Origin of the sequence: Cryobacterium algoricola (assembly GCF_004402485.1) — a bacterium.
Classification (GTDB): Bacteria; Actinomycetota; Actinomycetes; order Actinomycetales; family Microbacteriaceae; genus Cryobacterium; species Cryobacterium algoricola.
The window spans coordinates 115,343-210,956 of record NZ_SOFG01000023.1 but is presented as its reverse complement, the minus strand read 5'-3'; the positions used below and the strand labels follow the sequence as shown (position 1 = coordinate 210,956).

The window sequence follows — 95,614 nt, the reverse complement described above, 5'->3', positions numbered from 1 at the left end:
GGCGATCAGTCAGGCCCTGGTGGAGATCATGGGGGGCCGGATCGAGGTGACGAGCACGGTCGGGGTCGGCTCGACCTTCGCATTCACCATCGCCTGGCGCACTGCGGTCCGGCCCGACCGGCGGACGTCCGCCGGCGTCGACTGGCTGGCCACCGGCCGCGCCGAGCGCAGACTGCGCGACGACGCCGGGTGGCGCGGCCGCGCAGAGGCGGGCCGCCGGACGAACGAGGCCGCGTCCTCGACCTCGTCGACCTCGTCGTCCTCGCCGCACTCACTGCTTGAGCCGTCCGGGCTGACCGGGCCGTCCGGGCCACCGGTCTCCGGCCTGCGGATACTCCTCGCCGAGGACAACCTCGTCAACCAGAAGGTGGCGCAGCTGATGCTCGCCAAGGGCGGGCACCGCGTCGACACCGTGAGCAATGGGCTCGAGGCGGTGCAGGCGGTGGAGGCCGCGCAGGCCCTGGCCGGTGCGGCGGGGCACGGTGGCTTCGATATCGTGCTGATGGATGTCCACATGCCCGTCATCGACGGCCTGGAGGCCACGCGCCGGATTCGGGCGCTCACCGACGAGATTCGTCAGCCGGTCATCATCGCGCTCACCGCGAGCGCGACCACCGAAGCCAGGCAGGCCTGCCTCGATGCGGGCATGGACCTGTATCTCAGCAAGCCGATCCGGCCGCTCGAACTCGCGGCGACTCTCGCCGCCGCTGCGGGCGGGGCTGCCGGGTCCACCGGGTCTACCGGGTTCGCTGGGGCGGAAGACCCGCGGCCCGGTGTCCCGGGCCGGGAACCCGTGATCGACCACGAGGTCCTCGGCTATCTCGACGAGGTCGGGTCCGAAACGAGGGATTGGCTGCTGCGCAGCTTCGCGAGCCAGGGGGAGCGGCGTCTGAGCGCGCTCCGGGCCGAGATCGACGCCGTCAACGACACGCGGGTCGTCGAGCTGGCGCATCGGCTGCGGGGCAGCAGCGCGACGGTCGGCGCGAGCGCGCTCGCGGCGGCGTGTGCCGACGTCGAGGGAACCGCGATGCGGGGTGAGCAGGTCAGCGCGGACCAGGTCGCCCGGCTCGGTTCCGCGATGGAGGACACGCTCGCCGCCTTCGCGGCGCTGCTCCCCGAAGCGGGGCCCGAGCCGGAACCCGGGGTCCGACGCCGCTGACCCGACGGCGCTGACCCCGTGGCTCAGCCCGCGCCGATCGTCTCCGCCTGCTCCCGCAGCCTCGAACGGATGCCGGGGTCTGTGCACAGCGCGATCGCCCGCTCGTAGGCGAGCCGCGCATTCGCCGGTCGTCCGGCCAGGACGAGGAGGTGCGCCCGGGTCGCCCAGGCCGGCTGGAAGCGCTCGGCACCGGGCAGCGCCGCGACCGAATCGAGTGCCGCGAGCCCGGCCGCCGCGCCCTCGACCTCGCCGATGGTCGCCGCGAGCGCGACGCGCGCGCCGAGGGTCGGCGCGATCCGCACGAGGGCGGTGTACAGGGCTAGGAGGGCCTGCCGATCCGTCGTTCCGGAGCGGGCCCTGTCGCAGTGCGCGGACTCGATCGCTGCCTCGATCTGGAACCGGCCGACCCGCCCGAGCGCGTGGGCGCGACGCAGGAGTGCCTCGCCCTGCCGGATGAGTGCGGGGTCCCAGCGGGCCGGGTCCTGCTCGTCGAGCGCAACGACCGCGCCGGACGCCCCCAGGCGGGCCGGGGCGCGGGAGAGCGACAGGGAGAGCAGCGCGGCGAGGCCGAGGGCTTCCGGCTCGTCGGGGAGCAGCCGGGCGAGCGTCACGGCGAGGTAGAGCGCTTCGGCGGCGAGAGATTCGCGCAGGCTCGGACCGGCGACGCCGCGCCAGTCGATCGCCGCGGCCCCGTAAATTGCTTCGAGCACCGCGGGCAGGCGGCCGGGCAGCTCGGCGCGGGACGGCACCCGGAACGGGATGCGAGCGTCCCGGATCCGCCGTTTGGCCCGTACGAGGCGCTGGGCCATGGTGCGCTCGGGCAGCACGAACGCGGCCGCGATCCGGGCCGCGTCGATACCGAGCACGGTCTGCAGCATCAGCGGCGTGCGGATGCCCGGATCGATCGCCGGGTGCGCACAGACGAAGAGCAGTTCGAGTCGTTTGTCGGGGAGCGAGGCGGTGTCCGGGTCTGGGTCTGCTCCGGTGTCCGCTCCGGTGTCCGGGCTCAGGTCCAGTGCCGAGTGCGCGGCGGCGACGGTCTCGTCGAGCGGCACCCCGCGCCGGACCGACGCAGACTTCCACCGGTCGCGGAGCCGGTTGCGCGCGACCGTGAGCAGCCAGGCCTCGGCGTTGGCGGGGACACCCGATTCCGGCCAGTGCGTCAGGGCGGCGAGGAAGGCATCCGCCAGGGCGTCTTCGGCGGCGGGAAGGTCCCCGCTCGGTGCGGCGAGCAGGGCGAGCAGCCGCCCGGAGGACTCCCGGGCGGCCTGCTCGACCCTGGCCGCTGCGTCCGCGTGGAACCCCGGGCGCGGCGGAGTCAGACCAGGCTGCGCCACTGTCCCTCGCGGAACAGGATCGCGGACGGCCGGATCTCGACCGCGCCGTACTGGGCGGCCGGGCACTGTTCGGCCCAGGCGATCGCAGCGTCCAGGTCGGGCACCTCGATCACGAAGGTGCCGTTCAGGCGCTCCTTCGTGTCGGCGAACGGGCCGTCCTGAACCCGCAGCGCGCTGTCGCGCACGGTGACGGTCGTCGAGGCGGACACGGGCTGCAGGATGTCTGCCGAAACGAGCACCCCGGCGGCGTCGAGCGACTTCCCGTAGGCATCGAAGGCCGCGCGCCCCCATTCCATCATCTCGTCGCTGATGTTGGCGTCTTCGGCTTCCTGGCTCATCACGAGCAGTGAGTAACGCATGAGTCTTCCCTTCGGTCGTTGAGATACTGACACCGAAATGACGAGCGAGCACGCCCCGAATCGACACCCTCAGCGGGCGCGCAGCCCGATCGACGTCGTGATTTCCTCGCGCTGGCCGCCGGAGTGCACGAGGTGCATGCCGTCGCCGGTGACCGTGAGCTGGCTCCGGTAGCAGCGGAGGGCGGCCGTCGTCACGGCGCGCTGGGCCTCGAGGTCGAGCCATTCGGCGTCTGTCGCGGGCTCGAGCACGATTTCGGCAAAGGGTGTCTGTCCGGCCAGGCACGCCGCCAGGGTCGCCTCGTGCATGCGCACGTGGTCGGGGTGACCATAGCCGCCGCCGTGGTCGTAGCTGATCACGAGCGCGGGCCGCAGCTGCTCGATGAGCGCCGCGACATCGGCCGTGACCTCGGCGAGGGGTGCAATAGAGAGGGCATCGGCTCCGACGTCAGTGGCCGGGCCGGCGAGTCCCTCCCTGATCCAGCTCATCCCCGAGTCGCGATAGCTGCGCTGCTCCCGTCCGGCGGCGCGCGCGGGCGCCTGGCCGAGCCAGAACCGGTCGGCGATCCCGAGGATATCGGCGGCCCGGTCCAGCTCGTGCTCGCGAACGCGTGCGAGCTCTTCGGTGCCTTCGAGCCCGGACAGCGGCCCGGCGACGACCTCGCCGCGCTCGCCCCGGGAGGCGGTCAGGAGCGATACCCGGGTGCCGCGCGCGACGAGCTCGGCCGCGAGGGCTCCGGTGGTGAGCGTCTCGTCGTCGGGGTGCGCGTGTACGAGCAGGACGGCAGGCAGGCCGTCGAGGATGCTCACGCGATCCGCAGCCGACGTCGGTCGTCGAATTCGTCCGCTTCGTCCGCGGAGCACGGTTCGAGCAGGCACCGGTAGACGTCCAGAAGCCCCCGGGCGCTGCGCGGCCAGTCGAGGCGTTCGGCGCGGGCGCGGGCGTCGACGGACAGTCGGCGGGCGAGGTCGGGATCGTCGAGGAGGGTCGTGATGGCTGCGCCCCAGGCCTGCGGGTCCCGGGAACCGAGCACGATCCCGGTGTCACCGTCGAGCACGGCCTCGCGGAGGCCCCCGGACGCCGAGGCGACGACGGGCACGCCGCTCGCGGCGGCTTCGAGCGCGACGAGCCCGAAGGTCTCGGAGTGGGAGGGGATGAGCACGACCCGGGCACCGCGGAACAGCGCCGCGAGATCGGTGCGGGTCTGCGGACCGAGGAAACGCACGGTGTCGGCGATCCCGTTCCGGTCGGCGAGCTCGCGGAGCCCATCGATGTAGCCGTCGAAGTCGCCGGAGGCGTCGCCCGCGATGATGAGTTCCGGCCGGAGTTCCGCAGGGACCGCTGCGATCGCCTCGACCGCGAGGTCGAGTCCTTTGAGCGGCTGCAGGCGGGCGGCGACGATCGCGTAGCCGGGGCCTGTGGCGCGGACGCCGGTCGCGGGGCGGAAGAGGTCGGCATCGACACCGGGGGAGACCACGAAGATCCGCTCGGGCGAGCCGCCGAGCCGGGTCACGATGGTGTCGGCCTCGGCGTTGCTGATCGCGACGAGGGCGTCGGATTCGCGGGCGAGCCAGGCTTCGCCGTGCATCCGTCCCGGTGACTCCGGCCGTTCGCCGGCCGAGAGCGGTGTTGAGGGATCTGCGGCGATGCTGTGGAAGCTCTGCACGTGCGGGATGCCGCGACCCTTGGCGAGGGGGAGCGCGGCCATGCCGGAGAACCAGTGATGCGAGTGGATCACGTCGTAGTCGCCGAGGGCGGCCATCCGGACCCGGAATTCGTCGATGACCGCCTCGTGCGCTCCCTTGCTGATCGGTGTCGCCGGACCGGCTTCGAGGAAGCGAAGGGTGAGACGCGGAGCGAGGACGACGGCATCCGGCAGCGTGGCCGAGGACCGGCGGGTCAGGATGTCGACGGTGTGGCCGGCCGCGGCCATGGCCTCCGCCTGCTGGCGCACCACGACGTTCATGCCGCCGGCGTCCCCGGATCCTGGCTCGTCACCCGGTGAGGTGTGCAGGGAGACGAGGGCGATGCGGAGGATGGAGGGGGACACCCGAGAATCTTAACGCAGTCGGCTGAGCCCGCCCTGCCCGGATGCGTCAGCGGGCGAGGGCCGGCACAGACCGAGGCCGCACGAGCCCCCACAAGGCCGCGCTCGCGAACACGGCGCAGGCGAGCATGACCGCTCCCATCCCGAGGGCGTCACCGGTGACGAACACGCCGACCAGCGGGGTGACGATTCCCGCGACGGTGAAGTTCATCGCACCGAGCAGCGACGCCGCGAGTCCGGACTCCGCCCCGTGGGGTGCGAGGGCGAGGCCCTGCACGCAGGGAATGCACACTCCCACGGCCATGATCGAGAACCAGAGCGGGACGACGACGAGCGGAAGCCCCCAGCCCCCGATGGCTGCGGCGCAGATCACGAGCGCGGACACCACGAGCACGGTCGTGCTGAGGGCGAGCAGCCACTGCGGGGCCAACCTGCCTGCGAGGCGCGCTCCGAGCTGGGTGCCCAGCACGAAGCCGAGGGCGTTCACCGAGAACAGCAGGCCGTACTGCGCAACCGAGAACGCGTAGACGCCCTGGAACAGAAAGGGTGAACCGGCGAGGTAGGCGAATTCGCCGCCCCACACGAAACCGCCGACCAGGGCGAGTCCGAGATACCGGCGGTCCCGGAGCAGCCTGCCCATGCGTCCGGGCAACGCGCGGATGCCCGACTGGATCCGGTTCCCGACCGGGAGGGTTTCCCGGATGCCGATCACCGAAGCGAGGGCGATCACCGCACCGTAGGCGGCGAGCACCACGAAGATGCCCCTCCAGTCGATCCACTGCAACAACTGCGAACCCAGGATCGGCGCGACGATCGGGGCGAGGCCGTTGACCATCCCGAGCCGGGAGAGCATCCGGAGCATCGGAAGTCCGGAGAAGAGGTCGCGCACGAGGGCGAGCGACACGACGCCGCCCGCGGCCGCGGCCGCACCCATCAGGAACCGGAAGACGGTCAGCGCCTCGACGTTCGGGGCGAACGCGCAGGCGAGCGACGCGAGCACGTGGACGAGGGTCGCGACGATGAGCGGGCGGCGCCGACCGATGACGTCGCTCCAGGGCCCGACGACGAGCTGGCCGACAGCGAGACCGATGGTCGTGGCCGCGAGCGTGATCTGCACCGCCGACTCCGAGGTGTGCAGTGCCGCAGCGACCGCGGGGAAGGCGGGCAGGTACAGGTCGATCGTGAACGGCCCGAGCGCGGTCAGGGCGCCGAGGATGAACACGTAACGCAGGCGGTGGCCCCGGGTGAGCAGTTCACCGGGGTGTGCCGACGCGGTCATGCCCACTCGTAGTAGGACTCGTCGACGCGGCGGCCGATCGTGAGGGCGTCGATGGTCGCCATGTCCGTTGCGTCGAGTTCGAAGCCGAGGATGTCGATGTTCTCCCTGATCCGGTCCGCGGACGCCGACTTGGGCAGCGGAATCGTGCCGAGCTGAAGGTGCCAGCGCAGGATGGCCTGCGCCTCGGTGACCCCGAGCTCCCGTGCGATCGAGCCGATCTCGGGGGTGCCGAGGGCGAGACCGCGGCCGAGCGGCGACCAGGCCTGGGTGGCGATGCCCCGTTCGGCGTGGAAGGCCCGCAGTTCCGGCTGGGAGTGCAGGGGATGCAGTTCGATCTGATTCACGCTCGGAACCGTCCCGCCGAGTGCGATCACCTCGTCGACCTGCTCGCGGGAGAAATTGGAGACGCCGATCGACCGCGTGGCACCGGATCGTTGGACCTCTTCGAGGCCGTCCCAGGCCCGCAGGTGCGTTCCGGCCGAGGACACCGGCCAGTGCACCAGGTACAGGTCGACGTAGTCGAGTCCGAGGCGATCGAGGCTGTGCCCGGCTTCTTCGCCGGCGGTCAGGTGGTGGGTGTTCCAGAGTTTCGTCGTGACGAAGAGTTCCGCGCGCGGAATGCCGCTCCGGCGGATGCCGAGACCGACGCCGCGCTCGTTGAGATAGACGGCGGCCGTGTCGATCGAGCGGTACCCGGAGGCGATCGCCGCTTCGACCGCGCGGGCGGTCGCCTCGTCGTCCAGTGCGAAGACGCCGAAACCGAGTTGCGGGGTCGTCGCCCCGGTATTGAGGGTGATCGTGGGGAGTCGGGTCGGCGGCATGAGGCGCTCCATTCGGTCGCGTTATTATCGGACAAGCGTCCAATATAAAGCGAGCCTAGCGCCTCGCCCCGTGGGCTCAGGCCCGGATGCGGGCGATTAGATCGTCGGCGAGCCGCTTCTGCAGTTCCGGGGTCATCAGGTCGGGGAACAGCACCGACTGCAGCGAGATCCCGTCGATGAACACCAGGATCTGGTCGACGAGCAGTTCGAGGTTCGTGTCCACGGCCAGATGGCCGCCCGCCGCGGTCGACGTCAGCACTCCGAGCCACCAGCCCCTTGCGACCTGCGCGGACTCCTGCCTGACCAGCTTGAGGCGGGGGTCGTTGAGCGCCCTGCCGATGTAGTTGATGTCGATGACGGCCTCGATCCGGCGGTTCTCGTCCATGGGCAGTGTCTCGTACAGCGTGGCCCTGAGCGCCTCGATCCCGGTTGACCGGCCGATTTTCTCCTCGACGCGGCGGAAGACCCGGTCGTAGGCCAGGCGGTGGGCCTGGACGAGGATGTCGTCCTTGTCGGCGAAATAGTGGGCGAGCACGCCGCTCGACACGCCGGCCTCCTTCGCGATCTGGCGCACCGTGGCCGCATCCAGTCCGCGGGTCGCGATGACCCGCCACGTGGCCTCGAGGACCTCGGCGCGCCGTTCCTCGTGGTCGACAATCTTCGGCATGTGTTGTGTCTCTCTCTCGTTCGCACCAGTCGACTGCGGGGACCCATCGGCGGGTGCCCGGTTTTTGGACGCATGAGTTAATTTACTCGCTTGTAACAGGGCAGAAACTTATTTCGGACGCGTGTCATAAAAACTGTGAGGACAGCACAGACCAGGAAGTGAGCCAGGGATGACCATCACAGCAACACAACAGACCGAACTGCCCGTCGACGCCGCGCTGCGCGCCCGCGCGGGGAAGGTCATTCCGAGCGGGATGTACGGGCACATGAACGTGACCCTGATGCCGGCCGGGTTCCCCCAGTTCTACGCCGAGGGCAAGGGCAACCGCCTCTGGGACGTCGATGGCAACGAATACCTCGACTTCATGTGTTCCTTCGGCCCGATGATCTCCGGCTACGCCAACCCGGTCGTCGACGCGGCGGCCCTCGCCCAGCAGAAGCGTGGCGACGCCCTCGGTGGCCCGACCGCACGCATGGTCGAGCTCGCCGAACTGATGGTCGACACCGTCGCCCACGCCGACTGGGCCATGTTCGCCAAGAACGGCACGGATGCGACGAGTCTCGCGGTGACGATCGCCCGGGCCGCGACGGGCCGGAAGAAACTGCTCAAGGGCGGCACGGCCTATCACGGCGCGAATGCCTGGTTCAACCCGAACCCGCTCGGCAGCACGCCGGAGGACCGCGCGAACATCATCGACTTCGAGTTCAACGACCTCGCCTCGCTCGAGGCGGCCGCTGCCGAGGCCGGAGGGGACGCCGCAGCGATCATCCTCTCGCCGTTCCGGCACGACGCCCCCGGCTCCACCGACCAGTACATCGTCGACCCGGCCTTCGCCAGGGGAGTGCGAGCGCTCGCCGACCGGATCGGCGCCGTGCTGATCATGGACGAGGTCCGCACCGGCTTCCGGCTGCACACCGGCGGCGCCTGGGAGCCGCTCGGCATCGAGCCGGACCTCACGGCCTTCAGCAAGGCGATGGCGAACGGCTACGCGATCTCATCCGTCGTCGGCATCGACTCGCTCCGGCAGCCGGCCGCCGACATCTTCGCGACCGGATCGTTCTGGTACGCCGGTGCCGCGATGGCGGCGGCGATCGCCAACATCGGCCTGCTCACGGCGACCGATACCCCCGCCCAGATGAACCGGGTCGGCCAGCTCCTGCGCGACGGACTGCAGAGCCAGGCCGCTGCGCACGGCTTCACGGTATTCCAGAGCGGGCCTCCCGCGATGCCGTTCCTGCGCTTCGAGGACGACGACAGCCTCGCGACCGCTGCGGCCTTCACCGACGCGGCGGTCCGCCGCGGCGTGCTGCTGCACCCCGCCCACAACTGGTTCCTCTCCACGGCGCACACCGAAGCGGATGTCGCGTGGGCGCTCGAGCGCACCGACGACGCGTTCGCCGAGACGCGCACCCTGTTCGGCTGAGCCGTTCGGTTGACCCGTTCGGCTGACCCGTTCGACTGACAAGACCGCCCCCACCCACCACCAGCAATCCGGCTCCGACGCTGCAGCCACCGTGAGACCCGGCGGGACAGCCGGGTTCGCAATCAACACGCAATCAACAGAGGAGACTCACGTGCACACGAAACAACGCTCCACCCGCTTCAAATGGCGCTCCCTCGTCGCGATGGCCGCGACCGCAACCCTGCTGCTGACCGGCTGCAGCGTCGGAGCGGCCACGACCGCCGTCGCGAAGCACGACCTCGTGATCGCGAGGGCGATGGACCTGACGACCCTCGACCCCGACCGCGGCTATTGCGACACCTGCCAGATCGTCTTCACGGCGCTCTACGACCGGCTCGTGATCGTGAGCCCCGAAGACTCGAAGACCCTTCAGCCCGGGCTGGCCTCGACCTTCACCGCGAACGCCGACAACACCCAGTTCACCTTCGGGCTCGACCCCGCTGCGACCTTCTCGGACGCCTCACCGGTCGAACCGAAGGACGTCAAGTGGAGTCTGGAACGCCTCGCGAATATCAAGGGCAGCGCCTCCTATCTGCTCGCGGGCATGACCTCGATCGACACCCCCGACGCGAAGACAGTGGTCGTCAACTTCGCGGCACCCAACTCGGCATTCCTCGCGATCGTCGCGGCGTCGTACCTGGGCATCGTGAACAGTGACGTCGCCAGCGAGCACGGCGCATCCGCCGCGGCCGACGCGTCGACCGCGGACACCGCGGAAGACTGGTTCCTCTCCAACTCCGCCGGCAGCGGTCCGTACATCCTCGACAGCTACACGGCCAACAGCGCCGTGAAGCTCACGGCGAACCCGAACTACTGGCGCACCAAGCCCACCTTCGACACCGTGACGCTCAAGGAGGTCACCGACTCGAGCTCGCAGCTCCAGCAGCTCCAGCAGGGTGACGTCGACATCGCCATGCAGATCAGCCCGGACGCCCTCGACCAGCTCAAGAACAGCCCGACGGTCACGACGGCGGCCGTCGATTCGTTCAACTACACCTACATCGCCCTGATGCCCGGGGCGGAGGGCGGGGCCCCCCTCGCCGATGTGCGGGTGCGCGAGGCGATCAGGGACGCCATCGACTACGACAACATCGTCAAGACCCTCGTCGCCGGCTACGGGAAGCTGCAGGGCTCTCCGATCCCGAACGGCTTCGAGGGCAGTGAGAAGGTCGCCCTGCCGAGCTACGACGTTACGAAGGCGAAGGCGCTGCTCGCGGAGGCCGGCTACCCGGACGGCTTCACGATCAGCTCGACGTACCCGAAGATCGTCGCGTACGGCGTCGATCTCGACCTCCAGATGCAGGCCATCCAGCAGAACCTCGCTTCGGTCGGCATCACGCTCGAACTGACCCCGGTCGACTTCAGCCAGTGGGCCGACGTCATCGGCGGCAAGGGAACTCCGATCACGGCCGTGTACTTCGCGCCGGACCACACGGACTCGAGCCAGTACGTGCAGTACTTCGGCCTGATCCCGAACGGCGGCTACGTCGCCAACTTCGCGTCCCTGGCCGGCAAGACGGTCAACCAGGCCGAGGTCGACGGGCTCACGACTGCGCTCGCCCAGACCGGGGCCGAGCGCACGGCGAGCTACCAGTCGCTCGCCCAGTTGATGGCCGACGACGTCAATATCCTGCCGATCGTCAACCCGCAGCTGATCATGGCCCACGCGAGCGACATCACGGGTGTGACCTACAGCCCGTGCTGCAACGTCGACCTCGGGGCGCTCGGGCTCACGAAGTAAGCCACCGCCCAGCGACAGTGCGGGGCGCGGACCCGGTCCACGCCCCGCACTGGCTGCCTGTACCGTCGCCCTGCCTGTACCGTCGCCCCGCATTTTACGGAGTTCCAGATGCTTCGCTTCATCCTCAAACGGATCGCCATCCTGCCGCTGCTTCTGCTCGGCATCGTGACGATCGCTTTCGTGATCTCCCGGCTGTTGCCGGCGAACCCGATCGCCTCGCTCGTCGGCGAACGCAACCTCAACAACCCAGAGATCGTCGCGGCCGCCAAGGCGCGCTGGGGTCTCGACCAGGACATTTTCACGCAGTACCTGAACTATCTCGGTCACCTGCTCCAGGGCGACCTCGGAACATCCTTCAGCACCAAATCAAGCGTGACGAGCGACCTGCTCAGCCGTCTTCCCGCCACCCTCGAACTCACGATCGTCGCCCTCCTCATCGGCGCCCTCGGCGGTATCGCCCTCGGCGTGATCTCGGCCAGCCGGAAGGACAGGTTCGCCGACCACCTGAGCCGGTTCTTCTCCCTGCTCGGATCGTCCCTCCCGGTCTTCTGGACCGGCCTCGTCTTCCTCTTCGTCTTCTACGCCCAGCTCGGCGTGCTCCCCGGCCCCGGCCGGCTCTCGGCCAGGATCGAACCTCCCGCGAACGTCACGGGCTTCTACACGGTCGACTCCCTGCTCGCCGGAAACATCCCGCTCTTCCTCGATGCGGTCAGCCACCTGATCCTGCCGGCGTTCATCCTGGGCTGGGGGCTGGTCGGCACGATCAGCCGACTGGTCCGGGCGTCGATGCTCGACGAGATGCACGCGGACTACGTGCGGACCGTGCGCGCGAAGGGCCTCAGCGACGGGTTCGTGATGCGGCACCATGTGCTGCGCAATTCGCTCACCCCGGTCGTGACGATCGTGGGCTTCGCGTTCGGCGCGCTGCTCACCGGTGCCGTGCTCGTCGAGCAGATCTTCTCCTGGAACGGGATCGGCTCCTATGCCGTCGGCGCCACGCGTACCCTCGACTACCCCGCCATCAACGGGGTCACCCTCGTCGGTGGCGCCATCTTCCTGCTGGCCAGCCTGGCCACCGACATCGTGTACGCCGTCGTCGACCCGAGAGTGAGGCTCGCATGACCGCGATCTCGTTGCCCAGCCTGGCCGGAAACGCCCGCGACCTGTGGAGGCGCGGGTCGGCATCCGCCTGGCTGCGGCCCCCGATGATCTTCGGCTACGTGGTGCTTGCCTTCTGGATCGTCGCCGCCATCGGTGTGCAGTGGATCGCGCCGTACGACCCGATCAAGCAGGTGGGCGAACGGCTGCTCACGCCCAGTGGGGCGCACTGGTTCGGTACGGATGCGCTCGGTCGTGACGTGTTCAGCCGCACCCTGTACGGTGCCCGCTATTCGCTTCCGATCGCCGCGGTCGCGATCGTGGTCTCCGTCACGATCGGCAGCGTGCTCGGCGCCGTCGCCGGCTACTTCGGCGGCTGGGTGGATGCGGTGATCATGCGCATCGCGGACATGACGATGGCATTCCCCGCGATCCTGCTCGCGATGGCGGTCGCCGCTTCGCTCGGCCCCGGCCTGAACAACGCGTTGATCGCGATCGTGATCGTCTGGTGGCCGATCTATGCACGGCTGATGCGCGGGCAGGTGCTGTCGATCAAGCAGCGGGAGCACGTCGAGTCGGCCGTGGCGATCGGTGCGAGCGGTCCGCGCATCCTGTTCCGGCACATCGTGCCGCAGTCGCTGACCCCGATCCTGGTGAACGCGACCATGGACCTCGGACAGGTCATCCTGCTGGTCGCGTCGCTGAGCTTCCTCGGTCTCGGCGCCCTTCCGCCCACTCCGGAGTGGGGTGCGATGATCACCGACGGCGCCAAGAACTTCTACCAGCCCTGGATTGCCGCGGCGCCGGGATTCGCGATGCTCACGATCGTGCTCGCGATCAACTTCATCGGCGACGGCCTGCGGGACGCCCTCGACGTGAAGGCCACCCGCCGCTGAGCGGAAGGGAAAGAAGCGGCGCCCGGACTGTGTCCGGGCGCCGCTTCGTTCGTCCGGCGGGGGTCAGCTCGCGATGCGGGAGCCGGGGATCGCGGCGAGCAGTTCCCGGGTGTACTGCTCCCGGGGCGAGTCGAAGATCTCGTCCGGGGTACCGCTCTCGACGATGACGCCGTTCTGCATGACGTGCACGAAGTCGCTGATCTGCCGCACGACGGCGAGGTCATGGCTGATGAACAGGTAGCTCAGGCCGAATTCGTGCTGAAGACGCGTGAGCAGGTCGAGAATCTGCGCCTGCACGAGCACATCGAGGGCTGACACCGCTTCGTCGAGCACGATGAGTTCCGGCTGAAGCGCGAGCGCGCGTGCGATGGCGACGCGCTGGCGCTGGCCACCCGAGAGCTCGTGCGGGTAGCGGGCCGCGATGTCTGCGGGGAGGGCGACTGCGTCGAGCAGTTCGAGCAGCCGGACTGCCCGGGATTCCTTCGTGCCCCACCCGTGAACGACGAGGGGTTCGACGATCGTCGCGCCGACGGTGAAGAGGGCGTCGAGCGAGGCGAACGGGTTCTGGAACACCGGCTGGACCCGGCGCCGGAAGTCGAAGAGTTCCTTCTTCGTGAATGCGCTCGTCTCGGCGCCTTCGAAGGTGATCGACCCGGAGGTGGGTGCGTCGAGCCCGAGCACGAGTCTCGTGGTCGTCGACTTGCCCGAGCCGGACTCGCCGACGATCGCGACGGTGCTGCCGCGAGGGATGCTGAAGGTCGACCCGGCGAGGGCGACGAACCGCTGCGGGCGCGACAGGAACCCGCTGCGCACGACGAACTCCTTGCGCACCGCGGAAAGCTCGATGATGTTGTCGACATGGCCCGTTCCTGCGGCCTGGTGCGTCGCGTACGGCGTCGCCTTCCGGGTCTCCCCGCGGCGCACGGCGAGGCTCGGAGCGGCGAGGAGCAGGCGCTTCGTGTACTCGTGCTGGGGATCCTCGAGGATCTGGCGCGCCGGGCCGTGCTCGACGATGCTGCCGCGGAACATGACGAGCACCTCGTCGGCACGCTCGGCCGCGAGGGCGAGGTCATGGGTGATCATGAAGAGCGCTGTACCCATCTCCTCGGTCAGCGCGGAGAGCTGGTAGAGGACCTGCCGCTGCACGGTGACGTCGAGCGCGCTCGTCGGTTCGTCCGCGATGAGCAGCTGCGGGCGGCAGGCCAGCCCGATCGCGATCAGCACGCGCTGCCTCATCCCGCCGCTGAATTCGTGCGGGAACTGCCGGAAACGGCGTTCGGGCTCGGGGATGCCGACCATGCTGAGCAGCTCGATCGCCCGGAGGCGCGCGGCGGAGGGCGTCGCACCGTGCGCCTCGAGGGCCTCGGTGATCTGGTGGCCGATCCGGTAGACCGGGTCGAGGTTCGACATCGGGTCCTGCGGCACGAGGCCGATGCCGGCCCCGCGTACCCCGGTCATCTGCGCCTCGGAGGCCTGGGCGAGGTCGATCCCGTTGAAGAGGATCTTCCCGGAGGTGATGGTCGCGTTCGGGGCGAGCAGGCGGTTGATCGCCGCTGACATCGTCGACTTACCGGAGCCCGATTCACCGACGACGGCGAGAGTGGACCGCGCGGACAGTTCGAGATTCGCGTCGGTGACGGCGGTGAACACCCCCTGGGCGGTTCGGAAGGAAATGGACAGGTTCTGGATCGAGAGCAGCGGCCGCCCGGTGGCGGTTTCCGGGGCTGCAGTCGCCGTGGCAGTTTTATCGGACATGCGTCCAACATAAACGCACCGCATTTCGGGGAGTCAATGGAGTGTTTCGTTCAGGTTTAATCTGGAAGAGAGGCCGGCGCGGGGTTCAGTGACTGAAACCGTCATTCACCGGAAACATCCTCGCCACGCGACCTCCCTAGATTTAGGCGCATCCGAATCCGCACCTAGTCGCGGAGCAGCATGCCGTAGCAAAGGGGTATTCATGAGTGGAAACAGCGCCCGCCGTCAGGCGATCAGGGACGTAAGGGCCTATGTTCCTCCGGCCCCGAGCTACACAGCGGCCGAGACGCCGGGAGAGATCTTCGGCGAAAACGTCTTCAGCAAGGTCGTCATGCAGAAGCGGCTGCCGAAATCTGTCTACAAATCCGTGATGGCCACGATCGAGCACGGTGCCAGGCTCGATCCCCTCGTCGCGGATGCCGTCGCATCCGCCATGAAGGACTGGGCGCTTGAAAAGGGTGCGACCCACTACGCCCACGTCTTCTACCCGCTCACCGGGTTGACCGCGGAAAAGCACGACAGCTTCTTCGAGCCCGTCGGCGACGGGACGGCGCTCGCCGAGTTCGCGGGCAAGACCCTCGTGCAGGGCGAGCCCGACGCATCGAGCTTCCCCAACGGCGGCCTGCGCAACACCTTCGAGGCCCGCGGATACACCGGTTGGGACGTGACGAGCCCGGCATACGTGCTCGAGAACCCGAACGGAAACACCCTCTGCATCCCGACGGTCTTCGTCTCGATGACCGGTGAAGCGCTCGACCACAAGACCCCGCTGCTGCGCTCGCAGCAGGCGATGGGCGAACACGCCGAACGCATCCTGCGCCTCTTCGGGCACGTCGATCCCGCCCGCGTCGTCTCGTTCTGCGGCCCGGAGCAGGAGTACTTCCTCGTCGACCGGCACTTCTTCCTCGCCCGTCCCGACCTGCTCAACTCCGGCCGTACCCTGTTCGGCGCCAAGCCGCCCAAGGGCCAGGAGTTCGACGACCACTACTTCGGCGCCATCCCCGAGCGGGTACTCGGCTTCATGATGGACACCGAGCGGGAGCTCTTCAAGCTCGGGATCCCCGCGAAGACCCGGCACAACGAGGTCGCCCCCGGCCAGTTCGAGATCGCGCCGATGTTCGAGCGCGGCAACATCGCCGCAGACCACCAGCAGCTGCTGATGACGACCTTCAAGTCCGTCGCCAAGAAGCACGGCATGGCCTGCCTGTTCCACGAGAAGCCCTTCCAGGGTGTCAACGGCTCGGGGAAGCACGTCAACTTCTCGCTCGGCAACAACGAGCTCGGCAGCCTGCTCGTCCCGGGTGACAACCCGCACGACAACGCCCAGTTCCTGGTGTTCTGTGCCGCCGTCATCCGCGCGGTGCACAAGTACGCCGGGCTTCTCCGTGCCTCCGTCGCCTCGGCGACCAACGACCACCGCCTCGGCGCCAACGAGGCCCCGCCGGCGATCATCTCGATCTTCCTCGGCGACCAGCTCGCCGACGTCTTCGAGCAGATCGCCCAGGGCCCGGCAACCTCGTCCAAGGACAAGGGTTCCATGGTGATCGGCGTCGACACGCTTCCCGTGCTGCCGACCGACCCGGGCGACCGCAACCGCACGAGCCCCTTCGCGTTCACCGGAAACCGGTTCGAGTTCCGCGCCCCCGGCTCGATGCAGACCGTCGCCGGTCCGATGGTCACGATCAACACGATCATGGCCGAGTCCCTCGACTACGCGGCGACCGAGCTCGAGGCCGCCGTCGCCAGCGGCGCCGACTTCGACACGGCCGTGCAGAGCCTGCTCACCCAGATCATCACCGACCACGGCGCCGTCGTGTTCAACGGCGACGGCTACTCGGACGCCTGGCCGATCGAGGCCGAGAAGCGCGGGCTCGCGAACCTGCGCACGACCCTCGACGCCCTCCCGGAACTCATCACGGAGTCGGCCATGGACCTGTTCGACAAGTACAAGGTCTTCAACCACCGCGAGATGCACAGCCGCTACGAGATCGGCCTCGAACAGTACGCGCTCACGATCGGCGTCGAGGCCCGCCTCACGCTCGAGATGGGGGCGACGGTCATCCTCCCCGCGGCCGTGCGCCACCAGACCGAGCTCGCGCTCAACATCGGCGCCCTCACGGCCGTCGGGGTCGAGCCCGATCACGCCGCACTGAGCGAGGTCTCCGCCCCGATCGCTGCGCTCCGCTCCGCGCTCGCCGTGCTGCGCAATGCGCTGGCCGGCGAATCGGAAGAGACCGCACTCAGCGAGGCCGAGCACGCCCGCGACGCGCTGCTTCCGGCGATGTCAGCGGTGCGCGCGGCCGCGGACACCCTCGAAGAAATCGTCGCAGACGACCTGTGGCCGCTCCCGACCTACCAGGAGATGCTCTTCATCCTGTAGCAGCGGGCACCCGCCCGGTCAGCCTGTTCCGGCTGGCCGGGCGGATGTGTGTCTGGACCCGATCAGATGAACAGTGTGGTGGTGGACTCGGCCGCCTCCCCGAGGAAGGTCGCGACACCGCCGAGCTCGACGCCGTCCATCAGGTCGGTCGGCGCGATTCCGAGCAGGTCCATCGTCATCGTGCACGCGATCAGGCGTGCCCCTCCGGCCTGCGCGGACGTGATGAGGTCGGGCAACGACGAGACCGAATTGTCCCGCATCACCTTCTTGATCAGCGCAGCTCCGGCGCCGAGCATGTTCATCTGTGATAGCGGCATACTGCCCGCACTCGAGGGCATCATGGTGGCGAACATCTTGTCCATCAGCTTGCGTTCCCGCTTGGGCGGGTCCGTGCGGCGCAGGGAGTTGAGCCCCCAGAACGTGAAGAACATCGAGACCTCTTCGCCCATCGCGATCGCCCCGTTGGCGATGATGAAGGCGGCGAGCACCTTGTCGAGGTCGCCGGAGAAGACCACGAACGAGGTCTTGTTCGAGGTGTTCCGGGGTGCCTGCTGTCCCGCGACGAGAACGGATGCCACCGGCCGGCTGGCCAGAGCGGCCCCGCCCTTCCGCATGGTCGCGACGTAGCCAGGGCCCTCCGGCGAGATGGCGACGAGCTCGTGCCCGTTCCGCCTGGCCCAGGCGGGAGCGTCACTGGCGAACCCGGGGTCGGACACGTGCACGACCACCTCGTCGCCGGCATCCAGCGTCTTCATCTTCTCGGAGAGCTTCATGATCGGACCGGGGCAGGCGAGGCCGGAGCAGTCGAGATCGACCTGCACGCCGGTGCCGTTGGCGAGCACGGCGGCCTGGGCGGCGGCCTTGGCCGCTGCGGCCGTGAACTCGGCGGCTTCAGCGTATGCGGTCATCGGCAGCGGGGGCTCGTCGCTTTCGGGCTCGACCTCGTGCCACGACCGGAAGGTGTCCGAACCGCCGGAGAGGGTGGCGACATCCGTGAAGCCGCGTTGCACGAGCGCCCGGTAGGCGAGGTAGCTGCGGAACCCGACCGCGCAGTACAGCCGCAGCGGACCGGTGCGGTCCCAGAGCTCGCATTCGAGGCGGATGCTGCCGAGCGGCACGTTCTCGGCGCCCGGCAGGTGCCAGATCGAGAATTCCTCCGGGGTGCGCACGTCGATGAGCCGCGCCCCGGCGGTCGCTGCCGGGTAGTCCTGGGCGTACCAGAGGGTGAGGTCGCCGCGGAGCACGTTGCTCGCGACGAAGCCGGCCATGTTCACCGGGTCCTTCGCGGAGCCGAACGGGGGAGCATAGGCGAGCTCGAGCTCCTCGAGGTCGTAGACGGTCTGGCCGGCGCGGAGGGCGGTGGCGAGCACATCGAGGCGCTTGTCGACACCGTCGAAACCGGCGGCCTGCGCGCCGAGGATGCGCCCGGTGTCGGGGGCGAAGAGCACCTTGAGCTGCATCATCGCGGTGCCGGGGTAGTAGCCGGCGTGGCCGGAGGGGTGCACGTGCACGGCCCGGTACGGCACCTCGGCGGCGAGGAGCTGCCGCTCGGTCGCGCCCGTTCCGCCGGCGACCATGTCGAAGATCTTCACGATCGAGGTGCCCTGGGTCGAGCGGTATTCGGTGCTGCGGCCGCAGATGTTCTCGGCGGCGACGCGGGCTTCCCGGTTCGCCGGTCCGGCGAGCGGGGCGAGCCAGCGGCCCGGCAGCACGGTGTGCGGAGTTTCGACGGAGTCGCCGGCCGCCCAGATGTGCGGGTCTGAGGTGCGCATGTGCGTATCGACCGTGATGCCGCCGCGGGCGCCGAGCTCGAGCCCGGCCTCCTTCGCGAGCGTGGTGTTCGGGCGCACCCCGGCGGAGAGGATCACCAAGTCGGCTGCAAGCACCGTCGAGTCGGTGAGTTCCACGTTCAGACCGCCGTCGGGCCGGGCGGCGAAGGCCGCGGCCGCGGTCGAGAGGTGCAGGGTGATGCCGCGGCTGCGGAGGTGGTGTTCGACCGGGACGGACATCTCGTGGTCAAGGGGCGGCAGGATCTGGTCGCTCATCTCGACGACGTCGACGAGGGCGCCGCGGTGCTTGAGGTTTTCGGCCATCTCGAGGCCGATGTAGCCCGCGCCGATCACGACGGTGCGCACCGGGCCGCGGGCGCCCGTCGCGGCCAGGGCGATCGCGGCATCCAGTTGGGCCTTGATTGCGTCCATGTCGCCGATCCGGCGCAACACGTGCACGCCGGGCAGGTCGATCCCCGGCAGGGGTGGACGGAGCGGTTCGGCGCCCGTGCAGAGCGCCAGTTCGTCATAAGGTTCCTCGTAGCTGCGTCCGCCGTCGACCTCGCGTACGGTCACCGTCTTCGCGGCGCGGTCGATCCGCAGCACCTCGTGTCCGACCCGGACATCGATGTCGAGGGACTCGCGCAGGCTCTCCGGTGTCTGCAGCAGCAGGCGGCTGCGATCCGCTATCACTTCGCCGACGTGGTACGGCAGTCCGCAATTCGCGAAGGAGACATGATGGCCTCGCTCCAGCACGACGATCTCTGCGAACTCGTCCAAACGGCGGGCGCGGGCGGCGACGGATGCGCCGGCTGCGACCCCGCCTACGACAACGATCTTCATGGGGGTGCCTTTCGTCGGCCAGGACGGCGATTCGGCCAACCCGGCATATACCCCCATGGGTAATTGGGGGGCTGAATCCGACACTACACCCGCGGGATACCGGGGATCGTGCAGACCTCAATACCCTAGGGGGTATAGTGGGTGCTTCAACCCACGAAGGAGCTGCCGATGTGCCACGCGAAGACCTGCAAGACCTGCGGAAAGACCACCTGGGCCGGCTGTGGCCAGCATGTCGACCAGGTCATGCGCGGCGTGCCGAAGTCACAGCGCTGCCCCGGGCACGAAAACGAACAGCCGTCCGGCGGCTTCCTGTCCCGGCTATTCGCGGGCCGCTAGCCTGCTCCGAATTCAGGAGTCGACCCTGCGCGCGCAGGGCACCGGCGGATGAGCGGCACTGGTCAGCGGGTCGACCCCGGATCCCGAGACTCGACTCCTGAATTCGGCACACGCGGGACGGCATCGTGGCAGAGTCAGGAGGGTGAAGAACGAGTTGGTGGCCCAGCTGCGGGATCTACCGGATGACGGGCTTGACGCCTACCTGACCGAGCATTCCGGGCTGCCGGGCCCCCGGGGCAACCTCGAACTTGCAGACGCCTTCGCGGTGACCGCGGACAGCGCCACGATTCTGCGCCTGGCCGAATCGGACGACGAATACCTGCGATTCTGCGGCACGGAGGCAGTCGGCCGGCTCGCGCTCGAGCAACCAGCGAACCCGACACTGCGCCTGCTGTTGCGCGAGCGCGCCGGCGACCCGCTCTGGCGGGTGAGAGAGGCCGCCGCGCGGGCCCTGCAAATCGTCGGCGATGCCGACCCCGCCCTCATGCTCGCCCTGGTGACGGAGTGGAGCGCGGATCCGAGCCCGCTGGTTCGCCGTGCCGCGATCGCCGGAATCTGTGAGCCGCGCCTCCTGAAGAGCCCGCAGGCCTGTGCGGCGGCGCTCGCCGCCTGCCTGAACTGCACGGAGTGGATCGCGGCGCTGCCGGCTGACGGGCGTCGCGATCCGGGGGTGCGCACCCTGAGGCAGGCGCTCGGATACTGCTGGAGCGTCGCGATTGCCGCAGACCCCGGGCCCGGCCTCGCGGCCTTCGAGCGGATGCGCGCGGTCGCCGACCCGGACATCCGCTGGATCGTCCGGACGAACCTGACCAAGGCGCGCCTGCGCCGTCTGCTCGAGGCGAGAGAGGCGCCTGCGCCTCTCTCTCGGCCTGCCGTCCCCGGCCATCCGATTGCCACGGAATAGAGTCTGATTCTCGGCCCTGACCTGCCTATCCGTTGCCGGACTTCGGCACTAGGATCGAAAATGGGACTTCGGAGCACCTCAGTTGTGCTGGATTTCGGAGCGGGGGCGCTGCGGCGCCGAAATCATGGGGGAGATGGACATGCGTACTCGTTCACGTTTGGCCGCGTGTGTTGTGGCTTTGACAGGGCTGGTTCTGCTCGCCGGTTGCGCGGGCCCAGCGCCGGCCGCGCCCGCCTCCGTCCCGGCGACGGACCTGACGACCAAGACTTCGACGCCTGCGACCGCGCCGCCCGGGCAGACCCGCCCGGCCGCTGTCTTCGGCGGCGATTGCGCCGCAGTTTTCACTGTGGACGAGGTGCGTGCGGCCGTTGGTGCGGACGTGACCAGTTGGGCGGCTGCCAGGGCGAGTTCACTAGCGGTGAATCCCTACTATGCCGTGGTGCCCGCGCGTGGTGGCATCGACTGCCAGTGGTCCGAGAAGGAGAGCCCCACGTCGGCCTATCTCAGTGCCATAGTGGTGGCCGCTGCATCGGTACCGACCGACACGGTGGACCAGATCGCCTGCTATGGAGCCGACGTGGCTGGTTCTGCGGAGTCGGGGGCATGCCGTATCAGCGCTACTGTGGCGGGATATTGGCTCAGTGCTGACGTCTATACGGCAGTCGGAACCGTTAACGAGGACGCCCGCAACGCAGCGACAAAGCTTGTCGCCACGTTCTCGGGTCGCGCACAAGCGGCGGGTGCCCCGGAGGTGGTGGCAACGCCCAGCGGCGCCTGGACGCGTGAGGACTGCGCAGCACTATCGACCGCTGCAGACATCACGCACGCTGTCTCCAGCCCCGGACTCACTGTCAGGTCCAATGACTCAGAGGGTACCGAGGGCTCAGAGGGACGTTTCGCGGCCAAAACGACCACAGGCGCATTCGCATGCGGCTGGTCGCAGTCGCCGATACCGGAAGGCCAGATTGGATCCTTTAGCGCCATCGCGTTGCCCGGTGGGGCCTGGGCGCAGGTGGATATCGCGCGGACGACCGGCGCCGAGAAGGTGTCAGTTCCCGGAGTCGACGGTGTGATCCGGATTCCGAATGAGGGTGGCGGCTATACCTTCGACGTTTTCGATGGAGTCAACTGGCTGCGGCTGTCGACGAATACCTCGACGGAGTCGAATCTTGACCAGTTGATTCCGGCGATCCCAGCGCTCGTCAACGCTCTCAACGCCGCCTGAGCGGCGTCGGGTCGAGCCCCCGACGAACCGGAACGGCGCGTCAGGGAAGACGACGGTGAGGCGGGGTTCGGCCTCGGTCAGTCGCGGTTGGGTGGTCCGGTCAGGACCTGGTGGGCGCGGTGCCGGTTCGGTGGCCGCCAGAGTCGTTGCGGGTCGATCAGTCCGGGTGCCCGCACTTGGGGTGAGCCTTTCACCATGCGGATTTCCCACCCCGATGTGTCGATGGTGTGGTGATGGAACCAGCAGAGGAGGACCCCGTTGTCGACGTTCGTGGGTCCGTCTTTCGCCCAGGGCTTCACGTGGTGCACTTCGGCCCAGTGCGCGGGGGCTTCGCAGCCGGGGATGATGCACCCGCCGTCCCGGGCGGTGATCGCCCGCCGCTGGGCCCGGTTGAAGTAGCGTCGTTCGGGGCCGAGCTTGAGGACCTGGTTGTTCTCGCCGAATAACACCCCTTGGAAGCCGCCGTCGCAGATGCGCTGGTGCACCGTCTTGAGCGACACGGGGGCTTCGACCCCGTCGATCCACCCGACGCCGACCCCCGACGCGAGGTCGGCGGCGTTGACGTGCACCATCACCGTGGGAGCGGACCCGCCCATCGATGGCGTGTCCTGGTCGCGGGCGGCGTGTTCGAACAGGGCGCGGAGGATGTCGGCGCGTTTCTCCCCGCTGGTGCGGGTGTCCTGGCGGCGTTCCCGGAGCTCGGCTTCGATCACGTCCAGCTCCGGGCCGGTGCCGGCGTCGCTGTCGTCGTCGCCGGCGGTTTCGGCGCCGGGGATCATTTGCCCGGAATCCATCAGGGCCTGTTCTTCCTCGGTGGGGAATGCGGGCCGGGCGTGGAAGCTGAGGAAGGCGTCGAAGAGGGTGTTCATCATTCCGAACAGTTCCGGCGTCACGCCGCCCTTCACCGGATACAACCCGTTCTTGAGTTGGCCGAAGCCGATGTTCGATTTCGCCTCGAACAGGTCCTCCTGTGGCAGGACGCCGTCGGGGTCGAGGAAGGCCTGCCACTGGAGCACCATGCCGCGGATCAGATCCGCGGCCGCGGGGACCCCGGCGCCGGCGAGGATCTCGGTCTCCGGGGTGATCCATCCGGCCGCGATGGCGACCAGGGCCCGTTCGGCGACCTCTACCTCCGCCGGGACTGCCCGGTGGCTGACCAACCCGAGCCCCGTCGTGATCAGTTCCGCTGCTTCGACACCGATGTCCCCCGCGGTGAGGGCGGCCCCGACCACGGGGAACAGTGGCGGCAATACAGTCAGGCCTGCCCGGCGGGGAAGCACCGCGTCGCCGAGTTTCGTGCGCCGTTTCACTTCCCGGGCCGAGACCCGGGTCACCCGGGTCAGGACGTCCCAGGGGCCCTTGCAGCCCATCTTCCAGGCCAGCCCGTCCCGGCCGAGCACCCGCGCCCGCCGGTCCACATCCGTCGCCGTATTGACCCGGGCCGCATCCACCGTCCGGCCAATCGCCTCGACTTCCTTCAGCGCCGTGACCGCTTCCGCATCGCTGAGCAACCCGACCGGGATCGCCGCCAACGCCTCCACCAAAACCGAACGCGCTTCAGCGAGCCGGGCGACAGCATCCGCATGCACCGACGCAACCGCCCCGGCCAGCCCCTCAGCACCCTCGAAACCCTCAGCAATCGCAACCGGATGAGCCGACTCGACCTGCCCATCCAAAGATCCGACCGACGACTCAGCCGACGACTCGGTGGAGGCGAGGCCCATCGGTGTGGGCTGATTCCCCGCGATCAGATCGTCTGACTGCGGGGGATGTGACTGTGGATCCGTAGCTCCTGCCATACCCCGATTCTACCCCGAATCGAAAATGAATGCGAGACTTACTCACTTAATTTTGTGTATGTGACCCGGACTTTCACACGTGAATGTGACGCTGAGTGCCACCCGTCAATTCTTCGAGTTGTCAAGAAAGATTACTTGACGCTTCAAGTAATCTGCTAGGATATTGGTTGTCGGTTCAACTAAGCGGGTTGAGCATGACGAGTGAGCCCGACGCGACTGCAGGAGACGAACATGACATTGACCACTGACCTGACCGGATCCCGGGCCGCCGCCGGTGACCTCCTCGCGGCGACGACCGGCATGGATGCCGTCACGCTGCGAGTCGGCGACCTCGCGTTGATGTCCTCCTACTACCGGGAGGCGCTGGCGCTCGACCCAATCAGTGCGCACGGGACGTCGGTCGTGCTCGGCCGCGGCACCACCCCGCTCGTGGTGCTCGAGCACACCCCCGGACTGCCGGTTCCGGCCCGCAACCAGGCCGGACTCTTCCACACCGCCATCCTGTTCGACACGAGCGCCGGCCTCGCCGCGACCGTGCTTCAGGCCGCCCGTGACCAGCGCTCGAGCTTCGTCGGCAGCGCCGACCACATCGTCAGCAACGCCTTCTACTTCACCGACCCCGAGGGCAATGGGATCGAGCTCTACGTCGACAGGGACCGGTCGGAGTGGGTCTACACGAACGGGCAGGTCCAGATGGACACGCTTGCCCTCGATCCGAATGCTTTCCTGCAGCAGAACCTGCCCGCCGACGGGGGAGAGGCCGCCGTCGGTCCGGCCACGGTCGGCCATGTCCACCTCCAGGTCGGCGACCTCGAGATGGCCCGGCGCTTCTACGTCGACGCCCTCGGCTTCGAGACGACCCTCGACCTCCCCGGGGCGCTGTTCGTGAGCGCAGGCGGCTACCACCACCACATGGCGATGAACGTCTGGAACAGCGGCGGCGCAGGTCCGCGTGCCGCGACCCTCGGCCTCGCCGACGTGGCGATCACCGTGCCCGGCCGCGCCGATCTCGATGCCGTGGCGGAACGCCTCCGTCACCGTGCGATTCCCCTCGAAGACACAGGCAGCAGCATCCGCGTCGACGACCCCTGGAAGACCCGCGTCACCCTGACCGTAGGCGAGGCCTCGGCATGAGCCCCGCCATCGAAATCACGGCTCGCCGCGACGGTATCGACCCCGCGCTCCCGTCGGGCCGCCCGCTCCTGCTGCTCCTGCACGGGTACGGTTCGCACGAGGGCGACCTGCCGAGCCTCGTCGCCTACCTGCCCGACGGCTTCGACTGGGTATCGCTGCGCGCGCCGCTCGGCCTGCCGACCGGCGGTTTCGCCTGGTTCCCGATCACCGTTCCCGGTCGGCCGAGCGCAGAGCCCGTCATTGAGGCAGCGGATGCCGTGCTCGCGTGGCTGGACGCCAACGTGCACCCGGGCACACCGGTCGTTCCCCTCGGTTTCTCCCAGGGTGGCCTCATGGCCACCCAGCTTCTCCGGCAGGCGCCTGGCCGGTTCCCCGCCGGCGTGGTGCTTTCCGGATTCACCCTCGATGCAACGCTCCCGGGTGACGAGGCGCTTGCGGCCGTCCACACGCCCGTGTTCTTCGGCCACGGGGATGCCGACCGGGTCATCTCAGCGGAGACGACCGCACGGGCCAGCGCCTGGCTCCCCGGTCACACCGCCCTGACCGAAAAGGTCTACGCCGGGCTGCCGCACTCGATCTCGGCCGAAGAACTCGCGGACGTGTCGCGGTTCCTGACGGAGACCCTGGTCTGACGGCCTTCCCCGGTGCACCGCTAAACTCCTTCTGACCGGCGGGGGAATTAGATGGCCATGCCACAAGGACCGACAGCTCAACGCATCCAGCGTCCACCACGGCGGCCGGCACCCGGCTGGCCGTTCTGGCTCGCGTTCGGTGTGCTCCTACCCCTCGCCCTGATCGGGCTGGTCATCTGGACGAGCATCGCCTCGGCGGGTGCGCACGTCGTCGACGACCAGCACAGGCTCCTTGGGCGCTCGGCGCTCGTGACCGGAACATTCCTGGAAGCCGAAAACGTCAGCGCACTGCCCGAGATGAACGGCTTCTACACGGCCGTCCTCCCCGACGATGCTCCTGGTGCACTCGCTGGGTCCGTGCAGAGGCTGGGAGGGCCGATGAACATCGGCTTCCCGCCCTCCAAGGAATTCCCGCAGTCGCAGGATTTCCTCGTCACCTACGACGGCGACCAGGTGGTCGTCGAACGGTTCGGAAACCCCGGCCGCGTCGGTGCCGTCACCGAATCATCAGTCCGGTCCGCGGAGAGCACTGCGGCCGTGTACACGGGGTTCCTCATCTTCGGTTGGATCTGGCTGGTCCTGGTGGTGACCGTGCTGCCGACCCTCGCCATCACCTTCAGCGTGCGGAGACGTCGGGCGCGAATGCCGGGGTTTCGGGTCAACTGACCAGGTCCGGGGTCCATGGCCTCTCCGGAGACTCGCAGTCGTCCGCGAGAACTCACACGGGGCCGGCGACGCCGACCAGGTTTCCTGCGGGGTCCCGGAAATGCCCGACGGTGATTCCGCCGCCCTCGTTGCGCTGCGGTCCGAGAACGACGGTTCCGCCCAGTTCCTGCGCGGCCCGGAGCGCATCGCTCACGCTCTCGACGCCGACGTAGAAGATCGCGTGCGGGGTGAATCCTGCGCCCCCGCCGATTCCGCCGGCCGCCGGTCCCCAGCCGGGTTCCGGGTTGATGAAGGAATAGTCAGCGGATGCCGAGATCGCGGGAGCGACCGGGGCTCCTGCGGGTGCATCCCACCCGAAGAGCGCCGAATAGAATTTGCGCAACCGTGCCGGATCGGGGCCGATGAGCTCGAAATGCACCACGGAATTTCCCATGCCGCCATTCTGCACCCGAAGGTGTACAGCCGGTCTCGTTCTGTTCTAGTCGAGCCCTTGACCGGCCAGGCCGTTGAATGTATCGTCATTTTTGATACAAGTTTGTCTGGTGGGCGACGGCAGGGGTGGGCGTCAGATGGTTCTTCGCATGTGGTTCTTCTACACCCTTCTGCCGCTGGTGACGGCGACCATCGTGCCGCTCGGCATCCTGCTGCACGGCGTCCGGGCGGATGTCCGTGACCAGAGCCCCCACGCGTTGGAGACTGCTGGACAGTCCGGCTGGGAGCCTGCGGCTGCAACGCACGTCCGCCGCGCGAGGCTCGTGGCGGGGACAGTCGCCGGATTCTTCCTCGTCGATCTTCTGTGGGTCGGCCCATTCAGTGGATGGTTCGGGGGTGCACCGGACTATTCACCGAATTGGCTGCCTCGGATTCTTCCCGTGTCCATCGCCGCAGCGGCGATCCTCGTCCTCGTCCTGCTTCCCTCTCGCTCCGTTGGCGCGGGCCGGGTGCTTACCGCCGAGATGGACCTGCAACCACGCAATCTCGGATCCTTCGGCTCACCCTGGTGGCTCGTGGCCTGGCTGGTGTTCGCGGTCGCTCTCGTTCTGACGGTGGTCCTCGCCGGGCTCGTCTCCAGTCCCGATGACGAGGGCCGCTATTCCATCCTGATCATCAACCTCGGGTCGGCGAGTGCCCGAGGCGACTTCCTGGGCTGGTTCTACGGGGTGCCGCTGCTCTGCGCACTCGGGGTACTGATGGTCCTCACCCTCCTGGCCCTGTGGTCGATTGTCCGCCCGACGGTGGCGAAGCGGGCTGCACGCGCCGTGGACATCCAGCTTCGACGGCTGCAGACCCGAACCGTGCTGAGCTTGAGCTCCGGTGCACTCCTCGTCACCCTCGGGCTCGCGTGGACATCCATTGGTTTCGCGGGACGGATGTATATCGGGACGACCTTCCCCGGTGTCGGCGATGTGAAAGTCGGGTCGCCCCTTGAGGCGATCGCGATGCCGCTCTGGGCGGCCGGCTTCGTCGTCGAGGGGCTCGGCCTCGCGCTGATCATGCTCCCCGTATTCACCCGGCGTATCCGGGTCTCCTCAGCCGTCGAAACGCCCAGCACCGCTCCCGCGAATGCGAATGCGAATGCGAATGCGAATGCGAATGCGAATGCGAATGCGGGTGCAGGCACTGAGCGGTCCGAGCAGTGGCATTCCTGAGCTTTGAAGGTCCCGGGCTGCCCTCAGAGCAGATTCACCGACAAATGCGCAGCCGAATTCTTGCGGGTACCCTCGCAGGCGGGGAGCGGCTGCCTTCCGTTCGGCAGCTCGCCAGGGACCTGGGCGTCGCATCGGGAACGGTCGCCAAGGCCTACAAGTTCCTCGAAGAGGATGGTCTCGTGGTCTCGCGCGCGGGTGCTGGCACGCGGGTCAGCGGTTCCGTTGCCACCCCGCCCGCGTCCGTCATGAAAGCTGCGAGGGAACTGGCGCGCGCGGCAGTCGCCAACGGCGTTCAACTCGACGAGGCGATCCTCACGCTTCGCGCGACCTGGCCGCAGGACTAGCGGACACGAGCAACGAGGCTCGCAGTCGAAAGGTGCTCTCAGCTGTTGGAACCACCGGCAACGGCGTAGGACCACAGCTCGCTGCTCACGCCGACCGGGCGTGCAGTGGGCTTCCCGTCCTGCGGTGCCTCGCTGCGGTGGCCGTGCGCGAAGGCGGGAGACGTGGACCAGGCCTGGAAGGACTCCTCATCGGCCCAGCGAGTGATGACCAGCCAGGTGCTGCGGTCGTCGGTGGGCTGCAGCAGCTCGAAGCCCTCGAAGCCCGGGGCGTCGTCGACGGCCCCTGCTCGGGCGGCGAACCGGCGAGCCAGCTCGTCGCCGTTGTCGGCGGGGACAGTAATCGCGTTGATCTTGATGATCGTCATCGGGCTTCCTTCTGTCGTGAACGCGGTGGTGACCGCGTCGTTGGCCCCATGCTGCCACCGCTGGCTGCATGAACCCTCGGTGGCTCGCGCGGGGCCTCACGAGGCGCGGGGTCCTAGATGATTGCGGCGCGCAGTTCCTCGGCCGCTGCCGCAGGGTCTGCGGCGCCGTAGATGGCGCCACCGGCAACCGCCACGGTCGCACCCGCGCGCTGCACACCCTTGATCGAAGTGAGATTGACCCCACCGGCGACTGAGAAGGGAACCTTTGAGGCCTCGCCGTCGTCCAGAAGGGTCTGGAAAGTGAAGCCGGGCTCGGCCTGCTCGTCGAGTCCCGCGTGCATCTCGACGAACACGGCACCCATCGCGGTGACCTCACGTGCCCGGGTCACCTTGTCGGCGACGCCGATCAGGTCGACGACGATTCCCTTGCCGTGAGCGGTGGCGGCCTTGACGGCTCCGATGATCGTGCTGTCTCCGGCCGTCCCCAGAACGGTAACGTAGTCGGCCCCGGCGGTGAACGCGATGTCGGCCTCGAGCTCGCCGGCATCCATCGTCTTCAGGTCGGCGAACACGAGCTTATCCGGGTGCGCCTTCTTGATCGCGGTGACGGCACGCAATCCTTCGGCCTTGATGAGCGGGGTGCCGAGTTCGATGATGTCGACGTGCGGCGCGACCTGTGCGGCAAGAGTGAGGGCGGCGTCCAGTGTGATGACGTCCATGGCGACCTGCAGTTTCATTGCTGATTCCTTACTTCGGTTGTGCTGGTTTCACCCTGCTGGCCGCGGTCGCGGGCAGGGAAGCATGAGGGGGTCTATTCGAGGTTCGCGTGCCGGGGCCACAGCTCTTCCGCAGTGGCACCGGAGTCTTTCCAGAGGGCGTCGAAGAGGGCGTCGCCGACGAGAACCAGCGACTGCTCGAAGAGTCCGCCGGAGTACTGCGCCGAGATCAGCCCGGCATGGTCCTGCTTGGTTGCGGCCGGGATCACGATGACCACATCGGCGAGCTCGCCGAGAGGAGAGGTGCGGTCGGTGGTGATCGCGACGACGCCCGCTCCGACCCCTGCCGCGGTGGACGCGGCGCGGACGATGCCAGTCGTTGTGCCCGAACCGCTTGCGACCACGAGGACGTCGTGTTCGGTGATCGCCGGGGTGGTCGCGTCACCCACGACGTGCACGGCAAGGCCCAGGTGCATAAGGCGCATCGCCGTCATCCGCAGGGCCAGGCCAGATCGGCCCGCGCCGAGGACGAAGACGCGTTCCGCGGCGCGAACCCGGTCGGCCGCACGGTCCAGATCGTCCCCTGATTCGCGTGCCAGCCGGTCCACGACGCCCTGGACTTCGCCCGAAATGCTGCGGAGGGAGTCTGCCGTGCGAGCGGATGTCGTGGAATAGGTCATTGCCCCATCGTGCGCGCCACCCGCCGCAGACGAGGCCACCCGAACGAGCGGATGCGCCTACCCGTTCGGGTAGCGTCCCGCACTCTGAGTAGGGTGGGGATATGGCAGAAGCGAGTATTTCCCCCTCGGTCGAGTTGCTCCTCGAGCTCCGGCAGGTGCTCGAGAGCCCGCTACTCGGCATTGCGGGAGCCTTTTCCGACCTGCTGCAGGGGCGCATTCCGCACGGCGCCCTGGTGATCTTCACCGAGGACTGCACGGGGCGCCCCCAGAAGAAGGCGGGCCAGGCGGAGGTCATCGACCACGTCACGATCGCGGAGCTCGATGTCCTCCGCGATGCCGTTGCCCTGCGGGGCGGATCGGTGTGGAACGAATCGGCGATGCTGGCCCGATCCGACCGGGCGATGTCGGCCTGGATCGCATCGACGGGCGCCCTTCTGGTCCTGACCGACCCCGACCTGACCGGGGTGACCCCGACCGGAGTCCGGGAAACGCGGGACCTCGTCGCTGCACTCTGGGACCTGGTCGCGTCGGGCATCCGCACCCAGGTCGTCGCGGCCGCGCCGGACTACCTGCGCGATTCGCGGATGGCATCGCGAGACCGAGCCACGCTCATTGCGGAACTGACCGATGCCCACTCCACAACGCTCGAACTGCTCCTCGCGGTCCTGCGTTCACGGCAGACCGGTGACGCGGCCGCACGCCAGACGGCGATCGACCTGGCCGTTGCCGCCATGGTGCAGCTGCGCGCGGTGAGCGACCGCGACCGCTTGTTGTCCGAGGAGCCGGTCGCCCGCGCGTTCGAACGGCTCAGAAACGACCTGAGGCCCCTGGCCCGCTTCGGGGACCTCGACGTGCAGTTCATCGAGCCACCCGTGAACGGCCGCGCGTTGCCGGGCGAGGTCGCCCACGCCGGACGCGCGATCGTGCGCGGCGCGGTGCTCGCCCTGGTCGATCAGCCCGGGGTCGCCCGCGTGCGGGTGCAGTGGGACTGCGACGGCCACAACCTGCTGATCAACATCCGTGACGACGGCCCGGGCGACCTCTCCGCTGAGACGCCGAGCGTGCGCCAGCTGGTCGCCCGGGTGGCGTCCCTCGACGGCGACTTCCATGTGGATGCCATGCCCGGCTGGGGCTCGGACATCTCCGTCTCCCTGCCCCTCGACCCGCCCTCGTCAGCCATTGCGCCCGCATCCGGATGGGGGCTGACGACACGTGAGCAGGGCGTGCTCGACCTCGTCGCCACGGGGGCGCGCAACCGCGCGATCGCGGATGCCCTGTCGATCAGCGAGAACACGGTGAAGTTCCATGTCGCGAACGTGCTCCGCAAGCTGGGAGCCGTGAACCGCGCCGAGCTGGCCTCACTCGTCCGCCAGACCGAGACCCCTTCGGCACTTGCCTAGCCCGCGCATCCTCACCTTCAGAATTTAACAGTTTTGACCGGCTTTTTGTGTGATGCTGTACAGACAGTGGTTTGGGAATCGGGGAAGGATTCATCATGACTGCAGGTGGCTTGATGATTGTGCTCATAGCGGGTGGGGGACTGGGCCTGGCGGTTGTGATCCTCGCCGCCTTCTATCTCTTGTCGTCGCGAACGCGCTTGAATGCGGCGGCCCGCGATCTGAACGGGTCGAACCCGGAGCTCGCCCGAGCGTTCACTCAGTTTCAAGCGGACGTCGAAAAAGGGCAGCGCGGACTGTGAGCGAACCGACGCTGGTCCGCGCGCTGACTCCCGTCCGAGGATTCTGGATCAGCGTGGTTCTCACCGTTCTCGGGCTCGTCACGGTGAGACTGCTGTACTCGACGCTGTACGGACCCCTGAACCTGGGCTGGCTGTCGAGTGACCTGGTGCAGTTCGCGGGAGTGCTCTTCCAGGGCGTCGTGCTTCCACTGGGAATGGCCCTGATGGTCGCGTCCCTGATAGTGCGCGCTTTGGCGGACACATCAGTGGTCACCAGGAGCGATCGACACGAGGACCCGGAAGACACGCCGACCTGGCCGCTGCGGTTCACGTCTCGGACCGCCCTCGTGCTCGGGCTCGTGTTCGCTGCAGTCGGTGTCATCTTCCAGATGAATGTCTCCACCTGGACCCAGACGATCCAGGGTGATTCGACCTTTCTGAGAGACTTCGTCGTCTACTTCGGCGGGCCGTTGAGCGACCTCGTGCTTCCGCTGGGCGTGCTCCTGATCGCCGGCGCCTGGATACTCCGGTCGATCGAGGACCGCCAGGAGGCCGGCGCCCCGGCACAGGGCGGGGACCAGGCCCGGTGAGTCACAGCGGCCAATGCGCTGACCGGATCACATCGTCGAGGGACGGAACGGTCGAAAGAAGGTCCGCAATTCTTCCGCGTACTGCTCGGGTTGCTCGAACGGCGCGAAGTGACCGCCGCGGACGGGTTCGCTGAGGTACACGACATTGGCCATGCGGTCCATCCACTCGCGTGGCGGGCGCACGATGTCGCCGCCGAAGATGGAGAACCCGGAGGGCACCTCGACCCGGCGGGTCACCCGTGAGCGGGGGATGTCGGCGTTCGCGTGATACATCCGCATGGAGGAACCGATGGTGCCCGTCAACCAGAAGATCATGACGTTGGTCAGGATCTCGTCCTTCGTGAAGGCCTCGCCATCGGCGGAGTCACTCCACGAGCGCATCTTCTCCACAATCCACGCGGCGAGGCCGACCGGGGAATCCGTCAGGCCGAAGGCCGCCGTTTGCGGTTTCGATCTGTGGATCGCCCCGTACGCACCCTCATCCACGCCCCAGGCGGCAACGCTGTCGAACCAGGTGCGTTCCGCAGGGGAGAGGGTCGCGGGGTCTCCGTCGAAAACAGGAAGCCCGGCATCCATTCGGTGCACGGCGACGACGTTTTCTGGATGGTCGAGCGCGAGATAGCGGCTGACGTGACTGCCGATGTCCCCGCCGGCGGTTCCGAACCGACCGTAGCCTAGGGTCCGCATGAGTTCGGCCCAGAGCCCGGCCACCGCGGGGGAGTCGAGAGGCAGGCCTGCGGGCCGGTCCGAGAAGCCGAACCCGGGCATGTCGGGAACGACGACATCGAAGGCATCGGCCGGATCGGCCCCGTGTGCGCCCGGGTCAGTGAGCAGCGGGATCACCTGGGAATAGCGCCAGAACGAGTCGGGCCAGCCGTGGTTGAGGATCAGCGGCAGCACGTTCTGAGATTCACCGGCCGCACGGGCATGCACGAAGTGGATGCCGAGCCCGCCGATCGAGGCCGTGAACCGGGGGAGCCGCGCGAGCTGTGCCTCCTGCGCCCGCCAGTCGAAGTCGTCGAGCCAGTAGGCGACAAGTTCCTGGAGCGATTCCAGATTCCCACCGAGGGACCACCCGGCACCCTGCGGCTCATCGGGCCAGCGCGTGGCGCGCAAACGCACGCGGAGATCCTCGAGTTCTTCATCCGAGGCGCGGTAGGTGAAGGGTTGCGGCTGAGTCGACTCTTCCGTCATCTCGTCGACGATACCGGGATCCCGTCAGGTCATGTCGCCCGTATCCGGGGTGGAGCCTTTAGGACCGTACCGCAGCAGAATCGTGCCCGCCGGGGACGGAGTCCCCGCGGCGATCAGCTCGAGGGACGCGGGCGGCCCCTCCGGCGGGAAGAGGCGCTTGCCCGCACCGAGCACGATCGGGTACACCCAGAGGTTCAGCTGGTCGAACAGGTCACCGGCGACAAGAGTGCGGGCGAAGTCGATGCTGCCGATCACGTGGATGTCCTCGTGCCGCTCGCGCAACACGGCCAGCTCCACCGCGAGGTCGCGACCGAGCAGATGCGAGTCGCGCCAGGAGAGGTCCGGCGCGCCTCGGGATGCGACGTATTTGGGGATCGCGTCGAATTTGCGCGCGATTTCGGACTCAGGCCCGTCGAGCTGGTGCGGCCAATACCCGGCGAAAATGTCATACGTGCGCCGCCCCAGAAGCAGGGCATCCATGGCCTGGATTCCCGCGATTATCTGGGCGCCATCGGCTTCGTCGATCAGGGGCGCCTGCCAGCCGCCGAACCTGAACCCGCCGTCGGTGTCCTCGTCGGGGCCCCCGGGGGCCTGGGAGACCCCGTCGAGCGTGGTGAACAAGTCGATATGGACGCGGCCGGTCATCGGGATCTCCCATCGTCGCGGCGTGCTGTCGCCTCAGAGAGCAATATGCTGGCCGATCGCCGCCGTGTCAAGAACTCGCGGAGGGCTTGCCGCCACACGGTCAGCTCGGGCCTCTCGGTGTACGTTCCGGTGATTTCCGTAACGCAGCGTTGCGTAACTCGATAACTCCTGTTACGTTACTAAGCGGAACGTAATCGAGAGGCGGTTCTGATGTCGGATTCACTGGTGGCGCCGCGCCGGCCAGGCGGTCGCGGCAGCGACGTGGGTCGCCCGCGCGATCCGGGCATGGATCGGTCGATTCTGGCCGCCACGATCGAATTGCTCGCCGAGGTCGGCTACGCCCGCCTGACAGTTACAGACGTCGCCCGGAGGGCCGGCGTGAGCAAGCCCGCCCTCTATCGGCGGTGGGCGCAGAAGTCCCAGCTCGTCGTCGAGGCGATGGTGACCCAGATGCGTCCGGCACGGAACAGCGAGACCGGCAGTGCAGCCGGCGATCTGCTGTTCCTGACCGAACAGCTGATCGACATCCTGACCCGGACTCCGCTGGGCCGGGTGCTGCCCGGCCTGGTGGCCGAGATGGCCACCGATCCCGAGCTCGCGACCAGCTATCGCGAGTTGATCATCCGGCCCAACCAACTCGAGTGGCGTGCGGCCGTCCGACGCGGAATCGCCTCGGGCGAGTTGTCCGCCGACACCGATATCGACTTCGTTCTGAACGCGCTCGCCGGGCCCGTGTATTTCAGCCTCCTGATCACCGGCGCACCGATCGAAGCCGGCTACGCGCGGTCGGCTGTCGATCTTGTCCTCGCCCGCTTCGGAACGGCAGCCCGCGCATGACCAGGACCCTTGTTCGGTGGTTCGTCGTGGTCATCCTGATCGCACACGGATTGATCCACCTGCTCGGCGCCGCCAAGGGTCTGGACTGGGCCCCGGTGACGACGCTGACCGAGCCGATCGAACCGGAACTCGGTGTGGTCTGGCTGGCCGCCGCGATTGCGCTCGTCACGACCGGAGCGCTGTTCGCGGCCCGCGCACGGATGTGGTGGGTCGCCGGAATCGCCGGCCTCCTGATCTCCCAGACCGTGATCCTGACGTCGTGGAGCGATGCCCGGGCGGGAACGCTGGCCAACCTCGTGCTCCTCGTGGCGCTGGGATACGAGCTCGCCGCACAGGGACCGGGAAGCTACCGTGCCGAGTACCGGCGTCGGGTCGCGACCGCGCTGCGTGCATCCGTGCCCGGCGCAGGAGCGGTGGTGACGGAGGCCGATCTGGCGCGACTCCCGGCGCCGGTCGCCGAGCACGTCCGCCGCTCCGGCGCCGTCGGCCAGCCCCGGGTCTCATCCCTGCGGGCAACCATCCACGGCCGGATTCGCGCCAGCGCGACGTCACGCTGGATGACGTACACGGGCGAGCAGGTCAACACCTACGGCCGCACGCCCAGCCGGTTGTTCTGGATGGACGCCACAATGTTCGGCCTGCCGGTCGACGTGCTGCACGTCTTCGTCGACCGGTCCGCCACGATGCGCGTCAAGCTGTGCTCCGTACTGCGGATGGTGAACGCCGCGGGGCCCGAGATGGACCGCGCCGAGACCGTGACCCTGTTCAACGACCTGTGTATCCTGGCCCCTGCGGCACTCGTCGACGCCCCGATCGTCTGGCAGGAGGTCGACGACACCCATGTCCGGGGCGTGTTCACGAACGGTGCACAGACGGTGAGTGCCGACCTGACCTTCCGCAACGGAGACCTCGTCGACTTCCGCTCGGACGACCGGATGAGTACTTCACCCGACGGGTCGACCTTCACGCCCCAACCGTGGTCGACGCCGGTGGGTGACTATCGCGTGTTCGGTACCCGCCGGCTCCCTGCCCACGGGGAAGGCCGCTGGCATGCCGCCGCTCCCCAGGGCGAGTTCGCCTACCTCGAATACAACCTCGACGCCATTACCTACAACGCCGGTGCGGCATCGACCGACTGACGGAACAGGGTCAGGCGGTCAACAGGAGTGGGCCATCCTCGGTGATGGCGATGGTGTGCTCGGTGTGTGCGGCTCGGCTGCCGTCGGCGGATCGGACGGTCCAGCCGTCGGGGTCCATGCGGATGCGCGACGTCGTCTTCGCCCACCAGGGTTCGAGTGCGAAGACGAGCCCGGGGCGGATGGGGAAACCGCGGCCGGGGCGGCCGTCGTTGCAGATGAAGAGGTCCCCGTGCATGGTCCGTCCGACGCCATGCCCGCCGAATTCGTGGTTGACGGGGTAGCCGTACTGGGCCGCGACGGCGCCGATCGCCGCGGAAACGTCCCCCATGCGGTTACCGGGGTGGGCCGCGGCGATCCCGGCGGCGAGGGCCTCCTGGGTCGAGCGAATCAGGATCACGTCGTCGGGGTCGGGTCGCCCGACGATGACGGTGACGGCGGCATCGGCCACCCAGCCGTCCACCGAGACGGCGAAGTCCAGGCTCAGGACATCGCCGTCGCGCAGCCGGTAGTCGTGGGGGAGCCCGTGTTGTGCGGCGTCGTTCACGGAGAGGCAGATGACGTTTCGAAACGGGCCGTTGCCGAATGACGGCGCATAGTCCCAGTAGCACGAGACTGCTCCGCGTTCAGCGACCGCCTTTCGCGCGGCGAGTTCGAGGTCGAGCAGGTTCACCCCGACCGCTGCTTGAGCCGACAGCGCGGATAGAGTGTCTCGAACGAAGGCGCCCGCTGCGCGCATCTGCTCGATTTCGGAGGGGGTGTGTAGTTCGATCATGTCGGTATAATAATACCGCATTGCTCGTTACTGGAGGAAGTTGATGATGATGGTTCGCCTGCCGCTCACCCCCGAACAGATCGAGGCGGGTCGGCGCCTGGGCGCGACCCTGCGCAGCGCACGCAGCACGCGATCACTGAACGAGGTCGCCGCGCGGGCCGGCATCTCCCCGGAAACTCTGCGGAAGATCGAGACCGGCCGGTTGCCGAGCCCCGCATTCGGAGTGGTGGCGGCCCTGGCCGGTGCCCTCGACCTCTCCCTGGACGATCTCGCAGCGCAGTGGGCGGGCGTCGCGGTCCGGGCCGTTCGGAGCGCCTAGGCCAGTTCGACCGCACAGCAGGGGACCGCCGTCGACCCTGCCCTTGCCCTCCGGTCCGGCCCGGGGTCAAATCGACTACAACGGTGCGGGAAGGCCGCGACAACGACGTCAGGAGCTTCATGTCCGGAAAAGGCACACACGGCTCGTCCATCGGAACGACAACACCGGCGCAGCGTCCGGAAAAGATCCGCAACGTTGCCCTGGTCGGCCGCTCGGGGGCCGGTAAGACGATGCTCACTGAAGCGCTGCTCGCCGCCACCGGGGCCATCAACCGAATGGGATCGATCCTCGACGGCACCACGGTGAGCGATTCCGACCCGTCCGAGATCCACCAGCAACGCTCCGTGACGCTCTCGGTCCTGCCCATCGTCGTCGACGACATGAAGGTGAACCTGCTCGACACCCCCGGCTACGCCGATTTCGTCGGCGAACTGCGAGCCGGCCTCCGGGCCGCGGATGCTGCGCTGTTCGTCGTCTCCGCCGTTGACGGCGTCGACGCCGCCACGACCGCGCTGTGGGCGGAATGCGAGCGAATCGGGATGCCGCGCGCCGTCGCGATCAGCCGGATCGATCATCCCCGGGCCCGCTACGAGGCGGTCCTGGCGGAGTGCCAGGACGCCTTCGGTTCCTCGGTCCTGCCGCTCTACCTGCCGATTCGCCGGGCCGGGACGATCACCGGATTGCTGGGGCTGCTCTCCGGCACGGTATCGGACTACACCGCGGGCGTCCCTCGCCCCGTCCGCCGGCCGGCGACCGAGGTCGAGCTCAGCGGCGCCGAGTCGGCGCGGGCCCTCCTGATCGAGGGCATCATCGCCGAAAGCGAGGACGAGACGCTGATGGACCGCTATCTCGGCGGCGACGAGATCGGCCTCGACACCCTCATCGCCGACCTCGAGATCGCCGTCGCTCGCGGGTCCTTCTTGCCGGTGCTCGCGACATCCGCTGAAACCGGCGTGGGCGTGACGGAGCTGCTCGAAGTCGTGACCGGCGCATTCCCGTCGCCGGTGGAACGCGGCCTGCCGTCGGTGACGGCACGGGACGGGCAGCCGGTCGGGCCGCTGGCGTGCGATCCCGCCGGGCCGCTCGTCGGCGAAGTGGTGCGCACGACCATTGACTCCTTCCTCGGCCGGGTGTGCCTGGTGCGGGTCTTCTCCGGCACGATCCGGGAGGACTCGACCGTGCACATCGGCGGGCACGCGAGCGCCGAGCGGGGCCGCACGGACCACGACAGTGAGGAGCGCGTGACGCACCTGCAGTTCCCGCTGGGGTCCGCCCTCCACCCGGCGCCGTATTGTGTTGCGGGCGACATCTGCGCGCTCACCCGGATGTCCAGCGCCGAGACCGGCGACACCGTGTCGTCGCGCGAGACGCCGATGCTGGTCACTCCCTGGGAGATGCCGGAGCCGCTGATGCCCGTCGCCGTGCAGGCGGCAACGCACGGTGACGAGGACGCACTGGCCAGGAGCCTCGCGAAGGTGGCTGCCGTCGACCCGACCCTGCGCGTGGAGTGGAACGCCGAAACCCATCAACTGATCCTCTGGTGCATGGGGGAGGCGCACGCCGAGGTCGTGTTGGACCGGCTGCGCGGCCAGGGCGTGAAGGTGCAGACCGTCGGTGTCATCACGCCGCTGCGGGAGACGTTCGCCCGGGCCGTCTCCGCGCGCGGACGGTACGTCAAGCAGTCCGGCGGTCACGGCCAATATGCCATCTGCGACATCGACGTCGAACCACTCGAACGCGGAGCGGGGTTCGAGTTCGTCGACAAGGTCGTCGGCGGCGTGGTCCCCGGCCAGTACATCGGGTCGGTCGAAAAGGGCGTCCGGGCGCAAATGCAGAAGGGCGTTTCCGCGGGGTTCCCGGTCGTCGACATCCGGGTGACAGTGGTCGGCGGCAAGGCGCACAGCGTCGACTCCTCGGATGCCGCGTTTCAGGCCGCCGGTGCGCTCGCGTTGCGCGAGGCGGCCGCCGCGAGCCGGATTCAGCTGCTGGAACCCGTCTCCGTGGTGACGATCACCGTGCCGGACGGCTCCGTGGGCACGGTGATGAACGACCTGTCCACCCGGCGGGGGCACCTGACCGGTGTCACGTCAGTCGGTGACGCACGGAGCGAGATCACCGTCGAGATTCCGGACGCGGAGCTGCTGCGGTACGCGATCGAACTGCGCGCCCTCACCGCCGGGAGTGGCCGGTTCCGCCGCGCCTACCTGCGGCACGAACCGGCGCCGTCGAATGTGGTGACCGATTCCGTGACCTTGTGAGTCGGTCAGTTCTCGTTTAGTTCTGCTTCAGCTCTTCGGCGAGCATCACGATAATGCCGCTGGGACCACGGACATAGGTGAGCTTGTAGACATCCTGATAGGTCGCGACCCCGCGAAGCGGAAAGCATCCGTGTTTCGCGGCGATCGCGAGGGCGTCGTCGAGGTTGTCGACCGAGAAGGCGACGCGATGCATGCCGATCTCGTTGGGACGAGTGGGCTCCGACTCGATCGCTTCGGGGTGGATGTACTCGAAGAGCTCGAGGCGTCCGTGGCCGTCTGGCGTCTGGAGCATCGCGATCCTGGAATGGTTGCCATCCAGACCGACGGCCGTGTCGGTCCACTCGCCACTGACCTCGTCACGGCCGATGACCGTGAGGCCGAGGTCCGTGAAGAAGGAGATCGCCGCTTCGAGGTCGCGAACGGCGATGCCGACATTCTCAAGCTTGATGGACATGCGCTTCATGCTAGCCATCAACTGACGGATTCTTCCGTAACTGCTGAGCCGAGGCGGTTTACAGAAGTGACCCGTAGACCAAGCGGATGTCGATGGCTCCGCCCAGGTCATCCTCTTCGAATTCGAGGCCGATCTTTTCCGCGACGCGTCTCGAAGCCCGGTTGTCGGGGTGGATGATCGCCACGAGGTGTGCTGCCTGCACGATGTCCCTGGCGAAGTCGAGGCACGCCGAGGCTGCCTCGGTTGCGTAACCACGGCCCTGAAGCTCCGCCCGCACGTGGTAGCCGACCTCGAGTTCAGGTCGGCCGTTGACGGCCTGCCAGGTGAGGCCACAGTCACCGACGAACTCACCCGCCGTCGTCTCGATGAGCCACAGACCATAGCCATGCTCGAGATAGTTGCGCTTGTTCCACTCGATCCACCGCTGGGCCTCCTCGCGGTTCTTGGGCCGCGGGTAGTACTCCATTACGTCCGCGTCAGCCAGCATCGCGGCCATGTCGTCGAGGTCAGCATCGGTCATGTTCCGAAAGACCAACCGGTCCGAGTGGGGGAATGACATGCTCCGACCTTACGAGGCAGCCGCCCCGGGGAGAAGGAATGCGTCTTGCGGAGATGCCGGGGCCGGGCCTCCGCGCGGGCCCTGTGCGGGATTGCGAGTTTTCGGGGCCGTGCATTCTCGCTTGATTTACACTGTTTTCCATGAAATCCCGTCGGACCTTCGTGAACCCGCCCATTCAGCGATGAGCGGGCATGTCCGAGCAACTGCCTCCGGCCGGACGATTCGTGCCCGCCCCCATTCGATCTGCTGAGATCCAGCAGATCGCCGAGGCGATTCGAGCGGGTCGTAGCGTGCTCATCGCCGGCGTTGCCGGAATTGGCAAGACTGTCACTCTGGCCGCCGCACTGACCGAGGCCGCGGCGTCCGGGCGACGGACTGCCGCGTTGACGGCGACCTCGGCGATGGCGGTGATTCCGCTTGGCGCACTGATGTCGCTGATCGAGGATGATGCGGATGTTGCGACCCCCGTCGAACGTGCATTGGCGGTGCACCGCGGCGTGATCGACCGGCAACTCGACGTGCTCGCGATCGACGATGCCCACCTCTTGGACAGCGCCTCCGCGGGAGTGGTGCACCAATTGGCGGCCTCGGGGGTGACGATCGTTCTCGCTGTCCGGTCCGGGTCTCGGGTGCACGACGCCCTCATCCTTCTCGTGAAGGATGGTGGCGCGTTGCGCTGCGAACTCCAACCGCTGACCATCGATGAGGCCTCCCGATTTGCCCAGAGGCAACTCGACGGCGAAGTCGATGCGGGGCTTGTGCGTGCGGTGCACGGTCGCAGCAGAGGGAATCCTCTCGCGATAGGCGCCCTGATCCGCGAGAGCGTGGCTCGACATTCTGTCGTCTACTCCGAAGGAATCTGGCGTCTTCGCGGATTCCTGCCGATGGTCGACGAATTGGTCGAGTTGATGCGGATGCCCGTGGACAGGTTGTCGTCCCCGGCCCTCGACGCCGTTGAACTCGTGGCACTGGCCGACGGGCTACCGCTGCACGTTCTCCTCGACGTGGCTGAGGACCGTGCGATCGATGAGGCGGAACTGGCGGGTGTGCTCGACGTCAGCGGTCCCGGAGAGGTCCGGGTCGGGCATCCACTGATTGGCGACGCTGTGCTCGCTATGCTGCCGACGGTGCGGCGCCGAACCCAGCTTGTGCGACTGATCGCGGCTCTCGAACGATCCGGAGACCTGGTCCACGAGGTCGCCGTCGCGCGGTGGTCTATTGAGCTTGGCCGCGAGATTCCGCCAGCGAGGTTGCGTGAGCTGGCCGAGTTGGTGCTCGCCAGCGATCCCGGGACGAGTGAGTTCTTTCTGCGTGCGGCGATCGACCGAGGCGCTGGGCCCGACGGAGCGGTGCGTCTCGCGGAGGTCCTCGCTCATCAGTACCGCCCAGAGGATTGTCTCTCCGTGCTGGACTCGATCGATCTCGACGCTCTCAGCCCGAAGCAGGTACTGGCGGTGCAGATGACGCGCGCCTATCTCCTGATCATGCCCACCCAGCGATCCGATGACGGTCTGGCACTGCTCGACGACCTGCGCGAACAATTCGGTTCGTTCCCGATGCTGGAGGCACTCAGTTCGACGGGTCTCTGGAGGAGTGGCCGTCCCAAGGAGGCCGGAGACATCGCGAGTGAAGTGGTCGATCACTCGGCGTCGCCACCCGACGCAGTAGCGCACGCGCTCCTCACCTCGGCCACGCTGCGGATCTACGATGGCGACGAGGAAGGCTTCGCCGAGCATCTCCCTCGTCTCGAGCACTTCACCGCGCGCGAACGAGCATCCCTTCCCGAGGGAGAAGACGCGATGCTGCTCCTGGCCGCGATTGCCCCGCTGTACACAACTCTCGATCTGGCGCGGGTACGCCAGCTCTGTGCCGCGGGCTACGCTCACGAGCTCGCCGCGGGCGACGACGGAACGAGGGCGCAGTACGCCATGATTCTGGGGCGCGCGGCCCTGATCGCCGGCGACACGGATCACGGCGTGCGTTTCCTGTCCGAGGCGGTGGGCGCGCGCGGAGTCTGGTGCACCTCAAGCCTGCCCCTGACACGCTCGTACCTTGTCCAGGCGCTCGTGATCGCCGGGCGCCAGGAGGATGCAGAGACGTTGGGCGAGCTTCTCGCCGCCGAGCCACGTTCGCGCTACCTGTACCCAGAAGCCGAGGTGGCCCTTGCCTCTCTACTCGCCGGGCGAGGAGATCTGCGCGGCGCCGGAGAACGTGCCGTTGCCGCAGCCCGGTCCGTGCCGGACGGCCTACAGGGCATCGCCGCGGTCGCCTGGTACGAGGGCGTCCGATACAACCACCCTGACGCGCCGGCCGGTTTCCTCGGGGTCGTCGCTGACATGCCCGGGCCGGCACGCGACGCGCAGAGATCACACGCGCGGGCCGTGCTCGCCCGAGACCCACGCGTGCTCGAATCGGCAGCAGGTGAATTGCTCGCCGCCGGCCTCGGCGGGTACGCGCTTGACGCGATGGCCGGGGCGGTCCGTCTTCTGAAAGCGCGACACTCGACGGACGCGACCCGGGCGCTCGAGCGGCTGAGGTTCCTGCAGGCGCAATTTCCGAACTACAACAGTCCCCTCGTGCGCGAACTTGATCGCCCCGCCCTCACCGCTCGAGAGTCAGAGATCGCCCGCCTAGCCTCCTTCGGCAACTCAGACAGGGAGATCGCTGCCTTCCTGAGCATCACCGTCCGCACGGTGGAAACGCATCTCTTCCGCGTCTACGGCAAGCTCGGCGTGAGGGGCCGCGCGGAGCTCGCGTCGGTCCTGACCGGTTCCCGGCAGGCATGACTCCCTGTCGGGCGTAGTCGCGTCAGGGCGAAGAAATCCCGGCGGGCTCGTCCCTCGCGACGAATCTACGTACTCAGGTACGAATGCGGGTGGGGCCGATCCTTGTCTACTGTGCCTTTCGACGCATCCCGTCGAAAGGACTCATGATGAACAAACACGCAACGACGAAGTATCTGATGGCCGGAGTTCTGCTCGCCGTGTCAGTAAGCGGATGCGCAACAGCTCCGCCGGGCGCGCCATCTTCCGCGATGACAGCACAGGCCGCATCCGTCGTCGTCCGCGATGGCGACGAGTGGCTCGTCTTTCAGGGGGCGCAAGACTGCGGCCTCACGGGAATGGACCCCAGCAGCATCTGCCTCATGAGCCCCGATGGCTCTGGCCGTCACAAACTGGTTGACCAGGATGGCGAGCTGCTCCATCCGGACTGGTCGCCGGACGGGACCCGCATCGCGTTCAGCACTGGCCAGGAGATCTGGACCGCTGCAGTCGACGGCTCGGAGGTCACCAAGGTCGCGGAATGCTCGTCCTTCCCAGGTTGCAACGGCGTCGATTATCCTGCCTGGTCACCTGACGGCACGACGATGGCGCTCACGATCTACAACGGACGGAACCTCCCGATGGGGCCGCCCTCAACCTCGGCGATCGCGCTCGTCGACCTTGAATCCGGCGAGGCGAAAACCATCGCCCAGACCGAACCACTCGAGCTCGTAGACCAGGCGAGGTGGTCGCACGATGGCACACGGCTCGCCGTGCAGGTCGAGCATTTCGACGCGACGGGAAAGGAGATTGGCGGAGCGATCGGAATCGTTCCGGCGGTCGGCGGCGTGCCCAAGGCCATCACCGATTTCTCGCTCTTTGCGACCTACCCGGACTGGGATCCCGAGTGCGACAGGATCGTATTCACGACCAACGAATTCAACCCGGCCGGTGGCCCCGTCGACCTTTATCTGGTGGGTGCGGACGGGACCGATCTCGCGCCGCTGATTTACGACGGTTCGGATGCTCAACAATCGAAGCAACCGTCCTGGACGCCGGACGGCAAGGGAGTTCTCTTCGTGCAGTGGCAGGCTCGTTCGGTCACCTACGTCAACGCCGACGGATCGGGTGTGAGGAAGTTCGGCGGCCTGGGCACACATCCTCGCCTCCGGCCGGTCGGGTGAGCCCTGTCACCATCGTCGATATAACGCTTACCCGGGAGACGGTGCGGACGCTTCTCCCGGGTAGGACTCACTCTGAGCGAGCCATCCTGCGTCCTCGCAGCGAACCACCGCTCGCGGGGAGCTCGGGACGCTGTGCGGCCTTGGGGACGATGCCAGCAGTGATCGAGCCCAGGACGATAACGACTCCGGCAATCTGCAGCGGGAGGAGGGCCTCCCCGGCGATCACCCAACCGAGGAGGATTGCCATGACGGGGCTGAGCAGGCCGAGGAAAGCCGTGGTGCTCGTGGGAAGCCGTGCGATGCCGCGAAACCACAGGACATAGGCGAGCGCGGTGCCGACCCCGGCCAGATAGCCATATCCCAGGATGTTCTGTGCTGTCAGCGGGGCAGTAGGCAGGCCCTCGAACGTGAGCAGGATGACCAGCAGGGTGAGCCCACCCGTGATGAGCTGCCAGGCGGTTGTGGTCAGCGGGGATGCCGGCTGCCCCCACTTCTTGGACAGCACGATGCCGGATGCCATAGACAGCGTGCCCGCGACGGCCGCCAGGATGCCGATCGCGTCGAGGCGCGCCTGGGCCTGAAGCACGATGAGGCACACGCCGAACACCCCAGTCGAGCCGGCCGCGACAACGCGTCCGGTCAGCCTTTCGTGGAGAACCCGTGTCGCGAGGAGGGCGACGATAAGAGGCTGAAGCCCGCCAATGACGGCCGCCACACCGCCGGGGAGCCGATAGGCGGCAATGAAGAGCAACGCAAAGAACGCGCCGATGTTGAGAATGCCGAGCACCCACGACTTCCACCACCAGTGGCCGCGCGGCAGCCGGCGGCACAGCAGCAGGAGCAGAACTCCGGCAGGAAGTGCGCGTGCGGTTGCCGCGAGCAATGGCCGGTCGACCGGCAGATACAGGGTGGTCGTCAGGTATGTGGTGCCCCACAAGGCTGGAGCGACGGCCGTGGTCGCCAGCAGGAGGATTCGATTGCTAAGCACTTAGTCATAATACCTAAGTGCTTAGCAATTGCTAGTGTGGACGCATGGCAGACCATGTGGATCGAATCCTCACGCAGTGGCACTCCGAGAAGCCCGATCTCGATGTCTCACCGATGGCGGTCATCGGCCGATTGAATCGCGCTGCAATCGCCGTCGAATCGCGTCTCGCCGACACCTTCGCTCGGCACGCCCTGGACTCTGCGTCATTCGATGTGCTCGCCACGTTGCTGCGAAGCGGAGCCCCCTATCGAATCACCCCGGTGGAACTCGCGCGTGACGCCATGATTTCGACGAGCGCGGTGGCCCAGCGGCTGAACAAGCTCGAAACGCGCGGCTTGGTCAGGCGGGCGGCCAATCCGAACGACGGCCGCGGCACACTCGTCACGCTCACCGATTCCGGTCGAGAGCTCATCGAGGCGGCATTGCCCGACCACCTTGAAACCGAGCACGCGATCATCGCGGCGCTCAGTGTCGAGGAGCAGTCGAACCTCGCTGCGCTCCTTCAGCGGATTCACGACGCAGCCAGTTCGAGCTAGGCGCCCCCACACTCTCACGGTCGCACCAGTTCGCCGTCTTCGCCGCGGGTCAGGGGTGCCTCACCGATAGTTGCAGCGCCCAATCGATGATGAGACGGATGCCGTCAGCAAAGCTCGGGTCGTGTGGACTGTTGAGGAAAGCATGGAAAGCCCCGGGAAGCACGTGGTAGTCCAGGGCGATCCCGGCGGCGACAAGTTCACGGGCGAACTGACCGCCGGACGCCCGCATTGAATCGCGATCTGCGTCGACCATGAGCGTCGGCGGAAAGAGGTGCAGGGGATGGCCACCGGGAAATGCGTCGGCTTCAGCGAGCGCGGTTCGATTGCCCGCGTAGTGGAGGTTGGTCAGGTTGAGAAGTGTCGGCGTATGGGCGAATCGGCGTTTGCCCTGAAGGCGGCTGCGTAATTGGGCCGATCGTTTCGGTAGCGCGGCGTGGAACAGTCCGTACGCGAAGAAGACCCCCGCGAGAGCGTCTGCTCCGTCGTCCGCCAGTCGAAGTACTGCGCCGGCGGATAGGCACGCGCCAGCGCTTGCGCCACCCAGAATCACCCCGGTGGGCGCGCTGCGCTGCACTTCCCGCACCACGGCAACGACGTCGTCAACCGGTACCGGATAGTGGACGGCCGGGCTCCGCCGAAACCCACTCGATGACAGACGAAGCCTCGAGACAGTCGCGAGACGATAGGCAACGGTGACGACCTGGAATCCCGCCGCGGCCAAAATTAGGGCGACGTCATGCGACTCCGGCAGGTCGAGGCCACCTCTGAAGAATCCGCCCCCGTGAACCCATACGATCGGTGTGGATCGGACGGGAGCAGCGCCGACGGGCGGTGAATACCAGCGCACGGGAATGGGACCGTGAGGACCCTGGATCGTGGTTTCGATCGAATTGACCGCCGTCGAGATCCGGTCGGCGCGCTTCACGACCGCATCGATCGCCGATTCGCCACCATTCGAATGCTGACGGCGACAAGTGCCAGCAACGCGACCCCGCTGGTGGCGTAGAGGAGACCACTCAACGGTGTGTGGCTACCACCGCTGACACCGAAGGTGTCGGCAACGTCCATGCCGAGCGAGAACGAACCCCAGAAGTAGGCAGGTGCGCCGGCGGCGATCAACGCGAGCTGCCCCAGGATAACCGCACCCAGTCCGGCGTGCCCGGTGAATCCAAGGATGCTCAGCACCAGCGCCAGCCCGACGCCAAGATAGGCCCACACGATCAACCCGATCACTTCTGCAGCCACGATTATGCCGGCCTCGTTGAGTCCCGCAATGATTTCCTGGTATGTCAGCCACGGGACGGCGGCTGCCGGGTCCCATATCGTGATCGTCAGCACCATCACCGTCGCGTACAGCAGCACGATAACCGGTCCCACCAGCAACGAAAGTCGATTCCCCATTCGTGCACGATAGCGCGTGGCGGGACCTATCCACCGAAAGAGTCGGGCCGGATTGTTTCGCTAGCGCTCTTTCAGCTCGTACATCACGGTGGCTCAGGCTCGAGGTGACCGGATCGCACCCGAGTCTGGCCGCTTCATTGCTCGAAAGGTGACCCGGTCCGTCGACAGAAGCCACGTTGCGATGGCAAACACGGCCACCAGCAGGGCGACACCGACAACAATCGCAATCGTCGTGAACGCGACGTCAAGGCCAGTCGGGACAAGTGGGTTCATGCCTACGAAACTAGCAACGACAAGGAACCGTTGTCAGGGTCCCAGTACGGGACCGTCCAAATCGCCGGATTGCCGCCGCATGGCTTCGGCACACGTCAGCGAGCTGCGTCAAGAGCTAATCGTGGGCGGTCAGATAGGCCAGCACCGCGCGTACCCGGCGGTTGTCCTCACCGGCTGGCAGCCCCAGTTTCATGAACACATTGGTGACGTGCTTGGACACGGCGCTGGCGGAGAGGTAGAGCCGCTCGGCGATCTGCTGGTTCGATGATCCCTCGCTCATCAACTCCAGCACTTCGAGCTCGCGGACACTCAGCAGGTCCAGGGCTGTACGGCGGCCATGGATCAGACGAGCGGCGACTTCAGGATCAACAACAACGCCGCCTGCCGCGATGATCGACAGCGACCTCATGAAGTCCGCGACACGTGAAATACGGTCCTTCAGAAGGTAGCCGAGGCCTCCGGCATCGTGTGGTGACACCGTGGATAGTCCATCACCCCACCCGCTGAAGAGGTCCGTCGCGTGGGCGGTGGCCACGTATTGGGACAGCACCAGGATTCCCATGCCGGGATGGTCCCGGCGGATCGCGATCGCTGCGGCCAGGCCGTCATCACCCATACCGGGCGGCATTCTGACGTCAGTGATGACAACATCTGGGCACCTGCCTTCGCGCACGGCCGTTGCGATTGCGCTCATCAGCTCAGGCGCGCTGGCGGCCTGCAAAATGACCTCGTGGCCCTGGCGCTCGAGCAAGGAGACCAATCCTTCACGCAAGAGTGCGGAGTCATCGGCAACGATCAGTTTCATGGGTTCGTTTCGTTGGTTGGAGTGAGAAGTAGCGGAATTCGGGCCGACACGGCCGTTGGTCCACCGTCGGGCGAGACGAGTTCCAGGGAACCGCCAAAGGCCGCCAGTCGTTCTCGCATGCCGACGAGTCCGCCTTCGTTGCGCAACCGGACGGCACCTGGCCCGTTGTCTACGACGGAAATGTGCAGGTCTGCATCGGCGGCCAGCAAGAGTGTTGCTGTCGCTCCCGGTGCGTGCTTGGCGACGTTCGTGAGCGCCTCGGAGCAGAAGAACCAGGCGGTCGCTGCCACCTCCTCGGGCATGTTCGGTAGCGGGTGCGGGCAGTGCACCGCCACGTCGACACTGCTTCGTTCGACCATGTCGGAGATCGCGGCCAGCAACCCGAGATCAGCGAGCACCTGCGGGTGGATACCCGAGACGGTAGAGCGCAGGGCGCGCATGGCCTCTTCCGCGTCGCGGTGCGCCCCCTCCAGTAGTGACGTCACTAGCGCTGTGTCGCTTCCGGGAGTACTGGTGCCGTCAATCATCAGGGATGAGGCCTCGCCGAGTTTCATGCTGGCCGAAACCAAATACTGTTGGGCGCCGTCGTGCAGGTCGCGCTCGATGCGGCGCCGTTCGATCTCGAATGCCCCAACGATGACCCGACGGGAATCACGTACTTCCCGAAGCTCCCGTGCCCAATCAACAGGCTGCGCTGTGACGGCTACGAATTTCTTCCGCTCGAATGTCAGCAACGCCCACCACGTGATGGCCACCACCGCCGTTATTGCGAAGGCGGCAAACATGGTGAGCCCGGCTACGTGCGCCGTCACCGCGATGACCAACATGGATCCGATGATCAGAGCACCCGCTGCGCCCACTGCTGTTTGGCCAACGAACAGAAGATGACGGCGTCGCGTGAGGTCTTGCATAGGGACAACACTAGAAGGGGTGCACGCGATCGGCCCCGCCAGAGGGCCTCCCGCGCCAAAGGGTGGAGCTAGCTCCACCTTGTCCGGGAGGCTGGCGTCATGGCATCCGCCTTCCAACAATGGTCGACTAGGGACATGATCATCCCCGAGCCACCTCGCAACACGCTCTCCGCCCACAACATTTCGAAGTCCTATGGCGCCGTACGCGCATTGGCCGATGTGACCCTCGAAATTCCGCCGGGGCAGGCCGTTGCCATCATGGGGCCATCCGGTTCGGGTAAATCGACACTGTTGCATTGCTTGTCCGGGATACTCGTTCCCGACGCCGGCGAGGTGTCGCTGGGTGGTGATTCGGTGTCGGCCTTGCGCGACAAGCAACGTTCGCTGTTGAGGCGGCGGCGGTTTGGCTTTGTCTTCCAGGACGGCCAGCTGTTACCGGAACTTCCCGCCCGTGAGAACGTCGCTCTTCCTCTCCTGCTCACGGGTATTCCCCGGACCCAGGCCTTGCAGGCAGCGGATGTTTGGCTGGGCAAACTCGGACTAGCCGGCATGGAGAATCGTCGGCCGGGCGAGCTCTCCGGGGGTCAGGCCCAGCGGGTCGCGATCGCTCGGGCACTCATCCACAAACCCGAGGTGGTCTTTGCCGACGAACCGACCGGCGCACTGGACCAGGCCACCGGGCATGAAGTGATGCAACTTCTCACCGCGACCACTGCCCGTTCTGGCGCATCCCTGGTGGTCGTCACCCACGATGACGAGGTCGCCAGGTGGTGCGAGCGTCTCATCGAGATCCGCGACGCCATGGTTCACGACGACCAGCAGATCAGCAGGACCATCCGATGAGCGTTGCTGTGTCCCTCGCACCCCGTCTAGCCATCGAACGTATCCGCGCGACCAAGGGCGCTGGTGTTTTGGATGCGATGGCAGTCCTTGCCTTCACGGTTTCCTCGTGGCTGGCGCTGACCGTCGCCGGAGGCACCTGGATGTTCTTTCAACGCTGGCAGGCCGAGGGTGCGCTCCCCGACTCTCAGCAGACCGGGCTCGCGATTACGTACGTCGCCCTCGCTTGCTTCGCCTGCGCCCTGCTCGTCATCCCGATTCTCGGGCTGGGTGGCGGTGCCGCCCGTCTCGGGGCCCGAGGGCGTGTCCGCCGCCTCGCCTCGCTGCGCCTCATCGGGATGACGAGCGGTGAAGTGGTCCGCATGTCGGTCATTGAGACGCTCGTACAAGCGGTCGCCGGCGCGGTGCTGGGTTCAGCCGTATTCGTTGTTTCGTTGCCCCTCTGGCAGCTGCTGAGTTTTCAGATGCTGCCCATCGGTTTCGGAGAGCTGCTGCTGCCGTGGTGGCTCTGGCTTGCGGTCATCGGGGCGTTGCTCCTCCTGGCCGTGGCTTCAACAGTGCTGGGCCTGCGACGCGTGACCATCTCCCCCCTCGGTATCGCACGCGACCACACACCTCGCCGCCTCAAAACGTGGCGACTCGTCGTGGTCGTGGCGCTGGTCGTCGCATTCCTTGTGTACGCACAGTTCACGAACATCGCCAGCTTCATCGGGCTGGTCACGACAGTAGTGTTCCTGGCCCTGGTCATCGGCTCGATCAACCTCGTCGGACCGTGGCTTATGCAACTGGTCGCCCGACCGGGCGCGCGAACCAGCAACGTCGCGCGGCTCCTGGCCGCCCGACGCATCCTCGACGATCCCCGTGGTGCCTGGCGTAACGTGGCATCGCTGGCGTTTCTCGGATTCATTGCCGGTTTCGTCGTCACCATGCCGGCCACAGGTGAAGGCGGCACCGACACTTTCTTCGTCCACGACATCCAGACAGGAGTCGCAATCACGCTGGCCGTCGGGCTGATCTTGGCGGCAACCGCCACCCTAATGACCCAGGCGTCCCAGGTATTCGACCGCGCCGCGGAATCCATCGCCCTCGACCGGATGGGTGTGCCCGCGACCGTTCATCTCTCAGTGCGTCGCCGTCTGGTTGTGGTCCCGCTCGCGGTGGCACTGGGTACATCGGTGCCCCTGGGGTTACTTCTCTCAACGGTCGCGGCCGTACAGCTCGACAGTTTCCCCGTTGTCGGCGTTTCCCTACTCGCCGGAACCGTAATCCTCGGTTTCCTCCTCTCCCTGGGAGCCGCCGAAGCATGCCGCCCGCTACAAGCCGGAATACTCACGGAGCAACGCCGGCGAAACGATTGACGGCCGCCACGCCGAGGGCAAGAGCGTTAGCCGAGATATCAGAGTCATCCTTGCGAGGTAGGAGATGACGACTTCGGAGGGACGATCCCGCTGAGCCGGTACTTCAGGCTGAAAACATGAACACACGAAAGTTCCTCCCTCTCTTCGCCACCGTTGCTCTTGCCGGCCTCACCCTAACCGGGTGCTCGAGCATCGTTGACAAGATTCAGCCTGAGAAAACACACGAATTCGCTTCAACCCAGGACCTCGTGCGGGACTGGGACCAGACCGTGCAGTGGCTGCCCGCCGACTCGAGCCGGATCAAGATCCGCGAGGCGTCGGCTGGTGGCCCCGCCATTCTGGCGGCGACCACGGATACCGACCTTGACCCTGCGCGGTGTGCCGAGACTGAGCGGCAGTCCGCGCCCGCGTACTCGGACGTGTGGTCGCCCACAGACGTGTACGTGGATCGTATCTTCGCGTGTGGGGACTGGGCCGTCATCAAGACCGACGGCGGATGGTACGGATGGACGCCCAATGATCCCGACGAGAAGGCCGTGTCACCGGCAAAATGACTGTGAGTCGTTCAGCGCCTACGGTTGAGTCATGATCCGCCACCTCTCCCGCCAGCAGCTCACGGTGGATGCAGCGATCGCGGTCGTCTTGTTCCTCGCACGCAGCGTGCTGGGGTTCGATACGGTCGTGGTGTTCTGGGTGGCCGTCGGCATGGCCGTCGCCCTCTTCATGCGCCGGCTCAGCCCTGCTCTCGCACTGGGGATTGCCTGGTGCACGGTGGCGGTTCAACTCGCCTCGATGTCGCTTCCGGATATCGCGAACGCGGCCATCCTCCCAGTTCTCTACGCCACAGGGGCGTACGGGCCCCGCATCATCTGCTGGCTCGGCCTGGCATCAGTTCCGGTGGGGGCGGCGGTCGCGACCGTCTACGTGCTCGTTATGGCGTCGGGGGGATTGGATAACCTCGCTGGTCTGGTGTTGCAGGTGCGCACCGGTGAGGCCTTCCAGGCCGGCGCTCCCGGTGTGGTCGGTTTCACGAGCGCCCTCGCGCTCTTCGGGTTGAGCTGGGCGTTGGGCCTGCTCGCCTCGACCTGGGGAAACGCGCGGGCGAGCAGGGCGGCACTGCTGGCAGCGGAGGCCGAGCAGGCTGCGGCTCTTCGGGAGGTTGCGGTGGAGCAGGAACGCACCCGCATCGCCCGTGACATGCACGATGTCGTTGCGCACTCGCTCGCCGTCGTGATCGCCCAGGCCGACGGTGGTCGGTATGCCCGTGCGACCAATCCCGAGGCGGCGGACGAGGCCTTCCGTACGATCGCGACGACGGCCCGAGAGGCCCTCGGCGACGTGCGTGTGCTGCTGCGTCAGTTGCGTTCGCATGAAACTGCCGGACCGCAACCGACGCTGGACGACCTGGATCGCCTCGTCGACCAGCTCCGCACCTCCGGTCTCACGATTGAACGCGCGGAAACGGGCCCGCCTGTCCGACTCGGCTCCGGGCAACAACTGGCGATCTACCGCGTCGTCCAGGAATCGCTGACCAACGTCCTGCGTCACGGCGACCGTAGCGAGTTGGTCACCATCCGCTTTGCCTGGGCGGAAACGGCGCTGGAGCTCACCGTCGCGAGCGGGCTCAGAAGCCCTCGCACGTCTGTAAGTGGACCGCCCGGTCACGGCATCGACGGGATGCGCGAACGCGCGATGCTCGCCGGAGGAACCTTCGACGCCGGAGTGCAGGGCAATCGGTTCGTCGTGCGCGTGTCGCTGCCGGTTCTCGCGGGGGGAGTAACCCTCGCATGACCAGCCCGATCCGCGTCGCCCTCGTGGACGACCAGGCCCTCTTTCGGGCCGGCCTCCGCCTGTTGATCTCGTCCCAGCCAGACCTCGAGTGCGTGGGCGAGGCCGGGAACGGGGCCGACGGCATCCGCATGGTCGAATCGGCGCGGCCCGACGTCGTGCTGATGGACATTCGCATGCCCGTCATGGACGGGATCGAGGCCACCATCCGCATCGTCGACGCGTCGATCGCCGCAGGCGGGGGCGGGCCGCGCATCATCGTGCTGACGACCTTCGACCTCGACGAGGCCGCCGCGCGTGCGATTCGCGGGGGAGCGAGCGGCTTTGTGCTCAAAGACGCCGACCCGGAGTTTTTGCTCGCCGCCATCCGCACGGTGCACGCCGGGGCGTCCGTCATCGCCGCGGCCCAGATCATCGAGCTGTTCGAGAATTTCGATGCCAAGCGGATGCCCGCGGACCCGCCTGCCTCCTTCAGTCGGCTCACGCCGCGGGAGCGGGAGGTCTTCGCCCTGGCCGCCCGGGGACTCAGCAATGCCGAGATCGCGGCGGCGGAGTTTCTCAGCGAGGCGACCGTGAAGACCCACATCAGTCGCATCCTGACCAAGCTCGAACTGCGCGACCGTGTGCAACTGGTTGTCTACGCCTACGAGAATTCCCTCATCGCGTGATCCAGCGGTCATCCTTGCGGTGTAGTTGAAACCATCCCTGAGTCCGATTCGGCGGGGGACGGCGCTGAGCAGACTGATAGGTATGAAACCAACATCGACCGACCTCGGCCTCGTCGCCCGGGTGGCCCACCTGCACAAGTCCTACGGAACCACGAACACCCGGGTGAACGCGCTCACCGACGTGAGTGTCGGCATCCGCCGCGGTGAATTCACGGCGATCATGGGCCCGAGCGGATCGGGAAAGTCGACCCTGATGCACATCATGGCCGGCCTCGACACGGCGAGCAGCGGATCGGTGTGGCTCGGCGATACCGACATTTCCGGGCTCGATGACTCGAATCTGACGGTGCTGCGCCGGCGGCGGGTCGGTTTCATCTTCCAGTCGTTCAACCTCGTGCCGACGCTGGACATCAGCGGCAACATCCTGCTGCCGTTCGAGCTCGACGGCCGGGCTCCGACCGCCGAGGAACAGGCCTGGATCGACCGCCTGATCGCGGTCCTCGGCCTCACCGATCGGCTGCGTCACCGCCCCCACGAGCTCTCCGGCGGGCAGCAGCAGCGGGTAGCGATCGCCCGTGCCCTTGCGACCCGGCCCGACCTCGTTTTCGCCGACGAGCCCACCGGCAACCTGGACTCCCGCACCTCGCGGGAGGTCCTCACCCTGCTGCAGACCGCGAGCCGCGAGTACGGCCAGAGCATCGCGATGGTCACCCACGACCCGGTCGCCGCCAGCTACGCCGACCGCATCGTGCTGCTGAACGACGGCCGGGTAGTCGACGACCGAAGCCGCAGCACTCCCGAAGAGATCAGCAGCATCATGCTCGGCATGGAGGCACTGTCATGACCCTCATGTTGCGCGCGCTGCGGGAGCACGCGCCGAGCATCCTCGTCGCGGCGCTGTCGAGCGCCTTCGGCGTCAGCCTGATCTCGATCACCGGAGTGCTGACCGAGGTCATCGCCGACGCGGACCTGAACAGCGAGACCCTCACGTTCATCCTGTCGTTCATTGCGGTCGTGTTCATCGTGATCGCTCTCTACGTGGGCGCGCTGGTCACGGCGAATACATTCGCCACGATCATCGCCGGCCGGGTGCGCACGATCGCGCTGCTGCGGCTGATCGGCTCAAGCGCTGCGATGCAGCGGCGTGCCGTGGCCAGGGAAGGGCTGACCGTCGGAGTCATCGGCGCGCTGCTGGGCGGGATTGTCGGCGTGCTCTTTCCCGTTGTCGTCGTGGGGGTCGGGGTGGCCGTCGGCATGATTCCGGACGGCTCATATACCTACGCCACGGCGACGATGCTGCTGCCCGTGGCGGCAGTAGCCCTCACCACGACTGCGGCCTCCTGGGTGGGATCGCGCCGCGTGCTCTCGGTGTCGCCGATGGATGCACTCGGTGCGGCCGGCGAGCAATCAATCGGTGAGCAGACCGCTCGACGAACCCGCAACCGCGTGGCGTTGCTGCTCTTTCTCGGGGGCAACGTGATTCTCGGGGTGGCCGTGGCTATCGGCCAGACGAGCCCGCTCGCTGTTCTGATCGGGCTCGCCGGGGGAATCCTGTCGTTCTCGGGGGTCGTGATGGCGGCATCCGTCGTGATGCCGCGCGCCCTGCGGGGGATCGGCCGGGTGTTCGGATCGAGCCCTACGGCCCGGCTCGCCCGCGAAAACGCGGTGCGCTATCCGGAACGCAGCGCGCGCACCACGATCGGCCTGGTCATCGGCGTCACCCTGATCACGACCTTTGCGGTCACCGCCGCGAGCTACCAGAGCATCATCGAGACGGCCCAGAAGGAGATGCCGGGGGTTTACGAGGGTGTTGGCCCGGTATTGACAGTGACGGTGGCGGTATTCTCGGTGCTGATGGGATTCAGCGCCCTGATCGCGGCCGTGGGGATGGTCAACAACCTCTCGCTCAACGTGCTGCAGCGCACCAGGGAACTCGGACTGCTCCGCGCACTCGGCTTCACCGCCCGCCAGATTCGACGCATGATCCTGATCGAAAGCGCCCAGCTCAGCGGCGCCGCGGTCGCCGTGGGGCTCGTGCTCGGAACGTTCTACGGATGGGTAGGTGCGCAGTCCCTGATCGGCGGTATCCCCGGGTCCCCGGGCATCGTGCTGCCGACCATGCCGCTCGCCCTCATCGGCGTGATCGTCGTCGCGGCAGCGACCCTCACGGTCGTGGCCTCGATAGCTCCCTCACGCCGGGCCACGCGCATCACCCCGGTCGCGGCGCTCGCCAGAGCCTGATCGGTGCTGCACCGACCGCGAGAACTGGTTCCCTGAGCAAGCCGGCCGACTTGCCTCAGAGAACGAGGCTCCGTAGCTCACCGTAAATTCTTTGGAGCCTCGGGATAGATTGGCGCCCTGACTCGCGGACGATTCGTTTCGTGGATACGGAAACACTGGGTCGGATTCAACTTCGCGACTGCCGGTGTCTGACTCGTGTTCTCCGGAATTCTCTCGCGCTCGCTTCACGACCTCACGAAGACAGGTCATGGAGATCGAGTGGGCCGGCCATCAGACGCTGGCCAGCGTCTCTCGTTCAAGGAGCACGTTACGACGCAGGAACGCCAGCGGCACATTGGTCGGGTCGGGTTCGAGGTCGCACTCGACGAGCTGCGGTGACTGCGGGCTCGGAAGAAACCGACTCGGGTCGTTGATCCAGCGCGCCTTGGGCAGCTTGCCCTTGCTGAGCCAGTGCCCGGCGACGGCGGCCAGGGCGGCATCCCACGCGGCGGACCCAGACGGGGCTGGCTCGACGAAAGTCAGGATGACCATGAGGAGAAAGGCGGGAGACGAGGAGCTTGCAGCGGGAAAGCGAGCGTGGCGAACTGGAGGACGGTGCAGCAGCTGGATGCCAAGATGAGATGAGCGTGCGTTGAAATGTTCTTCGCTGTGCCCGACGAAACCCCGCGAGTTTCCGAAGACTAAAGAAAGAAGCGGCTCGCGGCATCGCTTTGGCCTGGTGCGGACATGAACTGGATGAATGCAGTTTTACGCAACGGAGGCGCACATGACTCAGGACAACGACAATGCGGTCGAGACAGACGACGAACTGGTCGCACTGCTATCTCGTGCCGCCCGTCCGACGACTGAGACGACGACAGAGATCCGACATCAGCTTGCGGCGATGGCCCAAACGATCGTTGACTCCCGTGGGGCGCGCCCTCGCCGAAAGCTCGGCCTAGTTGCGATGATCGTTGCCCCCTTCTTGTTGCTCGGCGCGGCGGGTGCGGCGTACGCCGCGACAAACATCGATTGGTCGCAGATGTGGCACAACGCGCCTCAGTGGGCCGAGTGGGCACAGGCCCCAGACGCGACAGTGACCTACAGTCTGCCCGGCGGGGGCACGTGCGAGATGCGCTTTGGCGTCGTTCCTGACAGCGCGTACCCGGGCGGGCCGGCGGGGGTTGCCGCTGATCCGAGGGCTGAGCAGACGGCTCGAGAGTTCCTGCAAACACCGAATTTGCTGACGCTCGTGGACGTCGCAGGCACTATCACCTCCATGCGGGTCAAGGACAAGAATTGGGCTCAAGCGGGCGACGGAACAGAGGTGCCATTCGGATACGGCACAGACAACTACAGCGCCGACGTCGAGTACAACATGGCCGTCAAGCAGGCCATTCAGGTCGGCATGGAGGAGCACTTCGAGTCTTTGGGCATCCCAGAGTCTGGGTTCGGCTATCAAAGTCAAGAGCAGTGCACCGGGGCCACTCAGTGAGACGTCGGGGGCAGGACGACTATGAACAACAATTCCTCTCAGTCGCCGGCGAAATCGGGCCTGAGCTGTTGCGATACTTTCAACGGCGAGTCGGCGCCGATGCAGCTGATCTGGTCGCCGAGGTCATGGTGACCGTCTGGCGCAAACAGGCGCAACTCCCAGCCGATCACGAACAAGCGAGAATGTGGTGCTTCGGGATAGCCCGCAATCTCCTTCGAAATTACGCCAGAGGCGAGCGACGACGCGGAGAGCTCGGAAGTGCGCTCCGAGCCACACTCGTCGGGACGGAAGTTGAGCTCGATGCCGAGGAAGTCGTGGCGATTCGGGAACTCATCGATCAGCTCGAGCCTTATCTCGCGGAAGTTGTGACTCTCCTACATTGGGAAGGCTTCAACCTGGCCGAAATCGGACGGTTGCAGGGCGTTCCGGCCGCAACAGTGCGGGCAAGATACCGTCGGGCGCGACTCGCCCTGCTCGCTGCCTTGACGACTGATGCTGCGCCGAGTCTTGATCTTCGAACCTAGACGAGGCGCTCTCAGACTGATGCTTGAGCCGAAAGGGTCGACAGGTGCCCTTGGACGGTTGCGCTAGCTGTTGCGGAGTTCGTCGAGGAGGCGGAGTTCGTCTTGTCGGGTGAGACCTGCGCGTCGTTCTCGGTTGAGGCCGCGAATCCGTTCGTCCGCAAGTACATCGCTCAAGGTCTCGTGGAGGCTTCGTTCCGTACCCCCGGATTCGATGAATCGTTCGCGACCGCGTTGGAAGAACGCATCCGCGCTGCGCGGGAGCCAGAGCGGCAACGAATGAGGCCCAGCCCAATAATTGACGTCGTGTGCGATCAGCCAGTCGTCGTCCGCCGAGATCAGTGCGCCGTCGTGGCCTGCGACCTGTTGTGCAGCAGCGAGAACGACTGCGAGCTCTCGTTTCGTGCCGACAGCGTTGTAAGTGCCCGTGAGACCGCGGTGACCGGCAGCGATAATCCAGGCAGCAAGATCCCTGACGTCGATGAACTGCGCGGCCCGGCCCTGAGTGTCGGGTCCGAGGACAGGCTCGTGCCAGGCCAGGGCCAGGCGAGCCACCCAGTAGCTGAACCTGTCACTGGTGTCGCCCGGCCCCGCAATGAGACCGGGTCTGGCGATGAGTAGACGGTCGCCGACGGCCCGGGCCGTGGCCCGTTCGGCGGCGACCTTGGCGTGGGCGTACTCGGCCATGTCGGTTGGCTCGACGAGAGCGGCGTCTTCATCGGCATCCGCTTCGCTATTGCTTGCGTACACGGAGACGGAAGACACCAACGTCCAATGCGGGGTGGTATCGGCTAGAGCCGCCAGAGCCCCGCCGACGAGGTATGCTTCACAACTGAGCTCGATGATGTCGTCCCAGTTGCGATTCGTGACTGCCGCGTAAGCGTTTGACGCTCGCCGGTCAGAGCGAACAAGCGTTGCGCCCGCGGCCACCGACCCCGACTCGCCGCGCGCCAGACAGGTCACGTCGTCGCCCGCCTCAATCAACTGCCGGGCGATCTCGCGGCCGAGCCAGGCCGTCCCACCGAGAATGAGTGTCTGCGTCACGCTCAACAGCTAAGTGCATCAGAGCGGCGAGGAACGGTCGGTTCGCCCTCAGCGCACGGCGTGCTGAAACCGAAGGTGGCCGCAGATCAGCCTTTCGATGGCAAACGGAGCTCGGTTGAGCTTCCTTCGGGGAACTCCGAACTTCATTCAGGCAGAAGAGGATGCGTCGACCCAGAATTCGGCACTCGCCCGAAGTCCGAATGTTCAGCCCCAGGAAAGCACCGCAGGTTTGTGGCCTTTGTTGCCGCCATTGCGACCGAGAAGACCGACGGCACGCCCGCGTTCGATCGAGAAGGCGGCATCGCGCGCTGCGGCGTGTTCCCCGTAGCGCGCGGTCAAATCGTGGATTGAGATGACGGCTCATCCCTCACGATTCGCTCTCATTCCGAGGGCAATGAGCCCGCCCGCTGCAGCGATCGCCACGACGCCGAGGATCGCGAGCACGATCTGCAGGCTGTCTCGAGCGAGGAGTCCGGCGTAGAGGCTGGCGAATGAGATCAGTGCGGTGAAGATTGCTAAGACGAAGTAGATCACTTTCTTGGACATGTCCCCACCTGCGAACTTGAGAGTGCTGGGCTGAGGGCGGGAAATCTGCCCTCAGCCAGGATATTAGGTCGTGCGTTCCGACGTCTATCGGACTGTTTCGCTAGCGCTCTATCACCTCGTGCATTACGGCGGCTCAGGCCCGAGGTGACCGGATCGCGCCCGCGTGTGGCCGCTTCGAGGCTCGAAAGGTGACCCGGTCCGTCGACAGGAGCCACGTTGCGATGGCAAACACGGCCACCAGTAGGGCGACACCGACAATGATCGCAATCGTGGTGAACGCGACGTCAAGGTCAGTCGGGACGAGTGGGTTCATGCCTACGAAACTAGCAACGCCAAGGACCAGTTGTCACAGGCGCTTTCGCATCTGCTGCGTAGAGACGACGTAATCAGCGGAAGAGTAGAGATTGACCGCGGCACGATTGCCTCCAAAGACGTTCGCCGGATGGCGCAGAATGTGCGCTGGAGAGAGCGGACAACCGCCTGAATGCCATTGCGACTGTGCTCGATCAGCTCGTGGCTCAGAAAAGTGTTGCCACTGGCGGTTTCGGGCTGAAGTTTCCTGAAAAAGAACTGACTTCTGATCAGGAATTTATTGGTGTGCCCCCAGGCAGATTCGAACTGCCGCCCCTGCCTCCGGAGAGCGAACTGGGCCCATTCGCCGCTTCGCCGATTTAGGGAAAGTCCTGATTGAGAGGACATTATGATCACGCCGTATCGGTCTGAATCAGGCCGGTTTTCGCTCAAGTGTTGCCATTTCGTTGCCACAGAATGAGGTCGTGAGTCGGAGACGCCCGCTCCCGTCTGACAGCGAGGCTTGTTACCGCCTGCGTCGACCACGTTGTCGGGTCAAGAGCTTCAAACCAGGTAGGCGCACCGGTTCTGGTGAATATTCAACATGATGCGACGGCCCCAATTCGTCTTGGAGTCTTGCAGCGAGCTGAAGGCCATCGGCTACAAATCTTCTTGCTTCCAGCTCAGAGCGGAAGCCACCCATGTCCGGCCAACCCTCGAGCACGGCACGATAAACGGAATTCCACGCTTCGAGGTCAGCCACAAGTTGGGAGCAAATTGGCTCATCCGTCAACATCACATCGGTGTGGCCAGTGTGGCCAGTGTGGCCAGAGCGGGCAACGGGCGAACCCGTAAGGGATGCGCGGACATTGATCCAACGCCGCGGCGTTGGCCGCAGGAGTAGCTCCTCGGCAGCGGCTACGATCAGGCGTTCTAGTGAGGCGCTCCCTTCGGGATGGTCCTGCAACTCGGATGCCAGCCCAATGAAGATGCGTAAATCGCCACCTTCGTTCACGTCATATGAAGTCGTTCGCCAAATGTATTCGGCACCAGACGCCGGGCTCTGGGTCCCTGCAACGATCGCCCGTGCCGTTGATCGGGTCAGCTCCCAGAGAGCGTCATCGGTATCAGGAAGGGAGATATTCAGTTCCGTGAGCGTCCTGATGAAGAGATCGCGTGATTCTCGCACATCGCCTCTCTCCTGACCCGCGAGAACTCGAAGGGATGGACTGTCCACACCCCTCACCAGAGCGTCTGAGGCCAGGTCTGGCAAGTCCTCCGACCTAAGGTCTCCCGCGACTAAGTGGCACGCGGCGATCTCGAGAGGATCGACCTCGTTTCTTTCAACTGGTCCGACCATCAGATGCTCGCCAGGGTCGCTTGTTCGAGGAGGACGTTGCGACGTAGGAATGCAAGCGGCACATTGGTCGGGTCGGGCTCGAGGTCGTACTCGCCGAGCTGCGGTGACTGCGGGCTGGGAAGAAACCGACTCGGGTCGTTGATCCAGCGCGCCTTGGGTAGTTTGCCCTTACTGAGCCAGTGCTCAGCGACGGCGGCCAGGGCGGCATCCCACGCGGCGGACCCGGTTGGGGCTGGCTCGACGAAAGTCAGGATGACACGGTCGGCACCGGTCACGCGTGCGAGCTGGTCGGAGTAGTCGAGGAAGGCACGCAAAGCGGCATCTCGTCCTGGCCCGCGGAGAGCGCTCGCGATCCGATCGGCGGTGTCGACAGCATCCGGCCCGATGCCTGGGACAGCGACGAGACGGTGGCCCGTCTGCTGCAGCAGACGTTCCAGAGTGTCGACGGTGGGGACTCTGCGACCGCTCTCGATTGAAGAGACGTCGGGCTGGCTCGTGAGGGCGCGGGCAGCGAGATCGGCCTGGCTGATACCGCGACTCTGTCGCGAGGCGCGGAGCAGAACTGATGCGCTCATTCAATCACCGACCTCTCCCCGACATATCTAAGTAGATATACCAGCGTAACTGGTCGGGCGTGCTACCCACCCTAGACCTGTTCGTTTGGGTATTCGTTTGGCTATTCGTTGAGAGCGAATAGGCAAACGAATGGTTTGAGAGGTTATTTCCCTGATCAGCCGCCACACCCTCGCTGCGCTCGCTTCCCAACCCCCCCCCACACCCAACGGCATTGTGTGGGGGGGGGTTGGGAAGTAAAGGTGTGGTGACTGATCAGGGAAATAGAAATGGAAAGTTTGGAGGAAAGGTAAGTAGAAATGAAGAAAGAACAATGAAAGGAGGACTGGGGACGGGGAGAGTGGGAATGGGGGCTTACGACGATTGGGGGTGTGAGACGCGGAGGCTAGCAAGCGACCGACGGAAGTTCGTCGAAATTGCAAACAAGACGGATGTACTGGGCATGTGCTTCAGTGAAATCAACAGCCTGTTCTGAAGAATCGGGTTCTACAGGTTCGTCGTCAAGGCTCAGAGGGCGTTTCGCCCCACCACGGCTCGGTGGTCAGGATGACCGCCACCCCGACTAGTTCTTTTCTGGCTAGAGCAAGCAGCGTAATTCCCTCGGAAAGCCAGGCTGGTTTGCCGGGACCGTCGATAGGAAGCGCTTCTTCTTCGTATCCGTCGTTCCAGTCCCTCAGCCTGTTCTTGAGCCCATCGGAGAGGGCGAGTGATTCAAGTTCGGCAGGCGCTCCACCTCGCCCCGAGCTTCGCCACAACGGCCCGGCCCCATAGTCTGGCCACCATTCGAGTGTGATCTCGGTTCGGCGTTTATACACACCGCGAGGGTCTATCCAGACACCAACCTCGGTTGGAACGTGCGGGTCTCGGCTGAAAAGCGTGACCTGGACGACTCCCTCGTCCTCATCCCAGGTCCTACTCACATAACGCTGCGATAAAAGGAGAAAAGAGCCCGTGCGTCCGGTTAGCTCGTCAGTCCCGACGAGCGGGCCCCTTGCGGACATGGGGGCGTCAAGTACGATTACTGCGCTCGGCTGTTGATGACCGGTGTCGACCCAGCCTGTTACCGTGCCGAAAACTTCAGCGCCTCCCATCCCCGCGTCGTCCATGCCCAGCCAGATCCTGTCCGGAATTTGAATCCCCATACCTCATTGTCCCAAAAGCGCGGTTTACGTACGGGCTGAAGTCCAGTGCTTCACCATCCGCTAGCTCTTGCGCGGCCATGGTTCGGTAGCTGCCGCTTGCCCGAGGAGCAGATGGAACTGTTGCCCAGAGCTGCGGGAAATTTCGGCGCTCCTAGGCCGGCCCGGACAGCTGGTGTCCGCGCGTGGCAGTGTGGCTGATTGGTGCCGTGTTCACCGTCGTGGTAGTTGTGCTCACGATCATTGCGACGACTCAAGCAGGTTGATGATTCGACCTCATTCCGGCGATTGATCGAACCAGTCGGGTGTCGGTCGTTCGGGGGAAGATGACCTCGACATCGACTCGGACAGGAGCTGGATCGTGGGAAGCATCACCGCCTATCAAGTGGCCTCGGGCAAACGGTATCGGGTGCTCTATCGCCGGCCGGACCATATCCAGACGCAGAAGCGCGGATTCCGAACCAAGCGTGATGCGGAACTCTTCCTCGCGAACATCGAGGTCAACAAGAGCCGCGGAGCCTACGTCGATCCCTCGAAAGCACGGGTGCTCGTGGGGGAGTGGCTCGACCTCTGGATGGATAGCCGCTCGGACTGGCGGGCCACGTCCCGAGAGCGGGCGCGCGGCATCGTCATTCGGCACATCCGGCCGCAGCTGGGCAACTACCCGCTCGGCGCCCTCAACCATCAGGCCGTCCAGGCTTGGGCGAGTGGACTGTCCAGAACGCAGGGACCGGCGAGCGTGCGCAAGATCGTCAACGTGCTGTCCGGGAGCCTGCAGATGGCCGTCAAAGACGGCAGGCTCGCAAGCAATCCGGCGCACGGCCTCAACCTGCCGAAGATGCACAAGGCATCCAAGCGCTACTTGACGCATGAGCAAGTGCGGGACCTGACCGCGGCGGTCGACGCGATCGGGCGAGGCATGTACCTTGGGCACTCCAACGGCTACGGGCTGCTCGTGAAGGTCCTCGCCTACTGCGGGCTGCGCTGGGGCGAGGCCTCCGGGCTGCGGGTGCAGGACATCGACTTCGTGCGTGGCCGGCTCGAGGTGCAGCACACCGTGGTCGAGATCGACGGGTTACAGATCGAAGGCCAGCCCAAGGACTACGAGGCTCGCTCGATCCCTGTGCCGGCGTCGATCCTCGCGGACCTGCGCTTACTCGTCGACGGTCGGCAGGGAGGGGAGCCGGTGTTCGCGGCGGCCCGCGGTGGTTGGCTGCGTGGGAGGGTGTTCCGCCGAGGATGGCTCGACGCCGCAGCGGAACAGGTCGGCATCGCCGGATTGACCCCGCACGAACTGCGGCACACGGCAGCGAGCCTGGCCATTAGCGCGGGGGCGAACGTCAAGGCGGTGCAGAGGATGCTCGGACACGCCTCCGCGGCGGTGACCCTCGACGTGTACTCAGATCTCTTCGACAGCGACCTGGATGCCGTTTCGTCGGCGCTCGATCAACTCATCATCCAGAAGAGCATCGCGTCGTTGAATACCGAGGCGATCGGGGATCCACGGCAGCCAGCCGGAACAGAATTCTGATCATGTCCTTGAACTCGGGCATGAAGCTCGGACTCTCGATCGCTTACTGAGGTGACAGAAACCGTCGAGCTCACGTTCACTGCAACGATCGGGTCAGCCCAGTAGGCGAGCGAGCCCCTCTTCGCTGACGATGGTGATGCCGTAGTCGCGAGCCTTCCGTGCTTTGCCGGACAGGGAGTCGGGATCGGCGGCGGCGACGAGCTTCACCTTCTTGGAGATGCATCCTCCGGCAATGTACCCGCGTGCTTGAAGGTCGATGGTCCAGGCCTCTCGGGATCGGCGCATATCGCCGGTGAGGACGATCACATCGCCTGCGAGCAAATGGAATCCTTCTGCGTTGATCGTTCCGGTGGCAGCCGGACCCGGTGCAGTCGCTATCTGTGGTGCGCAGAGAGCGTCATCGAGGACCGAGTCGGGAAGGTGAAGCAGGTGGGCGACAGCCTGCAAGTCGGCGGACTCCTCAGCGGTAATGACGCTGTCGGCCCAAGCCACCTGGGCGAGGCTGCTGAAGTAATGCAGGTTCAGGCGCTCACAGTCGTCGCGACCGAGACCAAGTTGCACAGCGGCACGAACTAGATCCTCAGATTCATGTTCTGAGATGAGACGGTCGAGAAGACACCGATCGAGAAGAGCGAGGTAGGTGGTCTCGTCAACAGGTCCGTCATGCGCTGGCAGACGGTTGGAGATGCGTTCCAAGAAATGGATGCTGGGCGCATCCGCTTCCGGTCGAGGTTTCCACGGGACACCGGATGGGGCCATGGGCTGCCAGGGTGCGGTGGCCGCCTTGCCGACAGCGTCCGCCCACAAGGCCCAGTCCGGAGTCGCCTGCATGTACGCGGACAGCAACGAAGCGGTAGCGAGGGCGTCGACCGAAGCGCGGTGGGCGCCGGTCAGGTCGATGTCGAAGTGGTCGCAGCAATCCGCGAGTGACCGCCCGGCGCCGGGGATTATATCGGTGGCAAGCACCATGGTGCAGATTGCAGAGATCGTCACGCCTGGGTCATACTCCAGCCGGGTCAGTTCTGCGTCCAGGAATCGGGTGTCGAAGTTCGCGTTGTGCGCGACGAGGACACGACCGGACAGCAGTGCAATGAGCTCAGGCGCGGCGTCCCGAAAGGTGGGCGCCGACAGCACGTCTCGGGCTTGGATTTCATGGATGTGTTGCGGGCCGAGGTCGCGCTCGGGGTTGATCAGGGTGTCCCAGCGGCCCTCAATCGTGCCGTCTGGAGCGACGTGGACGACGGCTACTTCCGCGACGCGGTCGTGGCCGCCGGGGAAGAGGCCGGTGGTTTCGAAGTCGATGACGGCAAAACCGAAACCGTGCGGTGTGGATGGTCGCGGTGTCGGCGCGTCGGGAGCGGGCTGGACGTTGTTCGTCCATGCTGAGCCATCCCACCATCGGATCGTGCCGGTACCAGTGCCGTCGTTGTACCAACCGGCAGGAACCGTAGAAGTTGAGCGCTCGTCGACCATACGTTGATCGTATGACTTCCAAAGCCGCTCGATTCGGAAACCGGCATCGAGGTATCGGCTCAATAGAGCTAGCTCTTGAGGGGCTTCCAGCGCGGCACTTCTTGCACAGTGCGCGGTGGCGCTTTTCGGAGCCGGGTAGAGGACCTGAAGTAAAGGAACGCCAGTGATGCATCGACCGCTACGCTGATCGCGACGTTGAGTATCAATTCCGGTGGCCCAGTCATCGCAACGAGCACGCCATTGGCGGAGCTCAGTACGAGGAGCGATCCAATGATGTATCCGGCTCGGGGCCGGGAAGTCATCCTCCACCAGGCGCGGGGTGGTTCTATCGGTTCGCCCACTCCGCGGAAGGATCGCACCCCTCCGAAATAGAGCAGGACAGTCAGCGAGTTTGCGACCACGGCCGACATCGGATTCAAGATCATCAACGGCTGGATCGCAATTTCGATTGCGGCCAGCGCGATCACCCCGACAAGGATGTAGGCGACCTTCCAACGCGTCTTACGCAGGCGAATCATGGCTTGAGCCTACTGTCGAGGGCGATCGACCCAGCCCGCGCTTGACGTGAACGCACATCGGGATCAGGACGACTGCCTTAGTGCGACCGTTGCCGATATGAGTGCGTGCAGATTCTGGGACGCATTTCGGGCCGTTTTGACGGCGCTCGATCAGGTCGGCAGTCAGAAAAGTGTTGCCAAAATGTTGCCACGAGCAGTTCTGGGCTGAAATCTCCTGAAACGAACTAGCTTCCGATCAGGAATTCATTGATGTGCCCCCAGGCAGATTCGAACTGCCGCCCCTGCCTCCGGAGGGCAGTGCTCTATCCCCTGAGCTATGGGGGCCAGGGAAAACACTAGGTTACCAGCATCGGGGAGTCGTTGTTCGCACCGGCATCCTCCCGAGCGCGCGTCCGACATCCAGCGCGGGTGTTTCGCCGGTGCGCGGGTGGTGGACCAGGCGCGCAGCGGCGGAACACCCGCGCTCGGCGCGGCTCCAACCGGTGGCGGAATCGAGCGCGGGTGTTACGCCGATTCGCGGGTGTTTCGCTAGCCGACGGTGCCCAGCGGTCGGGGCAGGGTGGGACGAGCTACTTCAGGTGACCGAGGGCGGCCGAGACGAGGGCCTCGGCGTCGCCGGGCTCCGCGAAGTCGGACGAGCTGAAGGTGAGCCAGTACTTGTCCGTGAAGACCTGCGCCTCACCGACACCGGCGTTCGCGCTGAAGAAACCCTGCACCGCCGGGGGAGTGCCGTAGGTCGGCACGATCTTCGAAGATGCGACGGCCTTGTCCTGTTGCTGCGTCATGAGCACGGTGTTGGGCTGGGTGAGCGTGAACTCGATCTTGTCGCCGCTCGACTGGTTCAACAGGCCGCAGGTGAGCCCCTGGAAGGACGCGGCCGTCTTCGCCGAGGCGGAGGCCGGCTTATAGGAGGGATCCGTGCCGAAGTTCGGGTTGAACGCGTAGACGTCATCGAGAGTGAGCACGTCCGTGCAGGCCAGGGCGACGGCGGTACCCGCCGGGGTCGGCGTGGGCGTCGGCGTTGCCGTCGCGGCGGCCGAGGCGCCAGCTGACGAGGAAGAACCGCCGGGCGCGGACGACGTCGCCGAACCGGAGGCGGAGGGCGCTGCATCCGCAGCACAGCCGGACAGGCCGATGAGGCTCAGCGCGCCAACGCAGAGGAAAGCTCCGGCGCGCAGGCGCCGGGCGGACGGGGAGGCAGGCGAACCGAAGAGAGTCACGGGTCGACCCTACCAAGCGAGGTCCGGGAAACCGGGCCGGTAAGCTTGGTTTCCGTGACCCCCGCCGAGCTTTCCGAATCCCTGTTCGCCCTGATCCAGCAGTTGGGTGAGCGCCGACGCGCGGAAGGCATCGACACCAGCGGCCTGGCCGTCGTCCTCGCCAACGCCGGCGACGTCACCCTCGAACGCCCGCGCAACCGCGACCACGGCGACTGGGCCTCGAGCATCGCGATGAAGATCGCCAAGCCGCTCGGCTACAAGCCGCGCGAGGTCGCCACAGAGCTCGCGACCGGGCTCGAGGCGCTCCCCGACGTCGCCTCCGTCGAAATCGCCGGCCCCGGCTTCATCAACATCCGCCTCGAAGCGGCATCCGCCGGCGCACTCGCGAAGACCATCGTCGAGGCCGGCCCGGCATACGGCACCGGCCACCTCTATGACGGCATCAAGATCAACCTCGAGTTCGTCTCCGCCAACCCCACCGGCCCCATCCACATGGGCGGCGTGCGCTGGGCGGCCGTGGGCGACAGCCTGGCCCGTGTGCTGCAGGCCGAGGGCGCGGATGTCACGCGCGAGTATTACTTCAACGACCACGGCTCGCAGATCGACCGCTTCGCTCGCAGCGTCCTGGCTGCGTACCTCGGCGAGCACACACCGGAGGACGGCTACGGCGGAGCGTACATCGGCGACATCGCCGACCAGGTCGTCGCGAAGTACGACGGCGCCGTGCCGATCACGGACCTGCCCCGCGAGGAGCAGCAGGAAGTCTTCCGCTCGATCGGCGTCGACCTGATGTTCACCGAGATCAAGGACAAGCTGCACGGCTTCGGCGTCGACTTCGACGTCTACTTCCACGAGGATTCCCTGCACGAGTCCGGCGCGGTCAACCGGGCCATCGAGCGCCTGCGCGGTCTCGGCCACATCTTCGAAGCGGATGGCGCCATCTGGCTCCGGACGACGACCTTCGGTGATGACCGTGACCGGGTCATCATCCGCTCGAACGGTGAACCGGCCTATATCTCGGGCGACCTCGGCTACTACCTGGACAAGCGCGAGCGCGGCTTCGACCAGAACCTGATCATGCTCGGCGCGGACCACCACGGCTACGTCGGCCGGATGATGGCCATGGTCGAGGCCTTCGGCGACGTTCCCGGCGTCAACCTGCAGATCCTGATCGGCCAGATGGTCAATCTGCTCAAGGACGGTGAGCCGCTGCGGATGTCCAAGCGCAACGGCACGATCGTGACCCTCGACGACCTCGTCGACGCCGTCGGCGTCGACGCCGGCCGCTACTCCCTGGTGCGTTCCTCGAGCGACACCGCGCTCGACATCGACCTCGACCTGCTCGGCAAACACACCAACGAGAACCCGGTCTTCTACGTGCAGTACGCCCACGCGCGCACCTGCTCCGTCGCCCGCAACGCGGCGGCGGCCGGTGTCGAGCGCACCGACTTCGCGCCGGAGCTGCTCGTGCACGACAGCGAGTCCGCCCTGCTCGGCGTACTGCAGGAATACCCGCGCATGGTCGCCCTCGCCGCCGAACTGCGGGAGCCGCACCGCATCGCCCGGTACATCGAAGAGGTCGCCGGCTACTACCACCGCTGGTACGACAACTGCCGGGTGATCCCGCTCGGCGACGAACCGGTCACGGAACTGCACCGTACGCGCCTCTGGCTCAACGACGCGACCGGCCAGGTCATCCGCAACGGCCTCGGCCTCCTCGGCGTGTCTGCTCCCGAACGGATGTGACCGTGGACCGGGACGGGGCACTGGATCGGGACACCGCAACGGGTAGGGGAGCCGCAACGCGCAGGCGCCGCGGCCTGAGCGGGTTCATCATCACGACGATCGTGGTGCTCGCCCTCGTCGCCACCTTCTTCATCGCCGATGCCGGCGTGCGCAACTATGCCGAGAACCGGGCGAAGGCCGAGATCGCCGCGCACCTGCCCGATTCGGTCACAGGAGACGTCTCCGTCTCGATCGGTGGCCTGTCCGTGATCGCGCAGTACCTGATGGGAAGCTTCGACCGGGTCACCCTGGTCGCTCCCGCCCTCACGGTCAACGGCGTGCCGGCATCCGTGCACCTCGTCGCGACCGACGTGCCCGTCGACCAGACCAAACAGGTCGGCGACGTGCGCGGAACGGTCGACCTCGACCAGGCCGCGCTCAATACCCTGCTCGCCGCAGCGCTGCCGACGGGGGCGCCCGCCGCCGACCTCGTGCTCGGTGACGGAACCGTTCAGTACGCGGGCAGCGTGAGCGTCTTCGGCCTGAACATCGGCTACCAGGCCACCGCCACCCCGACCGCGGCGGCCGATTCGCTACTCTTCACCCCGAGCAGCGCACAGATCACCACCGGGGCCGGCAGCATCGACGCGACCGCGATCCTCCCGCTCGTGCTCGGCCAGCAGCCGGTCCGGGTGTGCGTGGCCGGGTACCTCCCCGAGGGCGTCAACCTCGCCGGCGTCGAGGTCACTCCGGGGCGGGCGCGCATTACGCTGGAGTCGAGCACCCTGATGCTCACCGCGCAGTCGCTGACCACCCTCGGCACCTGCTCCGCCGGCTGATTCGGCGCGCGCACCCCTTGCTCGCTAGAATCGGTGCAGGTTCGCTGTCATACCGGCGGAATCTTCACTGGCTTCAGGGACCAATCCGGGTTCGCTCGCCACTCAGTGAGACACCCACTCGACTTTCCCGTGAGGTTTTCACCCGTGGCCACCAACCCGCTCGCCCCCGACTGGCTCGTCCTGCCCGGAGACGCCAACGCGCTCTCCGCCGGCCTCTGGCCAGCGACCATGCACCGCGCTCCCGCCGGCGACCTCGTCATCGGCGGCGTCTCCGCCCCTGACCTCGCCGCCCGGTTCGGCACCCCGCTCTACGTCATCGACGAAGCGGATGCCCGTGCCCGCGCATCCGCCCTCCGGTCCGCCTTCGAGGCGGAATTCTCCCGCATCGGCACCACGGTCAAGGTCTACTACGCGGGCAAGGCCTTCCTGTCGAGCGAGGTCGCCCGCTGGATGCTCGCCGAGGGCCTCAACATCGACGTCTGCAGCGGTGGGGAACTCGCCGTCGCCCTCGCGGCCGGCGCGCCTGGCGCCCGCCTCGGCTTCCACGGCAACAACAAGTCGCTCGCCGAGATCGACGAGGCGTGCGCCGTCGGCGTCGGCACCATCGTGATCGACTCGACGATCGAGATCTCCCGCGTCGCGGCGGCAGCGGCCCGGCACGGCATCGTGCAGAACGTGCGGCTCCGGGTGAACAGCGGCGTCCACGCGCACACCCACGAGTTCCTGGCCACCGCCCACGAGGACCAGAAGTTCGGCATCACCCTCGAGGACGCCCCGCGCCTCGTCGCCCTGATCCGGGCGGAGCCGACCCTGCGCTTCATCGGCCTGCACTGCCACATCGGCTCGCAGATCTTCGGAGCGGACGGTTTCGCCGAATCCGCCTCCCGGCTGCTCGCCGTGCACGCCGCGCTCCTCGCCGGCGGCCCGGTTCCCGAGCTCAACCTCGGCGGCGGCTTCGGCATCGCATACACCGACGCGGACACCCCCACCCCGATCCACGAACTCGCCGCCCGCCTCGCCGACATCGTCGCGGCCGAGTGTGCCGCGCGCGGCATCCCGGTGCCCATCGTCGCCTTCGAGCCCGGCCGCTCGATCATCGGCCCGGCGGGCACCACCCTGTATGAGGTGGGCACCACCAAGGCGGTCGACCTGTCCGGCGCGACCCGGCTCTACGTGAGCGTCGACGGCGGCATGAGCGACAACGCCCGGCCCGCCCTCTACGGAGCGGACTACTCGGTGCGGCTCGCGGGCCGCTCGAGCGCGGCGAACCCCGTGCTCGTGCGCGTCGCGGGCAAGCACTGCGAGAGCGGCGACATCGTCGTCGACGCCGACTACCTGCCCGGCGACGTCGGCCCCGGCGACCTCGTCGCGGTCGCCGCGACCGGCGCATACTGCTTCTCGCTCGCGAGCAACTACAACTACCTCGGCCGCCCGCCCGTCGTCGCCGTGCGGGACGGCGCCGCCCGGCTGCTCGTCCGCGGCGAGACCATCGCAGACCTGCTCTCCCGCGACACCGGGATCACCGCAGCCGTCGCGGCCCCCACCGGCACCGATCAACCGAAGGAAGCCATCCGTTGATCGAATACCGTAACCTGCGCATCGCCCTGCTGGGCGGCGGCAACGTCGGCGCCCAGGTCGCCCGGCTGCTGCTCGAGCAGAGCGAGGAATTCGCCAACCGGGTCGGCGCCGGCCTCGAACTCGTCGGCATCCTCGTGCGCGACGTCAACGCCGAACGCACCGTCGACCTGCCGCACGAACTCTTCACGACCGACGCCGAATCCCTCATCCTCGGCGCGGACGTCGTCATCGAACTGCTCGGCGGCATCGAACCGGCCCGCAGCTACATCCTGATGGCCATGAACTCCGGGGCGGATGTCGTCACCGCGAACAAGGCGCTCCTCGCGACCCACGGGCCCGAACTCTTCGCCGTCGCAGACCAGGTCGGCGCCCAGCTCAACTACGAGGCCGCCGTCGCCGGAGCGATCCCGATCCTCCGCCCGCTGCGCGACAGCCTCGGCGGCGACCAGATCAACCGCATCCTCGGCATCGTCAACGGCACCACGAACTTCATCCTCGACCGGATGGACACCGCGGGCGACACCCTCGAGGAAGCCCTCGCCGCCGCGACCGACCTCGGCTACGCCGAAGCAGACCCGACCGCGGACATCGGCGGCTACGACGCGGCACAGAAGGCGGCCATTCTCGCGAGCCTCGCCTTCCACACCCACGTGCCGCTCGCATCCGTCTACCGCGAAGGCATCACCGAGGTCACGCCCGCGCAGATCGAGTCGGCCCGCAAGGCCGGCTACGTCGTGAAGCTCCTCGCCATCTGCGAACGCATCACGGATGCCGCGACCGGCCAGGCGGGCGTCTCCGCCCGGGTCTACCCCGCGATGGTGCCGCGCGACCACCCGCTCGCGGCCGTGCACGGCGCGAACAACGCCGTCTTCGTCGAGGCGGAATCCGCCGGCAGCCTGATGTTCTACGGGGCGGGCGCCGGGGGAGTCGAAACGGCATCCGCCGTGCTCGGCGACCTCGTCTCCCTCGCCCGCCGCCACATCGCCGGCGGCCCGGGAGTTGCGGCCTCGATCCACGCCGACTTGCCCGTCTTCGACATCGGCAGCATCACAACCCGCTACGCGGTCACCCTCGAGGTCACCGACGAGCCGGGCGTGCTCGCGACCCTCGCCGGGGTGTTCAGCGATCACGGCGTCTCGCTGGCCCTCGTCGAGCAGTCGATGACCCCCGCGCGGCCACTCACGTCCAGTCACGCCGCCGTCCCGTCCACGGCTACCCTTGTGATCGGAACCCACGAGGCAACGGAAGCGGCACTCGCCGCCACCGTGACGGACCTCGCCGCCAATAGATTTGTCACCACCGTCGCATCCGTTTTGAGAGTTGAAGGAGCCTGATGTCCAGCGAACGAGAGTCCACGCAGGCCGTGAAGACCCAGTCCCGTCAGTGGCGGGGTGTGCTGCGTGAATACGCCGACCGTCTGAACATCACCGACGCCACGCCGATCATCACGCTCGGCGAGGGCGGCACGCCGCTGATTCCCGCCCCCGCGCTGTCGAAGCGCACCGGCGCGAAGGTCTGGATCAAGTACGAGGGCATGAACCCGACCGGATCCTTCAAGGACCGCGGCATGACCATGGCGATCTCGAAGGCCGTCGAAGACGGCGCGAAGGCCGTCATCTGCGCCTCGACCGGCAACACCTCGGCCTCGGCCGCCGCATACGCGACCCACGCCGGCATCCTCGCGGTCGTGCTCGTGCCGGAAGGCAAGATCGCGCTCGGCAAGCTCAGCCAGGCGATCGCGCACAACGCGCAGCTCCTGCAGGTGCAGGGCAACTTCGACGACTGCCTCGACATCGCCCGCGACCTCTCGGCGAACTACCCGGTGCACCTCGTCAACTCGGTCAACCCCGACCGCATCGAGGGCCAGAAGACGGCGGCCTTCGAGGTCGTCGAGGTGCTCGAAGACGCGCCGGACATCCACATCGTCCCCGTCGGCAACGCCGGAAACTACACCGCGTACACCCGCGGCTACACCGAAGAACTCGAACGCGGCGCAACCACGAAGCTGCCGCGCATGTTCGGCTTCCAGGCCGCAGGCAGCGCCCCGATCGTGCTCGGCCACCGCGTCGACCACCCCGAGACCATCGCGAGCGCCATCCGCATCGGCAACCCGGCATCCTGGGACCTCGCCCTCGCGGCGCAGAAACTCACGAACGGCTACTTCGGCGCGATCAGCGACGCCAAGATCCTCGAGGCCTACCGCATCCTCTCCGCAGAGGTCGGCATCTTCGTCGAGCCCGCCTCCGCGATCAGCGTCGCCGGGCTGCTCGAGCGTGCAGAGGCCGGACTCATCCCGGCCGGCGCGACGGTCGTGCTCACGGTCACCGGCCACGGCCTGAAGGACCCGCAGTGGGCGCTCCGCACCGCGGACGGCGCCGAGATCACGCCGACGGTCGTGCCCGTGGACACCGCCGAAATCGCGAGCGTGCTCGGTCTGGTCAAGAAGTGACCCTGGCCGAAGCCGTGTCAGGTCCCTCCGTTCTCGCCGGTCGCTCGGTGACCGTCCAGGTTCCCGCCACGACGGCGAACCTCGGCCCCGGCTTCGACACCCTCGGCCTGGCCCTCGCGTACTACGACCGCCTCGACGTGAGTGTGCGCGACGAACCCGGCGTGTTCGTCGACGTCCAGGGCGTCGGTGCCGGCGTGGTGCCGACCGACGAGACCAACCTCGTCGTGCAGGCCATCGCGCACACCTTCGCCGCCTACGGGCAGCGGATGCCGGGCCTCGCGCTCGTCGCCCACAACAAGATCCCGCACGGCCGCGGCATGGGATCCTCGGGGGCGGCGATCGTCTCCGGGATCATGGCAGCCAAGGGCCTGCTCGAGGGCGTCGTCGACATCGACTCCGAAGCCCTGCTCACTCTCGCCACCGAGATGGAAGGGCACCCGGACAACGTCGCGCCTGCCCTCTTCGGCGGTCTCACGATCGCGTGGACCACGCCGGAGGGCCCCCGGCACAAGAAGCTGATGGTGCACCGCGGCGTCAAGCCGCTCGTGTTCGTTCCGGAGCAGGCCATGTCCACGGCTCTCGCCCGCAGCCTGCAGCCCGAGACCGTGCCGCACTCGGACGCCGTCTTCAACCTGTCCCGCTCTGCGCTGCTCATCGCCGCGCTCATCCAGAGCCCGGAACTGCTGCTCGCCGCGACAGAGGACAAGCTGCACCAGAGCTATCGCGCCGCCGCGATGCCGGAGACCAACCGGCTGATCACCCTGCTCAGGGAACACGGCTTCGCCGCCGTCGTCTCCGGCGCCGGCCCGTCGATCCTCGTGCTCGCGAGCGACCCCGGCCAGCGCCTCGTCGCCGCGGAGCTCGTCGCCGCGAACTCGGCCACCCCCTGGCAGGCGCTCATGCTCGCCGTGGACTTCCAGGGCGCGACCGTCACCCGCACGGACACGGCAGCGACCGCCTGATCTCAGGACCGCGAACGGGGGTGCCGCGGCTGGGAGAGCGCGGCCCCCGTTCTCGGAATGCTCTGCTAGAGTCGACTGCGTACCCGAAGGAACCGCCTAACGACCGGTTCCTTTCGATGGTGCATTTCCCGTAACTCACTGCTATCGCGACATCTGGCGTGGCTGTGTGTGTTCATTTCAATCCACTTTCTGTGGGATTGAACCACCCGCAGCGCCTCCGACGTTGCCACAGCTTCCCCGGTTTTCGTAAACGTTCGTTCCGGGGGAAAGGACAAATTTTCGTGACTGACGTCAACCTCCGCACAAATGCTGCGGATTCATCCCGCCTGGGAACCCTCCGTGTCGCCGAGCTTCAGGCTCTCGCGCTCGAACTGGGCATCCCCGGCTCCTCCAAGCTCCGCAAGGGCGAGCTCGTCGCCGCCATCACCGCCATCCAGGCCGGTGGCGACACCGTGAGCCCCGAGCTCGAGATCCCCGCCTTCGCCGCGACCGAGCCGGTCGCCTCCGAGACTGTCGTCTCCGAGCCGGTCGCCGTCGAGGCCGCCCCGGCCGCGGCAGCAGCCGTGACCGCGACCCTCGTCGAAGCGCCGCCGCGCAAGCGCGCGCCGCGCCGCGCCACCACCGCGACTGCTGCTCCCGCCGCCGCACACGTCAACGCTGACGGTGACCTCGGAATCGGCCTGATCCTCCCGGACGCCGCCGCGACGACCCGTCGCACCACGGCCCCCACCACCTACGCCGGTGGCACCGGAACCACGGAGGCCCCCGTGGCCGCCGAGAAGCCGGTCCGCCAGGCTCGCAAGCGTGCCACCTCCGTGTCGGTCAAGGCCGCCGCGGAAGCAGCATCGACCGAGGCTCCCACGACCGAGGCTCCCTCCGTCGCCCTTCCCGTCGTCGAGGCTCCGGTCGTCGAGCGTGCCGTCGTCGAGGCGCCCGCCGCCGACTCGACGACGGATGCCGCAGCGACCGCCACCGAGACCACAGAGGTCACCGAGGCTCCCGTCACCACCGGCCGCTCGCGCCGCAGCAGCGCCCGCGGCAACGGTCGCAACGGGTCCGCACGCAACAGCATCGACGCGCGCAGCCGCATCGACGCCCTGAACGACGAGCTCGCACAGGGCACGGCGGGCATCCCCGTCGCGACCGACGAGGCAGCCGCGATCGACGAGGCGCCCGTCGACCACTTCGCCGGCAACCGCACCGCAGACACCGAGACTGTCACCGCAGACACGGACGCCGACACCGACACGGACGACTCGACCGAACAGGCTGAACAGCCGCGTCAGGGCCGCAACCGAAACCGCAACCGCGGCGGCAACCAGAACCAGACGGGCGGAGAGCAGGACGACAACTCCCGCCAGCAGAACGGCCGCCAGTCGAACCGCAACCAGAACCAGCAGAACCAGAACGCCGAGCGCGGCCAGGACAACCAGGGCCAGCAGGACCGGAACAACCAGTCCCAGCAAGAGCGCAACCAGGACCGCCAGGCCCAGCAGGACCGCAACCAGCAGGACCGCCAGGCCCAGCAGGAGCGCAACCAGGAGCGCAATCAGGACCGGAACCAGGAACGGAACCAGGACCGTCAGGCCCAGCAGCAGGAGCGCGGCCAGCAGGACCGCAACCAGCAGGACCGTGGCCAGGACGACGACCTGAACAGCCGCAGCAACCGCAACCGGTTCCGTGACCGCAAGCGTCGCGGCGTCACCGCCGGTGACGACTTCGAGCCGGAGCTGAACGACGACGACGTGCTGATCCCCGTCGCCGGTATCCTCGACGTCCTCGACAACTACGCGTTCGTGCGCACTTCCGGCTACCTGCCCGGTGCGAGCGACGTGTACGTCTCCCTCGGCCAGGTCAAGAAGTACAACCTGCGGAAGGGTGACGCCGTGGTCGGCTCCATCCGCCAGCCGCACGAGGGCGACCAGAACGGCCGCCAGAAGTACAACGCGATCGTCAAGGTCGACTCCATCAACGGCCTGTCCGTCGAGGAAGCCGCCAACCGCGTCGAGTTCCAGAAGCTCACCCCGCTGTACCCGCAGGAGCGCCTCCGCCTCGAGACCGAGCCCGGCAAGCTCACCCAGCGCATCATCGACCTCGTCGCCCCGATCGGGAAGGGCCAGCGCGGCCTCATCGTCGCGCCGCCCAAGGCCGGCAAGACCATCGTCATGCAGCAGATCGCGAACGCCATCGCCACCAACAACCCCGAGGTGCACCTCATGGTCGTTCTGGTCGACGAGCGGCCGGAAGAGGTCACCGACATGCAGCGCACGGTCAAGGGCGAGGTCATCGCCTCCACCTTCGACCGTCCCGCCGAGGACCACACCACGGTCGCCGAGCTCGCCATCGAGCGCGCCAAGCGTCTCGTGGAACTCGGACACGACGTCGTCGTGCTCCTCGACTCGATCACGCGCCTCGGCCGGGCCTACAACCTGACCGCGCCGCCGTCCGGCCGGATCCTCTCCGGCGGCGTCGACGCATCCGCCCTGTACCCGCCCAAGCGCTTCTTCGGCGCCGCGCGCAACATCGAGAACGGCGGCTCGCTCACCATCCTCGCGTCCGCGCTCGTCGAGACCGGTTCCAAGATGGACGAGGTCATCTTCGAAGAGTTCAAGGGCACCGGCAACATGGAGCTGCGCCTCTCGCGCCAGCTCGCCGACAAGCGGATCTTCCCGGCTGTCGATGTCAACGCATCGGGAACCCGTCGCGAAGAAATGCTGATGAGCTCGGACGAGGTCAAGGTCACCTGGAAGCTCCGTCGCGCGCTTGCCGGACTCGACCAGCAGCAGGCGCTCGAGGTCGTCCTCGGCCGTCTCAAGGAGACGTCCTCCAACGTGGAGTTCCTCATGCAGGTCCAGAAGTCGATGCCGTCCCTGAACGGGTCAGACAAGGACAAGTAATGTTCGAGTCTGTTCTGACTCTGCAGGCCGAATTCGACGAGCTGCAGTCTGAACTGGCCGACCCGGAGTTGCACTCCAACCCGGCCCGTTCGAAGAAGGTCAACCGGCGCTACGCCGAACTGAGCCGCATCATCGCGGCCTGGAACGAGTGGAAAGAGATCGGCGAGAACCTCGACGCCGCCCGGGAGCTCGCGGAGGAGGACTCGTCCTTCGCCGAGGAGATCCCGGGGCTCGAGGTGCAGCTCGAGGACACCTCCGCGAAGCTGCGCCGCCTGCTCATCCCGCGCGATGAGCTCGACGCCCGCGACGTGATCATGGAGATCAAGATGGGGGAGGGCGGTGCGGAGTCCGCACTGTTCGCCGCCGACCTGCTCCGGATGTACCTCCACTACGCAGAGTCGAAGAAGTGGAAGACCGAGATCATCGAGCAGACCACGAGCGACCTCGGCGGCATCAAGGACATCCAGCTCGCCATCAAGAGCAACACGAACGACCCCGCGGAGGGCGTCTGGGCGCACCTCAAGTACGAGGGCGGCGTGCACCGCGTGCAGCGCGTGCCGGCGACCGAGTCACAGGGACGCATCCACACCTCCGCGGCCGGCGTGCTCGTCTTTCCCGAGGTCGATGAGCCCGAAGAAGTCGAGATCAACCACAACGACCTCAAGATCGACGTCTACCGGTCGAGCGGCCCCGGCGGCCAGTCGGTCAACACGACCGACTCCGCCGTTCGCATCACCCACCTTCCCACCGGGATCGTGGTCGCGATGCAGAACGAGAAGAGCCAGCTGCAGAACAAGGAAGCCGGGATGCGCGTGCTGCGCGCCCGGGTCCTCGCCCGGCAGCAGGAGGAGATCGACGCGGCCGCGTCCCTGGTCCGCAAGGGCCAGATCCGCACGATGGACCGGTCGGAGCGCATCCGCACGTACAACTTCCCGGAGAACCGCATCGCCGACCACCGCACCGGCTACAAGGCGTACAACCTCGACTCCGTGATGAACGGCGCGCTCGACGCCGTCATCGAGTCGTGCATCCTCGCGGACGAGGCCACCCGCCTCGCCGAAATCGGGGACCACGACTAGCGCGTTTCGCGCCCGAGTATTGCAGAAAATGCCCAGAATCGCCGGTCGAACGGCGATTCTGGGCATTTTTGGTGACTCTGGGAGGTAATGGGTGCGGCTGCGGCGGCAGCGGATGCCGCGTGCCGGCTAGTCCTCGTCGGAGACCGGGAGGCCGCGCGCGCCCTCGATCGTCTGGGTGCGCACCGGCTGGATCGTCGCCGGGATGCCGAGCAACAGCGACTTCGGCGGGGCGTCCCTCGTGACGACGGCGTTCGCGCCGATCGTGCTCCAGGCGCCGATCGTGATCGGGCCGAGCACCTTCGCGCCTGCGCCGATGGTGACGCCGTCGCCGAGGGTGGGATGCCGTTTCTCACCGCGGACGACGCCGTGCCGGGTCTTCCCGCCGAGGGTGACGCCGTGATACAGCATCACGTCGTCTCCCACATCGGCGGTTTCCCCGATCACGACGCCCATGCCGTGGTCGATGAACAACCGGCGCCCGATCCGGGCGCCGGGGTGGATTTCGATCCCGGTGAGGAACCGGGTGAACTGGGAGACCAGCCGGGCGGGCAGGTACAACCCGGCCACCCACATCCGGTGGGCGATCCGGTACGACCACACGGCGTGCAGCCCGCTGTACGCGAGGAAGACCTCGACGTTGCTGCGGGCTGCCGGGTCGTGGGCGCGCGCCATCGCCATGTCCTCACGGATGCGTGAAATGACTCCCATGTCGGTTTTCAGTTGTTCCCGTTCTTGATAGTCGAGCAGTTCTTAGTCGAGCAGGTCCTCGTACAGCACGGTCGAGATGTAACGCTCTCCGAAGCTCGGGAGGATGGCGACGATGGTCTTGCCGGCGTTCTCCGGCTTCTTCGCCTGCTCGATGGCCGCCCAGACGGCGGAGCCGCCCGAGATGCCGGAGAGGATTCCCTCGTCGGTCGCGAGTGCGCGAGCGGTGGTGAGGGAATCAGCGAGGGTGACATCGGTGACCTCATCGTAGAGGTCGGTGTCGAGAACAGACGGGACGAAGTTGGCGCCGATGCCCTGGATCTTGTGCGGACCCGGCTTGCCGCCGGTGAGGATCGGGGAATCGATCGGCTCGACGCCGACGATGTGCACGGAGGGCTTGCGCTCCTTGAGCAGCCGTCCGGCGCCCGTGATGGTTCCGCCGGTGCCGATGCCCGCGACGAAGATGTCGACGGCGCCTTCGGTGTCGTCCCAGATCTCGACGCCGGTCGTCGCGAAGTGGATGGCGGGGTTCGCGGGGTTGTCGAACTGGCGGGCGAGAATCGCGCCGGGGGTGTTCGCGACGATTTCTTCGGCCTTCTCGACCGCGCCGCGCATGCCGGCGGCTCCCGGGGTCAGCACGATCTCGGCGCCGTACGCACGGAGCAGGACGCGGCGTTCCTTGCTCATGGTCTCGGGCATCGCGAGGATGACCTTGTAGCCGCGGGCCGCTCCGACGAGCGCGAGCGCGATGCCGGTGTTGCCGCTCGTGCCCTCGACGATGGTGCCGCCGGGGAGGAGTTCGCCGGAGGCCTCTGCGGCGTCGACGATCGCGATGCCGATCCGGTCCTTGACGCTCGCGGAGGGGTTGTAGAACTCGAGCTTGACCAGCACGGTCGCGTCGAGGCCGGCCGTCAGGCGGTTGAGCTTGACCAGCGGTGTCCCTCCAACTGCCTTGGTGATGTCGGAGTAGATGCGTGCGGTCATCGCAGTGCCTTTCAGTCGGGTCATCGGGTCAATCGGGTCAGGAACCTCGCCCAGCCTACGGCTCCGGCATTGGGCGCGCGCGCTTGATTGCGTTACATTCCAAAGTGTGACAACTGAAGACGACGACCATTCCATTCCCGCCACTTTCCCGGGTTCCGTTCCCGGCGCCGTTCCGGGCACAGTGGACTCCATCCGGGACCGCACCATCGGCATCCTCGCCGACGCCGGCATCCAGGACCCCGGCGTCGACGCCGATCTCCTGATCGGCCACGTGCTGGGCCGGAGCCGCGGCGAGGTGCAGGCCGCGGCCATCCTCCGCACCGGTGTCACTCTGGCGGATGCCGCCGCGATCGACCTTCTCGTCGCTCGCCGCGCCCGGCGCGAACCCCTCCAGCACATCACCGGGCGCGCCCCGTTCCGCTCGATCGAGCTCCTCGTCGGGCCCGGCGTCTTCGTGCCCCGCCCCGAGACGGAGCAGGTCGCCCAGTTCGCGATCGACGCCCTCCTTTCGATGCCGGACCCGGACCCGATCGGCGTCGACCTCGGCACCGGCAGCGGCGCGATCGCGCTCTCCCTCGCCGTCGAGGTGCCGAGCGCGCGGATCTGGGCCGTCGAGAACTCCCCGGAGGCTTTCGCCTGGACGACCCGCAACTTCGCGGCGGTGAACGCGGCCAACGCGACGCTCGTCTTCGGCGACCTCGCGGACACCGGCATCCTCTCCGAACTCGACGGCACCGTCGCCGTCCTGATCTCGAACCCTCCCTATATACCCAAGGATGCCGTGCCGCGCGACCCCGAGGTCCGTCTCTTCGATCCGGCACACGCCCTCTTCGGCGGTGTGGACGGCCTCGACGTCGTCCGGCAGGTGTCGCAGACGGCGCTGCGCCTGCTGCGCCCCGGCGGAGTGCTCGTGATCGAGCACGGCGAGCTGCAGGGCGGCGACATCCGCGCCCTGCTCACCGGCGACGGTTGGCGCGCGACCGCCACCCACCGCGACTACACCACCCGCGACCGGGCGACCACCGCCATCCGCCCCACCCCCTGAACCCTGCGCTGAGGTGTCGCACATCGACGTTCCCACGCCTTGCGAACCTCGATCTGCGACACCTCAGCCAGGGCGGGACACGCTCCCAGCCTCGGGAAACACCCCTGCACTAGAATTGGGCGCAATGACACGCATCTACGACTGCACGGTTGTCTCGGACTACGCAACCGGCATGAGACTGGCACGCTCGGCGATCGCTCGCGGCGCGCTCGTCGTCATCCCCACCGACACCGTCTACGGCCTTGCCGCCGACGCGTTCAGCCCGGAGGCCGTGCAACGACTGCTCGACGCGAAGGGCCGCGGCCGACAGTCGCCGCCGCCCGTGCTGATCCCGGGCATCGGCACACTCGACGCGCTCGCGGTCGGTATCCCTGAGCCCGTGCGCGCCCTCGTTGCGGAATTCTGGCCCGGCGGGCTCACCGTCGTGCTCAACGCGCAGCCCTCCCTGGTCTGGGATCTCGGCGACACCCGCGGAACCGTCGCGCTCCGCATGCCGAGCAACCCGATCGCGCTCGACCTCCTCGCCGACACCGGCCCCCTCGCCGTCTCGAGTGCGAACACGAGCGGCCGGCCTTCCGCGGTCGACGCGGCGACCGCAGAAGGGATGCTCGGCGAGAGCGTCGAGGTCTACCTCGACGGGGGAGCGGTCGGCACCGGCTACGAACCGATCGGCGACCGGGCGGGCGACACCTCGTCGACGATCATCGACGCGACCGGTTTCGACACCAACGGCGGCAAGCTCGTGATCGTGCGGAACGGCGTGATCTCCCGGGAAGCCCTCGCGGCCGTCGTCGGCGACGCGCTCGCACCGGAGGGCTTCGTCGCTCCCGTTGCCGCGACCCCCGAAGCGGATGTCGCGGGCTAGCCATGACCGTATTCATCCTGCTGGCCATCGTCTCGGCCGTTGTCACGGCCATCTTCTCCTGGGTCGTGCTCAAAGTCAGCCACCGGTACAAGATCTATCCGAAGATCCGCCTGCGGGACGTGCACACCCGGCCCACTCCCCGCCTCGGTGGGGTCGCTATCTTCTTCGGCGTGATCGCGGCCTTCGGGGTCGCCTACCTCATCTCGGCGCAGTTCGCGCCGCTCCGGCTGGTCTTCTCCGATCCGGAACAGATCGTCGCCATCGTCGGCGCCGCCCTGATGATCGTGCTGCTCGGCGTCGCAGACGACCTCTGGGACCTCGACTGGATGACCAAGCTCGCCGGCCAGTTCATCGCGGCCGGCCTCGTCGCCTGGCAGGGCGTCCAGGTGCTGTCCCTCCCGATCGGCGGGCTCACCGTCGGCTCCTCCTGGATGTCGATCCTGATCACCGTCTTCGTGATCGTGCTCCTGATGAACATGATCAACTTCATCGACGGCCTCGACGGCCTCGTCGCCGGGGTCGCCCTCATCGCCAATGGCGTCTTCTTTATCTACAGCTATCTGCTCGTGCGGGACACCTCGCCGAGCAACTACTTCAACCTCGCCTCCGTGATCGCCGCGATCCTGGTCGGCGCCTGCATCGGCTTCCTGCCGCTCAACTGGCGACCCGCCAAGATCTTCATGGGAGACTCCGGCTCCATGCTCGTCGGCCTCCTGATGGCGACCTCCGCGATCGCGATCACCGGGCAGATCGACCCGACCGCGGTGAACCGGTCTCAGCTCTTCCCCGCGTTCATCCCGATCCTGATGCCGTTCGCGATCCTGATCATCCCGCTGCTCGACTTCGCACTCGCCGTGTTCCGTCGGGTGCGCGCGGGCAAGTCCCCGTTCAGCGCAGACCGGAAGCACCTGCACCACCGGCTGCTCGACATGGGACACTCGCACCTGCACGCCGTGCTGATCTTCTACGGGTGGACGGCGGCGGCATCCGTGGGGTGCCTGCTCTATTTCGTGTTGCCCGTCTACTTCGGCGTGCAGACCTGGTGGGCGACGCTGTTCCTGGTCTTCGCCCTGCTCGTCTGCACGATCGTGACCCTTGCGCCGCTCAGCCGGTCCAAGAAGGTCGAAGCGGCCACCCAGCTTGCCCACCCAGCCACCCTTCCCCACGACATCGTGAAGCTCGATCGCCTCGACGAGGCATCGACGCAAGCCGAGGAGCACGTATGAGCGCCGTCCAGCAGCCCGAATCCCTGCAGCCGCAGTCCAACCGGGTGTTCCGCAGCATCCTCGTCTACGGCGGCTACCTCGCCGGCGGCATCGCCGTGGTCGGGATGATCGCCGGCGGGCTCGCCGCCGGCGGCATCGGGGTGCTGAGCGCCCTGATCGGCACCGGGATGTCCGTCGTGTTCATGGGGATCACGGCGGGCAGCATCCTGATCGCGAACCGCTTCGCCGGGACGGCCGCAGCGATCGGCGCGTTCTTCGGGATCGTGCTGGGCGGCTGGCTGCTCAAGTTCGTGGTGTTCCTCGTGCTCGTCGTGCTGCTCAAGGGCCAGCCCTGGGTGCAGCCGGTCGTGTTGTTCCTGAGCATCATCGCCGGTGTCGTCGGTTCCCTGATCGTCGACGTCGCGGTCATCCGCACAAGCCGCGTTCCCTACGTGAGCGATCTTTCCCGGAACCCAGACCCGAAAAAGCGATGAATTTTCACCCTCAGGATTCGGCCCGGAGTGCGTTTCTTGGTAGGGTAATGACCGGTTCGCCCCGCAGCGCTGCTTTTGTCGTGCTCGACGTTCCGACCCAATTTTCGTCCTCGCGAGAGCAGAGCTCCCCGCCCCGAACCAGGAGAAAGCGCTGCTAGAAACCGCCGTAAACCTGATGCTCCCGTTGGCTACTGACGACGGTAGCTTCCATGGCCCATCCATCAATGAGTTCTTCCCCGAGGGCATCTTCTTCGTGGGGACGCCGTTCGAGATCAACCGGATCATGCTGATCCGTTTCATTGCGATGGCCGCCCTGATGCTGCTCTTCTGGCTCGGAACGCGCCGAATGAAGATCGTCCCCACCCGGCTGCAGAGCCTCGTGGAGATGGGCCTCGACTTCGCCAGGGTCAGCATCGCGGAAAGCATCCTCGGCAAGAAGGAGGGCAAGCGTTTCCTGCCCCTTCTCACGACGATCTTCTTCCTCGTGCTGTTCATGAACCTGACCGGACCGATCCCGCTCCTCAACATCGCGGGCACCTCGGTGATCGGCGTTCCGCTGCTCCTCGCCGTCATCTCGTACTGCACCTTCATCTACGCCGGCCTCAAGAAGAACCCGGGCAACTTCGTCCGCAACTCGCTCTTCCCGCCCGGGGTGCCGAAGGCGCTCTACATCATCGTCACGCCGATCGAGTTCATCTCGACCTTCCTCGTCCGCCCGGTCACTCTGACCCTGCGACTGCTGATGAACATGATCGTCGGCCACCTGCTGCTGGTGCTCTTTTTCACGGCGACCCAGTTCTTCTTCTTCACGGCCGACGGAGCCTTCAAGCTCTTCGGTGCAGGCACCCTCGTCTTCGGGCTCGCGTTCACCCTCTTCGAGGTCCTGATCGCCGTGCTCCAGGCGTACATCTTTGCCCTGCTCACCGCCGTTTACATCCAGCTCGCGGTGGCTGAAGAACACTAACCTCGAATCCGGCACTCGCTGTATTCGTCACAACGGAAGGAAACAAACGTGGACGCAACTACCGTTCTCGCGGCAATCTCAGGAAACATCGCCACTGTCGGTTACGGCCTCGCCGCAATCGGCCCGGCAATCGGCGTGGGTATCGTCGTCGGCAAGACCATCGAGGGCGTTGCTCGTCAGCCCGAACTGGCCGGCCAGCTCCAGGTTCTGATGTACATCGGCATCGCATTCACCGAGGCGCTCGCGTTCATCGGTATCGCAACGTACTTCATCTTCACCACCGGCCAGTAATCCTCTTTTCTCTCTAGTTAGGAGGCATGATGCTTCACGCAGTAATTGCAGCTGCCGCGGAAGAGACGAAGAACCCGCTCATCCCCGAGTTGCCGGACATCATCTGGTCCGCGGTGTGCTTCGTCGTGATTCTCTTCTTCTTCTGGAAGCTCATCCTTCCGAGAATGCAGAAGATGCTCGACGACCGCGCTGAGGCCATCGAGGGCAACATCGCCAAGGCGGACGACGCCCAGCGCAAGGCAGAGGCCGCACTCGAGCGGTACACGGCCCAGCTGGCCGACGCCCGTGCGGAAGCCGGCAAGATCCGCGAGGTCGCCCGCGCGGACGGCCAGAAGATCATCTCCGAACTCAAGGAGCAGGCCGGCGCTGAGGCGGCCCGCATCACCGCGAGTGCCAAGGCCCAGATCGAAGCGGAACGTCAGGCGGCAGTCCTGTCCCTCCGTGCCGAAGTCGGCACCCTGGCCATCGACCTCGCGTCCGGAGTCATCGGCGAAAGCCTGACGGACGACGCGAAGGCGAGTGCCATCGTCGACCGTTTCCTGGCCGACCTTGAGGCCTCGGAGAAAGCAGCTAAGTAATGGGAAGCGCCACCAGGGAAGCTTTGGCCTCGTCGAGGGCGGTACTCACTGCCCATGGCCGCACGACCGATCTCGCAACAGGCGAAGGCCTGCTCGACTCCGGCCGTGTCATCGGTGATTCGGCGCAGCTCCTGTCTGCCCTGGTCGACACCGCAGCGGATACCGCGGCCAAGACGACACTCGTCGCCGCGGTCTTCTCGGCGAAACTGACCCCGACCGCACTGGACCTGCTCCAGACGGTCGCCGCCGCACGCTGGTCGAGTCACTCCGACCTGCTCGCCGGCATCGAAGAACTCGGGCTGCGGGCCGTCGCTTCGTCGGCCCCGGTGGCCGGTGCCGTGGAAGCGGAGCTGTTCGAATTCGGGACGGCCGTCGCGTCCAACGGTGAACTCGAACTGGCACTGGCGTCGAAGCTCGGCGCAGTCAGCGCCAAGGTGGGACTCATCGATTCCCTGCTCACCGGCAAGGTCTCGGACCAGACGCTCGTCATCGTGCGTCACCTCGTGCAGCAGCCTCGCGGCCGTCGCATCGGGGCTCTCCTGCGATTCGCGGCGACAATCGTCGCAGACGAGGGCGGCACGGCGATTGCGACCGTCTCAACGGCCGAGCTGCTGAGCGCCGCACAGCTGGAGCGCCTGCGCACCAGCCTCACGGCACGGTACGGACGCACGCTCACGATCAACCAGGTCGTGGACGCAGCGATCGTCGGCGGTGTCCGTGTGCAGATCGGTGACGACGTCATCGACGGAACCATCGCCACCCGCCTCAAGGATTTGCGACTCCAGCTTGCCGGTTGACCACAGGTCAGCCGGAACAGAAAAACCACGAGCGGCAACGCTTCGTTCGAGACAGAACCTGTACACCCGTACGGGAAAGGGAAGATGATGGCAGAACTAACGATCAGCCCCGATGAGATCCGCGATGCTCTCCAGGACTTCGTCAAGTCCTACGAGCCGAGCAAGACCGCGACCGCTGAGGTGGGCTACGTCACGACAGCCGGCGACGGTATCGCACACGTCGAGGGCCTGCCCAGCGTGATGGCCAATGAGCTCATCAAGTTCGCCGACGGCACCCTGGGCCTCGCCCAGAACCTCGACGAAGACGAGATCGGTGTTGTCGTGCTCGGTGAGTTCGCCGGCATCGTCGAGGGCATGGAGGTGCACCGCACCGGAGAGGTGCTCTCCGTTCCCGTCGGCGACGGCTACCTCGGTCGCGTCGTCGACCCGCTCGGCGCCCCGATCGACGGTCTCGGCCCGATCGTGAGCGAAGGGCGTCGTGCCCTCGAACTGCAGGCGCCCGGCGTCATGGACCGCAAGTCCGTGCACGAGCCGATGCAGACCGGTATCAAGGCGATCGACGCGATGATCCCGATCGGCCGCGGCCAGCGCCAGCTCATCATCGGTGACCGCCAGACCGGCAAGACCGCGATCGCGATCGACACCATCATCAACCAGAAGGCCAACTGGGCTTCGGGAGACGTGAACAAGCAGGTTCGCTGCATCTACGTCGCCATTGGCCAGAAGGGTTCCACGATCGCCGCCGTCAAGGGCGCGCTCGAGGACGCCGGCGTGATGGAATACACCACCATCGTCGCCTCCCCGGCCTCCGACCCGGCCGGCTTCAAGTACCTCGCCCCCTACACCGGCTCGGCCATCGGCCAGCACTGGATGTACGCGGGCAAGCATGTCCTGATCATCTTCGACGACCTGTCCAAGCAGGCAGAGGCCTACCGTGCCGTTTCCCTGTTGCTGCGTCGTCCGCCGGGACGCGAAGCGTACCCCGGCGACGTGTTCTACCTGCACTCCCGCCTGCTCGAACGTTGTGCCAAGCTGTCCGACGCCCTCGGTGCCGGATCGATGACCGGCCTGCCGATCATCGAGACCAAGGCGAACGACGTCTCCGCGTACATTCCGACCAACGTGATCTCGATCACCGACGGCCAGATCTTCCTGCAGTCCGACCTCTTCAACGCCAACCAGCGTCCCGCGGTCGACGTGGGTATCTCGGTCTCCCGTGTCGGTGGCGACGCCCAGGTCAAGTCCATCAAGAAGGTCTCCGGAACGCTGAAGCTCGAACTGGCGCAGTACCGCTCCCTCGAGGCCTTCGCGATGTTCGCATCCGACCTCGATGCCGCCAGCCGTCGCCAGCTCGCCAGAGGCGCCCGCCTGACCGAGCTGCTCAAGCAGCCGCAGTACTCGCCGTACCCCGTCGAGGACCAGGTCGTCTCGATCTGGGCCGGCACCAACGGCAAGTTCGACGAGGTCCCCGTCGAGGACGTGCTGCGCTTCGAGCGTGGACTTCTCGATCACCTCGGTCGCACCACCGAGGTCCTCAAGACGCTGCGCGAGACGAACGTGCTGAGCGACGAGACCGTCGAAATCCTCGAGCGTGAGGTCGACGTCTTCAAGCGCGAATTTCACACCGGTGAGGGCAAGCCGCTTGCCTCCGTCGGCAAGGAACAGTTCGAAGCGATCACCGCCGACGACGTGAACCAGGAAAAGATTGTCAAGCACCGCCGCTGACCAGCGGGCCTCGACAACCACGATTCACTGAGAAGGAAGCACAGGAGCCACATGGGAGCGCAACTTCGGGTCTACCGGCAGAAGATCAAGTCTGCCCAGACGATGAAGAAGATCACTCGGGCCATGGAGTTGATTTCGGCCTCGCGCATTCAGAAGGCGAGGGCGAGGGTTTCGGCCTCGACTCCGTACTCGCAGTCGATCACCCGGGCGGTCTCGGCCGTCGCGACGTATTCCAACGTCGCGCACGTTCTGACGACCGAGCCGGAGAAGGTCGAGCGCGCCGCGGTCGTCATCTTCACCTCGGACCGGGGCCTCGCAGGGGCGTTCAGCTCTCAGGTGCTGAGAGAAGCCGAGTCGCTCAGCGAACTGCTGCGCGGTCAGGGCAAGGATGTCGTCTACTTCCTCGTCGGACGCAAGGCCGTCGCCTACTTCGGCTTCCGCAGGCGCGCCTCCGAGCGGGTCTGGACCGGCGGAACCGACCAGCCCCAGTTGGAGATCGCCCAGGAGATCAGCGAGTCATTGCTGGAAACCTTCCTGCGTGATGCAGAAGACGGTGGCGTCGATGAGATCCACGTGGTGTTCAACCGCTTCGTGAGCATGGTCACCCAGGTGCCCCAGGTCGTCCGCCTGCTGCCGCTCGAGGTCGTCGAGGGAGTGGACGAGCCCGGAGACGGTCAGGTCCTGCCCCTCTACGAGTTCGAACCGGACGTCGAGACGGTTCTCGACGCCCTGCTGCCGGTCTACATCGAGAGTCGCGTGTTCAACGCGATGCTCCAGTCGGCCGCCGCAGAGCACGCCGCACGCCAGAAGGCGATGCAGTCGGCCGCCGACAACGCCGACAAGCTGATCACGACCTTCACCCGGCTGTCCAACAACGCCAGGCAGACCGAGATCACCTCGCAGATTTCCGAGATCGTGGGTGGGGCCGATGCGCTCTCATCCGCCAAGAACTAAACCAGAGAAGAGAGAGCAATGACTGACATCGCAACCGCGCCAGTCCACGCGCCGGTCGATACCGTTGCCGTCGGCCGGATCGCCCGCGTCACGGGCCCGGTCGTCGACATCGAGTTCGCGCACGACTCGATCCCGGGCATGTACAACGCGCTGAAGACGACCATCGTCATCGGTGACGTCTCTACTGAGATCACCCTCGAGGTCGCGCTTCACCTCGGAGACGACCTGATCCGCGCGATCGCGCTCAACCCGACCGACGGCCTCGTCCGCGGCCAGGAGGTCCGGGACACCGGAGCCCCCATCATGGTTCCGGTCGGCGAGGTCACCAAGGGCCGCGTCTTCAACGCCATCGGTGAGGTGCTCAACGCCGAGCCCGGCGAGAAGATCGAGATCACGGAGCGCTGGCCCATCCACCGCAAGCCGCCGCCCTTCGACCAGCTCGAGGCCAAGACCCAGCTGTTCGAGACCGGCATCAAGGTCATCGACCTGCTCACGCCGTACGTCCTCGGCGGCAAGATCGGCCTCTTCGGTGGAGCCGGCGTCGGCAAGACCGTCCTGATCCAGGAAATGATCCAGCGCGTCGCGCAGGACCACGGTGGAGTCTCGGTGTTCGCCGGAGTCGGCGAGCGCACCCGTGAGGGCAACGACCTCATCAAGGAAATGGAAGAGGCCGGCGTCTTCGACAAGACCGCCCTCGTGTTCGGCCAGATGGACGAGCCGCCGGGAACGCGTCTTCGCGTCGCCCTCTCCGCGCTCACCATGGCCGAGTACTTCCGCGACGTCGCCAAGCAGGACGTGTTGCTCTTCATCGACAACATCTTCCGCTTCACCCAGGCCGGTTCCGAGGTGTCGACCCTTCTGGGCCGCATGCCGAGCGCCGTGGGCTACCAGCCGACCCTCGCGGACGAGATGGGCATCCTCCAGGAGCGCATCACCTCGACCCGTGGCCACTCGATCACGTCTCTGCAGGCCATCTACGTGCCCGCCGACGACTACACCGACCCGGCACCGGCGACGACCTTCGCCCACCTCGACGCCACGACCGAGCTTTCGCGCGAGATCGCGTCGAAGGGCCTCTACCCGGCCGTCGACCCGCTCACCTCGACCAGCCGTATCCTCGACCCCCGCTACCTGGGCGCCGACCACTACAACACGGCCGTCCGCGTCAAGGCGATCCTGCAGAAGAACAAGGAACTCCAGGAGATCATCGCGATCCTCGGTGTTGACGAACTCTCCGAGGAAGACAAGGTCACAGTTTCACGGGCCCGTCGCATCCAGCAGTTCCTCTCGCAGAACACCTACATGGCGAAGAAGTTCACCGGTGTCGAGGGTTCCACGGTGTCGCTCAAGGACACCATCGAGTCCTTCACGGCTATCGCCAACGGTGACTTCGACCACGTAGCCGAGCAGGCATTCTTCAACGTCGGCGGCATCTCCGACGTCGAAGAGAAGTGGGCGAAAATCCAGAAGGAGAACGACTAGCCATGGCAGGGGCTCCGCTCACCGTCAGCGTCGTCTCGGCGGACCAGGAAGTCTGGTCCGGCGAGGCAACCATGGTCGTCGCGCGCACCGTCGAAGGCCAGATCGGCATCCTGCCGGGCCACGAGCCCTTGCTCGCCATCCTGGCGAGCGGCGAGGTACGCCTGACCCTGCCCGGCGGCGAGAAGATCGTCGCCCAGGCGGAAGACGGCTTCCTGTCGGTCGCCAACAACCAGGTCACGATCGTCGCGCGCAAAGCGGGGCTCGTCTAGCCTTGTCGATCTAGCCCGTGCTGCTCCTGCTGCCGCCCTCCGAGACGAAACGCACAGGCGGTACCGGCGAACCGCTCGATCTGAACCACCTCAGGTACCCGTCGCTGAACTCTCAGCGGCGGGTACTCGTGCGTGAGCTGCGCTCACTCGCCCGGAACCCCGAGGCCATGATGGCCGCCCTCAAACTCGGTCGCACCCAGGCCGGAGAGGTCGCCCACAACCGTGCGCTGACGACCGCACCGACGATGGCCGCGCTCGACCGGTACACGGGTGTGCTCTACGACGCCCTGGACGCGCAGACACTGACGCTCGCCGACCGTGACTGGGCCGCAGGGAACGTGCTCGTCCACTCGGCACTGTTCGGTCCGATCGGCGCACTCGATCCGATTCCGGCCTACCGGCTGTCCACGACGAGCCGGCTGCCCGGCCTCGCGCTCAAGCAGCACTGGGGGCCGAGAATCGCGGCTGTGCTCGCCGGGGAAACCGGCCTCGTTCTCGATCTCCGTTCGGCGGGATACGTCAGCCTCGGCGCCGCACCCTCCCGAACCGGCTCCGTGCTGCTCCGCGTCGTCACAGAAACCCCCGATGGGCAGGTGCGCGCCCTCAACCACTTCAACAAGACCGCGAAGGGCCGGTTCACCCGCGCCCTCATTCGGAGCGCCCCCGACCTCGGGTCCGTCGACGACCTGCTCGGCTGGGCTTCCGGCGCCGGCTTCACCGTGCGCACGACGGGGCCCGCCGCGCTCGAGCTCCTGGACGACGCGCCGCTCGCCGCGGCACTGTCCTGACGAACCCCGGCGCCCGGCCGTATGCTGGCAGCGTGTCCACTCCAACGATGAATGTCACCGTAACAGGCGCCGGCGGTCAGATCGGTTACGCCCTGCTCTTCCGCATCGCGTCCGGCCAGATGTTCGGCCCGACGACCCCGGTGAACCTCCGGCTCCTCGAGATCCCCGCCGGGCTCGCCGCAGCGGCGGGCACCGTCCTCGAACTCGAGGACTGCGCCTTCCCCCTGCTGCGGGACGTGATGGTGACGGATGACCCCACGCGCGCCTTCGACGGAGTGAACGTCGCCCTTCTCGTCGGCTCCCGGCCGCGCGGTATTGGCGAGGAACGCGTGGCGCTTCTCGAGGGCAACGGCCGCATCTTCGGGCCGCACGGCACGGCCATCAACGCCGGCGCGGCATCCGACGTGCGCGTGCTCGTGGTGGGGAACCCGGCCAACACGAACGCGCTCGTCGCGGCCGCGTTCGCTCCGGACATCCCCGCGGAGCGTTTCACCGCGCTGACCAGGCTCGACCACAACCGCGGCGTCGCCCAGCTCGCCGTGCGCCTCGGGGTGCACGTCTCCGAGATCGACGGCCTCGCCATCTGGGGAAACCACTCGGCGACCCAGTACCCGGACGTCTTCCATGCGACGGCCGCCGGGCGCCCGGTTCGCGAGCTCGTCGACGAGGACTGGCTCGCCGGAACCTTCATTCCCCGGGTCGAGAAGCGCGGCTACGAGATCATCACCGCGCGCGGCGCCTCCTCGGCCGGGTCGGCCGCCGAGGCGACGATCGACCACGTCTACGACTGGGTGCACGGCACCGGCTCGAGCTGGACCTCCGCCGCCATCGTCTCCGACGGCTCATACGGAGTTCCCGAGGGCCTCGTCTGCTCCTTCCCGGTGCGGTCGGTCGACGGTCAGTGGCAGATCGTGCAGGGACTCGAACTGAACGCCTTCTCCCGGACCCGGATCGACGCATCCGTCGCCGAACTCATCGAGGAACGCGACCACGTGCGCGCCCTCGGCCTGCTCCCCGCCGCCCGCTGACCTCTCGCGGGTCGAGCGCGGGTGTTCCGCCGCTCCGCGCGTGGTGCACCACCCGCGCAAACGGCGCAACACCCGCGCTCGGGGGAAGCCCCAGACGACGGCGCGGTGGCAGGCGATGTCGCGCGGCATTTTCGCCGTTGCGCGCCAGGCGCGCGTGGCGCGGAGCGGCGCACCGGGCGCGTAGGGGGCATCACGATGCGGCGTGGCCCTCGCGTATCACCGGCCGTGGCTCTCGCGTGGGCATGCTGGAGCCGCTGTGTGTCGCGCTATCCGAGGTGCGCGCCATTTTCGCCGTTGCGCGCCAGGCATGCCTGGCGCGCAGTGGCGCATCTGGCGCGCGTGACGGATATCGCGGGCGCCAGAAGCCCTGCCGCGGATGGATGTCGCGGGCGCGCGAAGCCGTGCCGCGGGCGCGCGCAGCGGGTGCAGGGTGCAGGCGCAGGGTCAGGAGGCGCGGTGGCAGCCGGCGAAGTGGTCGTCGACGAGGCCGGCGGACTGCATCAGCGCGTACATCGTCGTCGGGCCGACGAAACGGTAGCCGCAGGAACGGAGTTCCTTGCTGAGCGCCGTCGACTCCGGGGTGATCGCGGGGACGTCGCCGAGTTCGCGCGGCCGGGTCGCGCGGGCGGGTGGGGCGAAACTCCAGATCAGCTCGCCGAGCCCCTCGCCGAGGTTCTGGGTGACCCTGGCGTTGCCGATCGCGGCCTCGATCTTGCCCCGGTGGCGGATGATGGCGGCATCGCCGAGGAGACGCTCGACGTCTGCGGCGGTCATGGCCGCGACCCGGTCGACGTCGAAGCCGTGGAACGCCGCCCGGAAGGCCGGCCGACGACGAAGGATGGTGATCCAGGAGAGGCCGGCCTGGAAGCCCTCGAGGCAGAGCTTCTCGAAGAGCCGCTCGTCGTCGCGGAGGGGGCGACCCCACTCCTCGTCGTGGTAGCGGCGGTACTCGGGGTCGCCGATCGCCCACGCGCACCGGACCACACCGTCCTCGCCGGTGCGGAGGGCGCTCGGGGCTGTCGCAGGGGCTGCGGCAGCGCCATGTGCGGGCGCCGGGTCGGTCACGAACGGTACTCGATGCCCTCGTGGCCGAGCAGCCACTCCTTGGTGGGGATGCCGCTGCCGCCGCTGTAGCCCGTGATGCGGCCGTTGCTCGCGAGCACGCGGTGGCAGCCGATCAGGATCGGCAGCGGGTTCGCGCCGACGGCCCCGCCGATCGCGCGCCCGGAGCCCGGCCGGTCGATGGAGAGGCCGAGTTCGCCGTAGCTCGTGACGGTGCCGTAGTCGAGCTCGTCGAGGCGGGCCCAGACCGCGCGCTGGAATGCGGTGCCGCCCGCGAGGTGCAGCGGAACGTCGAATCGGGTGCGGGTGCCGGCGAAGTACTCGGTGAGCTGTTTCGCCGCCTCCTCGAGAACGGGGGAGGGGTGCTCCGGCTGGTCTTCGTGCGGCAGATGCCCCTCGCGCTCGATCGAGAGCGTGAGGACGCCGACGTCGTCGCCGGTGAGTTCCAGCCGGCCGATGGGGCTGGGGAGACGGATCAAGGCGGTCGGGGTGCTGTCCATGGTTCGACTGTAGTCGGGGGCCGCCCGCGCCTCTGGCGGGTTTCGGACCTGGGGAAAACCCGGCGTGAGCCGCGTCTGGTAGGGAGGCGCGACATCCGTGCCCGGCCCGTCGGGCCTCACGAAACGCAGGAGAATCGGGCCGTTGAGGCCGTAGTGGCCTCAACGGCCCGGATATCCTGCGTTTCGATGTGGGAACAGAACGGGCGGGAGGGGGAGAGGGTGCGGGCGGATGCCGCGGCTCAGGGGATCAGGATCACCTTGCCGAGAGCGGTGCGCGACTCGGCGAGCCGCATCGCGGCGGCGGCCTCGACGAGCGGGAACCGCGCGGCGATCTGCGGGGTGACGATCCCGCGCTCGACGAGGTCGAGGACCGCGGTGAGGTCCTCCCGGTGGTGCCT

General features: G+C 66.9%; 96 protein-coding genes and 1 tRNA gene (1 of these 97 only partly in view). 57 read left to right on the top strand and 40 right to left on the bottom strand.

The genetic code is table 11. The features are described 5' to 3' along the window. Window positions 1-1,159, top strand: a 1,159-nt coding sequence (locus E3O44_RS16990) for a response regulator (protein ID WP_206751275.1), incomplete at its 5' end; no start/stop codon positions are given. Window positions 1,160-1,182: 23 nt separating this feature from the next. Here E3O44_RS16990 and E3O44_RS16985 read toward each other — a convergent pair. The 7 genes from E3O44_RS16985 to E3O44_RS16955 form a co-directional block, all read right to left on the bottom strand. Continuing rightward, complete coding sequence (locus E3O44_RS16985) at window positions 1,183-2,496, bottom strand: RNA polymerase sigma factor (RefSeq protein ID WP_241976397.1); 1,314 nt, start codon at window positions 2,494-2,496, stop codon at window positions 1,183-1,185. Continuing rightward, window positions 2,478-2,855, bottom strand: a complete 378-nt coding sequence (locus tag E3O44_RS16980; protein WP_134536002.1) for a YciI family protein — start codon at window positions 2,853-2,855, stop codon at window positions 2,478-2,480. The genes E3O44_RS16985 and E3O44_RS16980 overlap by 19 nt, the downstream gene beginning before the upstream one ends. A 69-nt stretch (window positions 2,856-2,924) precedes the next feature. Further along, window positions 2,925-3,662, bottom strand: a complete 738-nt coding sequence (locus E3O44_RS16975; protein WP_134536000.1) for a PIG-L deacetylase family protein — start codon at window positions 3,660-3,662, stop codon at window positions 2,925-2,927. Continuing rightward, complete coding sequence (locus E3O44_RS16970) at window positions 3,659-4,903, bottom strand: glycosyltransferase (protein WP_241976396.1); 1,245 nt, start codon at window positions 4,901-4,903, stop codon at window positions 3,659-3,661. Before E3O44_RS16970 ends, E3O44_RS16975 begins: the two co-directional genes overlap by 4 nt. Window positions 4,904-4,949: 46 nt before the next feature. Beyond that, complete coding sequence (locus E3O44_RS16965) at window positions 4,950-6,179, bottom strand: multidrug effflux MFS transporter (protein WP_134535998.1); 1,230 nt, start codon at window positions 6,177-6,179, stop codon at window positions 4,950-4,952. Beyond that, window positions 6,176-7,000: an aldo/keto reductase gene (locus E3O44_RS16960; protein ID WP_134535997.1), complete on the bottom strand. Its 825-nt coding sequence runs from the start codon at window positions 6,998-7,000 to the stop codon at window positions 6,176-6,178. Before E3O44_RS16960 ends, E3O44_RS16965 begins: the two co-directional genes overlap by 4 nt. 76 nt (window positions 7,001-7,076) lie before the next feature. Further along, entirely contained in the window at window positions 7,077-7,667 is a 591-nt protein-coding gene (locus E3O44_RS16955) for a TetR/AcrR family transcriptional regulator (RefSeq protein WP_134535995.1), read from the bottom strand. 169 nt (window positions 7,668-7,836) lie between these two features. Between E3O44_RS16955 and E3O44_RS16950 the strand changes: the two genes are divergently transcribed. The 4 genes from E3O44_RS16950 (at window position 7,837) to E3O44_RS16935 (ending at window position 12,864) form a co-directional block, all read left to right on the top strand. Continuing rightward, window positions 7,837-9,090, top strand: a complete 1,254-nt coding sequence (locus E3O44_RS16950; protein ID WP_134535993.1) for an aminotransferase class III-fold pyridoxal phosphate-dependent enzyme — start codon at window positions 7,837-7,839, stop codon at window positions 9,088-9,090. 151 nt (window positions 9,091-9,241) lie between these two features. Further along, entirely contained in the window at window positions 9,242-10,870 is a 1,629-nt protein-coding gene (locus E3O44_RS16945; protein WP_134535991.1) for an ABC transporter substrate-binding protein, read from the top strand. Between the two features lie 108 nt (window positions 10,871-10,978). Continuing rightward, window positions 10,979-11,992, top strand: coding sequence for an ABC transporter permease (locus tag E3O44_RS16940; protein ID WP_134535989.1), 1,014 nt, complete (start codon window positions 10,979-10,981; stop codon window positions 11,990-11,992). Beyond that, window positions 11,989-12,864, top strand: a complete 876-nt coding sequence (locus E3O44_RS16935) for an ABC transporter permease (protein WP_134535987.1) — start codon at window positions 11,989-11,991, stop codon at window positions 12,862-12,864. The genes E3O44_RS16940 and E3O44_RS16935 overlap by 4 nt, the downstream gene beginning before the upstream one ends. A 63-nt stretch (window positions 12,865-12,927) precedes the next feature. On the opposite strand, the gene E3O44_RS16930 is transcribed toward E3O44_RS16935, so the two are convergent. Beyond that, the gene (locus tag E3O44_RS16930; protein ID WP_134535985.1) at window positions 12,928-14,619 is read right to left on the bottom strand and encodes a dipeptide ABC transporter ATP-binding protein; all 1,692 of its coding nucleotides are present in this window, start codon (window positions 14,617-14,619) and stop codon (window positions 12,928-12,930) included. 202 nt (window positions 14,620-14,821) lie between these two features. Between E3O44_RS16930 and E3O44_RS16925 the strand changes: the two genes are divergently transcribed. Continuing rightward, on the top strand, window positions 14,822-16,999 hold the full coding sequence (locus E3O44_RS16925) for a glutamine synthetase III family protein (protein WP_134535984.1): 2,178 nt from the start codon (window positions 14,822-14,824) through the stop codon (window positions 16,997-16,999). Window positions 17,000-17,061: 62 nt separating this feature from the next. Here E3O44_RS16925 and E3O44_RS16920 read toward each other — a convergent pair whose 3' ends face one another. Then, on the bottom strand, window positions 17,062-19,611 hold the full coding sequence (locus E3O44_RS16920) for an FAD-dependent oxidoreductase (protein WP_134535982.1): 2,550 nt from the start codon (window positions 19,609-19,611) through the stop codon (window positions 17,062-17,064). Between the two features lie 168 nt (window positions 19,612-19,779). Here E3O44_RS16920 and E3O44_RS16915 point away from each other — a divergent pair, with 168 nt between their 5' ends. From E3O44_RS16915 to E3O44_RS16905, 3 genes are all read left to right on the top strand, one after another. Then, window positions 19,780-19,947 (top strand): hypothetical protein, encoded by a 168-nt coding sequence (locus E3O44_RS16915; protein ID WP_134535980.1) that lies wholly within the window; start codon window positions 19,780-19,782, stop codon window positions 19,945-19,947. A 142-nt stretch (window positions 19,948-20,089) separates the two neighbouring features. Beyond that, window positions 20,090-20,851: a HEAT repeat domain-containing protein gene (locus tag E3O44_RS16910; protein ID WP_174775099.1), complete on the top strand. Its 762-nt coding sequence runs from the start codon at window positions 20,090-20,092 to the stop codon at window positions 20,849-20,851. A gap of 133 nt (window positions 20,852-20,984) precedes the next feature. Further along, window positions 20,985-22,076: a hypothetical protein gene (locus tag E3O44_RS16905; RefSeq protein ID WP_134535978.1), complete on the top strand. Its 1,092-nt coding sequence runs from the start codon at window positions 20,985-20,987 to the stop codon at window positions 22,074-22,076. 77 nt (window positions 22,077-22,153) lie between these two features. Here E3O44_RS16905 and E3O44_RS16900 read toward each other — a convergent pair whose 3' ends face one another. Beyond that, window positions 22,154-23,875, bottom strand: coding sequence for an HNH endonuclease signature motif containing protein (locus E3O44_RS16900; protein WP_134535976.1), 1,722 nt, complete (start codon window positions 23,873-23,875; stop codon window positions 22,154-22,156). A gap of 231 nt (window positions 23,876-24,106) precedes the next feature. Between E3O44_RS16900 and E3O44_RS16895 the strand changes: the two genes are divergently transcribed. Genes E3O44_RS16895 through E3O44_RS16885 form a run of 3 tightly spaced genes read left to right on the top strand, consistent with a single transcriptional unit; the run spans window position 24,107 to window position 26,307 of the window. Then, the gene (locus tag E3O44_RS16895; RefSeq protein ID WP_134535974.1) at window positions 24,107-25,009 is read left to right on the top strand and encodes a VOC family protein; all 903 of its coding nucleotides are present in this window, start codon (window positions 24,107-24,109) and stop codon (window positions 25,007-25,009) included. After that, entirely contained in the window at window positions 25,006-25,641 is a 636-nt protein-coding gene (locus E3O44_RS16890; RefSeq protein ID WP_134535972.1) for an alpha/beta hydrolase, read from the top strand. Before E3O44_RS16895 ends, E3O44_RS16890 begins: the two co-directional genes overlap by 4 nt. 51 nt (window positions 25,642-25,692) lie before the next feature. Then, window positions 25,693-26,307 carry a hypothetical protein gene (locus E3O44_RS16885; protein WP_134535970.1) on the top strand — a complete coding sequence of 205 codons (615 nt, stop codon included), beginning with the start codon at window positions 25,693-25,695 and terminating at the stop codon, window positions 26,305-26,307. Window positions 26,308-26,359: 52 nt separating this feature from the next. Here E3O44_RS16885 and E3O44_RS16880 read toward each other — a convergent pair whose 3' ends face one another. Then, window positions 26,360-26,740, bottom strand: coding sequence for a VOC family protein (locus E3O44_RS16880; RefSeq protein ID WP_134535968.1), 381 nt, complete (start codon window positions 26,738-26,740; stop codon window positions 26,360-26,362). 136 nt (window positions 26,741-26,876) lie between these two features. On the opposite strand from E3O44_RS16880, the gene E3O44_RS16875 reads away from it, so the two are divergent. Together E3O44_RS16875 and E3O44_RS16870 are read left to right on the top strand one after the other, a co-directional pair. Further along, window positions 26,877-27,956, top strand: a complete 1,080-nt coding sequence (locus tag E3O44_RS16875; RefSeq protein ID WP_134535966.1) for a hypothetical protein — start codon at window positions 26,877-26,879, stop codon at window positions 27,954-27,956. After that, window positions 27,944-28,300: a GntR family transcriptional regulator gene (locus tag E3O44_RS16870; protein WP_338144748.1), complete on the top strand. Its 357-nt coding sequence runs from the start codon at window positions 27,944-27,946 to the stop codon at window positions 28,298-28,300. Before E3O44_RS16875 ends, E3O44_RS16870 begins: the two co-directional genes overlap by 13 nt. Window positions 28,301-28,338: 38 nt before the next feature. On the opposite strand, the gene E3O44_RS16865 is transcribed toward E3O44_RS16870, so the two are convergent. The 3 genes from E3O44_RS16865 to hxlB all read right to left on the bottom strand — a co-directional run bounded on the left by E3O44_RS16865 (window position 28,339) and on the right by hxlB (window position 30,061). After that, the gene (locus E3O44_RS16865; RefSeq protein WP_134535963.1) at window positions 28,339-28,665 is read right to left on the bottom strand and encodes an antibiotic biosynthesis monooxygenase family protein; all 327 of its coding nucleotides are present in this window, start codon (window positions 28,663-28,665) and stop codon (window positions 28,339-28,341) included. Between the two features lie 113 nt (window positions 28,666-28,778). Continuing rightward, window positions 28,779-29,402, bottom strand: coding sequence for a 3-hexulose-6-phosphate synthase (gene hxlA / locus E3O44_RS16860; RefSeq protein WP_134535961.1), 624 nt, complete (start codon window positions 29,400-29,402; stop codon window positions 28,779-28,781). 74 nt (window positions 29,403-29,476) lie between these two features. Next, a complete protein-coding gene (hxlB, locus tag E3O44_RS16855) occupies window positions 29,477-30,061 on the bottom strand; it encodes a 6-phospho-3-hexuloisomerase (protein WP_134535960.1) in 585 nt (194 codons plus the stop codon). A gap of 101 nt (window positions 30,062-30,162) precedes the next feature. Here hxlB and E3O44_RS16850 point away from each other — a divergent pair, with 101 nt between their 5' ends. The 3 genes from E3O44_RS16850 to E3O44_RS16840 all read left to right on the top strand — a co-directional run bounded on the left by E3O44_RS16850 (window position 30,163) and on the right by E3O44_RS16840 (window position 32,329). Continuing rightward, a complete protein-coding gene (locus E3O44_RS16850) occupies window positions 30,163-31,461 on the top strand; it encodes a LuxR C-terminal-related transcriptional regulator (RefSeq protein ID WP_134535958.1) in 1,299 nt (432 codons plus the stop codon). 95 nt (window positions 31,462-31,556) lie between these two features. Next, window positions 31,557-31,760 (top strand): hypothetical protein, encoded by a 204-nt coding sequence (locus E3O44_RS16845; RefSeq protein WP_134535956.1) that lies wholly within the window; start codon window positions 31,557-31,559, stop codon window positions 31,758-31,760. A 53-nt stretch (window positions 31,761-31,813) separates the two neighbouring features. Beyond that, the gene (locus E3O44_RS16840) at window positions 31,814-32,329 is read left to right on the top strand and encodes a hypothetical protein (protein WP_134535954.1); all 516 of its coding nucleotides are present in this window, start codon (window positions 31,814-31,816) and stop codon (window positions 32,327-32,329) included. A 27-nt stretch (window positions 32,330-32,356) separates the two neighbouring features. Here E3O44_RS16840 and E3O44_RS16835 read toward each other — a convergent pair whose 3' ends face one another. Further along, a complete protein-coding gene (locus E3O44_RS16835) occupies window positions 32,357-33,523 on the bottom strand; it encodes an epoxide hydrolase family protein (RefSeq protein WP_134535952.1) in 1,167 nt (388 codons plus the stop codon). A gap of 24 nt (window positions 33,524-33,547) precedes the next feature. Further along, on the bottom strand, window positions 33,548-34,168 hold the full coding sequence (locus E3O44_RS16830; protein ID WP_134535950.1) for a dihydrofolate reductase family protein: 621 nt from the start codon (window positions 34,166-34,168) through the stop codon (window positions 33,548-33,550). Between the two features lie 210 nt (window positions 34,169-34,378). On the opposite strand from E3O44_RS16830, the gene E3O44_RS16825 reads away from it, so the two are divergent. Continuing rightward, complete coding sequence (locus tag E3O44_RS16825; protein WP_134535948.1) at window positions 34,379-35,005, top strand: TetR/AcrR family transcriptional regulator; 627 nt, start codon at window positions 34,379-34,381, stop codon at window positions 35,003-35,005. Continuing rightward, window positions 35,002-36,144, top strand: coding sequence for a DUF6544 family protein (locus E3O44_RS16820; protein ID WP_134535946.1), 1,143 nt, complete (start codon window positions 35,002-35,004; stop codon window positions 36,142-36,144). Before E3O44_RS16825 ends, E3O44_RS16820 begins: the two co-directional genes overlap by 4 nt. A gap of 10 nt (window positions 36,145-36,154) precedes the next feature. Here the strand turns inward: E3O44_RS16820 and map are convergent, their stop codons facing one another. Continuing rightward, window positions 36,155-36,916 (bottom strand): type I methionyl aminopeptidase, encoded by a 762-nt coding sequence (gene map, locus E3O44_RS16815; protein ID WP_134535945.1) that lies wholly within the window; start codon window positions 36,914-36,916, stop codon window positions 36,155-36,157. 49 nt (window positions 36,917-36,965) lie between these two features. Here map and E3O44_RS16810 point away from each other — a divergent pair, with 49 nt between their 5' ends. Together E3O44_RS16810 and E3O44_RS16805 are read left to right on the top strand one after the other, a co-directional pair. Continuing rightward, window positions 36,966-37,235 (top strand): helix-turn-helix domain-containing protein, encoded by a 270-nt coding sequence (locus tag E3O44_RS16810; protein WP_134536035.1) that lies wholly within the window; start codon window positions 36,966-36,968, stop codon window positions 37,233-37,235. Window positions 37,236-37,354: 119 nt separating this feature from the next. Continuing rightward, complete coding sequence (locus E3O44_RS16805) at window positions 37,355-39,493, top strand: elongation factor G-like protein EF-G2 (protein WP_134535943.1); 2,139 nt, start codon at window positions 37,355-37,357, stop codon at window positions 39,491-39,493. Between the two features lie 16 nt (window positions 39,494-39,509). Here E3O44_RS16805 and E3O44_RS16800 read toward each other — a convergent pair whose 3' ends face one another. Beyond that, the gene (locus E3O44_RS16800) at window positions 39,510-39,947 is read right to left on the bottom strand and encodes a VOC family protein (RefSeq protein ID WP_134535941.1); all 438 of its coding nucleotides are present in this window, start codon (window positions 39,945-39,947) and stop codon (window positions 39,510-39,512) included. A gap of 58 nt (window positions 39,948-40,005) precedes the next feature. Beyond that, the gene (locus tag E3O44_RS16795) at window positions 40,006-40,506 is read right to left on the bottom strand and encodes a GNAT family N-acetyltransferase (protein ID WP_134535939.1); all 501 of its coding nucleotides are present in this window, start codon (window positions 40,504-40,506) and stop codon (window positions 40,006-40,008) included. Between the two features lie 191 nt (window positions 40,507-40,697). Between E3O44_RS16795 and E3O44_RS16790 the strand changes: the two genes are divergently transcribed. Both E3O44_RS16790 and E3O44_RS16785 read left to right on the top strand, forming a co-directional pair. Then, window positions 40,698-43,292 carry a LuxR C-terminal-related transcriptional regulator gene (locus tag E3O44_RS16790; protein WP_134535937.1) on the top strand — a complete coding sequence of 865 codons (2,595 nt, stop codon included), beginning with the start codon at window positions 40,698-40,700 and terminating at the stop codon, window positions 43,290-43,292. Between the two features lie 143 nt (window positions 43,293-43,435). Next, the gene (locus E3O44_RS16785; protein ID WP_166792698.1) at window positions 43,436-44,452 is read left to right on the top strand and encodes a PD40 domain-containing protein; all 1,017 of its coding nucleotides are present in this window, start codon (window positions 43,436-43,438) and stop codon (window positions 44,450-44,452) included. Between the two features lie 67 nt (window positions 44,453-44,519). Here the strand turns inward: E3O44_RS16785 and E3O44_RS16780 are convergent, their stop codons facing one another. Beyond that, complete coding sequence (locus E3O44_RS16780) at window positions 44,520-45,440, bottom strand: DMT family transporter (protein WP_134535933.1); 921 nt, start codon at window positions 45,438-45,440, stop codon at window positions 44,520-44,522. A gap of 113 nt (window positions 45,441-45,553) precedes the next feature. Here E3O44_RS16780 and E3O44_RS16775 point away from each other — a divergent pair, with 113 nt between their 5' ends. Next, window positions 45,554-45,976, top strand: a complete 423-nt coding sequence (locus E3O44_RS16775) for a MarR family winged helix-turn-helix transcriptional regulator (protein ID WP_241976395.1) — start codon at window positions 45,554-45,556, stop codon at window positions 45,974-45,976. Window positions 45,977-46,025: 49 nt separating this feature from the next. Here the strand turns inward: E3O44_RS16775 and E3O44_RS16770 are convergent, their stop codons facing one another. The 4 genes from E3O44_RS16770 to E3O44_RS16755 form a co-directional block, all read right to left on the bottom strand. Continuing rightward, the gene (locus E3O44_RS16770) at window positions 46,026-46,901 is read right to left on the bottom strand and encodes an alpha/beta hydrolase (protein ID WP_198415976.1); all 876 of its coding nucleotides are present in this window, start codon (window positions 46,899-46,901) and stop codon (window positions 46,026-46,028) included. Next, the gene (locus E3O44_RS16765) at window positions 46,898-47,377 is read right to left on the bottom strand and encodes a hypothetical protein (protein ID WP_134535929.1); all 480 of its coding nucleotides are present in this window, start codon (window positions 47,375-47,377) and stop codon (window positions 46,898-46,900) included. The genes E3O44_RS16770 and E3O44_RS16765 overlap by 4 nt, the downstream gene beginning before the upstream one ends. Before the next feature lie 388 nt (window positions 47,378-47,765). Beyond that, complete coding sequence (locus E3O44_RS16760; protein ID WP_134535927.1) at window positions 47,766-48,455, bottom strand: response regulator transcription factor; 690 nt, start codon at window positions 48,453-48,455, stop codon at window positions 47,766-47,768. Then, window positions 48,452-49,366, bottom strand: a complete 915-nt coding sequence (locus E3O44_RS16755; RefSeq protein WP_241976394.1) for a sensor histidine kinase — start codon at window positions 49,364-49,366, stop codon at window positions 48,452-48,454. Before E3O44_RS16755 ends, E3O44_RS16760 begins: the two co-directional genes overlap by 4 nt. Window positions 49,367-49,501: 135 nt before the next feature. Between E3O44_RS16755 and E3O44_RS16750 the strand changes: the two genes are divergently transcribed. The 7 genes from E3O44_RS16750 (at window position 49,502) to E3O44_RS16720 (ending at window position 56,261) form a co-directional block, all read left to right on the top strand. Further along, a complete protein-coding gene (locus E3O44_RS16750) occupies window positions 49,502-50,209 on the top strand; it encodes an ABC transporter ATP-binding protein (RefSeq protein ID WP_134535925.1) in 708 nt (235 codons plus the stop codon). After that, window positions 50,206-51,564: an FtsX-like permease family protein gene (locus E3O44_RS16745; RefSeq protein ID WP_134535924.1), complete on the top strand. Its 1,359-nt coding sequence runs from the start codon at window positions 50,206-50,208 to the stop codon at window positions 51,562-51,564. Before E3O44_RS16750 ends, E3O44_RS16745 begins: the two co-directional genes overlap by 4 nt. Before the next feature lie 116 nt (window positions 51,565-51,680). Beyond that, window positions 51,681-52,118: a hypothetical protein gene (locus E3O44_RS16740; RefSeq protein WP_134535922.1), complete on the top strand. Its 438-nt coding sequence runs from the start codon at window positions 51,681-51,683 to the stop codon at window positions 52,116-52,118. A 31-nt stretch (window positions 52,119-52,149) separates the two neighbouring features. Next, window positions 52,150-53,355 (top strand): sensor histidine kinase, encoded by a 1,206-nt coding sequence (locus E3O44_RS16735; protein ID WP_134535920.1) that lies wholly within the window; start codon window positions 52,150-52,152, stop codon window positions 53,353-53,355. Then, window positions 53,352-54,020 (top strand): response regulator, encoded by a 669-nt coding sequence (locus tag E3O44_RS16730; protein WP_134535918.1) that lies wholly within the window; start codon window positions 53,352-53,354, stop codon window positions 54,018-54,020. The genes E3O44_RS16735 and E3O44_RS16730 overlap by 4 nt, the downstream gene beginning before the upstream one ends. Before the next feature lie 82 nt (window positions 54,021-54,102). Next, window positions 54,103-54,864, top strand: a complete 762-nt coding sequence (locus E3O44_RS16725; RefSeq protein ID WP_134535916.1) for an ABC transporter ATP-binding protein — start codon at window positions 54,103-54,105, stop codon at window positions 54,862-54,864. Then, window positions 54,861-56,261, top strand: coding sequence for an ABC transporter permease (locus tag E3O44_RS16720; RefSeq protein ID WP_241976393.1), 1,401 nt, complete (start codon window positions 54,861-54,863; stop codon window positions 56,259-56,261). The genes E3O44_RS16725 and E3O44_RS16720 overlap by 4 nt, the downstream gene beginning before the upstream one ends. A 270-nt stretch (window positions 56,262-56,531) precedes the next feature. Here E3O44_RS16720 and E3O44_RS16715 read toward each other — a convergent pair whose 3' ends face one another. Further along, window positions 56,532-56,792 (bottom strand): hypothetical protein, encoded by a 261-nt coding sequence (locus E3O44_RS16715; protein WP_134535914.1) that lies wholly within the window; start codon window positions 56,790-56,792, stop codon window positions 56,532-56,534. Window positions 56,793-57,000: 208 nt separating this feature from the next. Between E3O44_RS16715 and E3O44_RS19320 the strand changes: the two genes are divergently transcribed. Continuing rightward, window positions 57,001-57,735, top strand: coding sequence for a hypothetical protein (locus E3O44_RS19320; RefSeq protein ID WP_166792696.1), 735 nt, complete (start codon window positions 57,001-57,003; stop codon window positions 57,733-57,735). A 38-nt stretch (window positions 57,736-57,773) separates the two neighbouring features. Here the strand turns inward: E3O44_RS19320 and E3O44_RS19820 are convergent, their stop codons facing one another. Further along, a complete protein-coding gene (locus tag E3O44_RS19820; protein WP_255454414.1) occupies window positions 57,774-57,905 on the bottom strand; it encodes a hypothetical protein in 132 nt (43 codons plus the stop codon). Here E3O44_RS19820 and E3O44_RS20015 point away from each other — a divergent pair. Further along, complete coding sequence (locus E3O44_RS20015) at window positions 57,861-58,259, top strand: RNA polymerase sigma factor (protein WP_420897938.1); 399 nt, start codon at window positions 57,861-57,863, stop codon at window positions 58,257-58,259. The genes E3O44_RS19820 and E3O44_RS20015 overlap by 45 nt on opposite strands. Window positions 58,260-58,322: 63 nt before the next feature. On the opposite strand, the gene E3O44_RS16705 is transcribed toward E3O44_RS20015, so the two are convergent. The 3 genes from E3O44_RS16705 to E3O44_RS16695 all read right to left on the bottom strand — a co-directional run bounded on the left by E3O44_RS16705 (window position 58,323) and on the right by E3O44_RS16695 (window position 60,159). Further along, a complete protein-coding gene (locus E3O44_RS16705; protein ID WP_134535910.1) occupies window positions 58,323-59,300 on the bottom strand; it encodes an NAD-dependent epimerase/dehydratase family protein in 978 nt (325 codons plus the stop codon). A gap of 360 nt (window positions 59,301-59,660) precedes the next feature. Next, complete coding sequence (locus E3O44_RS16700; protein WP_134535908.1) at window positions 59,661-59,846, bottom strand: hypothetical protein; 186 nt, start codon at window positions 59,844-59,846, stop codon at window positions 59,661-59,663. A gap of 133 nt (window positions 59,847-59,979) precedes the next feature. After that, entirely contained in the window at window positions 59,980-60,159 is a 180-nt protein-coding gene (locus tag E3O44_RS16695) for a hypothetical protein (RefSeq protein WP_134535906.1), read from the bottom strand. Between the two features lie 185 nt (window positions 60,160-60,344). Between E3O44_RS16695 and E3O44_RS19315 the strand changes: the two genes are divergently transcribed. After that, a complete protein-coding gene (locus E3O44_RS19315; RefSeq protein WP_166792694.1) occupies window positions 60,345-60,521 on the top strand; it encodes a hypothetical protein in 177 nt (58 codons plus the stop codon). A 975-nt stretch (window positions 60,522-61,496) separates the two neighbouring features. Here the strand turns inward: E3O44_RS19315 and E3O44_RS16690 are convergent. Both E3O44_RS16690 and E3O44_RS16685 read right to left on the bottom strand, forming a co-directional pair. After that, window positions 61,497-62,072, bottom strand: a complete 576-nt coding sequence (locus E3O44_RS16690; protein WP_134535904.1) for a helix-turn-helix domain-containing protein — start codon at window positions 62,070-62,072, stop codon at window positions 61,497-61,499. Between the two features lie 498 nt (window positions 62,073-62,570). Beyond that, window positions 62,571-63,212: a hypothetical protein gene (locus E3O44_RS16685; RefSeq protein ID WP_134535903.1), complete on the bottom strand. Its 642-nt coding sequence runs from the start codon at window positions 63,210-63,212 to the stop codon at window positions 62,571-62,573. Window positions 63,213-63,570: 358 nt separating this feature from the next. Between E3O44_RS16685 and E3O44_RS16680 the strand changes: the two genes are divergently transcribed. After that, entirely contained in the window at window positions 63,571-64,740 is a 1,170-nt protein-coding gene (locus E3O44_RS16680) for a tyrosine-type recombinase/integrase (protein WP_134535901.1), read from the top strand. 93 nt (window positions 64,741-64,833) lie between these two features. Here the strand turns inward: E3O44_RS16680 and E3O44_RS19450 are convergent, their stop codons facing one another. The 4 genes from E3O44_RS19450 to E3O44_RS16660 form a co-directional block, all read right to left on the bottom strand. Then, window positions 64,834-66,213: an exonuclease domain-containing protein gene (locus tag E3O44_RS19450; RefSeq protein ID WP_134535899.1), complete on the bottom strand. Its 1,380-nt coding sequence runs from the start codon at window positions 66,211-66,213 to the stop codon at window positions 64,834-64,836. A 68-nt stretch (window positions 66,214-66,281) separates the two neighbouring features. Continuing rightward, entirely contained in the window at window positions 66,282-66,731 is a 450-nt protein-coding gene (locus E3O44_RS16670; RefSeq protein WP_134535897.1) for a hypothetical protein, read from the bottom strand. A gap of 252 nt (window positions 66,732-66,983) precedes the next feature. Beyond that, window positions 66,984-67,055, bottom strand: a tRNA-Arg gene (locus E3O44_RS16665). Between the two features lie 245 nt (window positions 67,056-67,300). Further along, complete coding sequence (locus tag E3O44_RS16660; protein ID WP_134535896.1) at window positions 67,301-67,951, bottom strand: hypothetical protein; 651 nt, start codon at window positions 67,949-67,951, stop codon at window positions 67,301-67,303. A 54-nt stretch (window positions 67,952-68,005) separates the two neighbouring features. Between E3O44_RS16660 and argS the strand changes: the two genes are divergently transcribed. From argS to prfA, 8 genes are all read left to right on the top strand, one after another. Further along, window positions 68,006-69,697 (top strand): arginine--tRNA ligase, encoded by a 1,692-nt coding sequence (argS, locus tag E3O44_RS16655; protein ID WP_134535894.1) that lies wholly within the window; start codon window positions 68,006-68,008, stop codon window positions 69,695-69,697. Window positions 69,698-69,699: 2 nt separating this feature from the next. Next, complete coding sequence (locus tag E3O44_RS16650) at window positions 69,700-70,515, top strand: LmeA family phospholipid-binding protein (protein WP_166792693.1); 816 nt, start codon at window positions 69,700-69,702, stop codon at window positions 70,513-70,515. A gap of 144 nt (window positions 70,516-70,659) precedes the next feature. Continuing rightward, complete coding sequence (lysA, locus tag E3O44_RS16645; RefSeq protein WP_134535890.1) at window positions 70,660-72,093, top strand: diaminopimelate decarboxylase; 1,434 nt, start codon at window positions 70,660-70,662, stop codon at window positions 72,091-72,093. Beyond that, window positions 72,090-73,427, top strand: coding sequence for a homoserine dehydrogenase (locus E3O44_RS16640; RefSeq protein WP_134535888.1), 1,338 nt, complete (start codon window positions 72,090-72,092; stop codon window positions 73,425-73,427). Before lysA ends, E3O44_RS16640 begins: the two co-directional genes overlap by 4 nt. After that, window positions 73,427-74,542: a threonine synthase gene (gene thrC, locus E3O44_RS16635; RefSeq protein WP_134535886.1), complete on the top strand. Its 1,116-nt coding sequence runs from the start codon at window positions 73,427-73,429 to the stop codon at window positions 74,540-74,542. Before E3O44_RS16640 ends, thrC begins: the two co-directional genes overlap by 1 nt. Next, a complete protein-coding gene (gene thrB / locus E3O44_RS16630) occupies window positions 74,539-75,504 on the top strand; it encodes a homoserine kinase (protein WP_420897937.1) in 966 nt (321 codons plus the stop codon). Before thrC ends, thrB begins: the two co-directional genes overlap by 4 nt. 281 nt (window positions 75,505-75,785) lie before the next feature. Continuing rightward, on the top strand, window positions 75,786-78,401 hold the full coding sequence (rho, locus tag E3O44_RS16625; RefSeq protein ID WP_134535884.1) for a transcription termination factor Rho: 2,616 nt from the start codon (window positions 75,786-75,788) through the stop codon (window positions 78,399-78,401). Next, window positions 78,401-79,480 carry a peptide chain release factor 1 gene (prfA, locus tag E3O44_RS16620; protein ID WP_134535883.1) on the top strand — a complete coding sequence of 360 codons (1,080 nt, stop codon included), beginning with the start codon at window positions 78,401-78,403 and terminating at the stop codon, window positions 79,478-79,480. Before rho ends, prfA begins: the two co-directional genes overlap by 1 nt. A gap of 126 nt (window positions 79,481-79,606) precedes the next feature. Here the strand turns inward: prfA and epsC are convergent, their stop codons facing one another. Both epsC and cysK read right to left on the bottom strand, forming a co-directional pair. After that, on the bottom strand, window positions 79,607-80,188 hold the full coding sequence (gene epsC / locus E3O44_RS16615; protein ID WP_134535882.1) for a serine O-acetyltransferase EpsC: 582 nt from the start codon (window positions 80,186-80,188) through the stop codon (window positions 79,607-79,609). 42 nt (window positions 80,189-80,230) lie between these two features. Beyond that, complete coding sequence (cysK, locus tag E3O44_RS16610) at window positions 80,231-81,169, bottom strand: cysteine synthase A (protein ID WP_134535881.1); 939 nt, start codon at window positions 81,167-81,169, stop codon at window positions 80,231-80,233. A gap of 181 nt (window positions 81,170-81,350) precedes the next feature. Between cysK and prmC the strand changes: the two genes are divergently transcribed. From prmC to E3O44_RS16540, 14 genes are all read left to right on the top strand, one after another. Continuing rightward, entirely contained in the window at window positions 81,351-82,214 is an 864-nt protein-coding gene (gene prmC, locus E3O44_RS16605) for a peptide chain release factor N(5)-glutamine methyltransferase (protein ID WP_241976399.1), read from the top strand. 124 nt (window positions 82,215-82,338) lie between these two features. Beyond that, complete coding sequence (locus E3O44_RS16600; protein WP_134535879.1) at window positions 82,339-83,079, top strand: L-threonylcarbamoyladenylate synthase; 741 nt, start codon at window positions 82,339-82,341, stop codon at window positions 83,077-83,079. Between the two features lie 2 nt (window positions 83,080-83,081). Then, entirely contained in the window at window positions 83,082-84,305 is a 1,224-nt protein-coding gene (locus E3O44_RS16595) for an MraY family glycosyltransferase (protein WP_134535878.1), read from the top strand. Then, window positions 84,302-84,778 carry a Cg1360 family ATP-synthase-associated protein gene (locus tag E3O44_RS16590; protein WP_134535877.1) on the top strand — a complete coding sequence of 159 codons (477 nt, stop codon included), beginning with the start codon at window positions 84,302-84,304 and terminating at the stop codon, window positions 84,776-84,778. The genes E3O44_RS16595 and E3O44_RS16590 overlap by 4 nt, the downstream gene beginning before the upstream one ends. 175 nt (window positions 84,779-84,953) lie before the next feature. Beyond that, a complete protein-coding gene (atpB, locus tag E3O44_RS16585; RefSeq protein ID WP_134535876.1) occupies window positions 84,954-85,742 on the top strand; it encodes a F0F1 ATP synthase subunit A in 789 nt (262 codons plus the stop codon). Window positions 85,743-85,790: 48 nt separating this feature from the next. Continuing rightward, entirely contained in the window at window positions 85,791-86,033 is a 243-nt protein-coding gene (gene atpE, locus E3O44_RS16580; protein WP_134535875.1) for an ATP synthase F0 subunit C, read from the top strand. Window positions 86,034-86,062: 29 nt separating this feature from the next. After that, a complete protein-coding gene (locus E3O44_RS16575) occupies window positions 86,063-86,611 on the top strand; it encodes a F0F1 ATP synthase subunit B (protein ID WP_134536026.1) in 549 nt (182 codons plus the stop codon). After that, window positions 86,611-87,408: a F0F1 ATP synthase subunit delta gene (locus tag E3O44_RS16570; RefSeq protein ID WP_134535874.1), complete on the top strand. Its 798-nt coding sequence runs from the start codon at window positions 86,611-86,613 to the stop codon at window positions 87,406-87,408. The genes E3O44_RS16575 and E3O44_RS16570 overlap by 1 nt, the downstream gene beginning before the upstream one ends. Window positions 87,409-87,495: 87 nt before the next feature. Beyond that, window positions 87,496-89,133, top strand: a complete 1,638-nt coding sequence (gene atpA, locus E3O44_RS16565; protein WP_134536024.1) for a F0F1 ATP synthase subunit alpha — start codon at window positions 87,496-87,498, stop codon at window positions 89,131-89,133. Window positions 89,134-89,184: 51 nt separating this feature from the next. Further along, a complete protein-coding gene (locus tag E3O44_RS16560) occupies window positions 89,185-90,087 on the top strand; it encodes a F0F1 ATP synthase subunit gamma (protein ID WP_134535873.1) in 903 nt (300 codons plus the stop codon). Window positions 90,088-90,105: 18 nt separating this feature from the next. Beyond that, window positions 90,106-91,569 carry a F0F1 ATP synthase subunit beta gene (gene atpD, locus E3O44_RS16555; protein ID WP_134535872.1) on the top strand — a complete coding sequence of 488 codons (1,464 nt, stop codon included), beginning with the start codon at window positions 90,106-90,108 and terminating at the stop codon, window positions 91,567-91,569. Between the two features lie 2 nt (window positions 91,570-91,571). Further along, window positions 91,572-91,838, top strand: a complete 267-nt coding sequence (locus E3O44_RS16550) for a F0F1 ATP synthase subunit epsilon (RefSeq protein WP_134448166.1) — start codon at window positions 91,572-91,574, stop codon at window positions 91,836-91,838. A 17-nt stretch (window positions 91,839-91,855) separates the two neighbouring features. Beyond that, a complete protein-coding gene (locus E3O44_RS16545; RefSeq protein ID WP_134535871.1) occupies window positions 91,856-92,626 on the top strand; it encodes a YaaA family protein in 771 nt (256 codons plus the stop codon). Between the two features lie 47 nt (window positions 92,627-92,673). Next, complete coding sequence (locus E3O44_RS16540) at window positions 92,674-93,654, top strand: malate dehydrogenase (protein ID WP_134535870.1); 981 nt, start codon at window positions 92,674-92,676, stop codon at window positions 93,652-93,654. 444 nt (window positions 93,655-94,098) lie between these two features. Here the strand turns inward: E3O44_RS16540 and E3O44_RS16535 are convergent, their stop codons facing one another. The 3 genes from E3O44_RS16535 to E3O44_RS16525 all read right to left on the bottom strand — a co-directional run. Further along, window positions 94,099-94,719, bottom strand: a complete 621-nt coding sequence (locus tag E3O44_RS16535; RefSeq protein WP_134535869.1) for a DNA-3-methyladenine glycosylase I — start codon at window positions 94,717-94,719, stop codon at window positions 94,099-94,101. Continuing rightward, window positions 94,716-95,216 carry a methylated-DNA--[protein]-cysteine S-methyltransferase gene (locus E3O44_RS16530; protein ID WP_134535868.1) on the bottom strand — a complete coding sequence of 167 codons (501 nt, stop codon included), beginning with the start codon at window positions 95,214-95,216 and terminating at the stop codon, window positions 94,716-94,718. The genes E3O44_RS16535 and E3O44_RS16530 overlap by 4 nt, the downstream gene beginning before the upstream one ends. 239 nt (window positions 95,217-95,455) lie before the next feature. Further along, window positions 95,456-95,614 carry the final stretch of a medium chain dehydrogenase/reductase family protein gene (locus tag E3O44_RS16525; RefSeq protein ID WP_134535867.1) on the bottom strand. The gene runs 921 nt beyond the window's last position, so 159 of the gene's 1,080 nt are visible here — the last part of the coding sequence; its start codon lies beyond the right edge, outside the window — the gene reads right to left on this strand; it ends in the stop codon at window positions 95,456-95,458.

Excerpts from the sequence above, each read along its gene's own strand:
- E3O44_RS16980 (WP_134536002.1), bottom strand. The coding sequence starts at position 2,855 with ATGCGTTACTCACTGCTCGTGATGAGCCAGGAAGCCGAAGACGCCAAC.
- E3O44_RS16965 (WP_134535998.1), bottom strand. The coding sequence starts at position 6,179 with ATGACCGCGTCGGCACACCCCGGTGAACTGCTCACCCGGGGCCACCGC.
- E3O44_RS16960 (WP_134535997.1), bottom strand. The coding sequence starts at position 7,000 with ATGCCGCCGACCCGACTCCCCACGATCACCCTCAATACCGGGGCGACG.
- E3O44_RS16955 (WP_134535995.1), bottom strand. The coding sequence starts at position 7,667 with ATGCCGAAGATTGTCGACCACGAGGAACGGCGCGCCGAGGTCCTCGAG.
- E3O44_RS16950 (WP_134535993.1), top strand. The coding sequence starts at position 7,837 with ATGACCATCACAGCAACACAACAGACCGAACTGCCCGTCGACGCCGCG.
- E3O44_RS16940 (WP_134535989.1), top strand. The coding sequence starts at position 10,979 with ATGCTTCGCTTCATCCTCAAACGGATCGCCATCCTGCCGCTGCTTCTG.
- E3O44_RS16935 (WP_134535987.1), top strand. The coding sequence starts at position 11,989 with ATGACCGCGATCTCGTTGCCCAGCCTGGCCGGAAACGCCCGCGACCTG.
- E3O44_RS16930 (WP_134535985.1), bottom strand. The coding sequence starts at position 14,619 with ATGTCCGATAAAACTGCCACGGCGACTGCAGCCCCGGAAACCGCCACC.
- E3O44_RS16925 (WP_134535984.1), top strand. The coding sequence starts at position 14,822 with ATGAGTGGAAACAGCGCCCGCCGTCAGGCGATCAGGGACGTAAGGGCC.
- E3O44_RS16920 (WP_134535982.1), bottom strand. The coding sequence starts at position 19,611 with ATGAAGATCGTTGTCGTAGGCGGGGTCGCAGCCGGCGCATCCGTCGCC.
- E3O44_RS16915 (WP_134535980.1), top strand. The coding sequence starts at position 19,780 with ATGTGCCACGCGAAGACCTGCAAGACCTGCGGAAAGACCACCTGGGCC.
- E3O44_RS16905 (WP_134535978.1), top strand. The coding sequence starts at position 20,985 with ATGGACATGCGTACTCGTTCACGTTTGGCCGCGTGTGTTGTGGCTTTG.
- E3O44_RS16900 (WP_134535976.1), bottom strand. The coding sequence starts at position 23,875 with ATGGCAGGAGCTACGGATCCACAGTCACATCCCCCGCAGTCAGACGAT.
- E3O44_RS16895 (WP_134535974.1), top strand. The coding sequence starts at position 24,107 with ATGACATTGACCACTGACCTGACCGGATCCCGGGCCGCCGCCGGTGAC.
- E3O44_RS16890 (WP_134535972.1), top strand. The coding sequence starts at position 25,006 with ATGAGCCCCGCCATCGAAATCACGGCTCGCCGCGACGGTATCGACCCC.
- E3O44_RS16885 (WP_134535970.1), top strand. The coding sequence starts at position 25,693 with ATGGCCATGCCACAAGGACCGACAGCTCAACGCATCCAGCGTCCACCA.
- E3O44_RS16880 (WP_134535968.1), bottom strand. The coding sequence starts at position 26,740 with ATGGGAAATTCCGTGGTGCATTTCGAGCTCATCGGCCCCGATCCGGCA.
- E3O44_RS16875 (WP_134535966.1), top strand. The coding sequence starts at position 26,877 with ATGGTTCTTCGCATGTGGTTCTTCTACACCCTTCTGCCGCTGGTGACG.
- E3O44_RS16865 (WP_134535963.1), bottom strand. The coding sequence starts at position 28,665 with ATGACGATCATCAAGATCAACGCGATTACTGTCCCCGCCGACAACGGC.
- hxlA (WP_134535961.1), bottom strand. The coding sequence starts at position 29,402 with ATGAAACTGCAGGTCGCCATGGACGTCATCACACTGGACGCCGCCCTC.
- hxlB (WP_134535960.1), bottom strand. The coding sequence starts at position 30,061 with ATGACCTATTCCACGACATCCGCTCGCACGGCAGACTCCCTCCGCAGC.
- E3O44_RS16850 (WP_134535958.1), top strand. The coding sequence starts at position 30,163 with ATGGCAGAAGCGAGTATTTCCCCCTCGGTCGAGTTGCTCCTCGAGCTC.
- E3O44_RS16845 (WP_134535956.1), top strand. The coding sequence starts at position 31,557 with ATGACTGCAGGTGGCTTGATGATTGTGCTCATAGCGGGTGGGGGACTG.
- E3O44_RS16835 (WP_134535952.1), bottom strand. The coding sequence starts at position 33,523 with ATGACGGAAGAGTCGACTCAGCCGCAACCCTTCACCTACCGCGCCTCG.
- E3O44_RS16830 (WP_134535950.1), bottom strand. The coding sequence starts at position 34,168 with ATGACCGGCCGCGTCCATATCGACTTGTTCACCACGCTCGACGGGGTC.
- E3O44_RS16825 (WP_134535948.1), top strand. The coding sequence starts at position 34,379 with ATGTCGGATTCACTGGTGGCGCCGCGCCGGCCAGGCGGTCGCGGCAGC.
- E3O44_RS16820 (WP_134535946.1), top strand. The coding sequence starts at position 35,002 with ATGACCAGGACCCTTGTTCGGTGGTTCGTCGTGGTCATCCTGATCGCA.
- map (WP_134535945.1), bottom strand. The coding sequence starts at position 36,916 with ATGATCGAACTACACACCCCCTCCGAAATCGAGCAGATGCGCGCAGCG.
- E3O44_RS16810 (WP_134536035.1), top strand. The coding sequence starts at position 36,966 with ATGGTTCGCCTGCCGCTCACCCCCGAACAGATCGAGGCGGGTCGGCGC.
- E3O44_RS16805 (WP_134535943.1), top strand. The coding sequence starts at position 37,355 with ATGTCCGGAAAAGGCACACACGGCTCGTCCATCGGAACGACAACACCG.
- E3O44_RS16800 (WP_134535941.1), bottom strand. The coding sequence starts at position 39,947 with ATGTCCATCAAGCTTGAGAATGTCGGCATCGCCGTTCGCGACCTCGAA.
- E3O44_RS16795 (WP_134535939.1), bottom strand. The coding sequence starts at position 40,506 with ATGTCATTCCCCCACTCGGACCGGTTGGTCTTTCGGAACATGACCGAT.
- E3O44_RS16790 (WP_134535937.1), top strand. The coding sequence starts at position 40,698 with ATGTCCGAGCAACTGCCTCCGGCCGGACGATTCGTGCCCGCCCCCATT.
- E3O44_RS16785 (WP_166792698.1), top strand. The coding sequence starts at position 43,436 with ATGATGAACAAACACGCAACGACGAAGTATCTGATGGCCGGAGTTCTG.
- E3O44_RS16775 (WP_241976395.1), top strand. The coding sequence starts at position 45,554 with ATGGCGGTCATCGGCCGATTGAATCGCGCTGCAATCGCCGTCGAATCG.
- E3O44_RS16765 (WP_134535929.1), bottom strand. The coding sequence starts at position 47,377 with ATGGGGAATCGACTTTCGTTGCTGGTGGGACCGGTTATCGTGCTGCTG.
- E3O44_RS16760 (WP_134535927.1), bottom strand. The coding sequence starts at position 48,455 with ATGAAACTGATCGTTGCCGATGACTCCGCACTCTTGCGTGAAGGATTG.
- E3O44_RS16755 (WP_241976394.1), bottom strand. The coding sequence starts at position 49,366 with ATGCAAGACCTCACGCGACGCCGTCATCTTCTGTTCGTTGGCCAAACA.
- E3O44_RS16750 (WP_134535925.1), top strand. The coding sequence starts at position 49,502 with ATGATCATCCCCGAGCCACCTCGCAACACGCTCTCCGCCCACAACATT.
- E3O44_RS16745 (WP_134535924.1), top strand. The coding sequence starts at position 50,206 with ATGAGCGTTGCTGTGTCCCTCGCACCCCGTCTAGCCATCGAACGTATC.
- E3O44_RS16740 (WP_134535922.1), top strand. The coding sequence starts at position 51,681 with ATGAACACACGAAAGTTCCTCCCTCTCTTCGCCACCGTTGCTCTTGCC.
- E3O44_RS16735 (WP_134535920.1), top strand. The coding sequence starts at position 52,150 with ATGATCCGCCACCTCTCCCGCCAGCAGCTCACGGTGGATGCAGCGATC.
- E3O44_RS16730 (WP_134535918.1), top strand. The coding sequence starts at position 53,352 with ATGACCAGCCCGATCCGCGTCGCCCTCGTGGACGACCAGGCCCTCTTT.
- E3O44_RS16725 (WP_134535916.1), top strand. The coding sequence starts at position 54,103 with ATGAAACCAACATCGACCGACCTCGGCCTCGTCGCCCGGGTGGCCCAC.
- E3O44_RS16720 (WP_241976393.1), top strand. The coding sequence starts at position 54,861 with ATGACCCTCATGTTGCGCGCGCTGCGGGAGCACGCGCCGAGCATCCTC.
- E3O44_RS16715 (WP_134535914.1), bottom strand. The coding sequence starts at position 56,792 with ATGGTCATCCTGACTTTCGTCGAGCCAGCCCCGTCTGGGTCCGCCGCG.
- E3O44_RS19320 (WP_166792696.1), top strand. The coding sequence starts at position 57,001 with ATGCAGTTTTACGCAACGGAGGCGCACATGACTCAGGACAACGACAAT.
- E3O44_RS20015 (WP_420897938.1), top strand. The coding sequence starts at position 57,861 with ATGGTGACCGTCTGGCGCAAACAGGCGCAACTCCCAGCCGATCACGAA.
- E3O44_RS16700 (WP_134535908.1), bottom strand. The coding sequence starts at position 59,846 with ATGTCCAAGAAAGTGATCTACTTCGTCTTAGCAATCTTCACCGCACTG.
- E3O44_RS16695 (WP_134535906.1), bottom strand. The coding sequence starts at position 60,159 with ATGAACCCACTCGTCCCGACTGACCTTGACGTCGCGTTCACCACGATT.
- E3O44_RS16690 (WP_134535904.1), bottom strand. The coding sequence starts at position 62,072 with ATGAGCGCATCAGTTCTGCTCCGCGCCTCGCGACAGAGTCGCGGTATC.
- E3O44_RS16685 (WP_134535903.1), bottom strand. The coding sequence starts at position 63,212 with ATGGGGATTCAAATTCCGGACAGGATCTGGCTGGGCATGGACGACGCG.
- E3O44_RS19450 (WP_134535899.1), bottom strand. The coding sequence starts at position 66,213 with ATGGTCGACGAGCGCTCAACTTCTACGGTTCCTGCCGGTTGGTACAAC.
- E3O44_RS16670 (WP_134535897.1), bottom strand. The coding sequence starts at position 66,731 with ATGATTCGCCTGCGTAAGACGCGTTGGAAGGTCGCCTACATCCTTGTC.
- thrC (WP_134535886.1), top strand. The coding sequence starts at position 73,427 with ATGTCCAGCGAACGAGAGTCCACGCAGGCCGTGAAGACCCAGTCCCGT.
- prfA (WP_134535883.1), top strand. The coding sequence starts at position 78,401 with ATGTTCGAGTCTGTTCTGACTCTGCAGGCCGAATTCGACGAGCTGCAG.
- epsC (WP_134535882.1), bottom strand. The coding sequence starts at position 80,188 with ATGGGAGTCATTTCACGCATCCGTGAGGACATGGCGATGGCGCGCGCC.
- cysK (WP_134535881.1), bottom strand. The coding sequence starts at position 81,169 with ATGACCGCACGCATCTACTCCGACATCACCAAGGCAGTTGGAGGGACA.
- E3O44_RS16600 (WP_134535879.1), top strand. The coding sequence starts at position 82,339 with ATGACACGCATCTACGACTGCACGGTTGTCTCGGACTACGCAACCGGC.
- E3O44_RS16595 (WP_134535878.1), top strand. The coding sequence starts at position 83,082 with ATGACCGTATTCATCCTGCTGGCCATCGTCTCGGCCGTTGTCACGGCC.
- E3O44_RS16590 (WP_134535877.1), top strand. The coding sequence starts at position 84,302 with ATGAGCGCCGTCCAGCAGCCCGAATCCCTGCAGCCGCAGTCCAACCGG.
- atpB (WP_134535876.1), top strand. The coding sequence starts at position 84,954 with ATGCTCCCGTTGGCTACTGACGACGGTAGCTTCCATGGCCCATCCATC.
- E3O44_RS16575 (WP_134536026.1), top strand. The coding sequence starts at position 86,063 with ATGCTTCACGCAGTAATTGCAGCTGCCGCGGAAGAGACGAAGAACCCG.
- E3O44_RS16570 (WP_134535874.1), top strand. The coding sequence starts at position 86,611 with ATGGGAAGCGCCACCAGGGAAGCTTTGGCCTCGTCGAGGGCGGTACTC.
- atpA (WP_134536024.1), top strand. The coding sequence starts at position 87,496 with ATGGCAGAACTAACGATCAGCCCCGATGAGATCCGCGATGCTCTCCAG.
- E3O44_RS16560 (WP_134535873.1), top strand. The coding sequence starts at position 89,185 with ATGGGAGCGCAACTTCGGGTCTACCGGCAGAAGATCAAGTCTGCCCAG.
- atpD (WP_134535872.1), top strand. The coding sequence starts at position 90,106 with ATGACTGACATCGCAACCGCGCCAGTCCACGCGCCGGTCGATACCGTT.
- E3O44_RS16550 (WP_134448166.1), top strand. The coding sequence starts at position 91,572 with ATGGCAGGGGCTCCGCTCACCGTCAGCGTCGTCTCGGCGGACCAGGAA.
- E3O44_RS16540 (WP_134535870.1), top strand. The coding sequence starts at position 92,674 with ATGAATGTCACCGTAACAGGCGCCGGCGGTCAGATCGGTTACGCCCTG.
- E3O44_RS16530 (WP_134535868.1), bottom strand. The coding sequence starts at position 95,216 with ATGGACAGCACCCCGACCGCCTTGATCCGTCTCCCCAGCCCCATCGGC.